111 protein-coding genes, 12 pseudogenes, 1 riboswitch and 1 other annotated feature (1 of these 125 running past the window's edge) are annotated in these 112,081 nt (G+C 52.3%); of the genes and pseudogenes, 25 read left to right on the plus strand and 98 right to left on the minus strand.

The features are described 5' to 3' along the window. Positions 1-338: 338 nt before the first annotated feature. A complete protein-coding gene (gene trmB, locus QSJ10_RS12005) occupies positions 339-986 on the minus strand; it encodes a tRNA (guanosine(46)-N7)-methyltransferase TrmB (protein ID WP_033009793.1) in 648 nt (215 codons plus the stop codon). A gap of 139 nt (positions 987-1,125) precedes the next feature. Here trmB and QSJ10_RS12010 point away from each other — a divergent pair, with 139 nt between their 5' ends. Next, entirely contained in the window at positions 1,126-1,395 is a 270-nt protein-coding gene (locus QSJ10_RS12010) for a YtzH-like family protein (protein WP_033014518.1), read from the plus strand. A 51-nt stretch (positions 1,396-1,446) separates the two neighbouring features. Here QSJ10_RS12010 and QSJ10_RS12015 read toward each other — a convergent pair whose 3' ends face one another. The 6 genes and pseudogenes from QSJ10_RS12015 to pepV all read right to left on the minus strand — a co-directional run bounded on the left by QSJ10_RS12015 (position 1,447) and on the right by pepV (position 8,063). Beyond that, entirely contained in the window at positions 1,447-2,232 is a 786-nt protein-coding gene (locus QSJ10_RS12015; RefSeq protein WP_033009796.1) for a phosphotransferase family protein, read from the minus strand. 135 nt (positions 2,233-2,367) lie between these two features. Then, positions 2,368-3,771, minus strand: a pseudogene (gene pulA / locus QSJ10_RS12020) (type I pullulanase); the annotation flags it as partial. Between the two features lie 106 nt (positions 3,772-3,877). Then, positions 3,878-4,813 carry a hypothetical protein gene (locus tag QSJ10_RS12025; RefSeq protein WP_033014520.1) on the minus strand — a complete coding sequence of 312 codons (936 nt, stop codon included), beginning with the start codon at positions 4,811-4,813 and terminating at the stop codon, positions 3,878-3,880. Positions 4,814-4,817: 4 nt separating this feature from the next. Next, on the minus strand, positions 4,818-5,396 hold the full coding sequence (gene thpR, locus QSJ10_RS12030; RefSeq protein ID WP_053532818.1) for an RNA 2',3'-cyclic phosphodiesterase: 579 nt from the start codon (positions 5,394-5,396) through the stop codon (positions 4,818-4,820). Next, a pseudogene (gene malA / locus QSJ10_RS12035) lies at positions 5,393-6,576 on the minus strand (maltose permease). Before malA ends, thpR begins: the two are co-directional and overlap by 4 nt. Positions 6,577-6,647: 71 nt before the next feature. After that, positions 6,648-8,063, minus strand: a complete 1,416-nt coding sequence (gene pepV, locus QSJ10_RS12040; RefSeq protein WP_080985673.1) for a dipeptidase PepV — start codon at positions 8,061-8,063, stop codon at positions 6,648-6,650. Positions 8,064-8,313: 250 nt separating this feature from the next. Here pepV and QSJ10_RS12045 point away from each other — a divergent pair, with 250 nt between their 5' ends. Next, complete coding sequence (locus tag QSJ10_RS12045; RefSeq protein WP_033014532.1) at positions 8,314-8,535, plus strand: DeoR family transcriptional regulator; 222 nt, start codon at positions 8,314-8,316, stop codon at positions 8,533-8,535. A 95-nt stretch (positions 8,536-8,630) separates the two neighbouring features. Here the strand turns inward: QSJ10_RS12045 and QSJ10_RS12050 are convergent, their stop codons facing one another. Further along, on the minus strand, positions 8,631-9,377 hold the full coding sequence (locus tag QSJ10_RS12050; RefSeq protein WP_033009804.1) for a pseudouridine synthase: 747 nt from the start codon (positions 9,375-9,377) through the stop codon (positions 8,631-8,633). Between the two features lie 104 nt (positions 9,378-9,481). On the opposite strand from QSJ10_RS12050, the gene QSJ10_RS12055 reads away from it, so the two are divergent. Further along, positions 9,482-9,694, plus strand: a complete 213-nt coding sequence (locus QSJ10_RS12055; RefSeq protein WP_033014534.1) for a hypothetical protein — start codon at positions 9,482-9,484, stop codon at positions 9,692-9,694. 201 nt (positions 9,695-9,895) lie between these two features. On the opposite strand, the gene QSJ10_RS12060 is transcribed toward QSJ10_RS12055, so the two are convergent. Beyond that, positions 9,896-11,521, minus strand: coding sequence for a putative polysaccharide biosynthesis protein (locus QSJ10_RS12060; RefSeq protein ID WP_033014537.1), 1,626 nt, complete (start codon positions 11,519-11,521; stop codon positions 9,896-9,898). A 112-nt stretch (positions 11,522-11,633) separates the two neighbouring features. Between QSJ10_RS12060 and QSJ10_RS12065 the strand changes: the two genes are divergently transcribed. Then, positions 11,634-12,944, plus strand: a complete 1,311-nt coding sequence (locus QSJ10_RS12065) for a BaiN/RdsA family NAD(P)/FAD-dependent oxidoreductase (RefSeq protein ID WP_033014538.1) — start codon at positions 11,634-11,636, stop codon at positions 12,942-12,944. Positions 12,945-13,136: 192 nt separating this feature from the next. Here the strand turns inward: QSJ10_RS12065 and QSJ10_RS12070 are convergent, their stop codons facing one another. The 9 genes and pseudogenes from QSJ10_RS12070 to QSJ10_RS12110 all read right to left on the minus strand — a co-directional run bounded on the left by QSJ10_RS12070 (position 13,137) and on the right by QSJ10_RS12110 (position 22,367). Further along, on the minus strand, positions 13,137-13,316 hold the full coding sequence (locus QSJ10_RS12070; protein WP_008880941.1) for a sporulation protein Cse60: 180 nt from the start codon (positions 13,314-13,316) through the stop codon (positions 13,137-13,139). A gap of 105 nt (positions 13,317-13,421) precedes the next feature. Then, the gene (locus tag QSJ10_RS12075) at positions 13,422-15,068 is read right to left on the minus strand and encodes a M4 family metallopeptidase (RefSeq protein ID WP_053532817.1); all 1,647 of its coding nucleotides are present in this window, start codon (positions 15,066-15,068) and stop codon (positions 13,422-13,424) included. A 407-nt stretch (positions 15,069-15,475) separates the two neighbouring features. Next, positions 15,476-15,604, minus strand: coding sequence for a hypothetical protein (locus tag QSJ10_RS12080; RefSeq protein ID WP_269057534.1), 129 nt, complete (start codon positions 15,602-15,604; stop codon positions 15,476-15,478). Between the two features lie 5 nt (positions 15,605-15,609). Then, entirely contained in the window at positions 15,610-16,884 is a 1,275-nt protein-coding gene (locus QSJ10_RS12085) for a helix-turn-helix domain-containing protein (protein WP_053532816.1), read from the minus strand. A gap of 274 nt (positions 16,885-17,158) precedes the next feature. Further along, on the minus strand, positions 17,159-17,473 hold the full coding sequence (locus QSJ10_RS12090; protein WP_050367712.1) for a rhodanese-like domain-containing protein: 315 nt from the start codon (positions 17,471-17,473) through the stop codon (positions 17,159-17,161). Positions 17,474-17,712: 239 nt separating this feature from the next. Next, a pseudogene (gene leuS, locus QSJ10_RS12095) lies at positions 17,713-20,131 on the minus strand (leucine--tRNA ligase). A 74-nt stretch (positions 20,132-20,205) separates the two neighbouring features. Then, positions 20,206-20,430, minus strand: a binding site (T-box leader). Between the two features lie 61 nt (positions 20,431-20,491). Beyond that, positions 20,492-21,691 carry an MDR family MFS transporter gene (locus QSJ10_RS12100; RefSeq protein ID WP_033014548.1) on the minus strand — a complete coding sequence of 400 codons (1,200 nt, stop codon included), beginning with the start codon at positions 21,689-21,691 and terminating at the stop codon, positions 20,492-20,494. Positions 21,692-21,806: 115 nt separating this feature from the next. Then, the gene (locus tag QSJ10_RS12105) at positions 21,807-21,971 is read right to left on the minus strand and encodes a hypothetical protein (RefSeq protein ID WP_033009817.1); all 165 of its coding nucleotides are present in this window, start codon (positions 21,969-21,971) and stop codon (positions 21,807-21,809) included. Positions 21,972-22,103: 132 nt separating this feature from the next. Further along, complete coding sequence (locus QSJ10_RS12110; RefSeq protein WP_033009819.1) at positions 22,104-22,367, minus strand: YtzC family protein; 264 nt, start codon at positions 22,365-22,367, stop codon at positions 22,104-22,106. Between the two features lie 121 nt (positions 22,368-22,488). Here QSJ10_RS12110 and QSJ10_RS12115 point away from each other — a divergent pair. After that, a pseudogene (locus QSJ10_RS12115) lies at positions 22,489-22,713 on the plus strand (hypothetical protein); the annotation flags it as partial. A 110-nt stretch (positions 22,714-22,823) separates the two neighbouring features. Then, positions 22,824-23,411 carry a tRNA 5-(aminomethyl)-2-thiouridylate-methyltransferase MnmM gene (mnmM, locus tag QSJ10_RS12120; RefSeq protein ID WP_033014551.1) on the plus strand — a complete coding sequence of 196 codons (588 nt, stop codon included), beginning with the start codon at positions 22,824-22,826 and terminating at the stop codon, positions 23,409-23,411. A gap of 57 nt (positions 23,412-23,468) precedes the next feature. On the opposite strand, the gene QSJ10_RS12125 is transcribed toward mnmM, so the two are convergent. Beyond that, positions 23,469-24,578, minus strand: a complete 1,110-nt coding sequence (locus QSJ10_RS12125; protein WP_080706504.1) for a tetraprenyl-beta-curcumene synthase family protein — start codon at positions 24,576-24,578, stop codon at positions 23,469-23,471. A gap of 338 nt (positions 24,579-24,916) precedes the next feature. On the opposite strand from QSJ10_RS12125, the gene QSJ10_RS12130 reads away from it, so the two are divergent. After that, entirely contained in the window at positions 24,917-25,465 is a 549-nt protein-coding gene (locus tag QSJ10_RS12130) for a gamma carbonic anhydrase (protein WP_011232320.1), read from the plus strand. Positions 25,466-25,487: 22 nt separating this feature from the next. Here the strand turns inward: QSJ10_RS12130 and metK are convergent, their stop codons facing one another. Next, positions 25,488-26,699 carry a methionine adenosyltransferase gene (metK, locus tag QSJ10_RS12135; RefSeq protein WP_033014553.1) on the minus strand — a complete coding sequence of 404 codons (1,212 nt, stop codon included), beginning with the start codon at positions 26,697-26,699 and terminating at the stop codon, positions 25,488-25,490. Positions 26,700-26,828: 129 nt separating this feature from the next. Continuing rightward, a riboswitch (SAM riboswitch) is annotated at positions 26,829-26,943 on the minus strand. A 218-nt stretch (positions 26,944-27,161) separates the two neighbouring features. On the opposite strand from metK, the gene pckA reads away from it, so the two are divergent. Then, positions 27,162-28,748, plus strand: coding sequence for a phosphoenolpyruvate carboxykinase (ATP) (pckA, locus tag QSJ10_RS12140; protein ID WP_033014556.1), 1,587 nt, complete (start codon positions 27,162-27,164; stop codon positions 28,746-28,748). Positions 28,749-28,872: 124 nt separating this feature from the next. Here the strand turns inward: pckA and QSJ10_RS12145 are convergent, their stop codons facing one another. The 3 genes from QSJ10_RS12145 to QSJ10_RS12155 all read right to left on the minus strand — a co-directional run bounded on the left by QSJ10_RS12145 (position 28,873) and on the right by QSJ10_RS12155 (position 31,156). Next, a complete protein-coding gene (locus tag QSJ10_RS12145; protein WP_033014557.1) occupies positions 28,873-29,823 on the minus strand; it encodes an Rpn/YhgA-type helix-turn-helix domain-containing protein in 951 nt (316 codons plus the stop codon). 233 nt (positions 29,824-30,056) lie between these two features. Beyond that, entirely contained in the window at positions 30,057-30,299 is a 243-nt protein-coding gene (locus tag QSJ10_RS12150) for a DUF2584 domain-containing protein (protein ID WP_033009830.1), read from the minus strand. Between the two features lie 68 nt (positions 30,300-30,367). Further along, positions 30,368-31,156, minus strand: a complete 789-nt coding sequence (locus tag QSJ10_RS12155; RefSeq protein WP_033014559.1) for an alpha/beta hydrolase family protein — start codon at positions 31,154-31,156, stop codon at positions 30,368-30,370. Between the two features lie 271 nt (positions 31,157-31,427). Here QSJ10_RS12155 and QSJ10_RS12160 point away from each other — a divergent pair, with 271 nt between their 5' ends. The 3 genes from QSJ10_RS12160 to QSJ10_RS12170 are packed head-to-tail and all read left to right on the plus strand — an operon-like array spanning position 31,428 to position 34,035. Further along, positions 31,428-32,432, plus strand: coding sequence for an ABC transporter substrate-binding protein (locus QSJ10_RS12160; RefSeq protein WP_053532815.1), 1,005 nt, complete (start codon positions 31,428-31,430; stop codon positions 32,430-32,432). 18 nt (positions 32,433-32,450) lie between these two features. Beyond that, positions 32,451-33,242, plus strand: a complete 792-nt coding sequence (locus QSJ10_RS12165; protein ID WP_033014562.1) for an ABC transporter ATP-binding protein — start codon at positions 32,451-32,453, stop codon at positions 33,240-33,242. Beyond that, positions 33,226-34,035 carry an ABC transporter permease gene (locus QSJ10_RS12170; protein ID WP_033014564.1) on the plus strand — a complete coding sequence of 270 codons (810 nt, stop codon included), beginning with the start codon at positions 33,226-33,228 and terminating at the stop codon, positions 34,033-34,035. The genes QSJ10_RS12165 and QSJ10_RS12170 overlap by 17 nt, the downstream gene beginning before the upstream one ends. A 115-nt stretch (positions 34,036-34,150) precedes the next feature. Here the strand turns inward: QSJ10_RS12170 and ytkD are convergent, their stop codons facing one another. From ytkD to QSJ10_RS12185, 3 genes are all read right to left on the minus strand, one after another. Beyond that, positions 34,151-34,618, minus strand: a complete 468-nt coding sequence (ytkD, locus tag QSJ10_RS12175) for an RNA deprotection pyrophosphohydrolase (protein WP_033014565.1) — start codon at positions 34,616-34,618, stop codon at positions 34,151-34,153. A gap of 58 nt (positions 34,619-34,676) precedes the next feature. Next, complete coding sequence (locus QSJ10_RS12180; RefSeq protein WP_033014566.1) at positions 34,677-35,009, minus strand: hypothetical protein; 333 nt, start codon at positions 35,007-35,009, stop codon at positions 34,677-34,679. Positions 35,010-35,151: 142 nt separating this feature from the next. Then, positions 35,152-35,592: a Dps family protein gene (locus QSJ10_RS12185; RefSeq protein ID WP_033014567.1), complete on the minus strand. Its 441-nt coding sequence runs from the start codon at positions 35,590-35,592 to the stop codon at positions 35,152-35,154. Positions 35,593-35,842: 250 nt separating this feature from the next. On the opposite strand from QSJ10_RS12185, the pseudogene QSJ10_RS12190 reads away from it, so the two are divergent. Further along, positions 35,843-35,977, plus strand: a pseudogene (locus tag QSJ10_RS12190) (IS701 family transposase); the annotation flags it as partial. A gap of 109 nt (positions 35,978-36,086) precedes the next feature. Next, entirely contained in the window at positions 36,087-36,248 is a 162-nt protein-coding gene (gene ytzI, locus QSJ10_RS12195; RefSeq protein ID WP_080706505.1) for a YtzI protein, read from the plus strand. Positions 36,249-36,270: 22 nt separating this feature from the next. Here ytzI and QSJ10_RS12200 read toward each other — a convergent pair whose 3' ends face one another. Further along, entirely contained in the window at positions 36,271-36,747 is a 477-nt protein-coding gene (locus QSJ10_RS12200) for an S-ribosylhomocysteine lyase (protein ID WP_011232335.1), read from the minus strand. A gap of 213 nt (positions 36,748-36,960) precedes the next feature. Between QSJ10_RS12200 and yidD the strand changes: the two genes are divergently transcribed. Both yidD and QSJ10_RS12210 read left to right on the plus strand, forming a co-directional pair. Further along, on the plus strand, positions 36,961-37,206 hold the full coding sequence (yidD, locus tag QSJ10_RS12205; RefSeq protein WP_033014569.1) for a membrane protein insertion efficiency factor YidD: 246 nt from the start codon (positions 36,961-36,963) through the stop codon (positions 37,204-37,206). Positions 37,207-37,309: 103 nt separating this feature from the next. Continuing rightward, positions 37,310-38,296, plus strand: a complete 987-nt coding sequence (locus QSJ10_RS12210; RefSeq protein WP_033014572.1) for a metal ABC transporter substrate-binding protein — start codon at positions 37,310-37,312, stop codon at positions 38,294-38,296. A gap of 193 nt (positions 38,297-38,489) precedes the next feature. Here QSJ10_RS12210 and QSJ10_RS12215 read toward each other — a convergent pair whose 3' ends face one another. From QSJ10_RS12215 to QSJ10_RS12230, 4 genes are all read right to left on the minus strand, one after another. Beyond that, positions 38,490-40,448 (minus strand): beta-propeller fold lactonase family protein, encoded by a 1,959-nt coding sequence (locus QSJ10_RS12215; protein WP_033014604.1) that lies wholly within the window; start codon positions 40,446-40,448, stop codon positions 38,490-38,492. 96 nt (positions 40,449-40,544) lie between these two features. Beyond that, positions 40,545-42,623, minus strand: coding sequence for an extracellular membrane-anchored protein (locus tag QSJ10_RS12220; RefSeq protein WP_049626449.1), 2,079 nt, complete (start codon positions 42,621-42,623; stop codon positions 40,545-40,547). A gap of 147 nt (positions 42,624-42,770) precedes the next feature. Then, a complete protein-coding gene (locus QSJ10_RS12225; protein WP_033014575.1) occupies positions 42,771-43,259 on the minus strand; it encodes a hypothetical protein in 489 nt (162 codons plus the stop codon). Between the two features lie 18 nt (positions 43,260-43,277). Continuing rightward, a complete protein-coding gene (locus QSJ10_RS12230; protein ID WP_013144398.1) occupies positions 43,278-43,568 on the minus strand; it encodes a DUF2325 domain-containing protein in 291 nt (96 codons plus the stop codon). 326 nt (positions 43,569-43,894) lie between these two features. Between QSJ10_RS12230 and QSJ10_RS12235 the strand changes: the two genes are divergently transcribed. Next, on the plus strand, positions 43,895-44,056 hold the full coding sequence (locus QSJ10_RS12235) for a DUF1540 domain-containing protein (RefSeq protein ID WP_064502500.1): 162 nt from the start codon (positions 43,895-43,897) through the stop codon (positions 44,054-44,056). Positions 44,057-44,122: 66 nt separating this feature from the next. Then, positions 44,123-44,323: a hypothetical protein gene (locus tag QSJ10_RS12240; RefSeq protein WP_033014606.1), complete on the plus strand. Its 201-nt coding sequence runs from the start codon at positions 44,123-44,125 to the stop codon at positions 44,321-44,323. Between the two features lie 31 nt (positions 44,324-44,354). Here QSJ10_RS12240 and QSJ10_RS12245 read toward each other — a convergent pair whose 3' ends face one another. The 5 genes from QSJ10_RS12245 to QSJ10_RS12265 all read right to left on the minus strand — a co-directional run bounded on the left by QSJ10_RS12245 (position 44,355) and on the right by QSJ10_RS12265 (position 50,767). Beyond that, positions 44,355-45,836, minus strand: a complete 1,482-nt coding sequence (locus QSJ10_RS12245) for an o-succinylbenzoate--CoA ligase (protein WP_053532760.1) — start codon at positions 45,834-45,836, stop codon at positions 44,355-44,357. A gap of 189 nt (positions 45,837-46,025) precedes the next feature. Continuing rightward, positions 46,026-46,844, minus strand: a complete 819-nt coding sequence (gene menB, locus QSJ10_RS12250; protein WP_033009854.1) for a 1,4-dihydroxy-2-naphthoyl-CoA synthase — start codon at positions 46,842-46,844, stop codon at positions 46,026-46,028. Further along, positions 46,845-47,651: a 2-succinyl-6-hydroxy-2,4-cyclohexadiene-1-carboxylate synthase gene (gene menH / locus QSJ10_RS12255; RefSeq protein WP_033014576.1), complete on the minus strand. Its 807-nt coding sequence runs from the start codon at positions 47,649-47,651 to the stop codon at positions 46,845-46,847. Between the two features lies 1 nt (position 47,652). Continuing rightward, positions 47,653-49,401, minus strand: a complete 1,749-nt coding sequence (menD, locus tag QSJ10_RS12260; protein WP_033014578.1) for a 2-succinyl-5-enolpyruvyl-6-hydroxy-3-cyclohexene-1-carboxylic-acid synthase — start codon at positions 49,399-49,401, stop codon at positions 47,653-47,655. Beyond that, complete coding sequence (locus tag QSJ10_RS12265; protein ID WP_033014579.1) at positions 49,394-50,767, minus strand: isochorismate synthase; 1,374 nt, start codon at positions 50,765-50,767, stop codon at positions 49,394-49,396. The genes menD and QSJ10_RS12265 overlap by 8 nt, the downstream gene beginning before the upstream one ends. A gap of 175 nt (positions 50,768-50,942) precedes the next feature. Here QSJ10_RS12265 and QSJ10_RS12270 point away from each other — a divergent pair, with 175 nt between their 5' ends. From QSJ10_RS12270 to QSJ10_RS12280, 3 genes are all read left to right on the plus strand, one after another. Continuing rightward, the gene (locus QSJ10_RS12270) at positions 50,943-51,872 is read left to right on the plus strand and encodes a 1,4-dihydroxy-2-naphthoate polyprenyltransferase (protein WP_033014607.1); all 930 of its coding nucleotides are present in this window, start codon (positions 50,943-50,945) and stop codon (positions 51,870-51,872) included. 187 nt (positions 51,873-52,059) lie between these two features. Next, a complete protein-coding gene (locus QSJ10_RS12275; protein ID WP_053532761.1) occupies positions 52,060-52,869 on the plus strand; it encodes a yteA family sporulation protein in 810 nt (269 codons plus the stop codon). Positions 52,870-53,182: 313 nt separating this feature from the next. After that, positions 53,183-53,977, plus strand: coding sequence for a TIGR00266 family protein (locus QSJ10_RS12280; protein ID WP_033014611.1), 795 nt, complete (start codon positions 53,183-53,185; stop codon positions 53,975-53,977). Positions 53,978-54,426: 449 nt separating this feature from the next. Here QSJ10_RS12280 and QSJ10_RS12285 read toward each other — a convergent pair. Together QSJ10_RS12285 and QSJ10_RS12290 are read right to left on the minus strand one after the other, a co-directional pair. Next, positions 54,427-54,807 (minus strand): annotated as a pseudogene (locus QSJ10_RS12285) (glycogen phosphorylase); the annotation flags it as partial. A gap of 106 nt (positions 54,808-54,913) precedes the next feature. Next, positions 54,914-55,546 (minus strand): annotated as a pseudogene (locus QSJ10_RS12290) (sugar phosphate nucleotidyltransferase); the annotation flags it as partial. A 99-nt stretch (positions 55,547-55,645) separates the two neighbouring features. On the opposite strand from QSJ10_RS12290, the pseudogene QSJ10_RS12295 reads away from it, so the two are divergent. Next, positions 55,646-56,519: pseudogene (locus QSJ10_RS12295) on the plus strand (IS982 family transposase). 20 nt (positions 56,520-56,539) lie between these two features. On the opposite strand, the pseudogene glgB reads toward QSJ10_RS12295, so the two are convergent. Next, a pseudogene (glgB, locus tag QSJ10_RS12300) lies at positions 56,540-57,796 on the minus strand (1,4-alpha-glucan branching enzyme); the annotation flags it as partial. A gap of 173 nt (positions 57,797-57,969) precedes the next feature. Here glgB and QSJ10_RS12305 point away from each other — a divergent pair. Together QSJ10_RS12305 and QSJ10_RS12310 are read left to right on the plus strand one after the other, a co-directional pair. After that, positions 57,970-59,014 (plus strand): IS630-like element ISBs2 family transposase gene (locus QSJ10_RS12305; RefSeq protein WP_015374552.1). Its coding sequence is split into 2 segments (ribosomal slippage): positions 57,970-58,473 and positions 58,475-59,014, totalling 1,044 coding nucleotides; the frame shifts between segments, so codons are not numbered across the junction. Between the two features lie 359 nt (positions 59,015-59,373). Next, on the plus strand, positions 59,374-60,324 hold the full coding sequence (locus QSJ10_RS12310) for a cation diffusion facilitator family transporter (RefSeq protein WP_033016377.1): 951 nt from the start codon (positions 59,374-59,376) through the stop codon (positions 60,322-60,324). A gap of 42 nt (positions 60,325-60,366) precedes the next feature. On the opposite strand, the gene QSJ10_RS12315 is transcribed toward QSJ10_RS12310, so the two are convergent. Further along, entirely contained in the window at positions 60,367-63,474 is a 3,108-nt protein-coding gene (locus QSJ10_RS12315) for a S8 family serine peptidase (protein ID WP_049625449.1), read from the minus strand. A gap of 438 nt (positions 63,475-63,912) precedes the next feature. Here QSJ10_RS12315 and QSJ10_RS12320 point away from each other — a divergent pair, with 438 nt between their 5' ends. Beyond that, complete coding sequence (locus tag QSJ10_RS12320; protein WP_053532253.1) at positions 63,913-64,539, plus strand: LysE family translocator; 627 nt, start codon at positions 63,913-63,915, stop codon at positions 64,537-64,539. Positions 64,540-64,575: 36 nt separating this feature from the next. On the opposite strand, the gene QSJ10_RS12325 is transcribed toward QSJ10_RS12320, so the two are convergent. The 7 genes and pseudogenes from QSJ10_RS12325 to QSJ10_RS12355 form a co-directional block, all read right to left on the minus strand. Further along, entirely contained in the window at positions 64,576-64,803 is a 228-nt protein-coding gene (locus QSJ10_RS12325) for a hypothetical protein (RefSeq protein WP_033016373.1), read from the minus strand. Between the two features lie 84 nt (positions 64,804-64,887). After that, positions 64,888-65,522, minus strand: a pseudogene (locus QSJ10_RS12330) (LysE family translocator). Between the two features lie 812 nt (positions 65,523-66,334). After that, positions 66,335-67,444 (minus strand): annotated as a pseudogene (locus QSJ10_RS12335) (bifunctional 2',3'-cyclic-nucleotide 2'-phosphodiesterase/3'-nucleotidase); the annotation flags it as partial. Further along, positions 67,429-67,566 carry a hypothetical protein gene (locus QSJ10_RS12340; RefSeq protein WP_162489996.1) on the minus strand — a complete coding sequence of 46 codons (138 nt, stop codon included), beginning with the start codon at positions 67,564-67,566 and terminating at the stop codon, positions 67,429-67,431. The gene QSJ10_RS12340 and the pseudogene QSJ10_RS12335, both read right to left, overlap by 16 nt. A 682-nt stretch (positions 67,567-68,248) precedes the next feature. Continuing rightward, positions 68,249-69,529 (minus strand): IS110 family RNA-guided transposase, encoded by a 1,281-nt coding sequence (locus QSJ10_RS12345; protein WP_033013870.1) that lies wholly within the window; start codon positions 69,527-69,529, stop codon positions 68,249-68,251. A 209-nt stretch (positions 69,530-69,738) separates the two neighbouring features. Further along, positions 69,739-70,083: a DUF6176 family protein gene (locus tag QSJ10_RS12350; RefSeq protein WP_012749497.1), complete on the minus strand. Its 345-nt coding sequence runs from the start codon at positions 70,081-70,083 to the stop codon at positions 69,739-69,741. A 304-nt stretch (positions 70,084-70,387) separates the two neighbouring features. Then, positions 70,388-70,906: an IS630 family transposase gene (locus QSJ10_RS12355; RefSeq protein ID WP_230581368.1), complete on the minus strand. Its 519-nt coding sequence runs from the start codon at positions 70,904-70,906 to the stop codon at positions 70,388-70,390. Between the two features lie 601 nt (positions 70,907-71,507). Here QSJ10_RS12355 and QSJ10_RS12360 point away from each other — a divergent pair. Next, the gene (locus QSJ10_RS12360; protein WP_047818946.1) at positions 71,508-72,386 is read left to right on the plus strand and encodes an IS982-like element ISGsp1 family transposase; all 879 of its coding nucleotides are present in this window, start codon (positions 71,508-71,510) and stop codon (positions 72,384-72,386) included. 166 nt (positions 72,387-72,552) lie between these two features. Here the strand turns inward: QSJ10_RS12360 and QSJ10_RS12365 are convergent, their stop codons facing one another. The 51 genes and pseudogenes from QSJ10_RS12365 to QSJ10_RS12615 all read right to left on the minus strand — a co-directional run. Continuing rightward, positions 72,553-73,836, minus strand: a complete 1,284-nt coding sequence (locus QSJ10_RS12365; RefSeq protein ID WP_287136241.1) for a type II restriction enzyme — start codon at positions 73,834-73,836, stop codon at positions 72,553-72,555. Then, a complete protein-coding gene (locus QSJ10_RS12370) occupies positions 73,820-74,662 on the minus strand; it encodes a DNA adenine methylase (RefSeq protein ID WP_287136240.1) in 843 nt (280 codons plus the stop codon). The genes QSJ10_RS12365 and QSJ10_RS12370 overlap by 17 nt, the downstream gene beginning before the upstream one ends. Before the next feature lie 215 nt (positions 74,663-74,877). After that, positions 74,878-76,326 (minus strand): IS66-like element ISBst12 family transposase, encoded by a 1,449-nt coding sequence (locus QSJ10_RS12375; protein ID WP_289493435.1) that lies wholly within the window; start codon positions 76,324-76,326, stop codon positions 74,878-74,880. Positions 76,327-76,533: 207 nt separating this feature from the next. Then, complete coding sequence (locus QSJ10_RS12380) at positions 76,534-77,256, minus strand: N-acetylmuramoyl-L-alanine amidase (protein ID WP_053532691.1); 723 nt, start codon at positions 77,254-77,256, stop codon at positions 76,534-76,536. Between the two features lie 69 nt (positions 77,257-77,325). Then, positions 77,326-77,838, minus strand: a complete 513-nt coding sequence (locus QSJ10_RS12385) for a hypothetical protein (protein WP_053532690.1) — start codon at positions 77,836-77,838, stop codon at positions 77,326-77,328. Between the two features lie 105 nt (positions 77,839-77,943). Beyond that, positions 77,944-78,303 (minus strand): cell wall-binding protein YqgA, encoded by a 360-nt coding sequence (gene yqgA, locus QSJ10_RS12390; protein WP_053532689.1) that lies wholly within the window; start codon positions 78,301-78,303, stop codon positions 77,944-77,946. Positions 78,304-78,323: 20 nt separating this feature from the next. Beyond that, entirely contained in the window at positions 78,324-78,518 is a 195-nt protein-coding gene (locus tag QSJ10_RS12395) for a hypothetical protein (RefSeq protein WP_053532688.1), read from the minus strand. After that, positions 78,518-78,931 (minus strand): hypothetical protein, encoded by a 414-nt coding sequence (locus tag QSJ10_RS12400; RefSeq protein ID WP_230847141.1) that lies wholly within the window; start codon positions 78,929-78,931, stop codon positions 78,518-78,520. Before QSJ10_RS12400 ends, QSJ10_RS12395 begins: the two co-directional genes overlap by 1 nt. Beyond that, positions 78,883-81,774, minus strand: coding sequence for a glycosyl hydrolase family 18 protein (locus QSJ10_RS12405; protein WP_053532686.1), 2,892 nt, complete (start codon positions 81,772-81,774; stop codon positions 78,883-78,885). Before QSJ10_RS12405 ends, QSJ10_RS12400 begins: the two co-directional genes overlap by 49 nt. After that, entirely contained in the window at positions 81,771-82,115 is a 345-nt protein-coding gene (locus QSJ10_RS12410; RefSeq protein ID WP_287136186.1) for a hypothetical protein, read from the minus strand. Before QSJ10_RS12410 ends, QSJ10_RS12405 begins: the two co-directional genes overlap by 4 nt. 451 nt (positions 82,116-82,566) lie before the next feature. Next, entirely contained in the window at positions 82,567-82,764 is a 198-nt protein-coding gene (locus QSJ10_RS12415; RefSeq protein WP_053532685.1) for a hypothetical protein, read from the minus strand. Next, a complete protein-coding gene (locus QSJ10_RS12420; RefSeq protein WP_053532684.1) occupies positions 82,761-84,254 on the minus strand; it encodes a phage tail spike protein in 1,494 nt (497 codons plus the stop codon). The genes QSJ10_RS12415 and QSJ10_RS12420 overlap by 4 nt, the downstream gene beginning before the upstream one ends. A 10-nt stretch (positions 84,255-84,264) precedes the next feature. Continuing rightward, positions 84,265-85,329 carry a hypothetical protein gene (locus QSJ10_RS12425; protein ID WP_053532683.1) on the minus strand — a complete coding sequence of 355 codons (1,065 nt, stop codon included), beginning with the start codon at positions 85,327-85,329 and terminating at the stop codon, positions 84,265-84,267. A gap of 15 nt (positions 85,330-85,344) precedes the next feature. Continuing rightward, positions 85,345-86,094: a distal tail protein Dit gene (locus QSJ10_RS12430; protein ID WP_053532682.1), complete on the minus strand. Its 750-nt coding sequence runs from the start codon at positions 86,092-86,094 to the stop codon at positions 85,345-85,347. Continuing rightward, positions 86,091-88,727: a phage tail protein gene (locus QSJ10_RS12435; RefSeq protein WP_230847139.1), complete on the minus strand. Its 2,637-nt coding sequence runs from the start codon at positions 88,725-88,727 to the stop codon at positions 86,091-86,093. The genes QSJ10_RS12430 and QSJ10_RS12435 overlap by 4 nt, the downstream gene beginning before the upstream one ends. A 3-nt stretch (positions 88,728-88,730) precedes the next feature. After that, positions 88,731-88,949: a hypothetical protein gene (locus QSJ10_RS12440; protein WP_287136187.1), complete on the minus strand. Its 219-nt coding sequence runs from the start codon at positions 88,947-88,949 to the stop codon at positions 88,731-88,733. After that, positions 88,921-89,349, minus strand: a complete 429-nt coding sequence (locus QSJ10_RS12445) for a hypothetical protein (protein ID WP_053532680.1) — start codon at positions 89,347-89,349, stop codon at positions 88,921-88,923. The genes QSJ10_RS12440 and QSJ10_RS12445 overlap by 29 nt, the downstream gene beginning before the upstream one ends. 306 nt (positions 89,350-89,655) lie before the next feature. Beyond that, complete coding sequence (locus QSJ10_RS12450; protein ID WP_053532679.1) at positions 89,656-90,606, minus strand: phage tail tube protein; 951 nt, start codon at positions 90,604-90,606, stop codon at positions 89,656-89,658. A gap of 11 nt (positions 90,607-90,617) precedes the next feature. Then, entirely contained in the window at positions 90,618-90,830 is a 213-nt protein-coding gene (locus QSJ10_RS12455) for a hypothetical protein (protein WP_008880455.1), read from the minus strand. A gap of 1 nt (position 90,831) precedes the next feature. Beyond that, positions 90,832-91,275: a hypothetical protein gene (locus tag QSJ10_RS12460; RefSeq protein WP_053532678.1), complete on the minus strand. Its 444-nt coding sequence runs from the start codon at positions 91,273-91,275 to the stop codon at positions 90,832-90,834. Beyond that, positions 91,272-91,697 (minus strand): HK97 gp10 family phage protein, encoded by a 426-nt coding sequence (locus QSJ10_RS12465; protein ID WP_053532677.1) that lies wholly within the window; start codon positions 91,695-91,697, stop codon positions 91,272-91,274. Before QSJ10_RS12465 ends, QSJ10_RS12460 begins: the two co-directional genes overlap by 4 nt. Before the next feature lie 5 nt (positions 91,698-91,702). After that, a complete protein-coding gene (locus QSJ10_RS12470; RefSeq protein WP_053532676.1) occupies positions 91,703-92,125 on the minus strand; it encodes a hypothetical protein in 423 nt (140 codons plus the stop codon). A gap of 6 nt (positions 92,126-92,131) precedes the next feature. Further along, positions 92,132-92,491, minus strand: a complete 360-nt coding sequence (locus tag QSJ10_RS12475) for a hypothetical protein (RefSeq protein WP_053532675.1) — start codon at positions 92,489-92,491, stop codon at positions 92,132-92,134. Positions 92,492-92,505: 14 nt separating this feature from the next. Beyond that, a complete protein-coding gene (locus QSJ10_RS12480; RefSeq protein ID WP_053532674.1) occupies positions 92,506-93,423 on the minus strand; it encodes a phage major capsid protein in 918 nt (305 codons plus the stop codon). Between the two features lie 36 nt (positions 93,424-93,459). Beyond that, positions 93,460-94,863 carry an XkdF-like putative serine protease domain-containing protein gene (locus tag QSJ10_RS12485; RefSeq protein WP_053532673.1) on the minus strand — a complete coding sequence of 468 codons (1,404 nt, stop codon included), beginning with the start codon at positions 94,861-94,863 and terminating at the stop codon, positions 93,460-93,462. 67 nt (positions 94,864-94,930) lie between these two features. After that, on the minus strand, positions 94,931-95,770 hold the full coding sequence (locus QSJ10_RS12490) for a phage head morphogenesis protein (protein ID WP_287136189.1): 840 nt from the start codon (positions 95,768-95,770) through the stop codon (positions 94,931-94,933). Between the two features lie 19 nt (positions 95,771-95,789). Further along, entirely contained in the window at positions 95,790-97,232 is a 1,443-nt protein-coding gene (locus QSJ10_RS12495; protein ID WP_053532671.1) for a phage portal protein, read from the minus strand. Positions 97,233-97,250: 18 nt separating this feature from the next. Continuing rightward, positions 97,251-98,642: a phage terminase large subunit gene (gene terL / locus QSJ10_RS12500; RefSeq protein ID WP_080997646.1), complete on the minus strand. Its 1,392-nt coding sequence runs from the start codon at positions 98,640-98,642 to the stop codon at positions 97,251-97,253. Next, positions 98,611-99,156, minus strand: coding sequence for a hypothetical protein (locus tag QSJ10_RS12505; RefSeq protein ID WP_053532669.1), 546 nt, complete (start codon positions 99,154-99,156; stop codon positions 98,611-98,613). Before QSJ10_RS12505 ends, terL begins: the two co-directional genes overlap by 32 nt. A 1-nt stretch (position 99,157) precedes the next feature. Continuing rightward, a complete protein-coding gene (locus tag QSJ10_RS12510; RefSeq protein WP_053532668.1) occupies positions 99,158-100,090 on the minus strand; it encodes a ParB/RepB/Spo0J family partition protein in 933 nt (310 codons plus the stop codon). Continuing rightward, the gene (locus QSJ10_RS12515; RefSeq protein ID WP_053532667.1) at positions 100,054-101,361 is read right to left on the minus strand and encodes a putative antirestriction adenine methyltransferase; all 1,308 of its coding nucleotides are present in this window, start codon (positions 101,359-101,361) and stop codon (positions 100,054-100,056) included. The genes QSJ10_RS12510 and QSJ10_RS12515 overlap by 37 nt, the downstream gene beginning before the upstream one ends. A 288-nt stretch (positions 101,362-101,649) precedes the next feature. Then, positions 101,650-101,910, minus strand: a complete 261-nt coding sequence (locus QSJ10_RS12520; RefSeq protein WP_053532665.1) for a hypothetical protein — start codon at positions 101,908-101,910, stop codon at positions 101,650-101,652. Next, entirely contained in the window at positions 101,907-102,404 is a 498-nt protein-coding gene (locus QSJ10_RS12525) for a DUF488 family protein, N3 subclade (protein WP_053532664.1), read from the minus strand. The genes QSJ10_RS12520 and QSJ10_RS12525 overlap by 4 nt, the downstream gene beginning before the upstream one ends. Continuing rightward, the gene (radC, locus tag QSJ10_RS12530; RefSeq protein WP_053532663.1) at positions 102,404-102,880 is read right to left on the minus strand and encodes a RadC family protein; all 477 of its coding nucleotides are present in this window, start codon (positions 102,878-102,880) and stop codon (positions 102,404-102,406) included. Before radC ends, QSJ10_RS12525 begins: the two co-directional genes overlap by 1 nt. A 1,019-nt stretch (positions 102,881-103,899) precedes the next feature. Then, positions 103,900-104,559 carry a hypothetical protein gene (locus tag QSJ10_RS12535; protein WP_053532661.1) on the minus strand — a complete coding sequence of 220 codons (660 nt, stop codon included), beginning with the start codon at positions 104,557-104,559 and terminating at the stop codon, positions 103,900-103,902. Then, a complete protein-coding gene (locus QSJ10_RS12540; protein WP_053532660.1) occupies positions 104,543-105,064 on the minus strand; it encodes a Panacea domain-containing protein in 522 nt (173 codons plus the stop codon). The genes QSJ10_RS12535 and QSJ10_RS12540 overlap by 17 nt, the downstream gene beginning before the upstream one ends. A 191-nt stretch (positions 105,065-105,255) precedes the next feature. Beyond that, positions 105,256-105,534, minus strand: coding sequence for an ArpU family phage packaging/lysis transcriptional regulator (locus tag QSJ10_RS12545; RefSeq protein ID WP_053532659.1), 279 nt, complete (start codon positions 105,532-105,534; stop codon positions 105,256-105,258). Further along, positions 105,531-105,959 (minus strand): DUF722 domain-containing protein, encoded by a 429-nt coding sequence (locus QSJ10_RS12550; RefSeq protein ID WP_053532658.1) that lies wholly within the window; start codon positions 105,957-105,959, stop codon positions 105,531-105,533. The genes QSJ10_RS12545 and QSJ10_RS12550 overlap by 4 nt, the downstream gene beginning before the upstream one ends. Positions 105,960-105,973: 14 nt before the next feature. Further along, the gene (gene thyA / locus QSJ10_RS12555; RefSeq protein ID WP_287136188.1) at positions 105,974-106,768 is read right to left on the minus strand and encodes a thymidylate synthase; all 795 of its coding nucleotides are present in this window, start codon (positions 106,766-106,768) and stop codon (positions 105,974-105,976) included. A 13-nt stretch (positions 106,769-106,781) separates the two neighbouring features. Further along, the gene (locus QSJ10_RS12560) at positions 106,782-107,204 is read right to left on the minus strand and encodes a hypothetical protein (RefSeq protein ID WP_053532654.1); all 423 of its coding nucleotides are present in this window, start codon (positions 107,202-107,204) and stop codon (positions 106,782-106,784) included. Continuing rightward, the gene (locus QSJ10_RS12565; RefSeq protein ID WP_008880437.1) at positions 107,185-107,430 is read right to left on the minus strand and encodes a DUF3310 domain-containing protein; all 246 of its coding nucleotides are present in this window, start codon (positions 107,428-107,430) and stop codon (positions 107,185-107,187) included. The genes QSJ10_RS12560 and QSJ10_RS12565 overlap by 20 nt, the downstream gene beginning before the upstream one ends. Beyond that, positions 107,427-107,921, minus strand: a complete 495-nt coding sequence (locus QSJ10_RS12570; RefSeq protein ID WP_053532653.1) for a RuvC family protein — start codon at positions 107,919-107,921, stop codon at positions 107,427-107,429. Before QSJ10_RS12570 ends, QSJ10_RS12565 begins: the two co-directional genes overlap by 4 nt. 13 nt (positions 107,922-107,934) lie before the next feature. Then, a complete protein-coding gene (locus QSJ10_RS12575; RefSeq protein ID WP_053532652.1) occupies positions 107,935-108,483 on the minus strand; it encodes a dUTP diphosphatase in 549 nt (182 codons plus the stop codon). Between the two features lie 18 nt (positions 108,484-108,501). Beyond that, positions 108,502-108,684 (minus strand): hypothetical protein, encoded by a 183-nt coding sequence (locus tag QSJ10_RS12580; protein ID WP_053532651.1) that lies wholly within the window; start codon positions 108,682-108,684, stop codon positions 108,502-108,504. A 91-nt stretch (positions 108,685-108,775) separates the two neighbouring features. Further along, complete coding sequence (locus QSJ10_RS12585) at positions 108,776-109,129, minus strand: hypothetical protein (protein ID WP_230847136.1); 354 nt, start codon at positions 109,127-109,129, stop codon at positions 108,776-108,778. Between the two features lie 18 nt (positions 109,130-109,147). After that, on the minus strand, positions 109,148-109,645 hold the full coding sequence (gene ssb / locus QSJ10_RS12590; RefSeq protein WP_053532650.1) for a single-stranded DNA-binding protein: 498 nt from the start codon (positions 109,643-109,645) through the stop codon (positions 109,148-109,150). Positions 109,646-109,734: 89 nt separating this feature from the next. After that, entirely contained in the window at positions 109,735-109,908 is a 174-nt protein-coding gene (locus tag QSJ10_RS12595; RefSeq protein WP_230847142.1) for a hypothetical protein, read from the minus strand. A 78-nt stretch (positions 109,909-109,986) separates the two neighbouring features. Then, positions 109,987-110,178: pseudogene (locus QSJ10_RS12600) on the minus strand (hypothetical protein); the annotation flags it as partial. 10 nt (positions 110,179-110,188) lie between these two features. Beyond that, positions 110,189-110,527, minus strand: a complete 339-nt coding sequence (locus tag QSJ10_RS12605) for a hypothetical protein (RefSeq protein ID WP_227412621.1) — start codon at positions 110,525-110,527, stop codon at positions 110,189-110,191. Positions 110,528-110,621: 94 nt separating this feature from the next. After that, positions 110,622-111,872, minus strand: coding sequence for a replicative DNA helicase (locus tag QSJ10_RS12610; protein ID WP_053532648.1), 1,251 nt, complete (start codon positions 111,870-111,872; stop codon positions 110,622-110,624). Further along, on the minus strand, positions 111,869-112,081 hold the 3' portion of the coding sequence (locus QSJ10_RS12615) for a replicative helicase loader/inhibitor (RefSeq protein WP_053532647.1). 51 nt of this gene lie beyond the right edge of the window; the window shows 213 of its 264 coding nt (coding positions 52-264); the start codon falls outside the window, past its right edge; its stop codon occupies positions 111,869-111,871. Before QSJ10_RS12615 ends, QSJ10_RS12610 begins: the two co-directional genes overlap by 4 nt.

The following is a 112,081-nucleotide window of genomic DNA, read 5'->3' on the forward strand; positions in this document are numbered from 1 at the left end:
CCGACGATCATATCGATGACCAAAAACGGGATGAAAATCGGTGTGGTGCAACATGTTTCCGTTTGAGCGGGGCTGACCCAAAAGGCTGTCTGTCTTCAGGATAGACACAAAATATAGCGCGGAAGAAGCGATCGGTGTATATATAAAAACGAAAGGGGGTGTCCCGATCCTTTTGGAACACCGCCTTTTTTTGTAAGGCCGGAAACGCTCATCCGCTTTGAAGTTCGCAGACTGGGCCGGCATCGTGCCCTCTTGGTCGCGGCAGCGCAGCGTCCGCCCCTGTCGGCTTTTCGTAAAACAAAAAAGAGCCCCGCCTGTTGGGGCTCTTCCGTTTGCGGCTACGCCCGCCGCGGGCGCACCGCCTCGCAGCGGTAAATGCGGTTGCCTTTAGCGGAAAACTTCTCCTCGTATTCGGTCATCACATTGCCTTCGACATCGCTCCGATGCAAATCGAGCTGAACCGCCGCGAGCACAAAGCCGTATTGCGACAAGCTGACGAGCGAGTATTCAAAAAACGACTGGTTGTCCGTTTTCAAATGAATGTCGCCGTCTTCCGTTAAAATGCGTTCATAAAGCGCCAAAAAATCCCGATATGTAAGCCGCCGCTTCTCGTGCCGCTTTTTTGGCCACGGATCGGAAAAATTCAAATAAATGCGGGAGACTTCCCCGTCGGCAAAAAATGTGCCGAGGTCTTTCGCATTGGCATTGAGCAGCCGCACGTTCGGCAGCTCGCTCTCAATCAGCTTGTCAAGCGCTGATACGAGCACGCTCGGATACAGCTCGATGCCAATGAAATTGAGATCGGGATGAAGCTTCGCCATTTCGGTGATAAATTTCCCTTTCCCCGTGCCGATTTCAATATGGATCGGCCGCTCGTTGCCGAACAGTTCGCGCCATCGCCCACGCCTCGCTTCCGGGTCGGGAATGACGTAATGCGGATAAGCGGCGATTTTGTCTTTCGCCCACGGTTTGTTGCGCAAACGCATACGGACACCTCTGCCTCGTTGAATTTGTCAGTTTGACGATATCATAGTCGCGCCCAAAGAAGCAAACGCTCGGGCATAAACGCTGCTGCGCCCGGGCATATTAACAACGTACAACTTTGCTTGAAGGATGGTGATCGACATGACGCTCGACCATAACGACCAATTGACCGTGCTCCGCGATATTTTATCCGAACATCAGCTTGATTGTTGCGGAACCGTCTCCGAATGTGAACAAATTGAGCGGCTTGTAAAGTCGCTGCTTGCCAATAGCGAAGTGAACGCCCATGTCAAGCAAATTCTTCCGAACATTTACGCCTACGGCCAAGGCGGAAAATACAGCGCCGATTTAAGCGCCCACATTTCCGCTCATCAAAGCCAGCTCGCCGACTGGGTGAACGAGCTCTCCTGAACAGGGGGCGGCGCCAAACCGCCACGCTTTGCGCTGCCGCTTCGGTGCACGTCAAAGCGGGTCGGACAACACACGGTGCAAAAACTGGAGCGACCGCTCCTTTTCTTTTTTCCAGTCCTTTCCCTTCGGCCAAAACAGCGAGTAAAGCGTATGGGCGATCGTATACCACTTCAGGCGGAGGCCAAGCTCCTCCGTCCACGCCAACCCATACTCGCGCAGCCACGCTTCCCATTCGGCGCGTGGAATGTATAGATGAAGCAGTGTGCCGATGTCAATGGCCGGATCCGCAATGACCGCCCCATCCCAATCGATCAAGTACAACGTGCCGTCATCGGCAAGCAGCCAATTGTTATGATTGATGTCACAGTGGCAAACGACATATTGATCAGCCGGCAGGAGCGGGACGCGCAGCTCAAGCCAGCCGAGCGCTTCGGAAACGGCCGCCGAACCGAGCGGATGGCGCCTCTGCTGCTCAGCGAGCGCAGCGAACATCGCCTTAGGGTGCAGCGGCGTTTTGCCAAGCCGCTGAAGCATCGTCACGAGTTCTTTCGAGCCGTGAATTTTCTTCAGCAGCGCCGCCACCTGCCCGCTCTTCATTTCATGCGGCTTCAGTTCCCGCCCGTTCAACCATTGCTGAGCCGTAAACACATCGCCGTTTTCCAGCCGTTTCGTCCATACGAGCTTCGGGACGATGCCCTCGGCAGACAGCACGGCAAGAAACGGGGAAGAATTCCGTTTCAAAAACAGCTTCTTCCCCTCATATTCCGCAAAATACGCATCCCCTGTTGCACCGCCAGCCGGAGTGATCGCCCACTCCTTACCTAGTAACTGTTCCAAAGCATGTTCACCTGCGACTTAAAGTACAAATAAAAAGGACGGCCATCCCGCATCCTGCTTCCGTCCATGTTACTTGTATTATACTGAAATACAACCCCGGCATGCAAACATTTTTCTTGCCAAACAAACCTCCTAGAAATAGGCAAGGCGCGGCAGCCGCTTGGCGTTCGCCATCGTCGCTTTTTGCTCCGGAGCGAGCGGCGTCGGCAAGTCCCAGCCTTCCCCATAGACGAGAATGGACGGGTCGATCGCATCGAGCGCGTCGCGCACCGACTTCATCGTTTCGATATCATGCACGCCCATCAAATCAAAACGAAACCCGTTTATGCCGTACTCTTTCGCCCAAAACACCACTGAATCGACAATCCAGCGGCGCGCCATCCGCCGCTCGGAGGCGATATCGTTGCCGACGCCGGTGCCGTTGGCCGGCCGGCCGTAGGCGTCATAGCGGAAGTAATAGCCGGGAACAAGCTTCTCAAGCGGCGACTGCTCCCGGTCGTACACATGGTTGTACACCGCGTCCATCACGACGCGCAAGCCGTTCTCCTGCAGCGCGCGGATCGCCTGCTTCAGCTCGACAATGCGCGCGTATGGGTCATGCGGATCGGTGGCATAGCTTCCTTCCGGCGCATATAGATGAAGTGGATTGTATCCCCAGTTGTAGGCCGCTTGTGGATCGCGCTCATCGACCCCGGCGAAATCGGCAAACGGCATGAGCTGGACATGGGTGACGCCCAGCTCCTTCAAATAGGAAAGCCCGGTGACGGTCCCGTTCGGCCCGCGCGTATGTTCCTCCGTCAATCCGAGGTATTTTCCTTTCCAGACGGCGCCGCTGTCGGGATGGCTCGTAAAATCACGGATGCTCAGCTCGTAAATGACGGCATCGGTCGGCGACGGGCATGGCGGAAGCGGCGGAGCAGGCTTGGCCAGCTTCGTTTTTTCCCAATCTACGATCACGCCATACTCTCCGTTGACCGAGACAGCGGTCGCATACGGGTCAACCGCCTCGCGCCAGACGCGGTTGATGCAGGCGACATACATATAGCGCGCCCGCTCCCAGTCCCCGGAGACGGCCACCGACCAGACGCCGCGCTCCCCGCGCACAAGCGGCACATAGCGGACATCGCCATGGTCTGGATGGACGAGCTTGACGCTCACGGCAGTGGCCGTCGGCGCCCAAACGCGGAAGATCGTCTGCTCTTTCGCATACTCCACGCCAAGCTTTCCGTCGTAAAAAAACTGGTCATCAAACGCTGCTGTCCGCACCACCGCCCCGATTTGCACATCGGACTCCTCCCCGGAGCGGGTGCGAATCCAATGCGTCTCTCCAAATTGAAACGGCACCGAAAACCGGCACACATATTTGACCGCATCGCCCAAGTCTTCCTTTTGTTGCACCACAAGCGGGATGTCTTCTCCGCTTGGCGCCGTCATCACAAACGGCTCCATGTTGTCGAGGCAGCGCGCTTTCGGCACGATCACTGTTATTTGATCGATCTCGTCCAAATAGGCGGCAAACGTTCGGCTGATGTGAAGCATCGCGGTTCACCCCCTTTTTTTGCCTCCCGTTAGTACTATCATACGCAAAAGAAAAAGGGCGGTGCCAAAAAAAACGGCCGGTCGCCCCATCGATGCACACATGATTCTATTGTTGCCACTCATCAACGCCGCTATTCCCGTCATAACGGCGGCTCGAAAAGCTGATGCAATGCCTGAGCAGTGCTTCAGCCGCCTTCAGCTGCCCGTGCCGAAGCGGCAGAGCCGAGCCGCGCAGGCGGGAAAACCATGATTCATAGTTTCGCTTATCGATATAGCGGACAAATGGAAAGAGATGGCCACTGTCAATGTAGCCATAGCGGTTGACAACCGCCAGATGGATCGGCCACTCCACACCGTGCCGGCGGAAAATGTCCGAAACGATTCCTTCCGTCCGCCGCAGCGAGATAACCGGGTTGACCCGCTTCGCTGTGTCCGCTCCGGCGCGTTCCACCCAAAACCGGCCGGTGGAGGCGATGACGACGTTGTCCGGCTCCCCTTCGACAAACGCGAGGCACCAAGCGGCCGCCGGCGTCAACAAAATCGTCTCAAGCTCGACGGCCGCCTTGCCGGCTGCCGCGACTGGCCGGTAAAAACATAAATAGGTGTCCGGAAACCGCTGCAAAAAATATTTCAACCTTTCATCGCCGTACCATGCTTCATCCACAAAAGAGATGTGCGTCATCGTTGAACTCGCCCATCTCAGCTGGAGCTCAAACAAATCGTCAAGAAACTGCCACTTCAGCTCATCGAGGGTGGCCGCCCGGCTCAAAGACGGGGCGGGCGACCGTTCTTCGTCCATCTCCGGCTCCGGGCCGCGGCGCCAGCGGCCGATGAGCCGCTCCCACCATGACGGCTTGTCAAGCAAAAAGTCCCACGTTTCTCCCGGTTCCCGCCGCGCGCCATCGGCGTCCCGCTCCGCCTCCCAACGCGCTTTCGCCTGCTCCCATTGCCATTGTTTCAGCCGGATAAACTCCGGCACATAATGATACACATCCGTTTCATAGCGGGAAATATAATCCCGCAGCTTCAAAAGCTGCCCCATGCCTTCACCCGCTCCGGCCGTCCGGCGCGCCAAGCAACGGGAACGCGGCGATCGTCTCGTATTTCGGCGTTTTCTCCATATTCGTCCGGTACAGCACGATTTCCGGCACCGAAAACACCGTCGAAGCGGCTGGAAGCGAACGGAGCGCCTCCGGCTGAAACGGCGCCTCGCCCTGCCATTTGCGGGCGATCGTAATATGCGGGGCAAACGGCCGCCGGTCGAGGGAAAAGCCGAGCGAAAGGCACGCTTCATACACATCGCGTCGCAGCTCGTTCAACGCAGCCTCCTCTTTCACCCCTTGCCAAAAAATGCGCGGCGCCGTCCGCTCCCCGAACGTCCCCAGTCCGGCAAGCGCAAGGGAAAACGGGGCGCTTTTGGCGGCGACGGCGGCCATCGCTTCGCACAGCGGCGCCATTTTCCCCGGCGGCACATCGCCTAAAAACGCGAGGGTGATATGATAATCCTCTTCATGCACCCATGTGCGAAACGGCAGCGATGACGACGCATCCCCCGAAAATCGGGCAATGGCTTGTTTCGCTTCAGACGTCAGCGGAACAGCGATAAAATAATGGCTTCGTTTCACTTCTCTTCACCTGCCGCTCGTTCTCGTTTTGCGAGCAAAAGGAGCACGAGCACACCCACGATCGTGCAGATGCTAAAAAACAAGTAGACAGCGCCGATCTGCCAACGCTCAAGCAAATATCCGCCCACCAACGTGCAAAACCACGCGCCAAGGCCGTTGCCGACCGCTGAGTATAACGCCACCGCCGTCGACTGCACCCGCTCCGGCGCCAGGCGGCGCGCATATTGCAGCGCCGTCGGGATCGCCAGACCGACCGAACAGCCTTGCACGACCGTCGTCATATACACAAACCAAAGCGGCGGGTCGGCCGCATACGCCAGCCAGCGAGCCGCCGAGATGAGCGCCGCCAATAGAAGAAGCCGCACCATGCCGAAACGGCCGATGAGCCGATCCGCCGCTTTCATAAACGGCGCCTCGCTGCCGGCGGCAAACAAAAAAGCAAGGCCAATGCCGGTCAACGTCCCGCCCAGCTCATGAATGAGCAACCCGAAATACGAATTGTTGGCCAAAATCGGGCCAAACAATAAAAACGTCGCCACAAGCAGCAGCCGAAACGGGCGGGACGCCAGCAGCCCGCGCACGTCCTGCCGCGTCAGCGCCCCCGGCGCCCCCATCGGATAGCGCGGCAGGCGGGTGGCCAAAGCCGCCGCGGTGAGCAGCGCCAACGAAAAGGCGTAAAAAATGACCGCAAAGGCGATATGATCAGACAACCAGCCGACGGCCAGCACCGCCATCGCAAACCCAAGCGACCCCCACAGCCGGATCGCCCCGTAGTTTCCTCCCTGTTCGTGCACATGGCGAAGGGCGAGGCTGTCGGAAAGCGGAACGATGGCGCTTTGCATCGCTGACAGCAGCACGGTGAGCACAACAAACAGCCGATAGCTGCCGGCGAGCGCATACATGACCCCAAACAGCGCCGCCAGCACGAGCGCTGCCAGCAAAAGGCCGACCGGTTTGCGCGTGTAATCGGCCGCCGTGCCCCAAAGCGGCTGGGCCGCCATCGTCACGATCGGAGGAAGCGACATGATCCAGCCGATCGCCGCCCCCGAAAGGCGCGCCTCTTCCTGCAAATAGACGGACAAAAGCGGAAACAACGCACCAAAAGCAAAAAGATGAGAAAGTAAAAGAGCGGAAACACCGTTTTTCGCGCTGCCGCCCCCCGTTTGAACGCCTCTTCCATCCCGTCCCCCCCCCTTTCGTTAAAACAACGCCCGCCCCGCTCTCTTTTTCGCCGGAGCGGCGGACCACCGTTTATTTCGCCAGCTCGTAGATCGCCTGCGCGTAAATGGCGGTCGCTTTCACCAAATCGTCGATTTCGATATACTCATCTTTCTGGTGGGCGACATCCGGACGGCCTGGAAACAACGCGCCAAACGCCACCCCGGCGGTCAAGGCGCGGGCGTATGTGCCGCCGCCGATGGCCAAAAGCCGGGCCGGCTCGCCCGTCTGCTCTTCGTAGACGCGCTGAAGCGTGCGGACAAGCTCGTGGCTCGGATCGATATAATGAGGCTTCGTATCGCTGAAACGGCTGAGCGCGAATCCATGTTCAGCCGCAGCGCCGGCGAGCGTCCGGCGGATCGCGTCGCCGTCGGCCGTCACCGGATAGCGGATGTTCAGCCCAATCGTTCCGCCATGCCGCCGGTCATACGACAGCACCCCGACGTTGACGGTCAATTCGCCGCTTTGTTCGTCCCGATACGCAAGGCCGAGCCGCCGGCCGCTGGCATCGCCGAAAAAGGCGGAGGTCACAAACTGAACGAACGGCCGGCTTCGGCCATCGAGCGGAAGCGACGCCAAAAACTGCGCCAAATAGACGCCGGCGTTTTTGCCGCGCTCCGGCTCGGCGCCATGAGCGGACACCCCTTCCAATTGAAAGACGACGGCCCCTTCGCTTTGCCTCATGCTCCCCTTTACGCCGCGCTCTCGGCAAAACTGTTCATAGAGGCCAAGCAGCTCCTCCGTCCGTCCCGCTCCTTCCACCACCGCTTCGGCCGCATCCGGCACCATATTGTAGCGGCGCCCGGCTTGGAATGAGGCAAGCGCGAGCCCTTCCGCCTCCGCCGATTCAGGCGGTCGGTACGACAAATCGGCGTCAATGATTCCTTTTTCGGCATGAATGATCGGAAAATCAGCATCCGGCGCAAACCCGACATCCGGCATTTCTTCCCGCTGAAAATAATGAGCGACGCAACGCCAATCGCTTTCCTCGTCGCCGCCGAGGATAAGCCGCACCCGCTTGCGGAGCGGCAAGCCGAGTTCTTTGACGATTTTCAAGGCGTAAAACGCCGCGACGGTCGGCCCTTTGTCATCGATCGCCCCGCGCCCGTAAAGGCGGCCATCCTTGACCTCAGCAGCAAACGGATCAACGGACCAGCCGTCCCCTGCCGGCACGACGTCCAGATGGCCGAGCACGCCGATGAGCTTCTCCCCTTCTCCCATTTCGATATGACCGGCATAGCCGTCGACGTTTTTAATGCGAAATCCTTCTTCTTGACCGCGAGTTAACATGTAATCGAGCGCCTCCGCCACCTTCGGGCCAAACGGCGCCCCCGGTTTCGCCCCGCCGTCATCGCGGACGCTCGGAATGCGGACAAGCGCTTGCACGTCGCGGACAAGATCGTCTTTTCGTTTCTTCGCTTCGTTCATCCAGTCGATGTTCAACGCCATTCTTCCTTTCCTTATTCAACACCCTTTGTTGCCAACGTATCATATCAAAAACAGGAAGTCAAAATGTTTCATTCGTTGCAAATCGATTTCCGTTTCATGACAAAATGTTGAAATTTTTCGTGAATAGAGGCAACCGGGTAGCATTTTCCCCCTCATTTCGTGTACAATGGTAGTAAACAGACAAAGACATCTCTCATCTGCTAGCAGTCGGTTGTGCCATGCGAATGATGCTAAGATAGGGAGTGGTCTTTTGAAACCTTCAACACATCGGATGCTTACCCGCATCAAATCCGTGTATATGTACATTAGCGAAAAAGGAACGGTTACGACCCAAGAGCTTGTTGATGAGTTCGGCACCACCCCACGAACGATCCAGCGCGACTTAAACGTGCTTATGTACAACGATCTCGTTCTCAGCCCAAGCAAGGGCAAATGGACGACCACAAACAAAAAAGTGCGCATCTCTTCGTAAACCCGGTGCCAATAGGGTAGGCAAGATGGGAGATGAACGCGAACCATTTTTCCACAGATGAATATCCACTATTTTTCCATAAAAAAGGAACCGCGTCAGGTTCCTTTTTTTTCGTCCGTCTCTGGCCGGTATTGCTTCAACATGTCCACCTCTTCGTCCGTCAATTCCCGATACTCACCGACCGCCAAATCCGGGTCAAGCGGCAGCGGCCCCATTTGAATTCGTTTTAAATAGACGACCCGCTTGCCGACCGCTTGAAACATCCGCTTCACTTGATGGAACTTCCCTTCGGTGATCGTCACCTCGACATCGGAACGAAGGCCGGATTTCAACACAACGAGCTTGGCCGGCTTTGTTTCATAGCCGTCATCAAGGACGACGCCGCGCTGAAACGCCGCGACATCCGCTTCCGTCACTTCCCCGTCCACGACGGCAAAATACGTTTTCGGCACGTGTTTTTTCGGCGACAACAGCTGATGGGCGAGCTGGCCGTCATTCGTCAAGAGCAGCAGCCCTTCCGTATCTTTGTCAAGCCGCCCGACCGGAAACGGGGAAAATGCCCGGTCTTCTTCTTCAAGCAAATCGACGACCGTCTCTTCCACGGCATCTTCCGTCGCGGAAACGACCCCCGAAGGTTTATTCATCATCAAGTAAATGAATGGCTTGTACTCGACCGTTTCTCCCCAAACGGTCACGATTTGCTCATCCGGCCGCACTTTCGTTTTCGCATCACGAACCGGCGCGCCGTCCACTTTCACCGCTCCGGACTTGAGCAGCTTTTTCACTTCCTTCCTCGTCCCATACCCCATATGGGCGAGCAGCTTGTCAATGCGCAGCTCCACAAATCTCCCTCCTAAAAAAATGGCCTTCATTAGGCGTTCATCTAGTCCGCTTCCGCCTTCCCCCCATACACTGTGAAGGAAACATCAAGAAGGGGGATTTACCGATGAATGAATATTACTATTATGTCCCAACGTTGGATGATTACCGTCAACAGCCGCCAGTCAGCCAATTTTGGCCCGGATACCCAGGCGGGCCATTCGCCAACTGGGCGCGGCGCATCGAACGGCTTGAGCGGGCCGTCGAACGGCTCGACCGCCGGCTCGACCGGGTGGAAAGCCGCCTCGATCGCGTCGAACGCCGGCTCGGCCTGTCGTAAGCGAAATGGAGAAAGAAGGCGGGGACGACCGCCTTCTTCTTTTTTTGCCGCAAGCCGAACGGCATGGGGGAGGGCGAAAAACAGCCGTCGTCGAACCCTTTCGCTCGGGCGCCGCGATGTTCGCAAGAAGCGCCGTCCGCCAGGCTCCCGACCTAAACGAGCCGCTTCTAGGAAACGGCCGATCCCCCCATACACCCTCGTCTACGATACCGCCTTTTTCTCTTTCCGGCGCCAAAACGCAAACCGGTCGCCAAACAGCGCCGAAAACAACCCGGAGCGGATGCTGAGAAACAAGTAGACGGCCGCCCCGACCGCTGCGCCGATGGAAACAGCGCCCACCGATTCAGCGGTGCCGGCGCGGTAATCGATCCATCGGGACGCCAGCGCCTCGACCCCCATAACCGCCGCTGACATCGCCGCCGTCAGGATGGCCATAAACGCCGTCCGGCGGGCGACAAACCGATAGCGGTAGCGCGTGCGGCGCTGAATGACCCATAAGTTGAACGCCACCGAGACGAAATAGCCCGCCATCGTGGCCACAATGGCCCCGACGGCCGACCATTTCATAATGAGCGGCGTGTTGAGCAAAAGCTTCACAAGCAAGCCGGCTGTCAAACTGACGACCGTAAACCGCTGCTCATTGATGCCTTGCATGATCGCCGCCGTCACAGAAAACAAAGCGTACAAAATCGCCGCCGGCGCATACCAGCGCAACACTTGTTCACCAAGCGGATCATAGCTGTAAAACGAGCTGTACACCGGCCCTGCCAGCACCGCCATGCCAATCACCGCCGGGAGCGTTAAAAACATGAGCACTTGAAACGTCTGGTTCAAATATTGCCGCAGCGCTTTCCAATCTTGCGCGACATACGCTTTCGTAATCGTCGGGATGAGCGCCAAGCTGAACGAGGTCGCGAGCGTCACGGGGATGACGACGAGCTTTTGCGCCCACATGTTGAACACGGAATACGCGTGCTCCGCGATGCTCCCGCGGCCCGCCGCCGCCATCGCGTGATTGAACGTAAACTGATCGACGAGCTGGTACAGCGACATCGACAAGCCGACAAAAACAAACGGAATCGAAGAAAGAAGCAGCTCTTTATACATCGCCAAAAGCGACACGTCCGCTTCGCCGCGGTCACGCGCAAGCAGCGACTGCAAATACGGACGCCGCTTCCACCAATAGACAAGCAACACCAAAAGCCCCGCCGCCGCCCCGACAAACGCGGCAAACGTCGCCGCGCTCACAGCGGAGACGATCGAGCCGTCCATCAGGCGCAAAATGACGTAGCACGCCCCAAGCAAAAACGCGATGCGCGCGATTTGTTCGACGACTTGCGACAGCGCCGTCGGGCCCATCGACTCATGTCCTTGGAAAAATCCGCGGATCAAGCTCATCACCGGCACGATGAGGAGCGCAAAGCTGACCGCGCGGATGACGGCCGTGACGTCGTCGACCGAGTTGACGTTCGTTTTCGCATCGATGACGTGCGGCGCCAAGATGGGCGCCAGGGCGTACAAAATGAGCCATGAGGCGATGCCGCTTGCGATCATCAAGACAAGGCCGGAGCGAAAGAGCCGATAACCGACGCCGTATTCCCCAAGCGCGTTGTATTTCGACACAAACTTTGACACCGCCACCGGCAGCCCGCCGGTCGCCAAGCTCAAAAAAATTTGGTACGGCACATAGCCGTATCCGTACAGCGCCCCGCCGCGCTCGCCGACAAGATGGTAAAACGGGATGACGTAAAATAAACCAAGAAGGCGAGAAATCATCACGCCAGCCGTTAAAATAAACGTGCCGCGCAGCAGTTTCGATGTTGACATATGACCCCTTCCCTAGCCATGGACGTTGAAAATGACAACGTATCTATTTTACCATAGTTGTCAATGGAACGAAAAATATCGGCCACGCGCAGAAAGAAAGGGTGGAATGAACATGGGATACGACGTCATCATCATCGGCGGCGGTCCGTCCGGGCTCATGGCGGCCATCGGCGCCGGCGAAGAAGGGGCGAAGGTGCTCTTGTTGGAAAAAGGAACGAAGCTCGGGCGCAAGCTCGCCATCTCCGGCGGCGGACGCTGCAACGTGACGAATCGGCTGCCGGTGGATGAAATGGTCCGCCATATTCCCGGCAACGGCCGCTTTTTATACAGCGCCTTTTCCGTATTTAACAATGAAGACATCATCCGCTTTTTTGAGCGGCTCGGCGTGCCGCTCAAGGAGGAAGACCACGGCCGCATGTTTCCCAAAAGCGACAGCGCCCAGTCGGTCGTCGACGCGCTTGTTCGCGAATTGTCGCGCCTTGGCGTCGATGTTCGACTTGAATCGCCAGTGGCGGACGTGTTGTATGAACAAGGAAAAACAGTCGGTGTCACGCTGAAAAGCGGGGAGACGATCCACGCCCGTGCGGTTGTCGTCGCCGTCGGCGGCAAATCGGTGCCGCAAACCGGCTCAACAGGCGACGGCTATCCGTGGGCGGAAAAAGCGGGTCACACGGTGACCGAACTGTTTCCAACCGAAGTTCCGATCGTCTCGCATGAGCCGTTCATCCGAGAGCGGACGCTGCAAGGCTTGTCGCTGCGCGACGTCGCGTTAAGCGTCTTAAAGCCGAATGGCAAACCGATCATCACCCACCGGATGGATATGCTGTTTACGCACTTCGGCATTTCCGGCCCAGCTGCTCTCCGCTGCAGCCAGTTTGTCGTTAAGGCGTTGAAAAAAGCGGCGGACGGCGCGGTCAAAATGAGTATCGACGCGCTTCCGGACGTGACGCAGGAAGAGCTGTTTCAACAGTTCGCCAAGCTGTGCAAAGAGGAGCCGAAAAAGGCGATGAAAACGATCGCCAAAACGGTGCTTCCCGAGCGGTACGCCGTCTTTTTGCTCGAGCGGGCCGGCATCGACCCGCACGCCTCTGCCGGCACGGTCGGCCATGAGGCGCTGCGGGCGTTTGTCCGACAGTGCAAACAATTTACCTTTTACGTCCACGGCACGCTGCCGCTTGAGAAAGCATTCGTCACCGGCGGCGGCGTGTCGGTCAAAGAAATTGAGCCGAAAACAATGGCCTCCAAATGCATGGCCGGCCTTTACTTTTGTGGGGAAATTTTGGACATTCACGGCTACACGGGCGGCTACAACATCACCGCCGCCCTTGTCACCGGGCGGCTCGCCGGCGTGAACGCCGCCCGCTATGCATTGGCGGAAAAAAACGGGGCGAGCGGCTCCGCGGGGCAGACAGCAACGAATTGACCGCCGTCCTCATGCCCCTCGGGTGCTCCGGGGCGTTCGCTGACATTCCGACAACGCCCGTCTTCAAGGCGGGCGATCGCAAAATTTCGCCGCCTGAAATGGAAATGCCGAAACGAAAAAAGCGTCGCCCGCTTTGGGGGGATCAGCACGAAAACGGCCAAAGAATCCCGCAGTCTGGAGCCGTGTGAAGTGTCAAGTCCGGTAAATGACCATGGCGGAAAAACAGTAGATTTGCTCGCCTTCCGATTCCATCGCCGCCACGCTGTACTTGACATCGATCAACTGTCCGTCTTTCAATCGGGCTAAAAAATCATTGACCGCCGCTTCCAAATCTTTTTCATGCTCTTTATCAAACACTTTCACTTTGTACATCGCCATTCCCCCGTTTTCTTTTTCCTTTTCCACGCATTTAGGGAAAATCCTGCCCACAAAAGGCGTCACGCGCCCCCGAACAGCGGGACGCGTGACGTCATCGTCTTAATACACTCCAACCGCATTGAACGCCTGTTTCACCGAGTTGACTTCTTGGCTTGTCGACCCGTACAAATCAGCGGCCGCTTGCACGCAGGCGGCACGCAGCTGGCTGAAGTTCGACGTCGGCGTCAAATAGTAGACAAGCGCCCGGTAGAAAATTTTCCCCATTTTGTCGCGGCCGATGCCGGTGACGCTCACGCCATAATGGACGCCGCCTTGGCTGAGCAAGTACGCCGCTTTATTGATGATGCCGCTGTTTGTATGGACGCCGCCGTTGTCTTGCGTGCCGGTGTACCGTTTGGAATAATGATCCGGATCGCCGTATTTCGCCGGGTCGGACATCGAGCGGAGCGCATCGCCGGCGACCCCAGGCGTGTAAATGTCTTCGCCAATCTCCCAGTCCGGGTTGCGGTTGGCGTAGAACTCCACGAGCGTGCCGAAAATATCGGACATCGCTTCATTGATGGCGCCAGATTCGTTTTGGTAAACAAGCCCGGCCGTATAATCCGTCACCGCATGGGTCAACTCATGCCCCACGACGTCAATGCCGCCGGAAAACGGCAAAAACGTCTGTCCGTCGCCATCGCCGTACACCATTTGCGAACCGTTCCAAAACGCGTTGTTGTAGCCGCGGCCATAATGGACGGTCGAACGGATGGCGGCGTTGCTGCCGTCATAGCTCAGCCGGCCGTGCACATTTTTGTAGTAATCATACACGACGCCGGCGTAATAATGGGCGTCCACGGCCGCCGCGTCATAGCTGGCGGAAAATTGGTTGTCGCCATCGGTCCACAAGCTGCCGGGCAAAACGGTGCGGTTTCGTCCGTCATACGTAAAAATGCCGCTGCCGCGCGTATTGTCTTGCAAATAGTAGTAGCCGTAATACGAGGAATACGTCGTATTGATATATTTCTGATCCCCCAACACACCCCGGCCCACGCCGACCGTCGACGCGCCGGCGACCGGCTGCCCGCCGCCGGGCTTGGCGGTGTCGATTTGGTTGAACTTATTCAAAATGGCCCCATCGGTTGCATCAATGATATACACCCAGTTGCCGGGAACCGGGGTTAAAAAGCGGACGTTCACTTCATAAGCGAGGCGGGCCGTGCCATCAGTCGGGTAAATGACGAGCCGCGTCCGCTCGCCGTTTTCGGTTGTCGGCCGCTCCTTCGTCACTGTCTCCGTTACGTCTTGCTCGGCAATAGCTTCCGCCTGTTGGACGGTGACCGTTTTCGCCTTTTTCAACCGCGGCTGGCCGTCTAAATTGGGAATTAAAGACCCCGACAGCGCGATCAGCTCGCCATCTTTCACATGGGCAGCCAGCATGGTGCCGTAAACCGGTATACCGTGATGCCGCTGTTCAAACCGCATCACGGTATGGCCAAGTTCGTCAGTCTGTTTGCCGATCAGCGCCAAACGGTCGCGGGCGCGTCCGCCGAGGCGGAATGTGCCGTTTTCCCGATCGACGTATTGATAAACGAGCTCTTCCAGCGCTTGTTCCCCTCCGTTTAGCAACGAACCGGACACGAATGACGGCGTCTTCCATTGTTCGTTCCAGACGATCGATTCCCCCTTCGCCGAAGCGCCGATCGGCGCCGCCAGCAGGCCGAACGCCAGCCCGATCGCCCCGAGCATCGCCCGTTTGTTCATTCTCCTCTTCCCCTTTCTTGAATATGTATTTGATGATTCCTCACATTCTGAATTTTACCAAAATAGTCATCCTTATTGTATTGGGAAAATGAACGGCAATGACACGCCCTCCGTGCACGGCCGGACTTTCGTTTTTCCTCCCCTGGTTCTTTTCGGCTATATCCCGAGAACGAAAGGAGGCTCACTTCGTCCATAGCGCAATGCTTCCTGATCCACAGCAAGGCGTGACGCCACCCGGGGAAGGGGGCCTCCTCCGCTCATAAAAAACATCTATGTGCAAGCCTTGCTCCCCACCCAGGCATGAAAATGACTGATCAAGGCGGCGCATTTTCAAAGAAAAAAGGGGCCCTTTAGGGGCGCCACTGTTTACGGTTTTGCTTTAGTTTCGCGGCCTATCGCACGCCCGGTTACCGGGCGATCACGGTCGGCGGCGGATGTTCGTCTTTCGCTGCTTCTTTCACGCCGGTTCCGCCGGCGAAGGCGGAAGCAAGACCAAGGGCAGCGAGTGCGATGATCAGGATGATTCGCTTTTTCAACCGCTTCACCTCCTTTCCCGTTTCCGCAAAAGCTCGCAACTGAGCCGATAATAATGGGCCGCTTGTTTGTACTGGCGCAAGCGCGCGTAGTAATCGGCCAAATATTCGGCATAGCAGGCGGCGTCTTCGTATTCTTTCCGCCTTTGAAAATACGGAATGGCTTCGTGCTTGAGCAGCCGCTCGAACGCTTCCCCCTCGCCCGACAACAGCAGCCGGTAAATGGAAAAATGCAAATAATACTCATAATGCTCGGACGCGCCGTTAGGGGCTTGTTCGAGCTGTTTCCACCCTTCCTCGACAGCCATCGACGCTTTGCGATAATGCTTGGCATCGCAATGCACGCGCACGAGCGACAAAAGCGTGATGAGCCGAGCATCCAGCGGGGCGTCCTCTTTATAGATCAAACTGTTCTCGTAATGTTGCACCGCCTCGCGGTATTGACGTTTCATTCCTTTCAAGTGGCCGAGATTGTGTTCCACAATCCCCAGAAGCCGTCGATCATCCACCATCCTCGCCGCCTTTTGGGCCAGCAGACAATGGTCGACCGCTTTGTCGATCTCCCCGCAGCGCCGGTAGCAAATCGCGAGCAAAATATGGCATTCAGCGCTGCGGCGCAAATCGTACTCCGCCTGACTGAGCGCCAAGGCCTGCTCGGCATAGCGGAGGCACGAAAACACGTTCCACGTCCGGCTGTATGAAAGCGCCAACAAATAATCCAAATCCGCCTTCTCCCAGCCCGGCCGGCGTTCCTCCCCCGACAACCGTTCTGCCTTTTGGTAGCATTGCAAAGCATCGTCGTATTTTTCTTGACAATAATAGAGAAGCCCCAAAAACTTCCAATAGTAGTAGCGCATCGCATCATCGAGCGCCTCATACCACTCCTGTACGCTCCGCGCCGCCGCCTCAGCCCCTTTGACATCGCGAAGCAGCAGCAAATACCGGACGTACATCAATTGGAAGTAAATCGCCGCTTCGATATCGTTGCTCTCCTGGCACAGCTGCCTCACCGTTTCATGCTTCTCGCGGGCGGCTTGCACCTCTCTGGCCACCATCGTTTTGTACCAGTCCATCACCGATTCACGCCATGAAGCGGCCGTTTTGCCTTCACCTTGACAGATGCCGAGCCGGCGGAACAGCAGGTCAAGCACGTCTTTGCTCGGCGTGGCTTGATTGTTTTCAATTTTCGACAAATACGAGACCGAAATGATACCGTCCGCCGCCTCCTCTTGAGTCAACCCCTTCATCAAGCGGGCCAATTTCACATAATCGCCCAGTTTCAACCACCATCGATCCCTTCATTTTTCTTTTACTGAAAATTATAATGTTTTTTCTGTCTGCTTCCATCGCCCTTCGGCACTAAAAAACAAAACAGGCGCCCCAAACGATTGGGACACCTGTCGAACAAAACGTGCAGGCCGCCTTCGGCTGCCGGCTGCATGTCGGCCGAAACTGTGATGTCTCGTTAACATGGAAACCTTCTTCACGAAAGCCCGCATCGCCATTCGCACGGACGCCCGGCCGCGGTCAGGCGGAAACGGCAGGCGCGACGAGGCATCATCGTTTCGGCACCGTTTCCCCTTCCCACTCAAGCATGCCGCCTGTCATGTTGCAAACACGGTAGCCGCGCTCTTGTAAATAGCGGCAGACGTTTTCGCTACGCCGCCCGGAGCGGCAGACGAAAATATATTCTTCATTGCGGTCGAATTCCTCAAGCCGATCGGGGATGTCGCCCATTTTGATATGCTTGGCGCCCGGAATCATGCCGAGGGCGACTTCCTCGTCTTCGCGCACATCGACAATGTTCAGCTTTTCACCGCGTTCGAGTTTTTCCTTCACCTCAGCCGGGGTAATTTCTTTGATCTCTTCCATGGCGGACCGACTCCTTTCTTTGATCGTTTCAGCAAACGGTTCTTGCTTTTGGCCGCTTCGACAAACGGCGGCGAGAAAGCGCAGTTTCCCCGCCCGCTGCCTAAAAGCACATCGGCGATGGACGCCCGCTTCCGCGCCAAGCGGAGGGACAAAGCCGGCCCAGACGGCGCGGGCGCCGTTGCGGTTGCTTCGCAGGAAACGGCACGCGCCACCGCCTGTGCGGATCGAACAGCCAACGATCAGTTGGCGACGATATTGACGAGCTTGCCCGGGACGGCGATCACTTTGCGCACCGTTTTGCCCTCGAGCTGCTCTTTAATTTTTTCGTCGGCCAGCGCCCGCTCCTCGAGCGCTTCTTTTGGCAAGTCGGCTGGCACGTGCAGGCGCGACCGCACTTTGCCGTTGATTTGCACGACGATTTCGACGACGTCGTCGACGAGCTTCGTTTCATCATACGCCGGCCACGGTTCGTAGGCGATCGTGTCCGTATGGCCGAGCTTTTGCCACAACTCTTCGCCGATGTGCGGACAAACCGGTGACAAGAGCTTGACGAAGCCTTCCATGTATTCTTTTTTCATTTGCTCCGCTTTGTACGCTTCGTTGATAAACACCATCAGCTGCGAAATGGCAGTGTTAAAGCGCAAGCCTTCATAGTCTTCCGTCACTTTTTTCACCGTTTGATGATAGACGCGCTCGAGCGTATCGTTCGCCGGTTCGTCGACAATGTTCGGGTTCAGTTCGCCATTCTCGGTGACAAAGAGTCTCCAGACGCGGTCGAGGAAGCGCCGCGCCCCGTCAAGCCCTTTCGTCGACCAGGCGATCGACGCTTCAAGCGGCCCCATGAACATTTCATACAGCCGCAGCGTGTCAGCGCCATGGCTTTCGACGATATCGTCCGGGTTGACGACGTTACCCTTGGATTTGCTCATTTTTTCGTTGTTTTCGCCCAAAATCATCCCTTGGTTGAACAGCTTTTGAAACGGCTCTTTCGTCGGCACGACGCCAAGGTCGTAGAGAAACTTATGCCAAAAGCGGGCGTACAGCAAATGCAAGACCGCGTGCTCCGCCCCGCCGATGTAGACGTCGACCGGCAGCCATTTTTTTCAATTTCTCCGGATCGGCGAGCTGCTTGTCGTTGTGGGGGTCGATGTAGCGCAAGTAATACCAGCAGCTGCCCGCCCATTGCGGCATCGTGTTCGTTTCGCGCCGCCCTTTTTTCCCGGTTTTCGGGTCGACAACATTGACCCATTCTTCGATGTTGGCCAGCGGCGACTCTCCCGTTCCCGACGGACGGATTTCATCCGTTTTCGGCAACACAAGCGGCAATTCCTCTTCCGGCACCGGCGTCATCGTGCCGTCTTCCCAATGGATGATCGGAATCGGCTCGCCCCAGTAGCGCTGGCGGCTGAACAGCCAGTCGCGCAGCCGGTACGACACTTTTTTCCGCCCTTTGCCATGCTCCTCAAGCCAGGCGATCATTTTGTCGATCGCTTCCTGCTTATTCAAGCCGTTTAAAAACTCGGAGTTGATATGCTCACCATCTCCGGTGTACGCTTCCTTTTCGATATTCCCGCCGGCAACGACTTCTTTGATCGGCAAGTGGAATGTTTTCGCGAATTCATAGTCGCGCTCATCGTGCGCCGGCACGGCCATGATCGCTCCGGTGCCGTAGCTCATCAAGACGTAGTCGGCGATCCAAATCGGAAGCCGATCGCCGGTGACCGGGTGAATGGCGTACGCGCCGGTGAACACACCCGTTTTTTCTTTCGCCAAATCGGTGCGCTCAAGGTCGCTTTTGCTTTGAATTTCCTTTAAGTAGGCGTCAACGGCTGGCTTTTGCTCCGGCGTTGTGATTTTTTCCACGAGCGGATGCTCCGGCGCCAAGACGGTGTACGTCGCGCCAAACAGCGTATCGGGCCGCGTCGTGAAGACGGTGAACGTTTCGTCATGGCCGTCGACGGCGAACTCGATTTCCGCTCCCTCCGAACGGCCAATCCAGTTGCGCTGCATTTCCTTAATGCTTTCCGGCCAGTCGAGCTCTTCTAAGTCTTCGAGCAGCCGGTCGGCGTAGGCGGTGATTTTCAACACCCATTGCCGCATCGGCTTGCGAATGACCGGATGTCCGCCGCGCTCGCTCCGGCCGTTGATCACCTCTTCGTTCGCCAGCACGGTGCCGAGCGCCGGGCACCAGTTGACCGGCACTTCATCCATGTAGGCGAGCCCTTTTTCATACAGCTTCAAGAAAATCCATTGCGTCCATTTGTAATAATTCGGGTCGGTCGTGTTGATTTCACGGTCCCAGTCGTATGAGAACCCGAGCGATTTGATCTGCCGGCGGAAGTTGTCGATGTTTTTTTGCGTAAACTCCGCCGGGTCGTTGCCGGTGTCAAGCGCATATTGCTCGGCCGGCAGCCCAAATGCGTCCCAGCCCATCGGGTGAAGGACGTTGTACCCTTGCATCCGCTTCATGCGCGCCAAAATGTCGGTTGCCGTATACCCTTCCGGATGGCCGACGTGCAAGCCGGCGCCGGACGGATACGGGAACATGTCAAGCACATAAAACTTCGGCTTGTCGTCATCATCGGGCGTGCGGAACGTTTTGTTTTTCTCCCAATAGTCCTGCCATTTTTGTTCAATTTCGCGGTGGTTGAAGCTCATCGCAGCACTCCTCCTATCCAGTTCTACTTGCATCATAGACGAAAATATGTACAAAAAAACCCCTCATCCCGAACAAAAGGGACGAGAGGAACACTTCCCGCGGTACCACCCTTTTTTGGCGCGCCTATGGCGCACCCGCTTTGTTCCTTAACGCAGATTCACGGCCGGCGTTATCGGCCGCAGCCGTTCACGCCGGCAACTCCGAGGCGAGTTCGCGGATTGACTTCGGTTGACTCGCACCGACCGTCAACTCTCTGCCGTCCATCAAGCCCGCTACTATTCCTCTTCACCGTTGTTCGCTTTATGATGACAAATTTATTATTATTGTAAAAAATTTGTCGATCGATTGCAAGCGAAAAACTAGACGGTCACAGCCGTTTTTTCCCCCGCCTCTTCCGCCCGCTTCGGCAGCCCCCGGTCATACACGAGCGCCGCGCCGACGGCCAGCAGAGCGAAGGCGACAAGCAATCCGATGAGCGGTTTCATTCCGAACGCATCGGCGACCCACCCGCCGAGGACCGGCCCGATCATCCGTCCAGCCGTGGCCGTGCCGTTGACGATCCCTTGGTAAAACCCGGCTCTCCCCAGCGGCGCCAGCTCGTTCACCACCGCCGGAATCGCCGGCCAGACGATCATTTCGGCGATCGTGAGCACAACCATCGACGTCGCAAATTGCAAAAGTGAATCCGCGCCAAACAATATCGCAAACGAGACGGTGAAAACGGCGAACCCGATGGCGATCTGCCGCTTCATCCCCGGCATAAAGCGGCGGACCAACGGCGCCAACAGCGGCTGGCCGAGCACGATCAAGGCGCCGTTGATCGTCCAAAGCAAGCTGTAGTGATGAACCGGAATGGAAAGCTCGCGCGTATAGGCGGCGATCGTCGTCGACCATTGGACGTAACTCATCCAGCATAATCCATAGCCGGCGCAAAGAAGGACAAGGGCGCGGATGTGCGCCCGGGGCGCCCCGTCCCCCGTTCGGCGCTTCCGCTCTTTTCTCCGCAGCGGCGGAAGCGGCATGCGCCGCAGCCCAATGACGACCGTCGCCAAAAAAGCGGCATACAGCCAAACGTTCGCCCAAAACACGAGCGCAAACGAATGCGAGGCGACAACGCCGCCAAGCGCCGAGCCGGCGGCGACGCCGATGTTTTGCGCCACATACAAGGCGTTGAATGCCCGCCGTCCCCCTTCCGGCCAAACCGCCCCGACATACGCCGACGCCGCCGGAAAGACGACGCCGTTGCCGATGCCGACAAGCGCCAGCCAGACGGCATAATGCGGCCAACCATGCCAGACGCCCAAACCGACAAGCGCCGCCATCGTCAGGCACGCTCCGGACACGAGCGTGCGAAACCCGCCGATCCGGTCAAACAACATGCCGCCGAGCAAGCTGCCAATGACGCTGCCGCCGGAGTTGAGCATCAGCACCGCTCCCGCTACGACGAGCGGCTGGCCGAGCTGTTCATGCAAATAAATGGTATTTAGCGGCCATAAAAACGACGCTCCTGTGACATTGAGCGCCATGCCGACAAGCAGCCACCAAAGAGCACGGGGCATCGGTCATCATCCTTTTCGTCTGCTATTTCGACTCCCAAACTAATTGTATGTGGGAAAGCGAAAAAAAGCAATCAAAAAAAGAGGGCGGCATGGCGCCCTCACAGACAGCGGCGCGTCACCCGTTCCGCTGCTTGGAGCGGGCCGGCTGGCCACCTGTTTGTTCATACTGTTTTTTCGCCAGTTTCACCGGATCAAAGTCTTGGCCGAGTTCCAAATCGTTATTGTTGTGACCGTTGCGCGTTTTTTGCTCCGGGTTCGTTTGTTTCAGACGTCGCTTCATTCCTTGTTCCTCCTTGTGTTCGCCATCAAGCAGACAGCCGCCCTGCGGTTGCTTTCCGTTTCACCGGTCAGGCAACATCCGCTTGTTATGCACCAGGACCTTCGATAGCGGCCATCGTGCAAAGCTCTTGTTTCATCGGTCAAGCAAAATCATCTCGTTTTGCAGCTGCTCAAGCTGAAGCCGCATCCGATGCAGCTGTTCCCGCTGCTGGGCGTTGCAACTTCGCGCCAAGTGAGCCAAATCGTTAACTGTCTGCTCAAGCATTTGCTGGGCGTTTGTGTATTCCGTGATGTTGTAGTGCTCTTGCTTTTGCGCTTCCGTATATTGTTCTTTCGCAAAGCGGATGACGTCTTCGCACCGCTGCAAAAATTCTTCCACCGATTGTCTTGTCGCCATGCGCTCACCTCTTTTCATGATGTTCCCTCATCTTTACTATGCGCCGACGCTTTCATCTGTATCACGTCAATGATTGGCAACAGTCGCTTTTTGCCGCCATCCGTGGTACAATGCAAGGATGATGCCATTTCAGCACAAGGAGAGAACGGCCGTGACAAACGCAATCCCATTTCCATATGCCGCCGACGGAAAACGGTATCACACATGGAACTGCCATTTGCGGCAAACGTTCGGCCAAAACGTGTTCAAAGTCGCCCTTGACGGCAGGTTTGACTGCCCGAACCGCGACGGAACGGTGACGTATGGCGACTGCACGTTTTGCAGCGCCGCCAGATCGGGCGATTTTGGCCCGATGTGGAGCGTCAACAAATGGGAAGGGCTAAACGCCATTGACGCTGAACTCAAGCGGCGGGACAGCTTTCAAGGAAAGCGGCGCGAACAGGGGGTGGCAAACGCATGGCCATCATGAATATTTTGCCGTTTGCCCGCTTTTTGCTTGATCAAGCAGTCAACGAAGGCGACATCGCCGTCGATGCGACAGTTGGCAACGGCCATGACACCGTCTTTTTAGCCGAGCTCGTCGGGGAGCGCGGGCATGTGTTTGGTTTTGATATTCAAGCCGAAGCGATCGCGACGGCCAGAGCCCGCCTCGCCGAACACGGGCTGGACGGGCGGGTGACGCTGTTTCAGACAAGCCATAGCCTGCTGCTCGAAACGCTCCCCGACTCCGTTCACGGACGCATCGCCGGCGCCGTGTTCAACCTCGGCTATTTGCCGGGCGGCAATAAGCAAATCGCCACCCAGCCGGAATCGACGATTCAAGCGGTCGAGCAGCTTCTTTCCATCCTAAAGCCGGGCGGCATCATCGTTCTTGTCGTCTACCACGGCCATCCGGAGGGAAAGCGCGAACGCGACGCGCTCCTTGATTACGTCCGCTTTCTTGATCAACGGCGCGTCCATGCCTTGAAATACGAATTCATCAATCGGCAAAACAACCCGCCGTTTTTGATCGCACTCGAGAATCGGGCGGATGGGAGCGCCTGATTCCGTCCGATCCGCCGACGAACCACTGCTCTCGCCAGTACAAGCAAACGGCTGCCCTTACGAAAAGGACAGCCGTTTTTGTTGCTCCTGCCAAAAGCGGTACGCTTTTCCGTTCCAATAAAAAAACATCGACGCCGCCCCGCCGGCGCGGACGAGCCGGCGCGCCAGCCGGTGCAGACCGCGTTGCTTTTTCACCTTGGCATCCGACAAATACAACCCAAGAAGCCCTCGGTGAATAAGGCGGTGAAACTGGCTGTGCGGAAGGGCGCCGACATGGCGGTCGGCCTCTTCGATGAAATGGCAAAGCCGCTCAAGCATCACCGTTTCATTCGGATAGTAAAAGCAAAAATTCAAATCGCCGCCGGCTCGATCTTCCTCTTGATCGATCAAATAGTCGAGCAAAATGTGCAGCCCTTGAATGTATGGAAAATAACCGTCGCGCACTTGTCTCGCCATCTCCGGCGGCAGCGATTCGCCAAACGCATAGGCGACGAGGCAGAAAATACCGAGCGTCGAACCGGAGCAGGCGGAAAACTCATACCACTCCATCGGCGGCAAGGCGTCTTTGTATTGCGCGAACCATTTCTCCAGCCGCGGCACCCGCTCGCTCGCTTCGACATGTTTATGCACTTGCAAGTCGCAATAATATCCGGCCAATTCATGCAAAAATGGGGCGATCGTCTCATAATGGCGCACCGTCTCGAGCACCTCTTGGCACGTGCGGACAAGCGCCGGCAAATAGCCGCCGTCTTCCTGTTCGCGGCGATGTCGGTAATAGTTCGACGGCTCGGCGCCGATTGTCAACGCGTCCGGCATCGAATCGTGCAAGGCGCGAAAGTCGAGCGGATCGAGCGAGGTGCTGCGGTCGCACAAATTATCCAAATAATCGCTGATCGTCTGGTAAGCCACGATAAAGCGGATGCAATCCTCCATGTTTTCTCCGGCCAAAAGCGCCAAAATGGAGCCGCCTTCGCAATGGAACGTTTTCGACGCGATGCTCGCCAAGGCCTGGCGCCGAAGCTCCGGGTCGGGAATGCGCTCGGCCTGGCGCCGCCAATAGGCAAGCTCGCGGTGGACAAGCGGAAGCACGTCACGATACACCATTTTCATCAAGGCGATGGGGTTTTTCGGAATGTTCAATCGGTTCACCTCAGGTGCAAACACCATGGTCTCGTCTCCTAGCATTTCCATCTTATCGGCAACCAAAATTGTTTCGCGTCTGAACAGCTTGCGATCTCGTCTTCCAGTATTGCCATCAATGCGGCCGGGGCAAATCATAAAAGGGTTGGCGACGGAATGAAAAAGCCGCTCAACAACGGTTCTTCTCACGTTGAGAAGCTTTGTGAAATCGGATCTTCTTCCCCGATCCCAACCACTCATCGGGCGAAACGAAACGTTTTTCACCAATCCCGATTAGGCGCGCTCGCTTTCGTTGGCGATTTGGACGCAGCGTTGTACAATACATGGTGAACGATCGATTTTGCAACAGAAAGGAACGAACGCCCATGATTTACCCATACAAAGGCAAAACGCCGCAAATTGCCGCCTCCGCCTTTATCGCCGACTATGTGACGATCACCGGCGATGTCGTGATCGGCGAAGAGACAAGCATTTGGTTCAATACCGTCATTCGCGGCGATGTGGCACCAACGGTGATTGGCAACCGGGTCAATATTCAAGATAACTCAATTTTGCATCAAAGTCCAAACAATCCGCTTATCATTGAGGACGGGGTGACGGTCGGCCATCAAGTCATTTTGCACAGCGCCATCGTTCGCAAAAACGCGCTCATCGGCATGGGCTCAATCATTTTGGACCGCGCGGAAATCGGGGAAGGCGCGTTTATCGGCGCCGGCAGTTTAGTGCCGCCGGGCAAAAAAATTCCACCCAACACGCTCGCCCTCGGCCGACCGGCGAAAGTCGTCCGCGAACTGACGGAAGACGATATCCGCGAAATGGAGCGCATCCGCCGCGAATATGTCGAGAAAGGGCAGTATTACAAAGCGCTGCAGCAACAGCGGACATCGTGCGCCGACAAAAAAGAGCTACCGTGATCAGGCAGCTCTTTTTCTTTCATCACTTGTCCGCCAGCGCCAGCGCTTGTTCTCTCAGCGTCGTCGCTTTATCAGTGCGCTCCCACGGCAAGTCGATGTCCGTACGCCCAAAATGGCCGTAAGCAGCCGTCTGTTTGTAAATCGGGCGGCGCAGGTCAAGCATTTTGATGATGCCCGCCGGGCGGAGATCGAAGTTGCTGCGCACGACCTCAATCAAAATGTCTTCCGACACTTTGCCGGTGCCGAACGTATCAATGGAAATCGATACCGGACGGGCGACGCCGATCGCGTAGGCGAGCTGCACTTCGCATTTGTCGGCCAGTCCTGCCGCGACGATGTTTTTCGCGACATAGCGGGCCGCATACGCTGCCGAGCGGTCGACTTTCGTCGGATCTTTGCCCGAGAACGCGCCACCGCCGTGGCGGGCGTAGCCGCCGTACGTATCGACGATGATTTTGCGCCCCGTCAACCCAGCATCCCCTTGCGGACCGCCGATGACAAACCGTCCTGTCGGGTTGATGAAATAGTTCGTGTTCTCATCAAGCAGCTCCGCGGGCACGACCGGCTTGATGACCTGCTCTTTAATGTCGCGCTCGATTTGCTCTTGCGTAATTTCCGGATGGTGCTGCGCGGAAACGACGATCGTATCGACGCGCACCGGTTTGCCGTTTTCATCGTATTCGATCGTCACTTGCGTTTTCCCGTCCGGCCGCAAGTACGGCAAGACGTCCGTTTTACGCACTTCCGCCAATCGGCGCGCCAAGCGGTGCGCAAGCGAAATCGGCAGCGGCATCAATTCTTCCGTCTCATTGCAGGCGAACCCAAACATCAATCCTTGGTCGCCGGCGCCGATCGCTTCAATTTCCTCATCAGTCATCTGACCTTCGCGCGCCTCGAGCGCCCGATCCACCCCCATCGCAATGTCCGGCGATTGTTCGTCAATCGACGTCAGCACCGCGCACGTATCAGCGTCAAATCCGTATTTGGCGCGCGTGTAGCCGATCTCCCGGATCGTATCGCGGACGATGCGCGGAATGTCCACGTATGTTGATGTCGTGATTTCCCCGCTCACGAGCACCAGCCCGGTCGTGACGCTCGTTTCGCAGGCGACGCGGGCGTTTGGATCTTTTTCCAAAATCGCATCCAAAATGGCGTCAGAAATTTGGTCGCAAATTTTATCCGGATGTCCTTCCGTCACAGACTCTGAAGTAAACAAGCGGCGTTTGGCTGACATTCGGTTTGTTTCCTCCTCTTGGCATGATGTGGCGACACGGAACTCATTTCCCTTTTTCCCTTCGCAATATAAAAAACCTTTCCTGTAACGGCTGAGGAAAGGTCATGGCAATCGTATTGCTTCCTTTCACTCTTATCGTTCAAGGACTGCGCCTTGCCACAGGTTAGCACCATTTCACACATGTCCAGTTGTGACGGTTGCTGGGCTTCATCGGGCCTGTCCCTCCACCGGCTCGGGATAAGAGTATCCGTTCAATGACTTATCTTATCGCAACGGAATCGGCAAAGTCAACTATCAAAATTCATTTTTTATCATTTCCAGCCGCGAAAATTCTTTCCTCAAGGAAATCGACACATTGGGCAAAATAAAGTTTGAAAAACCCACACAATTAGTATGGACTATTAATAAAAATGTGTTATACTATTTTCAAGAGTGATTACAAAAAGAAGGCGGGTTTTGAATATGGGGATCGCAAACATGACGAATAAGCTTGATTTATTGCTACAAAAACCGTACGTACATCACCAATTGTCCGTCGCCGAGCTCGTCGAGAAAGTCCTGCAACGGAACGAAGGACGGCTGACCCACACCGGAGCCGTCGCGGTGACAACCGGCAAGTACACAGGGCGGTCGCCGAAAGACAAATACATCGTCGAAGAACCGTCAACGAAGCAAACGATCGACTGGGGCGCGGTCAACCAGCCGATGTCTCCGGAGACGTTTGATAAACTGTACGACAAAGTGCTCGATTATTTAATGAAACAAGATGAACTGTTCGTCTTTAAAGGCTTTGCCGGCGCCGATCCGAAATACCGGCTGCCGATTCAAGTCGTCAACGAATTCGCCTGGCACAACTTGTTCGTCCATCAGCTGTTCATCCGCCCGAGCGCCGAGGAGCTCGCCGCGCACGAGCCGCAATTCACCGTCATTTGCGCGCCGAACTTTAAAGCCGACCCGAAGGTGGACGGGACGCGCTCGGAAGCGTTCATCATCATCTCGTTTGAACGGCGCACCGTGTTGATCGGCGGCACCGAGTATGCCGGCGAAATGAAAAAATCGATTTTCTCGGTCATGAACTATGTGCTGCCGGAACAAGGCATCCTGCCGATGCACTGCTCGGCCAACGTCGGGCAGGAAGGCGACGTCGCCCTCTTTTTCGGCTTGTCGGGAACGGGAAAAACGACGCTCTCGACCGACCCGAACCGCCGCTTGATCGGCGATGACGAACACGGTTGGTCAAGCCGCGGCATTTTCAACATCGAAGGCGGCTGCTATGCGAAATGCATCAAGCTATCGCGCGAGAAAGAGCCGCAAATTTTTGACGCCATCGGCTTCGGCGCGGTGCTCGAAAACGTCGTTCTCGATGACGCGACGCGGGTGCCGAATTACGACGACGGCACGCTGACGGAAAACACACGCGCCGCCTACCCGCTTCAGGCGATCCAAAACATCATCGACCCGAGCGTCGCCGGCCATCCGTCCACGATCGTGTTTTTGACAGCCGATGCGTTCGGCGTCCTGCCGCCGATCAGCAAGCTGACGCGCGAACAGGCGATGTACCATTTCTTAAGCGGCTACACAAGCAAGCTCGCCGGCACCGAACGCGGCGTCACCGAACCGGAAGCAACGTTCTCAACGTGCTTCGGCGCACCGTTTTTGCCGCGCCCGGCCGTTGAGTACGCGGAAATGCTCGGGCAAAAAATCGCCGAACACAACGTCCGCGTCTTTTTGGTCAACACCGGCTGGACAGGGGGGCCGTACGGCGTCGGAAGCCGCATGAAGCTCGCCTACACCCGGGCGATGGTGCAAGCCGCCATCGAAGGGGAGCTCGACAACGTCGAAACGGTCAAAGATCCGATTTTCGGCCTCGCCATCCCGACCCGCGTCCCGGGCGTGCCGGATGACGTCCTGCAGCCGCAAAACACATGGGCCGACAAACAAGCATACGAACAAAAAGCAAAAGAGCTAGCGCAAAAATTCCGCGCCAACTTCCAAAAATTCGCCCACATCGATCCGTCCATCGAAAAACTCGGCGGACCGCTCGTTTAACAAGAACCCAGCCGGACAGGGAGCCGTTCCCTGTCCGGCTGTTTTTTCGAACGCATAAAATGATTGTCGTCGATCCCCCGGGATTTTTGCACGATTGGAGGTCGACGACAATGCGAAGGCGGGTTTACTTCTTCAGCTGTTCAATCTTTTCCGCCGGCAGCCCGGTCAGCTCGTGGATCGTGTCGACATCGTACCCTTTCGCCAACATTTTCTTCGCGATGTCGATTTTCCCTTCCTCGATCCCTTTTTGACGTCCCTGTTCAATCCCTTGCTTCATCCCTTGCTTTATTCCTTGTTTCAACCCTTGTTCAATTCCTTGTTTGACTCCTTGTTGAATGCCTTTCTCGATTCCCCGCTGTTCGTATGAGATGATGAGCTCCATCACTTGTTTCGCTTCCTTCGTCTCCATTTGGCTCACCTCGTTTCGCAGTTGGATTTCCTCCGCTTCGGACAACCACAAATATGTTTCAAAAAACCCAAACAACAGCCGCTGCTTCGCCTCATCGAGCTCGAGGCGGACTAGCATGCGCAAAAACTCCTTTTTCACTTCCACCTTCTCGCTTTCATTATACCCCATTTTGCTTAACAAGGCGGCGGCAACCGGATTGTCACGGCGGATGTACTCGCGCCACGGCAGTTTGTGCAGTTCCACCGTCAGAAAGCGGAAGTCAAGAACCATCAAAAATGGAAATTGAATCATCAATGAGGAAGGTTCGTCGTGGCGTTCGTCGTAGCTGAAGATGGCAATCGGGAGGATGCGGCGGCGGTGTTTTTGAAACAAGCGGCTGAAGTAGAGGAACATTCGCTCGGGGAACGTCCGCTGTTTATAGCTTTGATGTTCGACGTGAACGATGACGAGCCCGTCTTCCCCTTTTACCTTTGTTTCGACCAACAAGTCGACGCGGTGCTTCTCCCCGGCTGTCACGTCGGTGAACAGCTCTTCGGAGAGGAAAGAGAGATGGTGAACGTCGATGTGCTCGTACACGTCAGGAAAGAAAAGAAGCAAAAAGTCTTCGAAAAACGTCGACAGCAGCTCCTTGAACAACCGGTCGTGATCGATTCGCTGTTTGGCCACGTTTTCCCTCCTTGCGATATCAAATACATTGCATCCTATTCGCTTTCTTCCGGCCCAACTCCTGCTTTTCCCCGAACTTTTTCATCCGTTTCGCTGTTACGGCCGGAATCGGGGCAAGCGGCCTAGTTTTCCCTCGCTTCCAAAACAGGGAGCGCAAACCGTTCTTCCGTTTGCGCTCCCATTCCCCGCTTAGTCGGCCGCCCCATTCGGTGCGGCTCCGCGGTCTCCCGCATTCAATTCGTCGAATACAGGCTGACGAGCTCGTACGTCACCGTCGTCCGGTTGTCTTCCCACTCGAGCTTTTTCACGACCGCGATGCCGCTCGCTTCGCTTTGTACGGTCCGGCGCACTTCAAGCGGCACGTCGAGCGGATACAAACGGTATCCGTCTTTTTCCAGCACAAACACATTTCCTTGGACGCGCTGTTCCTTCCCTTTGGTCACAATGACCGTCTGCACTTCCATCGGCATGCCCATATGATTTCAACCTCCTTGGCTGCCCATCGATTCGTTGGCGGCCGCGCCGCCTTTCTACTCGTATCGTATCACACCGTCGGCTGTTGTTTCATCCATTGTGTAAGCCTTTGCACCGTCTTGCGGTTGGCTGGCGGCGGAAAATAGTGGGTGAACGTGGGGAAGTACCATGCGGTCACCGGTTTTCCGAGCTGCTTCAACCGCCGTTCCAGCCGCCAAGCGTGCTCAATCGATACGTTCTCATCACGTCCGCCGTGGATGATGAGCACCGGGGCCTTGAGCCGCTCCAAATGGTAGAGCGGCGTGCGGTGCCGATAGCGCTCTGGGCATTTGTTCGGCGTCCCGCCGATGACGCGCTTCATCATCCGCCGCAAGTCTGGCCTCTCTTGATACGTAAGCGCCATATCGGTCACCCCTCCCCAAACTGCGACTGAACAGACGTTTTCCGCCATAAGGGCGGCATGAAGCGCCATCGCCCCGCCGCGCGAGAAGCCGAACAGATGGACGCGCCCCGGGTGGACGAGCGGGTGGCGGCGAAGAAGCTCAAACCCGGCAAATGCGTCATAGCGATCGTCGCCGGCGAAATCTTCGTTCCCTTCCCCGCCTCCGTTGCCGCGGTAAAGCGGGGCGAAGACGGCAAATCCGCGCGACGCGAACTCGATGAGGCGCGGCACTCGCACCTGCCCGACGTTTTTGATCCCGCCACGCAAATATAAAAACCCGTCGTACACGCCGTTTCCTTTCGGCGCCGCGAAAAACCCTTTCACCTTCAGCCCTTGGGACATATAGGTGACAACGAACACCTCGATGCCCGGGTGCGGCGACGGAAACATGTATTGGTCGATGATGTCCCCGTCCATACGCCCGCCTCCTTCCTACGCGAAACTAGATGATGCGAACCACCCGTCATCATCCCCCAATGCCTTCTTTCATTAGGGCAAGTGGAGATGTCCGACTGCCTCGCCGCTCTTGCATGCCGCCCCTTGGAAGAGCATCAACTTGAAAAAGCCCTCGAGCGCGAGGAACGGCCCGACCGCCTATTTTTTCTAGGCCTTCACACATTTTTCCCTCCTGCATACGATAAGGTGAAACCAATGTTCACCGCACGTGGACGAAAAGGGGGTAAGCCGCATGAAAAAATGGATCGCATGGTTGTGTTCGCTTCTTCTCCTTTTGCCGCTCGCTGCCTGCAACAACGGCGCCGACGAAGGAAAAAAACCACTTAAAACCGTGCGCCTCGCCGAAGTGACGCGTTCGATTTTTTACGCGCCGCAGTACGTCGCCTTGGCGAAAGGGTTCTTCAAGGAAGAGGGGCTCGATGTCGAGCTGACAACGACATGGGGCGGCGACAAAACGATGACGACGCTTCTTTCCGGGGGCGCGGACATCGCGTTGGTCGGTTCGGAAACATCCATTTATGTGTATGCACAAGGGACGGACGATCCGGTCATCAATTTCGCGCAGCTCACGCAAACCGACGGGACGTTTCTTGTTTCCCGCGAGAAAATCGACCACTTTACATGGGAGATGCTGAAAGGAAGCACGTTCCTCGGCCAACGGAAAGGCGGCATGCCGCAGATGGTCGGCGAGTTTGTGCTGAAAAAACACGGCATTGACCCGCATCAAGATTTGAAGCTGATCCAAAACGTCGATTTCGCCAACATCGCCAACGCCTTTGCGAGCGGGACGGGCGATTTCGTCCAGCTGTTTGAGCCGACGGCGAGCCTTTTCGAACAAGAAGGAAAAGGCTATATCGTCGCTTCGTTCGGCATGGAGTCCGGACGCGTCCCGTACACGTCGTATATGGCAAAACGAAGCTACATGAACGAAAACAAAGACGTGATTGAAAAATTTACGCGCGCGATCTACAAAGCGCAGCAATGGGTCGAATCACACAGCGCAGCTGAAATTGCCAAAGCCATTCAACCGTACTTTAAGGACACGGACTCGGCCATCATCGAAAAAGTGGTTGAGCGCTACAAAAGCCAAGGGACCTACGCGACCGATCCGATTTTGGATGAAGAAGAATGGAACAACTTGCAAACCATTATGGCCGAAGCCGGCGAGCTGCCGAAGCGCATCGACCTGAACACGCTTGTTGATTCGTCGTTTGCCAAAAACGCGATGAACAAGTGACGAAAGCAGGTGAACGAAATGTTTCTTGCCATCGACCGCCTTTCGCACACGTATTTGACGAAAACGAACGCCGTCACTGCACTCGATGATGTGTCGCTGTCCGTCGAGAAAGGAGAATTTGTCTCCTTTCTCGGCCCAAGTGGCTGCGGCAAAACGACGCTTTTGTCCATCATCGCTGGGCTGATTGAACCGACGGAAGGGGCGGTCCACATCGAAGGCCAACCGATTTGGCCGAGCGGAATGGCCGCGCCGACGGCGCGGCGCGCGGTCGGCTACATGCTTCAGCAAGACTACCTATTCCCATGGAAAACAATCGAAGAAAACATCCTTCTCGGCTTAAAAATGACTAGAACGCTAACTGCTCAAACCAAAGAACGGGCGCTCGCTCTGCTGGCGGAGATCGGCCTTGGCGGCGTCGAGTCGTATTACCCGAGCCAGCTGTCCGGCGGCATGCGCCAGCGTGCGGCGCTCGTGCGCACGTTGGCGACCGACCCGAAGCTGCTTTTGCTTGATGAACCGTTTTCCGCCCTCGATCAACAAACAAAGCTGAAACTGGAAGAACTCGTTTGGAAGACGTTAAAACAATACGAAAAAACAGCGGTGCTCGTCACCCATGACATCGAAGAAGCCATCGCCATGAGCGATCGCATTTTCTTGTTTTCGCCGCGCCCTGGGCGCCTTGTGCGGACGTTTGTCATCCCGGATGAACTGCGCGGCCGCCCGCCGCTTGCCGCCCGCCAGCATCCGGCGTTTTCGCCATTGTTCCAATCCATTTGGAAGGAGATGGAGGCTCTTGAATCAAGCTCCTGACCGCATCCAGTCGCTGCACCGTGAATACCTCGCCGCATTGCGCAAAGAGCGGCGAGTGATCCGCCTTTGGCAGACGGCGCTACTTGTCGCCTTTTTCGCCGTCTGGGAAGCGGCGAGCCGCTTTCATTGGGTCGATCCGCTCCTATTCAGTTCGCCCTCCGCCATCGCCAAGCTGTTTGGCGAAAAACTCGGCGATCATTCGCTGTTTGTCCACACGTGGGCGACATTGTTTGAAACGTTGCTCGGCTTTCTGATCGGCACCGCCGGCGGGGCGCTCATCGGCGCGGTCCTCTGGTGGTTTCCGCGCCTGGCGAAAACGCTCGATCCATATTTGGTCGTCTTCAACGCCATGCCGAAAGTCGCCCTCGGGCCGATTTTGATCGTCGCACTTGGGCCGGGATTTACGTCGATTATCGCCATGGGCGTCGTCATTTCGGTCATCATCACAACGATTGTCGTCTATTCGGCGTTCCAAGAAGTTGATCCGAACTATTTGAAAGTGCTGCGGACGTTCGGCGCCACCCGCTACCAATGCTTTAAAGAGGCGGTGCTTCCGGCGTCGTTCCCGGCGATCATTTCGACGTTGAAAGTGAACGTCGGCCTCGCTTGGGTCGGCGTCATCACCGGCGAGTTTCTCATCTCCAAGCAAGGGCTTGGGTATTTAATCATTTACGGCTTCCAAGTGTTCAACTTCACCCTTGTGTTGATGAGCCTGCTCATTGTCGCCTTGCTGTCGACCGTTATGTATCAGCTTGTCGCCTTGATCGAAAAAAAATGGGGAAACCGCCGCTAGCGGGACGCTCGCCGAATGTTGACGGGCGTCTCGTTTCATTCCTGTCCTCCCAATGAGCCGGCATCCGCCGCTTTTGGGAAGCCCATCTTCGGGAACCTCCGATCGGCGCCCCTTTTCAATCGATCAGCCCGCGCTGTTTCAACTTGGCAAGCGCCAGTGAAAGCACGTCATCTTTCATGAAATAGCTGAAACGCTGATCGGCGCGGATGTCATCCGGCAGCGCCTCAAGCAGCACCGGACCGTTCGTTTCCAAATACGACCCCCGCTCGACGAGCGCAGCGATGTCGGCAAAATAAATGTTTTTCACGATATCCGGCTCCACTTTATATTGGCCGATGTATTCGAGCCGGCCGACAATTCCCCCCGTTTCTTCCATCACTTCGCGGGCCGCGGCTTCCGCCGCTGTTTCCCCTTCTTCCACCTTGCCGCCGGGAAACTCAAGGCCGCGGCGCGGATGATCCGTCAACAGCCATCGCCCGCCATAGCGGCACATGACCCATACATGCCCGGGGGAGGGGGAAAACGGATGATCCGCAAAGGCCAGCCGAACGCGATGTCCGTAATAATCGCGAAATTCATGCATCGGACTCTCCCCTTTCCTCTCCCCATTATACAGAAAAACACCGCTCGACTCGCGGCGTTTACTCTTCTTTTTCGTCCGGAAGAATGCCTATCGAGCGGATGTGTGCTTTCGCTTCGTCGTTGCCGAGCTCATAAATCATTTTGTAAATGTCGACCATCGTCCGGTCGTACGCATCGTTTTCCCGGTCGTAATGGTATTGAATATACGGCACGTGGGCGCGCCAAAACGCCTGCCAGTCGGTCGAGTAGTTCTGGTCGAAATACTCGCGCAGGCGGGCGATTTCCTCATCAGTCGCCTCGATTTGAAAGTCCCACGGCGACGCGGTTTTCAATTGGGAAATTTCCCCGGTTGCCATCGACACGTAATACGTCTTTTTCCGTTCGTCTGCCACCTTCGTTCACTCCTTCTGCTCTTTTTGCTTAGTGTGGGGCAATCGGGGAAAACTATGCTCATTTTATTTCATCTTTCAACAGCTCGATCGCCTTGGACGAAGCAAAAGGCCGTCCCCCGGCCTGAGGACAGCCTCCTTATTCTTATCGTCCTAAGAACGATTTCAACATCCAGACGTGTTTTTCCAAGCTGCGATGAATGCCAAGCAGCATATCCCCCGTCGTTTCATCGTTCACTTCATCCGCCAGCTGCATGCCTTCTTTCAATTCGCCGATCATCGTTTCAAAGTCGCCGACAATCGAAGCGACCATTTGCTCCGCCGTTTCCGTCCCGGCTGCTTCTTTGACGGACGCCTGCTTGAGGCAGTCTTTCATCGTCGCCACAGGCTTGCCACCCAAGGCCAACAGCCGCTCGGCCAGTGCGTCAATGTGGATCGCGGCTTCGTTGTACAGCTCTTCGAATTTTTCATGCAGCGTGAAAAACTGCGGCCCGGTGACATACCAATGATAGTTGTGCAATTTCACGTACAACACAGTCCAGTTGGCGATTTGCTTGTTGACAAGATCGATCAGTCGAGTTGTCATCCTCTCACTCCTCCTTATGGTTCTTGTACCCAGCTGGCTTGTTGATGAAACATGGAAAACGTGTCGATGGATAGCTTGCCCGATTTCACCGGAAATATGAACGCCAGCTCTGCCAGATATGGTATAATAAACTGTAGATGAGCAAAATCACTAACATAAATTTACATCGAAACAAAAAAGGAGACATGAACCCGATTCCTTGGTTAGAATAGATGTGCTACCAAACCATTTACAAGGAGGTTCATATCTAATGAATAGATTAGCACATCATCAAGGAATTCACAAGTTTTTCACGATGTTGGGGTTGGCCCTTTATTTTTCAAAACCTGTTATGAAGCATCTCGTTCATATCGTGGATGCGATGATCACGAAGGGCTTTTCGGGAAAACAGCTCCATGTGGCATAAGGGGTACCCTGTTTGTTTCTTTTTACATGGTAATTATTGTTATGAAAATTGCTCATCTACAGTAATAAAAAGAAAAAAGGCGGGCGTCATGATGTACTGGACCTTGATCGTTTGCCTCATCATCGCCGCTGTCGTTCTTGCGCTGGCGGTCGTCACGACTTCCAAAGCGTATGCCTACAAGCATACGGTCGATCCGCTCCCGAATGAACGCGGCGGCGAACAACAAGCCGGCCCGAAGCAGCCGCAGTAGCGGCGCGGGGCCGGCTTGTTCATCAGCCAAACACCTTTTTCAACTCTTCTTTCTCTTGCGAAAGCCAAAAGCGCATCAGCTGTTTGGCCGCCTCTAGATCATGCAGCTTCGCTTGGCCGCATTGCCGCTCGGTCGCGGCTGGCACTTCCGTCGCGGCGAGCGCGTCCTTCATGGCTTCTTCCAACAAATCAATGATCTCGTCCACGGTTGGCGAGCCGCTCACGACAAGATAAAACCCGGTTTGGCAGCCCATCGGCGAGATGTCGATAATATCGAAATGATCATATTTGGCCGCATGTCGGCGCAGCGTATACGCAAGCAGGTGCTCGAGCGTATGAATCGCGGCCGGATCCATCGCCTCTTTGTTCGGTTGGCAAAAACGGATGTCAAACTTATTGACGACGCCGTCGCTGCCGACTTTGTGAACGCCGCAATGCCGAACGTACGGCGCTTTGACCGCGCAATGATCCAATTCAAAGCTTTCCACCGGTGAAGGCATGTCAATCACTCCTAGTTATTTATTCTCTTTTTTATCATAACCAAGACGAGGAACGTTCCGCATCTTTTTTGCCTCTCGTTCGGCTTGGCGTCTATGCCCAAAAAGCAAGGCTGAGTCGGCGCTCCCTTCCGAGCGAACGACAGTTGTTTTTCTTGAACAAAAGAACGGTTTGTTCTATTGTAATCATGATGATCACAGAAAGGAGAACTGTACATGGGCCAATGGCTGATTTGGTGCATCCGCTTTTATCAACGCTTTCTTTCTCCGCTCAAGCCGCCGACATGCCGCTTTTATCCGACCTGCTCGAACTATGGCATCGAAGCGATCCGGCGCTTTGGCGCCATAAAAGGGGGATGGCTGACGGCGAAGCGCATTTTGAAATGCCATCCGTTCCATCCGGGCGGTTTTGATCCTGTTCCTGAATCATCAGAACATGTGAAAAGAAACAAAATCACTTAATGGCCTTGCCATTTGCTTGATTTTTTTATATGATTAATCCTGTAAATCGTAATGATTACGATATAATAAATGCGGACATCTTGAGCCCAGAAAGGAGTTCAATATGAGACTACCATCCATTCTTTTGTCTTTCCTTTTGGCGGCAAGCGCCTGGCTATACGGCTGCCAAGCAAAACCGGAGGCACATAAGGCCCAAACATCGAACGACCCATTGACGATTTATACAACCGTCTATCCGCTTGAAGACTTTACGAAAAAAATCGGCGGCGACGCCGTGAACGTCAAAAGCGTTTACCCGCCGGGAGTAGAAGCCCATACGTTCGAACCGACACCCAAAACCGTGCAGCAGATTGCCGATGCGGACGCCTTCATTTACATTGGCCACGGGATGGAACCGTTCGCCGAAAAACTGCAGGAAACATTACAAAATGAGCACGTCCGATTTCTCGTTGCCACAAACGGCATCGAATTGCTTGAATCGAACCATGAACAGGAGCATGCGCATGGCGAAGGGCACAAAGATGAACACGGAGAGGGACATGAGGAAGAACATGGCCATGAACACGGAGACAAAGATCCTCACGTATGGCTTGACCCCATCCGATCCATTTCGATCTCCGAGAACATCCGCGATTTGCTGATGGAACTGAAACCTGAAAAAAAAGACCTGTTTATGCAAAACTTTGAAACGTTAAAGATGAAACTCGAGCGCCTTGACGGGCAATTCCGTTCAACAGTGGAGAAAGCTCCCAGAAAAGAGATACTCGTTTCCCATCAAGCTTACGGATATTGGGAAGATCGCTACGGAATCAAACAGCTGAGCGTTTCCGGGCTTTCTCCGAGCAACGAACCATCGCAAAAAGAGCTGACTCAGCTCATCCAGACAGCCAAACAGCATCACATCCGCTATGTCATTTTCGAACAAAATGTTCATCCCAAAACGGCGGAAGTGATTCAGAACGAAATCGGCGCCAAGCCGCTCCGTCTGCATAACTTGGAATCGCTGACCGATGAAGATCGAAAAGCCCACAAAGATTACTTTGCTCTTATGGCCGAGAATCTCCGCGTGCTGCAAAAAGCTCTTTATTGAAATACAACCGCCTGCCTCTTTCGATTCGTGGGCTTTCTCATTCTGGCGTTTGTTTATGCACGATAAGCGCTATGTACGGCCAAAACAACAAGGAAAAAGGTGTCCCCAACACGCGTGGGACACCTTCCTTTATGACGTGCGATCTTCTGCCCTGCAGAAAGAAAAGCACCCTTTTCCTCACCCATCACTCTCACTATTGCAGCGAGCGGACATAGGCCGCAATGGCCGCAATTTCTCCCGGCGTCAATGTTTGCATTTCTTTCGTCCGATGGCGCCGGATTGCTTCCTCGATCGTTTTCGCGCTGCCGTCATGCAAATACGGGGCTGTCGCCCATACGCCGCGCAGCGTCGGCGTATCCCACTGTTTGGGCGTCCGCGGGTTTGTGAACCGGGCGCGGGCGTCGCCTTTGGAGGCGCGGTCCTTCGGATTGGCCGTGCCGATATCGTGCAAGTAGGCGGTATTGGCAGTCGTCAATTTCCCGTCCGGCCCGACCGCCTTGACGCTGTCAGTGAAATACTCGCCCCCATGGCAGCTTAAGCAATTCCCTTTCCCGTTAAACAGGCGCTCCCCTTCCTTCGCTTCCGCCGTCAAGCTGCCGTCCGCCTTTCGATACGGGCTTTTCGGCACGGGGAACGAACGCGGGTCGTTCAAGTAGGCGAGAATGGCGTCAAACATATGCTGGACGTTCGGCGGCAGCGGCTTGGACGGGTCGATCGCCGTCATGCCGCCCATCTCGCCTTGCACCGTATGAATGTAGTCGGTAAAATCGTCGCGCGAACCATCCCACATAAACAGCCCGGTTTTCGTCGTCAAAATATTGCTCGGCACGTTGCGCGGCCCTTTCGCCGTCATGAGCGTCAAGCCGTTGATGTCGCCGTCGCTATGGCACGAAGCGCAGCTCATCCAATTGTTTCCTGTAATGTTGATGGCAAACTCGTCGCTGTTGGCGCTGTAAAAGATCGTTTTTCCTTCACGCACGAGCGGGGAGAGCGAATCTTTCGCAATGAGGCGGATCGTGCCGCTCTCCTGCTTCGCTTTCGCATATGGGCTTTTTCCTCCGGTTTTGATCACGGCCAAATCATGGCTCATGGCGTTGTGGACGTAAAGCGTCTTCCCATCCGGCGAAATCGCGATCCCGCGCGGATTGTTGCCTTGGATGCGTCGCAAAATTTGCGTCGCCTTGCCGCCGCGGCGCAAGTCAAAGACGACGAGATCCTCGCTTCCAGACATGACCGCGTACGCTTTGCCGCCGTCCGGGGAAAACGCCACATCGTACGGATTGGAGACGATGATCGTCTCGTTATGAACATCAGTGACATTGATCGCGGCAAACAGCTCTTTCCGCTCGTCCGGCAACTCAACGTCGTTCGTCACATCAATGACCGAGATGGCCGGAAACACCGTTTCCTCAAATTGGATCGGCGTATCGATGTTCGTCAATAAGTGCGGAATATACGCTTTTTTGCCGTCCGGGGCGATGACGATTTGCTCAAGCGTGTTCGGAATGCCTTGGCTCTTTTTTCGATCGGCTTTATCCGGCGACGGGGCGAGGGCGATTTCCTTGACCGCCCGCCGTTTCTTTGTGTCAATCACGGTGACTTTAGCCGCCAAATATTGCGTCACGTACAGCTTCCTTCCGTCCGCTGTCAGCGCCAGCGCCCGCGGCCGATCGCCCACTTGGATGTCTTTGATCCGCTTCCCACTCTCAGCGTCAAACACCGAGACCGTGCCCGAGCGGTAGTTGGCGACATATACTTCCTCCCCATCTGGACTGGTGACGATGCCGAACGGCTCGATCCCCGTTTTCCAACGGTCAACGACTGTCCGCTTGTCAAGCGATACGACGTCCACTTCATCATCGTACATGCAGGAAACATACAGCGTCCGTCCATCCGGGCTGAGCGCCAGCTGGCGCGGTTCGCGGCCGACGGGAATTTCCGCTTCCTTCGTTTTGGTTTTCGCGTTGATGATTGTCACTGTATCCACATCGATGTTGGCGGTGTAGACATAGCGCCCGTCGCTGCTTACGGCGATGTTGTCGCCGTGCGCCGGGGCGTGTCTGACCACTTTCGGCTGCTCATGCCATGCCTTTTCGTCCTGACAGCCGGCCAACAGCGCGGCGATCGCCGCGGCGAACCACCATTTTCGCATTTCAATATTCCCCCGTTTTTTCACGAAAATGATAACCATCCTCAATTTTACAAAGAAAAGCAGCGAATCTCAGTCGTATTCGCCGCTTTCTTTCTGTTATTTGTTGCCGGATCCAACATTGACCTTGACCGTCCGCAACACCGGCGCCACGCCGTATGGGCCGCCGGCCGCCTGCACTTGCGGCACATGGTCGCGGTCAGTGTTGCCCAATTTTTTCCCTTTGATGTAGACATCTCCCGTATCCCAAAACTCACTTGCCTGCATCCCTTCCTGAAGCGTCGGGCCATCGACGATTCGGTCGTAAAAGTCGACGTAGCGGGAGATGATCGTTTCGCGGTCAAGGGATTTCGCCGTCTCATCCGCTTGGTCGTTGTTCAAGTTTTGCAGCGCCACGCGGAACACCCCCGACAACGCGCCGGCGAGCCACGGGGTGTACTTATCCTCTGTTTCTCCCGTATGGTACACGTGCCATTTTTGATCCCAAAAATGGCGGTCCATCGCCTCATAAACAAGGCGCGCCGCATCGCGGTACGCTTCGTCTTTCGTCGCCAAAAACGCCGCCGTCAGCCCGCGGATCGCACCAAGCTGGGCAAGAAGCGTCGGCTCGTCTTGATCCGGCCCTTGGCCGATCGTATAGCCGTTTTCGACAAGCCCGTCTTTTCGCATCAAGTTGTGCATGATAAAATCCGCTTGCCGACGGATGAGCTCAAGCGCCCGCTTTCCTTCCGGCGTGCCAAGCCCTTTGGCGCTCTCTCCGCTCGCATAGCCGACCGGCATCCCGTCAATCGCCCGTTCGAAGATGCGGAGCGCTTCCATTGTATAGCCGGCTTGGAACGTATCGACCCGATTTCCTTGCGTTCGCCCGTCATGTTCGGTCACAAACGCGCCCGCTTTTTCATTGAAATGCATGGCATCGATGTTGCGAAACACTTGCAGCAGCACGTCGCGGTTGACGGAATACGGGTCGTCGGCCACGCGGTCGTTGGCTGGATCGGCATCCACATTTTCTTTTGCCGCTTTCGGGAACGGTTTTCCGTCAAACACGGCCAAAAACGCGGGGTTTTGGTTTTTGTTTTCCGGCCGCTGGTCGGTCATGCCGAAAAACTCCGCCGCCGGCCATAGCATGAGCCATTGATCCTCAAGCAAGCTGCGGGGATCTTTGACGACCAACTTCGCCGCATCCGGCGCCAGCTCGCTTCCCCCTTCAGCCACTTCCACCGCGTGCGGCAAATAGACGAATCCCCCGCTTGGGTTGTAGCGACTACCGGCTGCCTTCGTCAACGCCTGTTGCTTCGCATCATAAAATAAATGGTCACGGATAAAAGCCAGCTTGTTCCATATTTGTTCCGTCAAAATCATCCCTTGCATCCCGTCGGCGGAACTGACGCCAAGAGCGACGTTCCCGCTTTGATCGTCGTTTGGCGTTTTCGCCTCCACCTCTTCATCGCTGTCTTTTTGATGAAAATTCCCCAAAAAGTCGCCGGCCCAAAGCGCTTGCTTCAAAAAGACACCGCCGTAAGCCGATGGCGTGAGCACTTTGTCCATTTTTCCGCGATCCCAGCGAAGCGATTGGAAATCGACTTGATAGACGGGAACGTATGTACCGTCGTCATTTTCCGCGTACACGTCCGTGTCAACCTTTTGCGCATAATGCGGATCGCCGCCGGCGTACTCGATGAAGGTCGGGAACATGTTGCGGAAAATTTCCTCGCGCGGATAGCCGACGCTGTCCGCAAGCTCATAAAAACGGTCGGCGAGTGCTTCATCGGCTGGCTTATGCTGCTGTTCGGCCCGTTGCTTGGCGATCGGGCCGTTGATGAGATGGAGCCCGAGCCCTGACTTTTCCGTCACCTCATACATGGCTTCCTCGGAATACTCGTATGACTCGATGCCGGCCGTATAGTCAAATTTCGTCGGCTCATCCGGCTTTCTCGCGTCAAGGGTGTCCAAATCAAGCCCGAGCCCTTCAGCGAGCGGTTCGCCCGAAAGTTCAAATTCCGAGTAGGCAAACATATTGCCGGCCGTATCAAAATGATCGTCCGCCACCGGCACGTGCAGGCGCGGCGCTTCCGCTGAACGGCCGTTCTCTTTCTCCCCGACGGCGGAACAGCCGGACGCCAAAAGCAGCGAGGCCGCCGCCGACGTGGCCATGACTTTCCAAGGCATGCGTTTCATAACTTGCTCCCCCATTTTATTTAAAAATAACGATTTTCATTTTCAATCTATTTCATTATACGCCGGCGATTCCCTTCATTCAAAGCCGGAATCCGTTCCATCACATTCCGCCCGAGAAAGACGCTTTTCATGCCTCTTCTCCTTCCCTTAAGCCGGAATCCACTCAATGCGGCGTCCGCCCGTCCATAAAAAGCAGCATTCCAGTTCGTTCGGACAACGTCCGATTGTTTTGCGGCATAAGGACGACGCCGTTTCTTTGCATCGCCGAATGGCTTCCTCTTCCTCACACCACAGCAGCACACGAACCCGGTCGCGGTAAACGATGTACAACTCCCGATCCGCTTCTTCGCCCAATCCGCCGTCCGCCAGCAGCAGCGGCTTGCATGCCGCCTCTTCCATCGAACCGAAAAACTGCAGCAAATGATCCGTCACCTTGGCCAACACAAGTCCGTAATGCAACGGCGTCGGAAACATCGACAAAGGAAGGAGCGAACGGTGCTGATCAATCAACCGGAGCAAGCAAAGCGGCGACCGCAGCGAAGGGGCGGTGTCGCAATACGCTTGAATGACGCGGCGAAGAAACCGGCGCAACGCATACGGCCAGACATCCAACGTCTCGTGATGGATAGACACCATGGCTCGCCTCCTGTTTGTTCATGCATGTTTTCCCAGCTGCTCCAACACGGCGTTTATCGAGCTCCATGACCGTTTCGCAAAATAAATAGGCTTGTCTTTGCTTTTCGCCTTCTCTTTCACTTTCTTCGCCAAATTATGGTTCACGTAATCGATCATGACCAATATGGCGTCGACATGCTCCGGAATGTCGCGTTTCACCATATTCACTTTTCGTCCATTGAGATGAATGATTTCCCGGAATCCGGAACGCTCCAATTTATCGGTAATATGGCCTAAATGATCGGCTCCGACAACAAGCAGTGATGCCATCACGAAAACCTCCTTTGCTCGCTTCTTTCTTTTTTATTTTAATTGAGAATGATTTTCTATGTCAATTATAACAAGAGATATTTTCATCATTTTTTTGGACGATGAGCCCCCGCTTCAACGATGGTAAAGAAGGAAACGCCATTTCTGCACGAAATCCTTCTTTTATATTTGGGGAGGCGTGGGAGAACAACCATGATGGAAGCTGTCGATTGCCCCTGCTTCCGTTGATCCCAAGCGGGAGTCTTCTCGATTAGAGATGGATAAAATGCCTGCAAATGCGTCAAACTATAGACGCGGGCGATTTCATCACGACAAGGGGGATGACCATGGCGAAAGATGTTCTTTGCGAAGTGCGCAACTGCCATTATTGGGCGGAAGGGAACCGTTGCAGCGCGGAGTCCATTTATGTGGTCAGCCATGCCGGAAACATGGCGTCTGATTCGTCGGAAACGGACTGCAAAACGTTTACTCCTTCCAATGAAGCGTAACGATTCAGCAAATAAAGCGCTGCCCGGTGTTGCGGGCGGCGCTTGCATCGTTAGAGGGGGATGACGGTGGACAAGCGCGCCAGTCTCATTCAAGCGTTCCAAAAGGAAATGAAGCGGACTCGCCCGATGGCGTCCCCACGTTGCATCGACTCGTTCGCCAATTTGTGGGAGTACGAATTCGGTTCGTTCGAGACGCTGCCGCCGGATTTGAAACGGCTTGTCGCTTATCGAGCGGCTGAGATCGGATGGACGGATGATGACGTGTAAGGCGGGCAAACAGACGAAGCAAGCGCCCTGCTTAAAGACGGGACGCTCGCTTTTCTGCTTCCGGAATCAACGTTTTCAATTCGCGGCGCAATAGTTTTTGCGCCGCATTGCGCGGCAGCGCGTCGACGAAATAAATGCGCGCCGGCACTTTGTATTTGGCGAGCCGCTCGCGGCAAAACTGCTTCAGCCCATGCTCATCAGCCGCAGCGCCTTTTTTCAGCACTACAAAGGCACACGGCACTTGCCCCCATGTGTCATCGTCGATGCCGGTCACGCCGGCTTCTTCGACATCGGGGTGCGACAGCAGCACCGCTTCGATTTCGGCCGGATAGACGTTTTCCCCGCCGGAAATAATGAGATCGGAGCGGCGGTCGAGCACGTACAAAAACCCGTCTTCGTCGACATAGCCGATATCCCCGGTGTAAAACCAGCCGCCGCGGATCGCCCGTTCCGTCTCCTCGGGGCGGTGCAAGTATCCTTTCGTCACGTTCGGTCCTTTGACGACAATTTCCCCAGCTTCATACGGCGCAGCTTGTTTTCCGTCTTGCATAATGCATAGCTCGGCCGGAAAGAGCGGCTTGCCGGCGGAGCCGAGTTTCGTCAGGCTGTATTCGGGCGCCAGCGTCACAATTTGCGATGACGTCTCCGTCATCCCGTACGTCTGGTACACCGGAATGCCTTTTTCCTTGCACGTCTCAAGCAGTGGGCGCGGCGCCGGCCCGCCGCCAAGCAGCATGCAGCGAAACGTATCAGGATAGCGCGCTTCCCCAAGCTCCGCCACCATCCGTTGCAGCATGGCGGCTACCACCGACATGATCGTCACCGTTCCGTTCATAATCAAGGCGTTCGCTTCCTTTGGGTCAAATGACGGCTGAATGTACATCGGCATGCCGTAAATGACACTGCGCATGGCGATCGACAGGCCGCTGATGTGAAACAGCGGCACGGCCGCAAGCCAGCAGTCGCCTTCGTGCAACCCGAGATTGAGCGCCGAGCCGACCGCGCTCCACCAGTGGTTGCCGTACGTTTGCAGCACGCCTTTCGGGGTGCCGGTCGTTCCGGATGTGTACATAATCGTCGCCGTCTCGTCCAACTCGAGCGTTTCCTTGAGCAGAACGTCCACTTCCGAAAGCGCGGCGAGCGCGCTCGTCGTCATCACCCGCCCGTCGCCGCCAAGGCGCCCGGCCAGTTCCTCATCGGCAATGACAAGGCGCGCGCCGCTGTCATCGAGCTGCCAGCCGAGCTCATAAGACGTGAGACGCACGTTTTGCAGCAAGGCGCGCGCGCCGAGCAAAAACAAGGCGTGGACGATCTCGATCATTTCAATGCGGTTTTTCATCAAAATGGCGACGATGTCGCCTTCCCGAACGCCCGCTGCAGCGAGGCGGCGCGCCCATGACGCCGACGCTTCGTACAGTTCGGCAAACGTTTTCGCCCGCTCTCGATCACGAACAGCCGTCCGCTCCGGGGTTAAAAACGCCCGCTGCTTCAGCCAGTTTGGCATTGTGGTCATGCGTTCTCCTCCTTTCGGCCGTTTGGCGTGCCGGCCCATCGCACAAGGCGCCGCCGCTCCCGCCAAAAAACACCCGCCGCTGTGGAAACGTCCTGTTCCGGGGGCGAGGTTGTTCCTTCCTTATGTGCCCCGCTGGCAGCGAGATGCGAAAAAGCAGCTTGATGCGGCATCAAGCTGCTTGGTCCGTTCTCACGGGAAACGCGGGAACTGGCCGAAGTCCGGCTTCCGTTTTTCCTTGAACGCCCGCATTCCTTCTTTCGCCTCTTCCGTCGTATAGAATAGAAGCGTCGCATCGCCCGCAAGCTGCTGAATGCCGGCCAGGCCGTCGGAATCGGCGTTGAACGCCGCTTTTAAGAAGCGAATGGCGGTCGGGCTTTTCTCCAAAATTTCTTGCGCCCATTTGACCGTTTCTTCTTCCAGCTGCTCGAGCGGCACGACTTTGTTCACAAGCCCCATCTCGAGCGCTTCTTGGGCGTTGTACTGGCGGCACAAATACCAAATTTCCCGCGCTTTTTTATGGCCGACGATGCGCGCCAAATAGCCGGCCCCATAACCGCCGTCAAAACTGCCGACCTTTGGCCCCGTTTGGCCGAAAATCGCGTTGTCGGCCGCAATCGTCAAGTCGCAGACGACGTGGAGCACATGGCCTCCGCCGATGGCATAGCCGGCGACCATCGCGATGACCGGTTTCGGAATGACGCGAATGAGCCGTTGCAAATCGAGCACATTGAGGCGCGGAATTTCGTCCTCGCCGACATATCCTCCATGGCCGCGCACTTTTTGGTCGCCGCCCGAGCAGAATGCTTTTCCGCCCGCGCCGGTCAAAATGATGACGCCGATATTCGAATCGTCGCGCGCTTTTGTGAACGCGTCGATCATCTCATTCACCGTTTTCGGCCGAAACGCGTTATGTACTTCCGGACGGTTGATCGTAATTTTGGCGATGCCGTTGTACGTTTCGTAAATAATGTCCTCATAGTCGTACTGCTTCACCCATTCAAACGGCATTTACACTTCCCCCTTTGTCATGAATTCACTTACTATTGTAGCAAAAACACCGGGCTGTTCCACGTGAATTGCATGTCCGGCTCCCGGAACACAGACGAACCTGCTGTCGGGCAGCCGCTCATGCATGCGGGCGGCGATGCGGCAAAACTTTTCATCACGCTCCCCGCAAACAAGAAGCACGGGCATGTCAAGTTCCCTAAGCCGCTCCCACCAAGACGGCTGCACGCCGGTTCCCATCCCGCGCAAGCTGTTGGCAAGCCCTTCAGCCGTATGGCGAAGCCGCTCACGGCGGACCGCCGCCCTTACAGACGCCGGAAGCGCCTGTTGCGTGAAAAAAAGCGGAAGACGCTCCCAATGGTCGACGAACGCACGCACCCCTTCCTGCTCGATCCGCTGCGCAAGCGCCTCATCCGCCTCTCGCCGGGCGCGCCGCTCCGCATCCGTCTGCAGCCCCGGCGAACTGCTCTCCAGCACAAGGCGGCGGACGCGGTGCGGATGCAACATGGCGAAAGTCAACGCCAGCCGCCCGCCCATCGAGTAGCCGACCACGTTCGCTTTCTCGACGCCAAGCTTATCAAGCAACGCCGCCAAGTCGTCGGCGGCGCGTTCGATCCGATACCGCCGGGCGTCCTTTGGCGCTTCCGTCCGCCCATGCCCAAGCAAGTCCGCCGCAATCAGGCGGAACCTCCGCCAAAACGGGTGGAGCGGCCGCCATGTGTCCGCGCTGCCGGTAAACCCGTGCAACAATAAAAGCGGCTCCCCTTCGCCATATTGTTCCACATGGTAACGAACCCCATTCAGCTCCACATCAAACCATTCCTTTATGTTCGAGAAATTTCGCGATTTCCTGGGAAACACGTTCCCACAAAAAACGATGCATTTGGACATTTTCCGCGCGCGACGTGCGCACTTCGACAACATGAAGCCCGCCTGCTTCAAACGATTCCGCCACTTGACGGCGAAATTCGTCCCACGTACGCGGCGTTGCGTGCCGTCCGCCGTACATCCCAACGGCATCGGAAAACGACAAACCGGTCGGCGTGCCAAACAGCGTTTCAAACGGCCCTTCATGACGCGCCTGCGGCAAAAAGGAGAAAATGCCGCCGCCGTTGTTGTTCAACAGCACAATCGTCGCCTGCAATCCGTGCATTTTCGCTGCCAGCAGCCCGTTCAAATCGTGGTAAAACGACAAATCGCCGATCACGAGCGCAAGCGGCCCCGCGGCGGCGCCGGCCCCCAAGGCGCTCGAGACGACGCCGTCAATGCCGTTGGCGCCGCGGTTGGCAAGCACGCGGAGCGGCTTGTCCGTCGACCAGAAAAACGTATCGGCGTCGCGGATTGGCATGCTGTTGCCGATATACAGCAACGCGTCCGGCGGCAACAATTCGGCAAGCTCGACGAACACCTTCCCTTCAAACCATTCGGTTTCTGGCAAGTGCTGCCGCAACACGGTGCGGGCGATGTCGTTCATTTCCCGCCATGCCGCCGACCAGGGGCTTGAGGCCGCTTTCGGTTCGGCCACACGCAACAGCTGCCGGCACAACGCTGTTTCGTCGCTTTGCACCATGCAGGCGGCCGACAGCGTCGGGTCGCGCCAGCCGCCGTCATCGACGACGATTTGGCGGATCGAGCGATGCCGCTTCAGCCATAACAACAGCGGCTTGGACACCGGCATGGCGCCGAAGCGGAGCACGACATCGGGCACAAGCTTGGACGCGATTGCCTCGTCTTTTAAAATCGCGTCATAGCTGTCAATGACATACGTTTTGTCGTGCGCGCCGGCGCGCAACTGCGACAGCGGATCGGCGAGAATCGGAACATCGAGCGCCCGCGCGAGCGCGGTGACCGCCTCGGCGAAACCGGGCCGGTCGAGCGGCCCGCAGATGATCAGCCCGCGTTGAGCCGCGGCGAGCTCTTTATACAGGCCGGCCGCGCTTTCATCAGAAACCGTCGGCTGGCCGTTCACCACACGCGGCACCCCTTTAAGCGCCTGCACGCGCTCCCAGACGCCATCGTCAATTTCCGGAACAAGCGGCTCGCGGAACGGCAAATTGACATGCACCGGACCGGCCGGCGCAGCAGCGGCCGCTCCAACAGCCCTTGCCGCCATCGCCTGCGCATAGCGAAGCATCCCTTCCGCTTCTTCCGGCAGCGCCAAATCGACAAACCATTTTGCATAGCGGCCGTATAAATGAAGCTGATCGATCGCCTGCGGCGCGCCGACATCGCGCAGTTCATGCGGCCGGTCCGCCGTCAGCACGACGAGCGGCACGCGCGAATAGTGGGCTTCGACGAGCGCCGGCAAGTAATTGGCCGCCGCCGTGCCCGAGGTGCACACCAATGCGACCGGCCGCCGCTTCGCTTTCGCCATGCCAAGGGCGAAAAAGGCGGCTGACCGCTCGTCAATGTGCATCGAAAAGCGGAGGGCGGGGTTCCCGGCGATCGCCATCGCCAGCGGCGTTGAGCGCGATCCGGGGCTGATGACCGCCTCCGCCACCCCGGCTTGCACAAGCCCATCGACGAAAGCGGCTACATACAACGACAACGCCTCAGTCATGGTGCATCACTCCTAACGCCGATAACATCGGCGCCATTTTCACGTTCGTCTCCTCGTACTCGCTTTGCGGATCGGAGTCGGCGACGATGCCGCAGCCAGCAAACAAGAACGCTTGACTGCCAGCAAGCAAAGCCGACCGAATGGCGACCGCCCATTCCCCGTCACCATAAGCGTCCACCCAGCCGATCGGAGCGGCGTACCACCCGCGCTCGAGCGGCTCGAGGGCGCGAATCGTTTCCATCGCTCGTTCGCGCGGCGTCCCGCCGAGCGCCGGCGTCGGATGCATCCGTTCCACCAGACGCAACACGGACGGCTCCCGGCAGCCGCGGCCGACAACCGGCGTGCATAAGTGCTGAATATGAGGAAGCTTGAGAAGCTGCGGCCCGTCCGGCATCTCGACCGCCTCGCACACCTCGGCGAACAAGCGGCTGATCATGCGCACCACAAATTGATGTTCTTGGCGGTTTTTCCGGTCGGAAAGCAGCCAGGCGCCGAGCCGTTCGTCTTCTTCGACCGTCGCCCCGCGGCGCGCCGATCCCGCCAGGCAAATCGAACGGCACGTCTCCCCCTCTTTTTGGACGAGCTGCTCCGGCGATGCCCCGATTAAACAGCGGCCGTCTTGTTCAAAGGCAAACAAGTAGGCAAACGGCTGCTGCTCGCGAAGCCGGGCCAATACGGAGCCAGCATCGATCGTTCCGGCAAATGTCAACTGCCGGGCGCGGGCGAGCACGACTTTGTCAAGCGCCCCGGCGCGAATCGAAGCGATCGCCTGTCGGACCGCCTCCATCCACCGTCCGCTGTCTGCTTCCCGAGCCGCGACGAGCGCGGGAAGGGGGGCCGGAAGCGGCGGTGCAGCGATTCGCCCAAGCAGCCGGCCGACCTGCTCGATTTCCCGCCCCCCACCGCCGGCAGGCAGCGTGACGGTCAGCTTCGCCTGCCCGTTCCGCATCGAAAGAAGCACAGCCGGCGCGATCAGTTTTCCGGCTGAAAACCCGCGCCATACGTCCGTCGGCGTCCGGTGCGGATCAAAGGAAAACCCGCCGAACAGCAGCGGCGGCGCATCCGTGTCGCCATGCCGCTCGATTTGGCTGGCCCACTGCCGGCGGCGCGCATCGACCTCGCGAAACCGCCCGTCCTTTTCCCCCGTCTCAATTGCATGCACCGAGCCGAGGCCGACCAAGATGGTGCCGTCGCTTCGGTCCGACCAAAAAAACCGTTCGCGGAATCCGCAAGACGGCCCTTGCATAAAAAAAGAAACCGGATCGACGCCTTCCAACGATTCCGTCCAGCTGACAAACGGCCGCGCCGCCCGCACCACCAATTCGTGCAGTTGTTGTTGGAGTGTATGTTGAAATCCAATCGCCACGATCCTCACGCTTTCTTTCGTAAAATTCCCTCTCCATCCCCTACTTCCCATTATCCATTATATATAATAGGAAATCATTTATCTATCAGAAAGGGTTGACACGCCTAAAACCTTTTCCTACACTTATTTTGCGCGGAAACCGATCATATTTTCAAGGAATATAAGGGGAATGGATATGCAACCAGTCACACATATCGGCCACCGACCGCCGGCTCGCCGCGACTGGCGCGTCTTTTGGCGGCTGACGCGTCCGCATACGCTGACAGCGGCGTTTGTGCCAGTCTGCGTCGGCACGGTGCTGGCGATGGGAGAAACGTCTGTCAATTGGCTGTTGTTTGTCGCCATGATGGCCGCCTCGTTGTTGATTCAGGCGGCGACGAATATGTTTAACGAATATTACGATTACAAGCGCGGCCTTGACTCGCCGGAATCGGTCGGCATCGGCGGCGCCATCGTCCGTGACGGCCTGAAGCCGAAAACGGTGCTGGCGTTGGCGTTTGCCTGCTTTGGGGCAGCGATGCTCATCGGCGTCTACATTTGCGCGCAAAGCAGTTGGTGGCTCGCGCTTGTCGGAACGGTCTGCATGGCGGCCGGCTACTTTTACACCGGCGGTCCTGTTCCGATCGCCTATACACCGTTTGGCGAACTCGCCGCCGGATTTTTCATGGGCTTTATGATCATTTTAATTTCCTTTTTCATCCAAACAGGCGGCGTGAGCAAAGAAGCGGTGCTCGTGGCGATCCCGGTCGCCATTTTCATCGGCGCCATTTTGCTGGCCAACAACATTCGCGACTTGGACGGCGACCGCGAAAAAGGACGAAAAACGCTCGCCATTTTAATCGGCCGCGACTGGGCGATCCGCGTGCTTGCCATGATGTTTGCCGCCGCGTTTCTTTGGACGGTGGCGCTTGTGCTGTTGGGCATCGTGCCGTTTTGGGCGATGCTCGTCTTGCTGAGCGCGCCAAAAGCAGCGGCCGCGGCGCGCGGATTCATCGGTAAAACGAAACCGGCGGAGATGATGCCGGCGATGAAGGCCACAGCGCAAACGAATACACAATTTGGCTTTTTGCTCGCCATCGGCTTGCTTGTCGGCCAATGGCTGTAAACACGGTCGAAACGGCCGTGTTTTTTTTTTTGATTTTCGCCCATACTACACCATATAGATAGGCTCCCGCGGCGAAACCATTCGCCGCCAACGGAAGGATGAAACGATCCCTGTGTTTGAAAGGCTCCAGACATTTTCAAGTTTGAATCCATGCAAGACAGACGCTGCAAGGAAGGGGTTGCAACCGATGTTGACGAACGAACAACTCGCCGCCTTCCGCTCCACATTGCTTGAGATGAAGCGGGACATTGAAGACCGGCTGAATCAAAACGACCATTTCGGCATGACGCGCAGCCACGCCCACGATGCGGTCGGCGAGCTGGCAAGCTACGACAACCATCCCGCCGATGAGGCGACTGAACTGTATGAGCGGGAAAAAGATTTGGCGTTGGACGACCATACAGAGCGCGAATTCCGCGAGATCGAGCGGGCGCTGAAAGCCATCGATGACGGCACGTACGGGATTTGCCGCACATGCGGCCAGCCGATTCCGTACGAGCGGCTTGAGGCGTTGCCGACAACGCTTTATTGCCGGGAGCACAGCCCGGACCAAATCGTCTCGCAAAAGCGGCCACTCGAAGAAGGGGTACTCATGCCGCCGTTTGGCAAATTCGATTTTGACGACCGCGACGAATCGGTCGCCTATGACGCCGAAGACGCTTGGCAGGAAGTCGCCCGCTACGGTTCATCGGACACGCCGTCCGACCTTGGCAAAAATGTTGATTATTACGGAGAAGTATACGCCGAATCGGAGGAGCACGTCGGCTATGTCGAGGATTTGGAAAATTTCGCTGCTGTCGATTTGTACGGGCGAAATGTCAAAGTGTATCCGACGCGGGAGCACGAATGGCTCGAAAACATATTGGATGACGAAGGCATCATGTCAAACATCGGCGACTTGCCGGCGTATGAAAAAGACCCGTATACGGTGAACGAAAGCTATCGCCGCTACGATGAGCGCCCGACCCAGCAAAACTTCGGGGAACCCAATCCGTAGACAAAGGGCCTCCGTGCGATGACCTCTTGAAGTGGGGAATGCGGCCAGGCGGCCGGTTCAGTTTGACGCGCTCCAAAGGCCGACTTCCAACGTGGGACGCACGCCTTGCCATGGTCCGCTGACAACAAGCGCCTCATGTTCCAATGGCGGGAAACTCGCCAACGGGCCAGTCTGTTTTCAAACGAGCACGGGTTCTCGCGCCGCCTTCCAAACGATGGGCACATGGTTGCCCGTGCTTGTTTGAAACGGAGGAGGGGCGGATTCCGTAGTACATAACGGAATGTTGCAAAAACCTTTGGATGGAGGAGAAACGATGAATGCCCATGAGATCGATTACCGGCTGTACGGCGATGACATGCAGTTTGTCGAGATCGAACTCGATCCACGCGAAAGCGTCATTGCGGAAGCGGGCGCCATGATGATGATGGAAGACGACATCGCGATGGAAACGGTCTTTGGCGACGGCTCCTCAGCCGGAAAAGGACTGCTCGGCCGCCTCGTCGGCGCCGGGAAACGGCTGCTCACCGGGGAAAGTCTGTTCATGACCGTGTTTACAAATCAAGGCAGCGGCAAGCGCCGCGTCGCCTTTGCCGCTCCGTATCCGGGAAAAATCATTCCGGTCGACTTGAGCGAACTGGGCGAGAAACTCATCTGCCAAAAAGACTCGTTTTTATGCGCCGCCAAAGGGGTTTCCGTCGGCATTGAGTTTCAACGCAAGCTCGGGGCCGGCTTTTTCGGCGGGGAAGGGTTTATTATGCAAAAGCTGGAAGGAGACGGCCTCGCCTTTTTGCACGCGGGCGGGACGATCCAACGCCGCGAACTGCAACCGGGGGAAAAGCTGCGCATTGACACCGGTTGCCTTGTCGCCATGACGAAGGACGTCGACTACGATATTGAATACGTCGGCAACATCAAAACCGCCTTTTTCGGCGGGGAAGGGTTGTTTTTGGCGACCGTCACCGGCCCCGGGGCGGTGTGGGTGCAGTCGCTCCCGTTCAGCCGGCTCGCTGACCGCGTGCTTGCCGCCGCTCCGAGCGCCGGCGGACGGTCGGTCGGCGAAGGCAGCATCCTTGGCAGCATCGGCGATTGGCTAGACGGCGACGATTGAAACAAAATCAGGCGTTCAAACCGAACGCCGGCCGGTTCCGCCAACGCGAAACGGGGCGTTCCAACAGGGCGGCCCCGTTCCGTTTATGCCGTTGCCGCCGCAGTCCGGCAACAGCCATACATCCGACCTCTTTCCGCTGCAAGCCGTCGCTCCTTGGCCGCTGTTTTGCCTCCGCACAGGAAACCGTCCCAAGCCCGGCGTTTGGAAACGGCGGAATCGATCGTTCAGACCGGCTCAGACGGAAAAGGTTCATCATGCCAAAGACAAGTTCGTGATGGCGAGCGGCTGGTCGTTTGCGCCTCTGAGATGATTCGAAGCGGCCGCGCTCGTCTTTAGGGGCGCCTGTTTCCCGCCGGGCTTTACATCGACGGCGAAATGCCCCAAATCTCAGCCGCGTATTCCGCGACGGTCCGATCGCTGGCAAAGTAGCCGGAGTGGGCGATGTTGACGGCGCTCATCCGCCCCAGCCCGCCGTTGCCAAGCCCGGCGTCCGCCTTACATTCCTCGACATCTTCGAGGCGAATGCCGAGCTCGCGCAATCCTTCCTCGACGACCGAACGGACGCCGAGGTTTAACAAATTGTTGCCGAGCAGGCGACCCAACAAAAACTCAATCGACAAATAATACACTTGTTTCCACCGTTGCGCCCGGTAGCGTTCATTCGTCGTGATCCAATGGCGGCTGATATGTTCGCGCACCATCTGGCCGAGAACGTGATAATGATCGCGCGCCGTCGATTCGGCAAACGGTTTGCCGCACAGCGCCTCGACCCGCACCACAAACGCCCGTTTGAACGTTTCTTTAGGTTGATCAGCCGCTCCTTTCAACACCACGCCCGGTTCGACCTTGGCGTCTTTATCGATAATGACGCCATCGAGGACGCAGCCGTCGCCGATTTGGCACTTTTGCATATAATGCTGTTTTTCACGACCGCTCCTTTGCCGATACGGACGCCTTGAAACAGCAATGAACGCTTGACCGTCCCTTCGACGACGCACCCTTCATTGACGAGTGAGTTCGCCACTTCCGCCTCCTGGGAAATGTATTGCGGCGGCTGATTCGGATTGACGGAATAAATGCGCCATGAGCGGTCGAACAAGTCGAGCTCGTTGTCCTCATCCAACAAGTCCATGTTCGCTTCCCACAAGCTTTTCACCGTGCCAACATCTTTCCAGTAGCCTTGGAACGGGTAGGCAAACAACCGCTTGCGTTCGCGAAACAAAAGCGGGATGATGTCTTTGCCGAAATCGTGCGACGAATGCGGGTCATCGTTGTCGATTTTCAAGTATTCTTTCAACAGCGGCCAATTGAAAATGTAAATGCCCATCGACGCCAAATTGCTCTTTGGCTCCGCCGGTTTTTCGGCAAACTCGACAATTTGCATCTCGTCATTCGTATTCATAATGCCAAACCGGCTCGCTTCTTCCCATGGCACTTCAATAACGGAAATCGTCACATGGCCTGTTTGGTGATATGGTAGTCGAGCATCTGCCGATAGTCCATTTTGTAAATGTGGTCGCCGGACAGCACGAGCACGTAGTCCGGGTCGTACTGTTCAATATAATTCACCCGTGGTGCTAGATAAACTCAAACAAGCATAAAAATAGCCCTTGCATGAGGATCCCCTTAAAATGAAAGTGCAACCAACCATTAAAAAGGAGGATCCCTATGCAAGAGCACTTTCATTTTACTACAGATCGAGCCAAGATTCAAAAGCAATATGCCGCCATTTTCGTTTTTGTTTCTGCTCAACTTTCATGCATTCAGGTGCATCTTCATCGTCGAAATCGCCATTTGGTCAAGCAAGAGGACGCTGTCATCATCGCCATTCATCTTTTAGGAAAGCTGCTCGGTTTTACTTCACGGGCATGGCATCGTTTTGTCACGGGAAATTTGTTCACAAACGTCTCGTTTCTCGAACGTTCCCGGTATAACCGCCGCTGCCGGGCGCTTGGCTTCGCTATCAAATGGATTGCCGTCGTGAGCAAAACGCGGCCAACATCATGCCTATGCCGTCGTGGACAGCTTGCCGCTCCCGTTGTGCCATACGGCAAGAATGCATCGCGTCAAACGGTTTCAAGAGATCGCCGACATCGGGTATTGCGCTTCCAAAAAGCAATGGTACTACGGGTTGAAGCTGCACCTTCAAGTGACCGATCAAGGGCTGCCAATGGGGTATGTGGTGACGGAAGCATCTTGCCACGATCGAATCGCAGCCGAAAGCGTGATGACCCAAATTCCCCACCCGTATAACTTTGGGGACAAAGGATTCATTAGCCGTGACTTGCAAAAAAGGCTGTACGAAGAATACCAAATGGCGCTTTGGACTCCGTCTCGAAAAAACCAGAAACATCGTGCGTCCGAGGCATGGGAGAAATGGATCCAACAAAAACGCAAAGTGATCGAGACGGTGTTCTCGGTTCTGGTTGACCACTATCGCATCACGGGGATCCGAGCCAATTCGATTATCGGATTTGAAGTGGCACTAGACGGTATATTGTTAGCTTATTCCCTGGTTACACTTGGGCTAGTTGAGCGCTAAAGCTCAACTAGCACCACGGGTGGCAAAATGAAATTTTCTGAATACACATAAAGGAGGGAAAAGGTGACTTGATTGTGTGCATGCTTCCGCTCATGCGGCGGCGTTTCCATATACTTCAGCATGTCGTTCATCCAGCCCATGTTCCACTTGTAGTTAAAGCCAAGCCCGCCGTCATACGTCGGCGCCGTCATCCGCGGCCAATCGGTCGAATCTTCAGCGATCATCAAGACGTTGGGGTCATAGGCAAACACCGCTTCGTTTAACTTGCGCAAAAACTCGACCGCATACGGGTTTTCATAGAGCTGGTCGTTGTTCGGCCAATACAGCATGTTCGCGACCGCATCGACGCGGAATCCGTCGACGTGGTAATACTCGAGCCAAAACAAGGCGTTGGAGATGAGAAAACTGCGCACTTCCGGTTTGCCTAAGTCAAAATTCGCCGTCCCCCAGACGTAATTTTCTCGGTCTTTTTCGTTCGCATATTCGTACGTCGGGGCGCCGTCAAACATATATAACCCGTGGGCGTCCTTGCAAAAATGCCCCGGCACCCAATCGAGAATGACCCCGATTCCTGCCTGATGGCAGCGGTCGACGAAATACATGAAATCATGCGGCGCACCGTAGCGGCTTGTCACCGCATAATAGCCGGTCCCTTGATACCCCCACGAACGGTCGAGCGGATGCTCGACAAGCGGAAGCAGCTCAATGTGCGTAAATCCACGCTCTAGCACGTACGGGATAAGTTCGTCGGCCATCTCACGGTACGTCAAAAAACGATCTTCCTTTTTCTTCCATGAACCAAAATGGAGCTCATAAATGACCATCGGCTGCTCGTAAATCCGCTTTCGCCGCTTCTTCCGCTGCCAAGACTGATCGTTCCACTGGTATCCTTTCAGATCGTAGACAATCGAGGCGGTGTGGGGGCGCAATTCGGAGCAAAACGCGTACGGGTCCGCTTTCAGCAGCACTCGCCCATCCGGCGTGACGATCTCATACTTATACAAATGCCCTTCCAAGTTTTCCGGGACAACGATCGTCCATACTCCTTCATCGTTCACTTTGGTGAGGCGGAACTTCGCCCCGTCCCAGCCGTTAAAGCTGCCGACCAGGCGCACGTCGCGCGCATGCGGAGCCCAGACGCAAAAGCGGGTGGCGGCCCTTCCGCCCTCATCGATCACGTGGGCGCCAAACAGCTCGTAGCTTTTATGCAAGCTGCCTTCATGAAACAAATACACTTCCAAATCCGTCGGATTCGCCGCAATCAAGCTCGATCGCATCCTTTCTGAAGCTAGATGATGGCCATACACAATATTGACTCCTATTCGCCAGCAGCAGGATTCATTCCTTGAATTGTTCGTCTATATTTTTATATATATAAATTGAAATAAAGGTTTTCTCCCGTTTCACGGCGAATAAATACAAAGAGAAAATAGGGGAACGGAGAGAAAATATGATGCCAAATCACAAAGACGAGATCGAAAAGTTGTCCACTGCCATGAAAGAAGCAAAAAGTAAACGAGCATATGAACGCTACCAAGCGATTTATCTTCATTTGCAGGGATATACCAAAGGAGAAATCGCAACGATTATTGGTCGATCCAAGAAAACTATTTATAACTATATTCATGCCTACGCCCAGCGCGGTCTTGATGGACTGGAGATGAAATACTCACCTGGCGCCCCACGTCGATTGACCCCTGAGCAGGAAAAAGAGCTGGCTTTGATCATTGAACATCAGCTCCCCGTAGATGTGGGATTCGAAGCAAAATATAATTGGACGCTTGCGATAATCGCTGAACTCATTCAACAAAAGTGGGGGCCAACATACACGCTTCGCGGAACAAGTGACATTCTGCATCGGTTAGGGCTAAGCTATACGAAACCGACCTATACACTAGCCAATGCCGATGAAGAGAAACAAAAAGAATTCGTCGAAATCACCTTCCCTGAAGTAAAAAAAACTGGTAGATGGGAACATCGCCCATGTCCTCTTTCAAGATGAGTCGATGATTCGTGATTACCAAGCGATTCAAAAAACATGGTTTGTCAAAGGAAAACAACGAATCATTCCGACGTTTGGAAAACATCAAGGGCTGAAGCTGATTGGCACGTTGAACTACGAAACAGGGGAAGTGTTTTGCATCGAAGAAGAACGCTATGACGCGGAAACATTTCTTCGATTTCTTCAACTTGTGTTAGAACGCTATCCCACAGGCAAAATAGTGATGATTTTAGATAACGCTCGAATTCACCATGCCAAACTCATTCAGCCATTTTTAAAAGAACACGAAGATCGGTTAGAGCTCGTCTTTTTGCCACCATACAGTCCGCAATTGAACTTGATTGAAGGGCTATGGAAATGGCTGAAATCAGACGTGATTTACAACGTGTTCTATTCGAGTGTGCAAGAAATTAGAAAGAATGTCCAAGCCTTTATTCAGCGAATCAACCAGAAACCAGAACAAACGATCGATCGTTTGTGTGTTCAGTTGTAAATCTTTAATTCAACTTATATAGATGCAACGAAGAAGTTTAACATATCCTTGACGGAAAAGCGGTTTGTCCATTTTCGACTGTCGAAGGCAAGCCATAGGCTTGCCCCGTCACGCCAAGGCGTGACGTAAGACCGAACAACCACCTGCTTCACAGACCCATATATGGGTCTGTGAAGCGGCGTTGTTCGGTCGCCTGACAGTCGATAAAAGCTGCAAATGGTAAATCTTCAAATTGCATCTATATAGACAAATTCCAACAACCGCTCTTTCTCGCTGTCGAAATTTCATTTGCACACAAGCGGATTTTTATATTATAATATATATAAGTTGATAATTATTATAAATAACGGAGGTGCATTATGGCTCCAACACTGTACGATTTTCACCATCTCCCGCACGTCAAAACGCAACATGAATCAAAAAAAGCGCTCTGGGTGACGCTTTTGTTGACCATGTTTTTCACCGCCGTTGAAATCATTGGCGGACTGATTTCCAACTCGCTCGCCCTCTTGTCCGATTCGGCCCATATGGCATCCGATGTATTGGCGCTTGGATTGAGCATGGTCGCCCTCTACATGGCAACGCGCCCGCCGAACCGCCGCTTTACGTTCGGTTTTTTGCGATTTGAAATCATCACATCGTTTTTGAACGGGCTGACGTTGGCCGTCATTGCGCTGTGGATTTTATGGGAAGGCATTCAGCGTTTTCTTCATCCTGAACCGATCAACTTTCGTCTTATGCTCGGAATCGCGGCGATCGGCCTCATCGTTAACTTGACGTTGACCATCGTCTTAAGCCGGAGCACGAAAGAAGAAGACAACTTGAACGTTCAGAGCGCCCTTTGGCATTTCATCGGCGACTTAATCAGCTCGATCGGCGTCATCGTGTCCGCGCTGCTCATTTACTTCACTGGCTGGACGATTTTCGATCCGATCATCAGCCTCGTGATCGCCGCCATCATTTTCACAGGCGGGGCGAAAATTATGCGTGAATCGTATCTCATCTTAATGGAAGCCGTACCTGATGGGTTCGATCTCGAACAAATCCGCGCCGACATTCGACAGATCGAAGGGGTCGAAGACGTGCACGACATGCATTTATGGGCCATCTCCACCGACCATTACTCGCTGTCGGCCCATGTGTTTGTCAGCGAGCACATCCAGCCGCTTTGTGTCATTTTGGCGGTGAATGAAATGCTGAAGGAAAAATACGGCATTGAGCATGCCACGATCCAAGTCGAGCACGCCATGCTCCACGACCACGGAACCTATGGGAAGGCGTTTTTGGAGAAAAAGAAGCAGCCGCAATGATAAAGACCGCCCATGCCGAATCGGCAAGGCGGTCTTTTATGATCAGTTCACGGATCGTTTTAACCCGTTTTTGGCTCCGTTTTCTTTTTGCAGGCGGTACGAAGCTGCATATCCCGTTTCTTCCGTTTCGTCCACGCCGTAGACGTAAACATTACCGAGACGGTCTTTGTATGCAAGCAAGTAATAGTAGTCACTGTATTTGTCTTTTTTCGCATACACGATGTTGGTTTCCACATTGGCCTTCAGCGAATAGGTCTTCTCATCAATGTACGCATCGCCGTACGGGTCATAGACGAATAACGTAGCCGTCACGGCTTCCGTGACGCGAATCGATAAGTTCAAGGCCGTCCGGTTGCCATAGCTGTCATAGGTGAAAGAGTAAAGGGAAGAAACGAGCCATGGAGGATCAGCGCTGTTATCGATTTTCCCTTCCGTCGTTTCGATCACCCCATTCGCAAACCGGGCGGCAATGCGGAACGTATAGACGCTGTCATCGTAAAACACGGTTTCGCCATTGTCGTTCAATCCATCCCATGTCAGCACTTGATCGCCGGCGTTAAGCGGATGTTCCGTCCAGATCGTCCGCACTTTTTCCCCTGCCTCATTGAAAATTTCCGCCGTCACCGTCGCTGGCGTGGACAGCCGGAAATGGACTTCGCTTCCCATTTCTTCATAAAACCAGACGACTTGCGGCGCGGCCACGTTGGCCAAGTCGACGTGCAGGAGGCTCGTGAAGGAAGCCTGCTGCCCGCGGGCGTCCACCACTTTCATGCGCACCTCATATTGCCCGTCAGCGACATACTGGCCGCTTCCGTCTTTCCCATCCCACGCCGCCTTTTTGCTTCCCGGGCCTTGCTGCGATCCAGAGAGAACGGTGCGCACGAGGGACGAACCTTGGTAAATTTCCACCGTGACGCTGCCCGCCTTCGACAGCGTATACGGGATGTCAAATGGCCCTTGCTGGACATAATACAAATCGTCCGGTGCCTGAATGGTTGGCTTGCGCCAATCTTCCACCTTAAATTTCGCCGTATGGACCACAAGCTTGTTGCCGCACAAGTCGGCAATTTCAACAGTATAATAGTAGTTTCCTTCACTGACAAAGGCGTTTTTGTTGTCTTTTCCGTCCCAGCTGATCGTATAAGAACCGCTGTTGTATTTTTTATTGCGCAAAAGCTGTTTGCTGATGGCTCCTTTTTCTGTTTTCACGTAGGCAGAAACGACGAGAGGCTCTTTCAGATTCATCCGGAAGCTTGCTTTCGCCACCCCGTCCATTTTAAACAGTGTTTGGCCAAGCGACACGCCGCTAAAGGCGACTTTTGTATCGATCACGACCGAGAGGCTGCGCGCGGCTTCCTTGCGTTTTTTGTCGTCCACTGCGGACAGTTTCAACCGGTACGTTCCGTCAGGCAGCAGCTTTCCGCTCGCATTTTTCCCGTCCCAAACAAGCGTCTGTTTTCCGCCGGAAAGCCATTTGTTGCTCCAAATCGTTTTCACGAGCTTGTTTTTCGAATCGTACACTTGCGCCGTGACGCTTGCCTTTTTGTTGAGCGCAAACGGAATGGACACCTTCCCTTTTGCCTTCGGCGAGAACGATACAGTGGAAGATGACAGCTGAATAGACGGAACCACGCTGTCTACAACCTTGATTTGCTTCGTTTTCGCCACCGTTTCGCGCCCGTTCGACACTTGAACGACCATCGTATACGCGCCGCTTCCGACAAATGCGCCGTTATCTTGTTTGCCGTCCCACGACAAGGAAATGCGGTTGCTGTTCCAAAGCTTGTTTTTGGCGATCGTCCGGACGGCGTACCCCCTGCTGTTTTTTACGTACGCCGTCACTTTCAGCCCTTTTCTATAGGCGGACAGCGAAAACCCAACCTTGTTATTTCCCTTCATTGTAAACGTTCCTGCCGCCGAAATCGAAGACAGCGGCGAAGGCGTGTTCCGCACCGCCTTATAGGCATCCACTCTTCCATACCCATAAAACACGTCCCATCCCTTACCGCCCAGATCGACGGTTGACTTTCGCAAAATGCTCTCGACTTCCCCGCGCGTCAGCAGCGGATTTTTCGACAACACGAGCGCTGCCGTGCCCGATACGATCGGCGCCGCCATCGATGTCCCAGTCAGGCTGTAATAGGAACTTCCCGGAAACGTGGAATAAATGTTGACTCCGGGGGCGGCGAGGTCAATGTAATCGCCGTAGTTGGAGAAATCGGTGATCCAATCGCTGCTGTCCGTAGCGCTCACGGCGATGACCGGGTCAAACGCAGCCGGATACACCGGGAAGTCTATATCGTCATTTCCCGCCGCCGCGACAAGCACAACTCCTTTGGACACCGCGTATTGCACCGCTTCTGCTTCGTACACTGTCGCGGAGTACAACCCGAGGCTGAGGTTAATCACATTCGCTCCGTGGTCTACCGCATACACGATTCCGTACGCCACGTCGTAACTCGTCGCCCCATCGCCTTCGAACACGTTCACCGGCATAATTTTCACATTCGGCGCCACGCCCACGACCCCTTTTTTATTGATCGACGCGGCAATGATGCCGGCTACATGCGTGCCATGCTCCCCAGCTGGGACCGACTTCGCCCCTGTCAGCACATTGTAGGGGGATACAATTTTTCCCGCCAAATCGGGATGGTTCATCTGCACCCCGTCATCGACGACCGCCACGGTAATTTGCCCCGATCCTTTTGTCGTATCCCACGCCTTCGGGGCGTTGATTTTTTTCAAATGCCACTGTTTGCTGTACCCTGGATCGCTCGGCGTATAAGTCCGTTCAATCACGTAGTTCGGTTCCACCGATTCAATTTCCGGAAGTTGGACGAGTTTGGCCGCCAATCCTTTCAAATCCGTGCCTTTCGGCGCTTTGACCAGGGAAAAGTTCCCGATGTCCATGAACGAAAGCTCGGCAGCCCGAAACAGCCGCAGCAGCGCTTCCCGCCGTTGTTCGCTGATTCCTTCTTTAAACTTCACAACCAACTCGTTTGCCGCTATTTCTTTTGGCTCGGAAAACTTTACAACGACATCCTTCACCGAAGACGGCGGCTTGACGGAATCCACTGTTTCCGCTGAGACAGCGGAATGATAGACTCCGAGCAGCAGCAGCGACAGGCCGATGGCCCTCAACCATTTCACGTGTTTGCTCCCCCTTCTTTTCGCTTCCCTTTCATTACGGCCGCCATGCCATCTTTCACTCGAACCGGCTACCCCCTTTCCTTTGTTGCTATATAGGAAAATATAACAATATTATACAATTGGAAACTGCCGTATATCTACCACTATTTAACTCAATCTTTGTAAAGAAATCCCTCGCTTCAACGCGAAGGGAAAGAGGGGGTGAATGTCGGTCGGCATCAGCCGAACCGCCTGGATACAGTTGTTTGTAAACTGGATGCAGGGGCTGCACGGGGAAAATCCAATGCGAAAACGAAACGAATCTTTCCACGAGAATCTACCGGTTTTCGCTTTGATCACTACTGTTCAGGAAGGAACCGCCCCCTCTTTCGCGAATCCATATACATAACCGCCTTTCACGGCCGCCCCGCCAAAACCGATCGAAAAGGAGGATTTCCGATGGAAATGGAGGTCATCTTGTCGTTTTTCAGCGTCGCCATATTGCTTACATTGGCGCCGGGCCCGGACATTTTATTCGTCATCGCCCAAAGCGTGTCGCAAGGCAAACAGGCGGGCATCGCCACCGCGCTCGGGCTGTGCACCGGCCTGCTTGTCCATATCAGCGCGGCGGTGCTCGGCGTCTCGGCTGTCATTTACCAATCCGCCTTAGCGTTTGCCATCGTCAAGTACGCCGGCGCCGCGTATTTGCTGTACTTGGCATGGCAGGCGTTCCGCGAAAAAGACAGCAGTCTCGCCTTTGGGCGGCAGAAGCCAATGGCATACGCCTCGCTGTACAAAAAAGGCATTGTCATGAACGTGCTCAATCCGAAAGTGTCGCTCTTCTTTTTGGCGCTCCTGCCGCAGTTCGTTGATCCGTCAGCGGGCCAGATCCCGCAGCAAATGCTCGTATTAGGCGTCATCTTTCTCGTTCAAGCTCTCGCTGTCTTCACCTTAGTGAGCATCGGTGCGGAAAAACTGCGCCAATGGCTCTCGGCCCACACCGCCATCACTAGGCGAATCCATTGGCTCAAAGGCGCCATCTTCGCGCTGATCGGCATCCAAATCGCCGTCAGCGAGCGGTCGTAGCGGAAGAAAAAAGAGGGCGGCTGCCCTCTTTTCTGCTCATCTCCACAACAGTGCCGCGCCTCCCAATATGAGGAGCAGGGAGAGAAATAGCACCCATGTTGACCAAAGATCGATCATTTCAAAAAACAAGACTATTCTCCGCTCACGCCCCTCCTTCTTCTTGTATTCTTCCCACTGTTGCTTAATGATCACGATCCCAAACGGAAACACCCCGATTCCCGCCACAAGGAGAATCACCGCTATTCCTTTGTCATCCGTCCCCATTCCTCTAGCCAACCTCCGCACCGAATCACCGCCCGCGCTTTCAGGCAGGTGAGGATCATGCTTTCTGACGCCGTTCGCCCTCGCTCACGACGCTTTCGTTTGCAGCAGCTTCACACCAAGCCCGATAAACACGATCCCTGTCAATCGATTGACAAGAAGCGCCATTTTCGCGTTTTGACGCATCCGTTTCGTCGCTAGCGCGGCGACATAGACGACGCCAAGCCCCCACAGCGTGCTCGTCACCACGAACGAAACGCCGAGCAGCAGAAACGGAAGCGGGCCGTATGGCTGGGCCGTTTCGATGAATTGCGGCAAAAACGAAAGGAAAAACAACGCCACTTTCGGATTCAACACATTCGTCGTCACGCCGTGCCAATAAATCTTGTTCAGCTTCATCGGCGCCAACTCCCCCGACTCCAACGCGGGCGGCGCCGGCTGCCGCATCATTTTGATGCCAAGATACACCAAATACGCCGCGCCAGCGATTTTCACAGCCGTAAATAAGACAACCGACTGCTGCAAAATCACCGCCAAACCAAACGCAGCGAGCAACGTATGAATGAACACACTCCCATCGAAATGCCCAACACCGAATACACGCCCGCTTTTCTCCCTTGCGCCACACTGCGCCCCATAATATACATCGTATCCACTCCCGGAGTGGCATGCATCAAAATCGACGCCAGCAAATACATCCCGTAACTTGTAATGCCTAACACATGTCTCCCTCCTGACCAAGCTAGCAAACAATCATCCATGGACAGTGGCACTGCTTTCGGGCAATGTTACAAAAGGTGGGGGGCTTCACCACCGATACAGTGACAAAATCGTTCCGTTTTCCAAAACGAATGATCCCAAGAACCTCGATGTCCACCGGCCTTCGAAAAAGCAGATGATGGGTAGCGCCCGGTCGGACAAGCAGCGCTTCCCCAATCGAACATCTTTTTTCCTTCCATGACCGCCCGCTCAACGAAAGCGGCTGTTTTTCACTGTCCTTGTTAGAAGTGAACTGCCCACCACCTACGCTTCGCTTAGAGGCAGGGGCTTCAAGCGACTTGTGCGTGTTCACTGAACGGTAAGCCACAAACAAGAACCCTTTACGCTTCCCTTCGTTCCAAAGGTGTCGGTTTGAACCATAGACGATCATATTCATCGGCGATGGCCAACCGAAATTCATCTCCCACCTACTCATTGATCGATCGCTCTTCACATTCCTTGAGGTGGGAGACTTCTTTCGGAAATGACGTTAACGTAAAAGATCTTCTTCTCATCGTCAGTCAAAAAGGCGATATTTTCGAAATGGAAAAAATGGCAGTAGCGCCAGAAATACTTTTAGTCACATTTTCGTGTCACCTAAAAGGCCGGTAAAAAACGGCTGTCACGAGCAAATCAGCGGCATTTCGCCGAAAAAGAAGATTGATTCCGCAAGGTTGTTCTAATTAAGAAACAGCTGGAACTAGCAGTATTTTATACGAAATCACCTGCCTCCTAAATCACCTGCTATTTTTCCAACCTCTTCTTAACGTCCAGATTTTTCTAGCTCTTTCGAATGGTTTGTTTTCGTTTCTTTCCAAGACAACAGCGTAAGTTCGTATTGGGCAAACCCGTTGGACAATGTCGCCACATAGCGGATGCGGCTGTCTGGCGGCAAATATTTTTGTGCTTCCAGTGACGATTCAAAGGAAACGGTCACCGATGCTTTCCCTTTCACTGGCGCAAAGGTCCAGTTGCCGTCCACGGACGGGTTGATCGTTCCGTTTTCGCGAATATAATCGATGATCACTTGCCGGTTTTCATCCGGCGCGGCCAAAATCGTGTTTTTCCCGCCCGGATTGATGATCCGGTTCGTCGTCGCCCGATAGTTGTTCGTCGCAACGATAAATTCCATCTTCGCCGTCACCGGTTTGCCTTGGAATCGCAAGTTTTTAATGCGGTTTGCTTTCGGATTGATCACATTTTGGTTTTTGTCGTATTTCGCCGGCTCGGTCACATCGATCTCGTACGTCACGCCATCAATAATGTCGAAGTTGTACGTCGGGAAGTCGTTGTTGACAAGCGGCTGAATGCCTGTCTTGTTCGGGTCGATTTGGTTGAATTGTCCCGCCGACCACTCAAGCCATTCTTTCAACTCGGCTCCCGTAATTTTCAGCGCATACACCGTGTTTGGATACAAGTACAAATCGGCGACGTTTTTAATGGCGATTTCCCCTGCCGGAATATCCGTGTAATAGCTCGGTCCACCGCGCCCGCCGGCCTTGAACGGAGCGCCGGCTGACAGCACCGGAAGGCCTTCATACTGCGTCCCTTTTAACATTTTTTCCACATACCACTTTTGGGCGTTCGTGACGATTTGCACGGACGGATCATCTTGAACGAGTGCAAAATAGCTGTTGATCGGGCTCGTAGTTTTTCCAACCGGGCTGCGGACGTACTGGATCGTCGCTTCGTGCTCCGCCTGAATGGCCTGCTCGACGGCCGAATCGCTGTCAACCAACGGCGTTTTCGTCGCCTTGTCATACACTGGACGGAGTTGGGCTTTCGCTTGCGTCACTTTCCATTTTCCGTCGACTTGCTCGACCGTCAAGTCGATCACGCCGAGCGTATCGCCCCATGAACCCGGCATCGTCACCGGAACGCCACTAAAATGCGCAGCTTGACGACGTCCCGCTCCTCCGCGCCTACCGCCGTCGGCCCAAACGAAGGAGCCAGCAGCCCCAACGCCAACACCACGCTCGCCGCCGCGTATTTCTTCCGTTTTTTCAATGTCCATCTCCCACTCATCAAATCATTGTCATCTTTCTGCGCCCGCATAGCGCGCTCGAAGACCGGGTGCCGGTCGTCATCCCGGAGCTCGCCGAGCTATCGCATATGTCGGCCCAGTGAACGAAGCTGATCACCATGGCACAAGCGTTTCTCCAACAAGAGACAACCTGACCTTTTTGTCCTCCTGAGCCCGTCGAAGAGAAAACCTGCCGGATTCGGCGAAGCGAACCCTTGACCAACCGAACACCGCCAAAGGTAACATTCGATAAAGGCAAGGGCGGCTTTTCGATTGCCTCCCTCTAGAAATGTTGATTTATCAAGGCTTTTCGGCCTCTCAGGGGTGTCCAAAAAATATTTTTCGACAAAATCCCTTACATCCTTTTTCAGTTTTGTGGATATCTTACAGACCTAGGGTGCGCTTCGCGGCCACGGCTGGGGATATTTTCCTGCCGTGGGGGGGGAAGCATATTCGATGCACCCTTTGGATCTCCGCGTCGCTGATGAGGACGAACCCTCCCATGTCTCCGGGCGTCTTCGCGCCAACATTCCCTCGTTCGGTCTCGTCATCAGGCGGAGGCCGGCCAAGCTCCTTTAGGGACTCAAGGTCGAATGGATGAAATCACGCCAGCTTCTCCGGTGTCATCTCGTTGTCCAACGATTCTTCCGTTCGCAGGGGGAGGCCTTAGGCCGCCCGTTGCACCTGGGACAAGACGTCCTGTTTCATTCGCTCCGCGTCAAACGCTTGTTTCTTCGTACAAATCGCAAACAGCACATTCAACAGCTTCCGGCACAAGGCGACGATGGACTGCTTTCCGGTCAGCGGATTGACGGATCGGGTCGTATAATACTCATGCAGCTCGCGAAACGCCTCGTTATGCCGAATCAGCGGAATCATCGCCCGAAACAGCACCGAGCGCAACCGTTTCCGTCCCCGTTTGGAGATGTGCTTTTGCCCTTTGCGCTGGCCGGAGGAGTTCTCCTTGAGCGTCAGGCCCGCCAACTTCACCAATTGGCGCGGGTCCCGATAATGGGCGAAGCTGCCGATCTCCGCCAGCAGATCGATGATCGTGGCGTCTCCCAACCCGTCGACCGTTTTCAACCATTGGTACTCCATCGTCGTTTGAACCAATGCCTTCAACTCGGCGTCCAGTGCAGCGATCTCCGCCTCCAATTGGCGGTATCGGCGGACGAGCGCGGCGATCTCAAACCGGGCCATCGCTGTCCCTTCCGTCACCCCAATCGAGTCCTTCGCGGTGTTGATCAACGCCTGAATTTTGGCCTTCTGCGGGCATTTCATCCCTTTGCTTTGCCGGTACACCTCGATGAGCTCCTCGGCGGTCCGACCGGCCATATCAGCCGGAAGCGGCGTCCACTCCAACACCGAAAGCGCCGTTTTCCCCAAGTCACGAAACACGGTCCAAAACTCTGGAAAATACCGATCCGTCCAGCGGACGATCGCGTTTTTCACCGCCGTCTGTTCCTTGCGGAGCTTCTCTTTGAGCGTGCTTCCCACGCGCAAATCGGCTTCGATCTCGTGCAGCAGCCGGGGAACGAGGAATCGTCCGTCTTTTGCCAGTCTGGCAATGACCAGGGCGTCTTTGGCGTCGTGTTTCGTCGGCAGGTTGTCATCGAGTTCTTTCGACCGGCACACATGCGCCGGGTTGACCATGACCAACGGGATCCCGTGCTCCTCGAGGAAGTAGGCCAGGTTCAACCAGTAGTGCCCGGTCGGCTCCACCGCGACGATCACCTCTGACTTCCCAAACGCTTGCATCGCCTCCTGAATCGCTTTATACAGCTGCTGAAACCCCTCTTTCGACTGGAAGATCGGGAACGACTTGCGAAGCACGCGCCCCCGGTCATCCACGAAGCAGGCGTAGTGGGTTCGTTTCGCGATATCGATGCCCACGACAAGCGTTTGTTCCGTAACTTGATCAATTTTATAGTTTTGTGTACAATTCATCTGAAGTCCTCCTTGGTATGGTGAGTGATGTGGTTGACACCCCTGCATCATACCAAGAGGGCTTTTTTGATCAAGTCCCCGGAAAAGCTTCTAACGGGAATGCTCCGTTATTCCCCCATTCTTTGTTGTCCCTTGACAATAATATTTTATTTTAAATATTAAGGAAATAAAATAAAAAATTAGATTCATGATTAACTTCTCAAACTTGCTTACTCCATCGCCTTACGAATATGCTCTGGAATCATCACTACTTCTGTCGTGATCACAGGTTCGTTATATTCCTCATCAATACACTCATACCAGAACGCCAAATGTTTTTTATCAATTTCGTGTTCGGACTCTTCTACGGAAATCCCGCCTTCTCCCTGAACAGAGAACCAGTAAAGAAACTCTCCTTCCTCATTTCGCTCGCGGAAGATCGCTTCGACATGCATTTTTTCATCTTTGAGCGTCAACAGCACCTCGTTCATATGTGTGTTTAATAATTCCATCCATTCATCCACCCGCTTCGATTTTCCTTCCTTTACGCGAAATTTGCTTAATTCTACTTTCATCTCATGCTTCCACCTTTCTATTTATTGATGAGCTTCAAAATATAGAAAGAAAGCAGTATATCTTGTATGCCATGCCGAAAACGGTGGAGATAAGCGTCGCATAATAGTCATCAATGTGACCGTGCGCCACATGCCAGACAACTAACAGAAAAATGATATAGCATACTACATCGAGCAGCATCCCTTGCTTAGACGTTCGTTTTTCACCTTATCTTTCTACTCTATTTCGCTTCCTATCTATATAATTCCTTCTATAATTTTACACTTAACTATATAAATGCACCTTGAAAAGTTAACCTTTGCATCACGCTGCACACCCCAAGCGTCGAAGCACCTCTTCCGGTTGTTGATCTATATATTCCATAAACCGGGCAATGGCTTGGTCAATATCCATTTGATCTTTGTGAAACACATTGGCAATGACCGCATCCTTGAGCCATTTCCACAAGCGTTCGATGGGATTCAGCTGTGGGGAATAAGGAGGTAAAAAGATCAAGTGAAACGATTCCCCTTCTTGGCGCAAGAAATCTCTCACCATTTTGACATGGTGGATGCGGGCATTGTCGAGCACGAGCACGATCAGCTGGTCTGGATAACGGCTCTTCAAGATCTTTAAAAAATCCAAAAACGTCGTCGCATTCGCAGCGACTGCTCGATGAAGAACGGTGTCCCCATTGAGCACATTCACCGCCCCAAATACAGAAACGTGGGCATGATGGCCGCACGTAGGCACTTTCCATTTCACCTCACCGAACACGATTGTACGCACACGATTTTCTTTTCTCGAATCGTATTCAGTAAATAAAAAAACAAGAGATTTCACTTACGTGAAACCCCTTGTCCCTAAAGCCTTCTTCCTATTTTCGATGCCGATGGTGGGAGTAAAACCACCACCCTCCAAACCTTGATTTTTCAAAGTTTATAGACTTTCAATTTCCTTGGTGTGCAAAATTTGTGCAAAATTATCTCCAGTGCGTAAATCCATGCAAAAAGGCGGAGCGATCCGCCTTCTTTTCGTTGCTCATATTCCTTCTTCAATCTTCCGCATCATCGTCTCGATGAAAGAAAGGATACTTCAGAAGCATTTTCTGAAACGATCCCTCATCCCTTATGGGAAGACGTCGATGCGGAAACTTGTAGTAGCATTTCTGATGCATGACAGTATTGATGATGTCGAGGAACACTTTCTCGTCTGGCTGAACCGGTTCAGAACAAATGGGGCAACGCAGGCGGCCGATGATTTGGAACATATTCTTTTTTCCCTCCAAGTTAATACTCATTGGATAAATACCTCATTAAATTATGCTCATTGTCTCTTTTACCCGTGGTGCTAGATAAACTTGATCAAGCATAAAAATAGCCCTTGCTGGCGGATCTCCAGTAGAATGAAAGTGTCACCCAACATTCGAAAGGAGAGATCCCCCATGCAAGAGCACTTTCATTTTACTACAGATCCAGCCAAACTTCAAAAACAATATGCCGCTATTTTCTGTTTTGTTTCTGCCCAACTGTCGTTGATTCAAATGTATCTTCATCGCCGCAACCGTCACTTGGTCAAGCAAGAAGACGAAGTGGTCATGGCGGTTCACCTTTTGGGGAAGCTGCTGGGCTTTTCTTCCGAACGAGCCTGGCATCGTTTTGTCACGGGAAATTTGTTCACAAACGGCTCGTTTCTTGAACGCTCCCGATACAACCGCCGCTGCCGGGCGCTTGGTTTCGCCATCAAATGGATCCGTCATGAGCTGGCGAAACGTGGCCAACACCATGCTTATGCGGTCGTCGACAGCTTGCCTCTTCCGTTGTGCCATCCCGCAAGAATGCAGCGCGTCAAGCGATTTCGAGGGATCGCGGATATGGGGTATTGTGCTTCCAAAAAGCAATGGTACTACGGTTTCAAGCTGCATCTTCAAGTGACCAATCAAGGGCTGGCCATGGGCTATGTCGTGACGGAAGCGTCCTGCCACGACGTCAAAGCCGCTGAAACGGTGATGACTCAAATCCCTCATCCCTACAACTTTGGGGACAAAGGGTACATCAGCCACGCTCTTCGAGAAAAGCTGTACGAAGAACACCAAGCCGCGTTCTGGACACCGTCTCGACACAATCAAAAGCACGGCCCATCCAAGGCATGGGAAGAATGGATCAGGAAAAAACGCAAAGTCATCGAGACGGTGTTTTCGATTCTCGTAGACCAATACCGGATCACCGACATTCGAGCGAATTCCATTACCGGGTTTGAAGTGGCACTCGATGGCATCTTGTTGGCGTATTCCCTGGTCACACTAGGGCTAGTTGAGCGCTGACGCTCAACTAGCACCACGGGTTCTCTTTTATATCAATGATTGAGAGGAATTTTGTTTGCCTATCGACTGTCGAACTTGGGTTCAAAGTATGTTATTTAAAAATTTAAATAACCACCTAGTAAGGTGGCTCTTAAGTCATAAATTCTTTCTTGGCGACTCGGTCTTGTTAATACATATTTGGCAAATCCAAAATCCACTCAACCCATTTGCTGACTGTGTGCGCTCTTCTTTCATATGTAGAGTCTGAATTGACATTATAAAGTTTACATCTTCTCATTATTTCAACTACTCTCCCCTTTTCTGGAGGAGCACCATTTTGAATATACTCAAGAAGAACTTGTTTAAATGGTTCATGAGCTAAAATGCAACCTGCTAAGCTCAAATATTTTTGCTTAAAGCTCTTTCTCATTATTTCTCTACCTTTATTTGATAATGTAAACATAACTTTCCTTGTCTCTCTATCAGTGTACCTTTCAATTAATCCTAGATACATTCCAGCTGTTGTATAATAGTATGTTTGTCTCTCATCAAAGTCATAATTTAAAGTAATAGTGTCTCTGTCTAAATCACTCTCGACCAGTAACCCTAGAAGGTCAACTATCCGAGGAAATAAGTCAGCTTGAGGAAAAGCTATTTGTGGCTCCGGTTGAACTTTTGTTGTGTTTACCACCTCAATAATGTCCTCCAATTCTATCTCCTCATGAGCAATAACATAATCTTTTTGCTCAACCAATTTCAAAGAGTTGTACCTCATTGGGTCGGTAAATTCAAATATAAAAAAGCTAAAAATATCGTTTGAGTACGTAAAAAATACTGGTCTAACTTCTTTATATGTTTTCCCTTGCCACAAGCGGTACGGATAATAAAGTTGACGAATAAGAAAATCCTCAACCATTTCATTTTTCGCTTCAACAATCATAAATTGATGAGCACTCTCATATCCGCCATCAATTTCTACTTGTGAGTTAGTAACATTAATTTTGAGGTCATTTCCCTTTTTAGTTCTAATATTAAAGTCAAACTTGTTAGAGGACATCTTCCCAGAGACAGTCTGGAAGGCTTCCTCTCCTAGAACGTCCTCAATCATTCCAGTTATAGCAGCACAATGAAGAGCTGAGCTTTCTGAATAAAGGTTCGTCGGATCAATAGTTGTAATGTCACTTGGAAAGCTCACTTGAGTCGGTTTTATTTTTTGATTATAGGTTACTTTTTGATAAACATCAAATTGACCTATAACATATTTTGAGCGTGAAATTGGCAAAATAGATAAACCGTTTTTTTTAAATAGCTTTGGCAAGTTGCTACTATGGTCAAACTTTGCCATTAACCTTGGCTCTCGTTCTTCTTTTATTGTCTTGGCCTCAATTTCATAAAAACCTTTTTTCTGAATTTCTTGGAGAATGTTATAACGTTCAAATAACCTCTCCCAAGCTTTATCTGTCAGGTTCATAATTCATCACCAATACTTCGTCAATTTTTCCTCTCCTCGAAGCATTTGCATTGATGTTTCTATTCGCTGAAACAACCTCAATGTGAAAATCTTTGTATAAGTCCTTTATAAAATCAGTCGCCGAGTTACTTAATAACACCTTGCACCCTCGTTTATCTAGTTCAACGAACAAATCTCTCAACCTAATCTGGTCATCTTTATCAAATCCGTATAAACTGTAACCAGTAAAAGAAGAAGTATCTGAAACAGGGTCATAAGGAGGGTCAAAATAAATGAAATCTCCTTTTTTGGCGTTCTCTACAGCTTTTTCAAAATCAACATTTAGTATAGTTATATCATTAGAATTTAGATAGTTATGAACAGCTCTTAAAACAATTTCATTCACTATTTGAGGGTTTTTATATTTGCCAAAAGGAACATTAAAGTGGCCTTGGCTGTTTACACGAAATAAACCATTAAAACACGTTTTATTTAAGTAAATAATTCGTGATGCCTTCTCAACCAAGGAAAGCTCCTTAAATTCTTCTTTACGATCTAAATCACGAATTGCATAAAAATATTCTTTTTCATTTTTGTGTTTTTTTAAATCATTTATAAGCTCGTCAACGTGGTCTCTTATAGCAATATAGGTATTGATAAGTTCAGTATTAACGTCATTAATTACAGCCTTCTTAGGTTGAATATCAAATAATACTGCTCCAGCACCCAGAAATGGTTCGTAATAAGTGTTTATCTTTTTAGGAATATATTTACGTATTTCCGGAAGTAACTGACGTTTACCTCCTGCCCACTTTAAAAAAGGTTGTGCTAGCTTATTTTTTGCCACTGCAACTTCTCTCCCTTAATTTACCACAAATCCTAAATTAAGCTATCCCTGAACAAGGATTCTACATTCTATCATATCATTAATCCCAAAACAAATAAATCGCCGTTTTTTAATAGAAACAAGTAAATAGTACTAATTCTTTGTAACTATTCACCCCAGTGCTAGTGTATAAAAAAGCCCAGCACAAATAGGGCATTTCGGTCATAGAAAATGCCCTAGGTAGCGGAAAGAACTCGATCGATCGTTTCGCCTGCCAACAGAAGACATAACGAATCCCACACGTTTTTTTCGTGTTTCGTCAGTGTGGAAACGATGCTTCTTGCGATGCAAAACGACTGCGCGAATGTTTCTTCGCGAAACGTACCCGAAATGTTCTCTTTGACTTTGACCATGCGAAGATCGCGTTCGGCTTGGTTGTTATCAAAGGGAACATGTACTTCACGTAAGAAACGCAGCGCTTCTTCCTTTCGTTTTTGAAGGCGTCGAACAAAAGCGAGTGCTTTTTTCGGAAGAGGCGTCATCGTTTCTAATCGGTGTTGTGCTCTTTCTAGGATGCGATCATACACTCGTTCCCACCGTCTCGCTTCTTCTTCGGAAAGTGCACCGTGATGGGCTTCGACGGCTTGCTTGGCGGCTAACAGAAACGTGGTCATGCGCATCGCCCACGTATGCCCCTGTTCGATGAATCCTTTTAACTCACGCAAATGGTGGGCATGACAAAGGGCATGGGTGGCATGTGTGTATTTCGGATACGTACCGAACGCATCGTGCATCATCGTCCCTTCATATCGGGGAAGAATCCCGATCTCATCGGTCGCTTTTTTTCCACGAGAAGCGTGAGGAGCCAAGTATGTATATCTCGATGTACACGCGACATGCACCCATGCGAGTTTCCCCTTGATGCGCAAACTCGTTTCATCGACATGCAGGATGTTGGATTCAAGTAAGGCGTCTTCGATGATGTCCATATTTGATTCCAACGCTTCGCGTCCTCGTTTCACCATATTGGCAAGAGTTCCCGTACTAATCGAGTGTTGATATAACGCTTCGATTGTATCACTTAAACGCTTGTACGGGATCAATTGGATATGATGTAAATAAACAACGAGCGCCGTGAGCCGTGGACCGTATTGCACATGATTCGTGACATGGGATGGGAATTCGGCTTGTTGCACGCATCGACAATGTGGACACGATTTCACTTCACGTTCATGTTGTGTCACCTCGATCGCCACAGGAGGGACATCAAACACTTGACGGATATCGACTTTGAACGGTTTGACTTCACGCAAAGAAGCTCCACATCCTTGACACGTATGCACACGGTGGACGACACGATGATGTGGATGTTCCACTTGACGGAGCGTCTTCCCCTCATGTCCCTCTTGCCCACCAGGCTTTTTGCCAGACGGCTCGCGGGAGGAACGCTTTTTCTCAAAACGGTCAGAAGATGGGGGCCAATGGCTATTGGAGCTGTTTTTTTTCGTGCGTGCTTCCAGCTCTTGAACACGGTACTTCAGTTGTTCATTTTCTTTGCGTAGTTGTTTGTTTTCGTGACGCAAATGTTCATTTTCTTGAATGAGTTGATGAATGAGCTGTTTTTGTTGTTGAACTTTGCCGATTAAGCTCTCAACTGTAAATACAGCTTGTTGTACCGTCAACATGCGATTCACCTCCTTGTCTATCAATATTCACATCATAGACAAGGAAAGAAGAAAATATTCAGCTCACTTTATGATGTGGCTGAATAGTTACAATTCTTTCTTCGCCTATATAGACAGGATGATAGACTGGTAATGTTTAATTTGTAAAACCCGCCATATTTGGCATTTACATTTATCATAAATCACCTCCTTTCCGTTTGAAAGTAGTTAGGCTCTGTATACATCAATAAAAGAATCAAGCCCTTTTTCTTTCAACTCCCTTACTCGTTTTTCAGCATTTTCTCGATCCGCGAAACTGCCTGCCACCACTCGGTAGAATACCTTCCCACCGTCCGACGGCTTCGGTACAGGCTTTGCCTCTAACGTGGGCTTCGCTTTCGCTTTCCACCCATGCGCTTTGGCCAGCCCGTGTGCATGTGCAAGTGCGATCTTCCGTAGACTGTCATCCGACTTCAGAAAATCAGCATCATTTTTATTGTCAATAAACCCATTCTCGGTCAGAACGGCCGGCATCCTCGTCTCGCGGAGAACGGCAAGGTTCGCCTCTTTCTTCCCGCGATTAACAAATTTCGTTTCGGCAACAATGGTATCGTGTAAAACGTTTCTCAATGCCTGCGTTTTCGGCTTGCTCGGGTACGAACCATTATAAATGTACGACTCGAATCCCGTGCCGCCGCCAGCGTTGATGTGAATGCTACAAAAGTGATCCGCGTTGAGTCGGTTGGCAAAAGCCGCGCGCTCGCTTAGGCTAAGGAATACGTCTTTTTCGCGCGTGAGGTATACCTTGACATTTTCATATAGTTCATTAATGTATTCGCGCGTATAGAGCGCAATTTTTAACGTCAAATCTTTCTCGCGCAAGCCGTTTCTGACAGCGCCAGGATCGTAACCACCGTGACCAGGATCGAGGACTTGAATGAATTCATCCATGTCAATTCCTCCTTTATATTTTTGATGCAAATAAAAAAGACGCCCTGTCAGGCGTCTTTCTTTTTTGGGTTAATTGTCGGCTTTCTCGGTTAACTTCTCATCGGCAAAATGAGTTTTGTTGAAATATAGGTCTAAGTCGTGAAGAACTTGGTGAATCTCGTTATAAATTTCATCACCTTTTTTCGCATCGTTCTGAATCGCTTGATTCACCAAATCCTTTGCTTTTTCTAGCTCATCCTTTTTCTCTTCTCCGTTATATTTAATTCTGTCTAAATTTCCCTTTAGTTCTTTCAGAATTCCTCTATAATCTTCGTTCGTTAAACTCGTTCCCCCATTATTCACGCTTGCTTTGTCCACGAAAATGGCCGAATTAAGATGCGCGAAGTAGAGTTCATTGTTTGATTTATAATCAGGGTTATTGTTCGGATCAGCTCCGACAGTCAGCCATTCTTTTTGTTCCTGCTCTGATTGTTGCTGTGCCTTTACAGGTTTAGTTTGGGCGTCTTTTTCATTCACTACGAAAAACAAACCGCCACCCAATAACACAACAGCGACTAATAATCCAAAAATCCATTTGCCCAACTTGAATCCTCCCCCCTTGCCTTATTGGTCGTTACCATTTTAACCAATTTTTTAATTCCTTTCAAATGAAGGAGCGCCAATTCGGGCGCCCCTGCACCTTAATAATCATCGATACACCATGAAAGAATATGTTGTTACCACTCCCGTATATTCTTCATTTTCTCTGGCTTGATAGTACATACGGACTCTGTATCGTCCCTGTTTCTTTCCGGCCAAATAAAATTTTTTGACCGGCGTTTGATGCCTATAGTATCCCGTTTGCAATTCGACAGCCTTCCAATATCCGTCATAGATTTCTAGTGCCATCACATAATCCCAAGTCGGCGCAATGAAACCATCACCATTCGGGTCTGCGATCCCTCCGCCTTGGTAATGGGCGGTCACATCAATGGAAGTGGCATTTTTGGTATAATAGCTGGCGTCTGTGCAGACAACATGCGGCATCATGAGTTCACTGCAAGGCATATTTCAACCATCCTTTCCCATTATTTTTCGTCGTTTTCGTCACTTTTGTTATTGTTCTTGTAGACCCCAATTGCCGCTAACAAACCAAAAACGCCGGAAACGATGATCTCCAGCGCTCCCTCGATTTGTGATGGGTCATCGACTTTCGCGATATTCGCAATGACAAGGGCGGCGATCGGGATGAAATACCCGATGATTTTTTTCCAATCCTTCATCACAACTCACCTCCTTTATGGACAAGATAAATAAGGGCGAATAAAAAACCTAACAGCCAAGGAGTGATGGCTGTTAGGATCGCGCTAAACCACATTTTCTTGAATTCTTTTTTCTCGGCCTCTTTTTCTTGGATCAGAACAAGCGCTTCGCTTGCCTTTTGAAACGCTTCTTCCGCCTTTTTCAAGGCGTTCCGGCTTCTCTCATCAGCTTCACTGGCCATGGACGTTTTTTCCTCCAAACGAATGATTCGTTGTTCCAGTCTGTCCAATGACGACGACACTCCATTTAGCGAGTCATAAATCTCTCGCAGTGTAATTGTCACCCCGTTTCCGTCATGTGAAATGCCCATGGCTTCACCCCCTTTCATGGGATATAAGTGAATATCCGCGGGTCTTCTTGCCCGATTGTCCACATCGCCACACCTTTACAGCCGTATCGCATGGTGTATTCGGCGGCTTTGATGAAACTTTCAAGGTCGCCGTTCCACGCAATCGAATAGCCTTCCGAATCGCCGACATAGAAATTGCGCAGCCATACACCGGCATCGACCATACGAATACGGATGGTTTTCTCTCCTTGCCAAGAAGGCACGGTCACAATCGGGAGATTTTCGTAGTCATTGGAAATCTTAATGCCTAACCCTTCATCGGGGTCAAAGCCCGAATATACAAGATAGCCTAGCTCGTCATAGCTGTACGGCCGCGTTTCTTCAAGTGCAACATGTTCCACGCCGTCGATGATCGCCGCTACCTTCTCCATGGGCTCATAACGATCGTTGGTGGCGATTTGCAGGCGATAGCACTTCACGCGACAACCACTCGCATATACACCGTGCGCTCCCTTGTTTGGCGGCGCCGGAAACGTTTGTGTACTCGGATAGTCGATGACTTCCGTGTTCCCGACCATGCACTTGATATGATTGCCGTACACTCGAACCTTGAATGTGTAGCGTTGTCCGAGCGTCAACGTGAGTGGAGCAGACGCTAACACTTGGCTGTTTCCGCCACTTTCATATTTGAGATAAAATCGTCCGGCTCGATGATCGGCAACAAAGGCGTACCCTCGCCCGATTTGTCCGGCTTGATCGGCGCAAAAGCGAATGCCGTACACAGCGTTTCTATCGTTCACGTCAGCGCGCAAATCCGCTTCGATATGAGCGTTCATCTCGTATTGGCGGTTGACGATCAATTGCATAGACTGTGTCCTTGTATCGGCGAATACGTGCGCTTCCTCGGTGCTTGTCGCCGCATAGGGGCGCCATGATCCAAATGAGTATCCCCTGCTCACTGGAGCGCCGACGCATCGTTGCAAGTTCGGATCGGGGTTAGAACCCGGCGGAATGTAATTTGAATCAACGTGCAGGTAGTATCTCGTCTGTGCCAAGTCCGCAATGCCGCTTCGGACATGTGGCCCGAACAGGTCTTCCCAAATGATTGCCGGACGTGGAGGGCGGCGCAATAGTTCGCCTGTGATCGTCATGTTCGCCGGAAAGGAGGCCTGCACTTTTGAAACGATCCCGTTTGTCACTTCTCCCCGTTTCCACGTCGGCTGCAAATTGACGCGATACTCGACTTCCCCGCCCGACATGCCATGCTCAAACGCCTCGCAAACGATAAACCCTAGAATTTGCGCATCGTCTTCGCATATGCCAACCTCAATCGTGTTTGAAGTGCCAAACGAAAAAACACCGCAGTCGTAGAAATGCCTGTCGGGATTGACGTAGAACGGATACCATTCGGGCTGATTTCCTTTTTCTCCGATGACAAAGCCCTGTCCGTTCACGCTGATGGGAATTCGCGGGTTTAGATACGGGAAATAGACAGCGGCGATCAGCCGATAGCTTCCCGCTTCTGGCAGGGTGAATGAGTAGTACAAGCGCCCGTCCTTCCCTTCGTTGCCTTCTGCCGGTTCGCATGTGTTCAGGTCTTTGTTGTAGTTGTACACTGCTGAATGCGCCGAATAGCCGTAAAATGTGTAGCCGGACAGTGTATCACGCGGCATCCAAGTCGTGCCTGTTCGCGTGTTCCCCATCCGGCTCGTCACATCGTTCAATATTTTCTTGATGCCCGTGAACTTCGCTCTTTGGTGCTTCGAATAGCTTGTGATGTAGTCCTGTCCGTTGTACGTATCACGGAAAATCACGGTTTGATCGTTAAACGTCTTTAACGTTGCGAACTGCACCGCAAATCGGTCATACACATGCAAATACGTCTTTTCGTAGGATGATTCTTCATCATGGAATCCGGCATATGGAATGAACGATTGATTATACCAAACAAATTCGTCATTCTCGTTTCTACTGCCAGCGTTATGCTTGAACAATCCGTTTTGCCATTGTATAATTTGCCAATATCTGACGATTGTCCCTGTCCGCTTCTCATTCAACTGCCAACGGCGTCCATATGCGGCTGTTCCGACATACACCTTCTCTGGTTGCAGTACATTTTGGACATGATCTAACACCTGTTCGAGCCACCATAATGGGGTAGATGCTCCAGGCGCAGTATTGCCCGACGAGAAATCATAGGACATGATTTGAAACTCGTCGATAGCCTGATTTCCGTTCAAATCCCTTCCGCTAGCAACGGTTCGATAGTCTGTCCATTGATACCAATACGGCTCAAAATCGCCCGTCATCGCATGAAGGTTCACGCGCAATTCCAGCCCTAACGGAATACAAACCTCGTTTTTCACCCTTACAAGCAAATCGCGATACTTTTCCGCTTCTTGATATGAGCGACTTCGAGACGAACTTTTCTCAAAGTCCATTTCAATTCCTTTGATCCGGTTTGGAAAACGCCCCATATACAGTTCGGCAATTTTCCGCAATTGTCGGATGAACGTGTCTTGTGCATTGTTCACATTATCCAACACAGGTTCGACACGGCTCTCGCCGAAACAAACCATTTGGAGCGACCATTTGATGTTCGGGTAATTGTCTACCAAAAAACGTAACGAGTCCCTCATCCAATATCGGATAGCCGACTCGTCCGATGTAAGCACCGGATATGACTCTCCGGCCTTGTAATGATAAATGGAGCCGTCGGCCAACACGCCGAAATCGTGAAGTCCAAAAGCGTAGATTTTGTCGTGATGCTCTAAAAACGCATACCAAAAGTTCCTTTGATCGCCGCCCCATCGTTTCCATGCTTTGGGATCAATAATCTCCCATACGCCTGTCGAGACTTCTCGCGCATATTGCTCAAATTCAGCGTTTGACGGCTCATTTAGCGACCAAGATAACAGCTTTATCATGGCTTGGACTTCCCTTCCTGCCATTGAATGAGCTCAACAATTCCCCAAAAGCCAATGCCTGTATCTCGCATTTTTCCGTTGACAAGTTTGTAAAATTCAATGCGAATGCGGTTCGAGCCATAGGGCAAGCCCATGAATAGTTGCCGTTTAATCTTCAGCGTTCCCCCGCCGACATTCAGCGTACGGCTCGCCCGATTGGCCGGAACGCCGTTGATGGACGCCTCGTTCTTTGATCCCCACAGCCGAATCTCGCTTCCAGCCGCACCGCCTTCAAAGAAAAACTCGCGGCTGTATCTCTTGTTTAAGGGATGTTCCGGCTCGTCGGGATATATCGTCCACATAGTCTCCATAGTTGGTGGAAATCCGCAACAAATCGAAGTCGTTTTTCGCGTATAGCGTGATGTCCACGACAGTAGTCGTCAGTTGACGTGAGAAGTCTGTTTCGTACACGTTTGGCACGATAATCGCTTCATGTCCTCGCCCGACGATGTTATAGAACCGGTTTTTCACATTTTCAAACACTCTTGGCTGATCTCCTAAATAGACGTCTCTGCCAACGGCTGTCGATGTTTCGTCCAATGTTCCGTATGCCGGTTGAAACCATTCGGCCGTGTTCGGGATGGCAGCAGTCACCTGCTCGCCTTCTTGCAATTGCAAGTCAGTGATGCGAATTGCCCCACCCCACGCCGCAGGTTTTCGGCGACTAGCTCGAACTCGATATAGTCCACTTTTTTGCGCTGAAACTTTGTCAGCGTGGCAAGGAATCGTGTCCAATCCCCTTTATTCATACCATCACCCGTCTAGCGACCAACGTGTTTCTGACGGATGCCCTTTCCACAAAGTCGCAATCGAACCGCTTTGTAGCATGATGTCGGTGACGTTGATTTGCCCCGATTGGCAATTCTCCATAACAAACCCAATTTCAATCGCAGAGACGCCTCTATCGGGGTTTTTCACTTCGATAACTTGATTGACAAGCTGAAACATCATGTCTCCTCACCTCCGGCCAGTGACAGCCAAATTGGCTCGTCTTCTGTTCCGTCCGCGTACTTGATGCGAATGTAAACACCGACGCGCCCCCTCCCGACTTGCAAGTTTTCCGCCGCCACTCGCATGCTGATGGAATACGAATCGCGATGGGAAGGGTAGACGATTTGCTTGAGCGTCTTGGTTTTTCCCTCTTCGGCTGTCGCCTTGAACGAAGCGTTGCCGCTGTACCCGTTGACCGGATCGATTTCCCATCCATTGTTCGTCCAATAGTTGAATCCGTCATCAGCACGGGAATTCATGAGGTAGTTAAAGACGCTCAAGTTCAGCAAATCTTGTCGGTCTACCGTGTCCTCGGATTCAAGAGCAGGCGCCGACTCTTGAACGCCCGTCAGCAAGTCAGACAGCGTCGGTTGTGGACGTTCAAGCTCCACTTCCGATTCCCACGGCTTTTTGATGTTGTACTTCCAACGAACAATGCGCTTCTTCTCGTTGATGCCCAATTCTTTGTCGTACACAAATACGTTGTCGCCAAGGGCGAACTGTTCATGGCTCAAGCCCGACATTCTCGAAAGGTCAGCGACTTTCATCACGTATGAAGCGGTCGGGCGCGAGAGGATGCTCAAAGCATATACGCCGCGCTCGTAAAGATGAAACGGGTTGGTGAAACGCTCGTCTTTCACGATCAGCACTTTCTTTTTGGTCGTATATTGATAGTTTTCAATATAGGGCAATCTTTCTGGATGGGCGTCTTCAATCGTCATGTTGTTTTTTCCGTACAAGTACAGCTTCGTTACGAGGTCTTTCGTGCTGTAATTCACTTCGATTTCTTTCATGTTTTTGCGATAGACGATAGACGCCCCCGAATCCCTTCCTTCCGGCCGCAAGAAGTCGACCGTGTTATTGCTTGTATTGAACCACAACTCGCCCGTAAAGACGTTGGGAAGCTCTCTCAAGGCTTTCAGGCGATTCGTCAATCCTTCTTCCAACTGAAGGTTTCGGCGTTCTGTCACTTCCACACGCCCGACTGACCATCCCGTTCCATCCAAAATATCCGCCATGATTTGTTCCGGTGTGGCGTCTTGCCAACTCCACACTTTCATCGGCTCGGTATATTGCAGGTCGTACCATGTCGCTTCGCAATACACAACAAGTTCAAGTCGCCCTCCCGCTCTCACTTTCGAGACATCGCGAATGAAATAACGCTGATTAACGACTTCAACGATGTTTTCATTTTGAATGTATTCTCGTTTTGGATCGTTGTATGGAAGGGAAAACGTCAGCGTATCCACACTGCCAATCTCTTGTTCCAAAATCGGGTCATCCGCGTTTTCCAATACGCCAAGCCGATTCCCGTCTTGGTCATACACGACCAATAAGGCGTTGGACAGTCGATTGTACAAGGGTTGCTGTCGTTGCGGCGGTTGGCTGTTGTATCGAATTTTCCCGAGTATGTTATACCGTCCGACTCTCAACTGATTGTATTTCAGCATAGCCGTCACCTCACGCCACGACTAGCCAAGGCGAGCAATAGGAACTTCGTTGAAACAACGCTCCACTTGCCGGAAACGTCGCTGGCATATCGCCAAAAGGAATGTTCGTCGCCCGATAGCCTCCATAGAACGTATGAGGATTGGGGCGTGGCGATAAATCTTGCAAGAATGTTTGGGCATCGAATTTCACGATCGGAATGGCGCTGACTTGGTTCAGTCCATCGTAATACGCTGTCGCCCCATCATGTCTTGCAATCCAATAAAAGCCTGCTTCTAATTCCAAATCAATGTCGACCATCCCCCAGCCCCCAGCCGCCGGAATGGTAATGACAGGGCTTTGGAACAGCAATTCGCTCGGTCGCAAGCCGTTGTCGCGATAAATACCAATCCGCAACGATACGTTCGTACTGGCTGAATTCAGTTTCATCGCCGCCTTATTGAATCGGGTTTTGGTTGGCAACGGAAACGGGAAAGCGTCAATCGTGTTGCCGTAGACTAGTATCCGAAACGCGGGCACGTGGCTGTTCGTGTTAGCCGTTCCATCAGCATTAATTGGATTGTAGTCACGCCGAAAATGGCTGACATACGTGCCCGACAAAGGATAAAACGGTTCTACTCCCGCTGGATTGTTGGCTAGTAGCAGCGAATGTTGATCCACAGCCTGTTGCAACGAAGGAATGCCCAAAACGCTTTCCTCGATGCTTTGTCTCCACGCTGAAACGTTCGTGATGTACGTAAAATCAGCCGCAATCGTATCGTTTAGGTTCTGTTGCTCATGAAAAACGACAACGCCGTGCGCCGGACTAATCTCGTATTCACTTGGGTCAACTTGGACGCCGTTTCGATAAATAACAGGCGCCGGATTGTCCAGCCAATTGCGAATCGTTCCCTCATAAATGCGATAACGGATAGTCGGATCATCTTGATCCGCCACCGGCGTCAATACATGCCCCGTCTCTTGCGCCGTCTGCATTTCCAAAACCGCCTGCATTTTGTTGATGTCGTGTTGCAAGCCCGAAATGTGCGCGGATAGAATATCTTGGCTCGTCAAATCACGATATGGGGTTTGCGCCATGGTTTCACCTCTTTTCTAAATCCATCGGCTTCGAGCATAGACGGTCGCTTTCTGAATGGTCGCGTTTCCTTCTGTGAAAAACTCAACCTCGTTTTCCTCTATGTCTAAAAACGGAAAATCCATCGAGTCTAAATGCTGATTCGCTGATCGCTTGTTCCCGTATCCATCGACAATGTAGGACGTGACAAGCTGGCTATCCAAGACAAGAGTCTCCCCTTGTTGCAACGTTCCCGAAAAACGTACGGACGTGAACGGCGTTCGCACGCCAATTGAGCCGCCGCTGTTTGTTCCTTGTATTTCAATCAGCGGTTCTGAATACTCGTTTCCTTTTTGGCGATTCACGACGTACACGCCCGTTCCGCTGAACTCGAACACTTCGTCCTCAATCGCGTAGTAGAACGGATCGGGACAAAAGAAGTTCAACGTTCCTTGTCCGGCGCGGATCAAATCGTCAATTTCTGTTTGATCCTGAATGATGGCGTTAATGTACTTGTCCGGCTCGTCTTCAAAGATGAGCGGCTTTGGCTCGCTCTTGTTCAGCTTTCCGGCCAAGAAACGTTTCAATTCAAAATATGACATGTCGAGGTGTTCAAAGATGACCACCTCGACAGGAACGACAATCGACTGATGCCGCTTCTCCAAGAAATACGCGCCATGCCTTCCGGCGATAGACATGGATGCGATTTCTTGCGGCGGCATTAAGGGGCGACCAATGTCTCGAACGAGTAGATACGGCGAAAGGTCAAACCCGTCATACGTAATCATAAGATGCCACCCCCTACGCCATTTGCCCTCATTTTCCCGATGCGCCGCTGACCGAGTTCACGGTCGATATAAGGCGTGACCACTCGCATGATTTCCCTGCCGTCCATGATGACAGGGACGACAATTTCTATTCTCTCTGTGCTTTGTTTTCCGCTGTTTTGCAGTTCTTCACGGATGATGCTTCGCAACATTCGTTGCGGCGCCACGATCTCGGGGTTTCCTGCTCCCGCGTCACCGACAATGGCTAGCGTCGGCTCGTCAACTACACCGCCTGTTGCCAGACGTGGAATGTTCGGAATGTTAAACCCAATCGAACCGCCGCCGCGTCCGCCAATCACCGGAACCCAGTCGGGAATCTTCGGAATCGGAATACGGACGCTGTTGATTGAGTTAATCATGCGGTTAATAAAGTCAATGACTTTGTTTACTGCGCCACGTACTGAGCTAACCACGCTGTCCCATGCTCTCGATGTCGCGCTTTTCACTCCGTTCCATACGCTCGAAATGATGTTGCGGATGCTATTGAATGCGCTCGAAATTCCCGAACGAATGCCGTTAATAACAGAACTGATTGCGCTTTTGATGCCATTCCATACACTCGATGTGACAGAACGGATAGCATTCCATACGGTTGAAATCACGTTCCGAATCGCGTTGAAAACAGAAGAAACCGCAGACTTAATCGCGTTCCATGCAGTAGTCAAAGCCGAACGAATGGCATTCCAGACCGTTGTCGTCACGGTGCGAATGACGTTCCACACGGTCGAAATCACCGTCTGAATCGCGCTGAACACTATCGATACGGCGCTTTTAATGCCGTTCCACGTTGCCGTCAACGCCGACTTGATCGCGTTCCATACGGTCGAGGTCACGTTTTTGATCGTGTTCCAAATGTTCGAGATCGCTGTTTTAATTGCGTCAAAAACGGTAGAAGCGGTCGTTTTGATGGTGTTCCACGCCGTTGACAAGGCTGATTTGATGGCGTTCCAAACCGTGATGGACACGCTCTTGATGCCTTCCCATACACTCACAAAGAACGCTCCAAGCGCGCTGAACACGGTTTGCGCCACGCTTTTGATCGCGTTCCATGAATTCGACAGAAACTTGCTGACAGAATCCCAGTTCTTCCATAGCAAAATGATGATCGCGATGAGTGCTCCTATCACGCCTATTACAATCAACACCGGCGTGGCAATCGCCCCAAAACTGACGCCAAGCACGCCCATCGCCGTAGCGATGGTAGACACAATCGGGGCGAGCGTCAAAAACAATCCGGTGATAATGCCAATCACGGTGACAATCGCCGCGATGGTTGCCGCCAATTTCGGGTTTTCAGAAATCCACTCCGCTACTTTGCTTACCACATCTGCAATCCCTCGATACGCCGGAGCTAGAGCCGTGTTTAAATCGTTGAACGCATTTTGCATTTGCACCATCGGGTCGGCATTCATTTGTTGCACTGTTTGATTGAACAAGTCTTGATTCTTGCTCGCATCACCCAAGTGCTTGTTCATGTTCAGGAGTGTTTCCGCGATGTTATCCCCTTGGTCTTCCCACATTGTCCCGAAAATAGCAACCCCTAGTGCGTTTCGCTTCGTTTCGTCATCTACATTCATTAGAGCTTTGGCAACCTGTTGCATAGCCGTCCGCCCTCGCTCACCGCCCGCGGCGACGGCCTGCCCCCATGCCTGCAACTGCTTTGCGGAGATGCCTGTTCCTTTCAAGAGTTCGACCGTCGTTTCATTCACGCCTTGTCCGAATTCTGCAAGACGGATGCGGCCTTCTTTCAGTCCGTCAAGCAGGTTGTCGATGTTCCATGTTCCCGTCTCGACCCCTGCGGCGAAAATTGCTTGAATCTCATTCGCCTCAAATCCGGCGCGGTTCAATTGTTGGCCGTACTCCGAAATGATGTCGAGCTGTTCAGGCGGAAATCCAATGCGCAACAGCGAATTGACAAGCCCAAGCGCTTGCTGATCCGACATTTCAAGCTCGCTGCCAATTTCGTTTACCTCTTGAATCAACTCTGTAAAGTCGATTCCCGAATAGGCGGCCGCGATCGCTCCAGCTCCTTCGACGATTTTCCGGTTTACCGCATCACTCGCATCGGCGTTCAGTGCGAATTGACGGCGCACGCCTTCTAGGGCACTTTCCGCGTCAATGCCATATGCTTTGACCGTATTTGTCGCTTCTTTAACCGTTTGAATGGACTCTGGAGGAACATCGAAGGATACGCGAATTTTCGTTTCCGTGTTTACGCTCTCTAACGCTTTCCCGACAACCGCTGAAATGCCTGCGCCTGTCGCCAAGCCGGACAGAACAGGCTCAAAATCAATGTCTTTCAGCGATTTTTGAGTATTCTCCGCTTCGTCTTGTAGTTTCTTGAGTTCGCCCCTTGCTTGAGATGTATCCACTTTCGGGGAGGGCATGGAACGGATGGTTTGCGTCAGTTCACGGATCGCCCCTTCAAGCCGGACAATCGAAGACATGTCGGCTTGAATGTCCAAGTCCGGCATCGACTCGATGGCACTTTCGACCGATTGGAATGCTTTTTCCGCGTTGCGTGTGACACGATTCAAAATGCCGGACACTTCATCCACGCCGGAAATGGCAATTTGAACAACTTGTTCCGCCATGCATCATCTCCCCTTTCGTACCAAACGCGCTCGTGAAGGGAGTTTTCTTCGCAGTTTCTCCGCTTCTTTTTGGCGCTCTTTTTGAATTTTGTTATGGTGCGCAATCAACAACTCCATTTGCAAGGGCGTCATATAAGGGATGTCAAGCGGCGAAATGCCGCACTCTTTCACAAGAAAATAAAAATTCCTCCCCTCAAGATTGAGGAAAGGAATCTTCATCATTCTCTACTGCTTCTTGGATTTGTTGTTTGTTTCCGATGCCTGTCAATTCGTAAATCCTAGCGGCGATCTCCTCCACCAATTTCGGTGGAAATTCGTTTTCCACGACCTGCTCTGTAATCATCGGATCAACCGTCCCGTATGCAACGGCTTTGATTGCCGCCCGTTTCCGGCCACGCAGGTTGGCCTTAGTATCGAACTGGAGCGTCTGTGCTACCTTGCCCTTCAGTGTTGGCGTTCCTTTCACTGACACGCCCTCCTGCATGAGTTCCTCGATTTCCAGCGCTTCTTTATTGTTGAGCGGCCGAATATCCACCTCAAATTCTTCTCCGTTCCACGTCACAGTTAATGTTTCTTGGTAGGCTGTCCCGTTCAAAACGCCGGCAGTCAATTTTTTCGCCATCGTTATCCCTCCATGTTTTCGATTTTCCGCCTAACGGCTTCATACAGACGTTTTTTGCAAGCCTAATAGTTTCATTCCCACTCGTTTATCGCTTCTGTACTAGGCTGTTAGAGGAATTCTCTCGCGTTTCGGTTTGTTCGAAAGCGAATTCTACTTCGCTTATCGACACGCATATCATCATCTATATTTGTAGTAGTCTTTGTAGTAATCTCTGTTAATGTTCTTTCGTTTTCGCGATTTTGATTTTGCGAATTCACAATTTTGATTTCAAAAAAACGAAAAGAGGGATAAGCGTTTTGCCTATCCCTACGCGACTGTATACGACGCTTTGTCATTCGTCAGCGAGACTTGGATCGGCCCCGCCGACGTTGCCGGATCAAACAACGCCCGTGCCGTCACCGTCTGCACAATGCCTTCCCGTCCCTCAACAGGTTGGCTCGATGCCGTATAAATCAGCCGCGGAAAAATGATGTCCAAATTGCTTCCTAGATGCAACGTGTAGCTGAATTCTTGCAACGTTTCAGTGCTTGGGCCGTCCGCGCCGCCCCAAAAGGCAATCAGCTCTTGATCACTGTCGAACCCAAGTGCAACCTCTAACGTGACGACCATCGAACCCATGAACGCTTTCTTCGGGAAACGCGACCCGAATCCTTGGGCGCTCTCAATATCCGCGCCGGTTTCTACAGTTAGCGTTAGACTGTTGACCGATGCGCTCATATCCGTACCGTTCTTTTCAAGCGCCGCCATTGGCGCAGTGAAGACATTTCCTTCCGTGAATTGAATGTTGGTGGCCAACGGCGCACGTTTGTCCGACGCGCCTAATGTGTTGACCGTTAGCAACGCCCATTCGTTTTCAATCTCCAATTCTAGCGACTCAATCACGTTACCAAGGAACACATGCTCCATGATGTCTTTGCCGACTTTCGCTGAAAACGAAGGCATCAGCGCACTGCGGGCAGGATAGAATGTGTGCGTATAGCCGGTCGTGGCGTCCCCTGTCACTTCATAACCTCCTAACGCCCACTTCCAAAACCAGCCGGTTGCCTTGTCGTCAAGTGGCAACGTAATCGCGCCGCCTGTCGAGTACACACCAAATTGCGCCACACGATCCAAGCCGGAAATGCCCTCGTAAATCAGCTTGTCATCTTCGGCCGGTTCGATGGAAACACTTTCGGGGTCGAGCGTTTCCGCATATTGCGCCGCTTCCACACCGAATTCCGTTTCCTCGCCGATCATCAAGTAGCGCGTAATCGCCATGTGTCATCACCTCACTCTTTGACGGTCTTGAGCGGAGCAGGCGTTAGGGTGGCGGCATAGTCCGTATCCGCCGTTCCGGCATCCGCGTCAAGTTTTTGCAACAAGGCGATTTGCTTGTTCCGCAGTTCATTCAAGTCGTCAATCAAATCATAAAAAATCGCCGGCAATTGAGCAATGCCAGCGCCGCCTTCGCCTTTTCCGATGTGTTTTGGCACTTTCGCCATGCTATTCCCTCCGTTTCACTCGAAAGTCAAATTGAACCGCAGACCAACACACCTGCGTGTTATTGCCCATTTCGTAGGCAGGGTCGATTTGCGTTGGGCGAACATCCGATACAGTGCCGCCTAGCGTTCGGTCTTGCATCAGCACGTCATAGACCGTCAACGCCAAATCATGCGCTTTCTCCAGCCCTTGTTCAGGGTCGCTGTCTTTGACAAGCACCACAAAATTGAACCGTATGTCATGATCGGCTGTGTGGCCACCAAGCAAGTTCGGGGCATACGGCTCCGGTACAATCCAAATAGCAGGCGTTTGCAACGTCCCGACTCTTACCTTTTCCCCATACACAATCCGTTTGATTTCTTCTAGCTCCGGCGCTTGCTCCAATACTTCCCGAATCTTCGCCCGAATCGCCTTGTGAATGTCTTTAAGAGGCTTTCTTTGAATCATATCAATTTCACTTCCCTCAACGCCTGTTCAATGAAATCGTCAATCCGCCGCTCGGCTGCGGAAATTGATCTCTCGATGAAACGTTTCGGCTTGATTCCCGGGTGATTGACCTTTTTGGCAAAGACCACTTCCCCGTTCACTTCAAACCGCAACGCTTTCGCCCTACGCGGATAGATTTCGTATGGTCCAGAACCATAGTTTTGCACGAGCGCATATTCCACGTTCGTGCCGACTGTATAGAACCGCGCGCTCCGTTTTTGCAATTTCCATGATCCGGCCAAACGTCCATGGTCTTGCGGCGAAAACTCCATTAGGTTGCCCCATACCTCTAATGCGGTCAACTCTGTCGCACGGTTTAGCGCCGCTCTCATGCGTGGAATCAAGCGCCGTAAATCGTCCATATTGATTTCAGCATCAAACATCTTCATCACGCCTCTACAAAGTCATCTGATGAAAGGAAGACGTCAACGCTTCGCCTCATGAACGGTCGTAATTCTGTTCCTAAATCTTTAGTTACTTCCGACGTATTGAGAATAGAAACAGCGAAATCGTCAATTTGAATGATCGGGCTGGATCGTTGCTGTTGGGCGACCGCTACCACTTTGGCGACCGTCCGTACTAAAACGTCTTGAATCGCCAAGTAGTCGTCATCCGTTTCAAGAACGGTTCGTTTGAGCCTAGCATGGATATGTGACGCGATCCGCTCAATCCATGTCGACAACAAACCATCCAGTGCCGCTTCGGGATCAGTCGCATTCGGGAAACGGAAATACTCCGCAGAAACGCCCGTCAAATCCCGAACGTCCTGCGGAGTCACGACTTCCGTCACCGGCCTTTCGAATAATGGCATGTGTCATCACGCTTCTTTCAATGATTCGAGCTTGTCGATCAATGTCGAACGTTTTTTGCCTGTTTTCTCTTGGGACAACGCTTCGTCAACAGAAATCTTGCCCTCCTTGACCGCTTCGAGCACCTCGTCAATGGTCATGCTTTGCACGTCCAATGAAGGTGCGTCGGTCTTGGCACTTTCATGACGATGTTCTGTTTCGCTTTTGTCGCCTTCATTCACAATCTCCACTTCAAAGTCCCGAACCGCCTTCACGGTTAGATATTCGCGATTTCCGACTGTGATTTCGACCGGTTGGTTAGGCGGGAACTCGACACCAAGACGGTATCGAGTTTTCCGCCCTTTATTCACGACTCGCAAGGTTTTCATCCATCCTCACCTCATCAGCCCGTATAGCCTTGCCCAACGACAGCAGCGTTTTCGTCTTCAAAATGGCAATCGACGCGCAACGTCGTGACAAAGTCCGTACGCCGTGCCTTCGGTTGGCGATCCGGTTCAATGCGGATGTCGCGGTAAATGCCGTAAACAAGGTTCGCCGGATTGACAAGGAGTGCCGTTCCGGCAGGCATGTTCGCCGAATCGACCACCGGAATGCCCTTATAGGCCAATTGCGTAGCAGTCGTTTGCGCCGTATCGCCAAGACCCGTACCACGCGCGCGGAGAACATCGCGGTAGGCGTCTTCAATGTCCCAGTGCACATAGAAACGCCATTGCGAGCGGTCGCGCAGGTATTTCTTCGGTACCGCATGGATCATGGCGTCAAACATCGCTTCGACGTTCGTCGGGTCAAAGTCAGTCGTGCCTTGAACAAGGTTGGCCGCCTTCTTGAGCCACCCGTCTGTTTTCGCCAAGAACGGATCGCTGCTCGCTTTGTCGCCGTTAAGGAACAATTCTTCGAGGTCAACGCCAACACGTTCAGCGATCAATTGAATCAGCGTATCCTCGAATCCTTCGCGTTCGATGTTATCCTCAAGGGTCGAATCCGTGATCCCCGAAACGCCGATCACTTCGACCGACTCCAATTTATTCGTGCTGAATTCCGGCTTCGCTTCTCCAGTCGGTGCTTCTCCTTCCGTTGCCGCCTGCAAGATGCGCGAACCGAATGCGATGCGGTCAATATCGTGCGTATGGCTCGTCATATCAATTCGGCGCGCTTCGTCCAAAATGCGCGTCGCTTGGGAGACCGTCCGCACGAAAAGCTGTTGTTTCGCAGGCGCTAAACGAGACGCGCCAAGGTCGGTCGTCGTAATGGCTTTTAAGACGTTTTCCAATTTTCCAAGAAGCATGTCGTTCGTCATCATACACTCAACACTCCCTTTCTATTTTTTGTCTGACATTTATTTGCGTTTAAACCCAAACGGATCGCGGTCGTATTCGTCTTGCGGCTTCGATTTTTCCACTCCGTCTTGTCCCGTCAGACGTTTCGAGAACGGGATTTTTCGCTTGAGCTCGTCAAGCTGTTTGACGACTTGTTCGTATTTCTCTTTGTAGCTGTCGTCTTCGCTTTTGGCAGCGGATTCGTCTCGGAGGCCTTCCTCTTCATTTTGCGGTTCTTGTGGCTCGTGATCCGTCGCCGCTCCTTTCAGCGTGCTCATGATTTCCGATAGCTTGTCATTTACGGGTTTCAACGAATCATCGATCATTTTTTGAACGTCCTCGACTTTCACTTCGTCATCACCTTCTTTCGATTTGTTTGCTCGTTCTTCTTCGGCAATCCGCAACAGTTCGTCAATGACTTCCTTCGCGGCTTTCAGCTTTTCGTAGTTCGCATCAGAAATTTTTCGCCCCGCCTTTCCCGATGGTTTCAGTCCCAGCTTTTCTTTGAATCTATCGAAAAGGCTCTTATTCGTCCGCTGTGGGCTTGTTTCTTCGTTCGAAAGGGTTACCCCTTGCCCGCCACTTTGCTCGTCTCCTAGAGCCGCCTGCGCGGCCACAGCGACACTTTGCGGCGAAGGGGATTCAACAGGGACGATGTTCTCCACGATGCGAACCTCTTGCAGATCGCCGACAAACTCGACATCCCCTTGTTCGTTGATCGTGTAGCCGATTTGGAAGAATCGTTTTTTGCCGCTCGCCAAGTCATCAACGCGAATCACAATGGAATCTTCGAAAATGGAATAGACATACGAATCAAACGCGCCGTTATCGAATGTCTGATAGACTTTTTCACGCAACAGCTCGCTGATATATTCAAACGAACCTTGAATCGCCTTTTTCACCGCTTCTTCTCGATTGTCCTTGCTTTTGATCGCGATGAATTTGGCTTTCGGCACGGCAGGCTCATCGACAAGGGAAACGGCATTGACTACCCAATCACCTGCGGAACGTTCCAAATCGGCCAGTGTCGTTCGTTTCAGTGCCTCTTTCGATTTCAACGCCGCTTTTGGAACACCCATAATCGAAAATCCGGTCAATTTTCCTTCTTTGACCGCTTGCCAAACGTCCTCGTCTTGAACGCGAACGCCCATCATCCAACTTCCTTTCGGAACAGTCAATTCGTCGTCAATCTCCCAATCAAACGGCAAGATGTACGACTCCACCACCTTGCCGACATTGTTTAACGTGTGTTGCAAATCGATGTTGCCGTATTGCTCTAAAAACTTGTGCGCCACTTCTTCAATCTTTTCAGCGGATACGACATCGCCGTCGCTGTCCGGCTCGTTCGGCACAAGAACAGGTCCGAACACGATCCGCTTCTCCTCGTTCTTGTGTGTGACCGGCGCAGTGAGTTCGTGCTTCATTCTCTCACTCCTTTCTGTTCGGAATCGCTTCATGAAACGAGCCACGCCTAGAATGAAATCACCCCCTTTACGGATAGTAAGGAGTGCGGACGATTTGCTCGCCCTTTTTCGGGATATATGGACGGCATCGGCATCGGCAGTTGATCCATTCCTCGATGGGACCGGATCGGTCTAGCGGATGCATCAGCCCATTGGAGAAACGTTCATCCATCCGCACCACTTGCCCGTGAAGCGAATAATGATCGGCACGGTCTTTCGGGTTTCTGCCCCTCACGCGGCTGTCTCTGACCGTCAGCCACTGTTTGTAGCGGACGTTGTAATCTTGCATGGTTTGGAAAATGCCAATGTTTTGCGCTCCCTGCACTTCGGTTCTCGCGATCGTTTGCAGCCGATGATCGCGCAGGTCTTTGAAATCGGCGCGCAAATCGACAGCAATGTCGTCAATCCCTTTTCCTTCTTCATATCCTCGAACCAACGTGGCACGGAAATCGCCCTTAATGCGCCTGAACGTATCGTTTGAAAATACATAAACGCGCTCTCGCAATTCTTCGAGAACGCGTTCACTGAATTCCGTAAACACCAATTCCAGCCCTTGTTCAAGAATTTCTTCAAACGTCAACTGCCGTGCCACGACTGCACTTTCGACAGCGGCTTCGGCAATCTCCTCTTCCATGTCCGCAAAAATCGGATCAAGAATGTCTGCTATAAACGTTTCCTGTTCGAGAATCGACAGCGGGATATAGCCAAGCTCGCGCAACCGCTGGATGAACATACTTTCCAGCCCAACCTGCAAACTGACCAATCGTCTCGCCAGCTTTTCTTCGATTTCGGCGATCCGCTCGTCTTGCTCTTTGAAAGCAGGAAGCGCTCCGTGTTCGACGAGGAACGCGACAAGCTCGCGATCCATGTCCAACAGCTTGCACACCTCACACATGCCTGCCGCCTTCTTTCGTGGCGATGTCAATGAGTTTGGCGTGCAATTGCTTCAGCGAATTCAATATCGCGTTCGTTTCTTCTTGTGAAGCGTCGAGCGGTTGTCCGAAAATGAAATGCCTGTCTAGGTTCGGATCGTCAATCGGGTCTCTGCCTAATTCGCGCAAAATCATGTTCGGACTGTACGCTCCCACTTCAAACAGGAAGCGCAATTCCTCAATCTTCGCCTGTGTATCCTTCGTGTCAATGTCCTTGAAACGGAAACGCCAATCTGTAATTCCCAATCCGACAAATAACAGGCGATTCATCACATTCTCAAGCATATCCTGCCGCGGCTCGATGACCGATTGCTTGTAAATTTCCGTCGACTCCCTCGCTGTCGAACCGCCAAGCGAACCTTCGACGACGATGCCGGCGCGATAAGGCGGAACACCATGAGCGGACAAAATTTCATCGCGATTGTCCGCCCGCAACATGCGGAAACTCGCTTCCTTCGTCTCCACAGAAAGCGCTTGGAACTTAATTTCAATCGGCGTGTCCGAGAAATCCCCCTGCGGTTTTTGTGCCGTCACGACGAGCGTTGAATGCCGGTTTTTCTTGATGTCCTGCTGGAAGTAACGGCGGATCAACTGCTTCGTTTGCTCGTCAAGTTCCGCTCCTGTCACCGTCACGACGTAGGCAGGGACGGCGTGATTTTCAAAGAAACTGATGTTGTACTCCGCCCGTTCTCGGTCGGAAATAATCGCGCTTAACGCAGGCAAAATGTCCGGCAAGCCATAGTAGTCGCTCCGGCTCGTGTAATTGTGAATGTGGATGATCTCGGTGGCTCGCCGCTCGGCCGGAATGGAACCGGCAGGGGCAATTTCGCCTGTCATGTAGTCCACATCATTTTCAAAGCCAAATCGTTTGAACCACACCTTCTTTGCCCCGCGAATTTGGCAATATCGGTTCATATCCTGATGGACACGAACGGTATGCGCCGGAATATGCTCAAGACCGATCAACGTGCCGTCTTCGTCACGAATAACCTCGTAATAGCCGTTTCCGATGGAATCATAGTCCACCATCACGTTGTTATTGATGTCGGTCAGCGTCTTGTATGGGTTTGGATTCTCTAAAAACTGCATCGCAATCTCGCGCTGTTGTTCGCTCGGATTGTTTGTTTTTGCCTCAAGATACCACCCTAGCCCCGCAGTATCTCTTGCTTTCGTTTTGACCGCCCGATAATGATACGGGTTGAGTTCAAGCAGTTGCGCCAGTGCTTCGAGATTGTATAACGGTTCGACAAGCCCCAATTCCCCATACGCGCTGCCAAAACGGTCGCTTGGAAGGGCTCTTGACTCTCCTTGTTTAATCGCGTAGCGTTCGAGTGCGCTTTCTTCGATGATTTCCCCATCGCTTAACACATACGCCTTGGCCACTGCTTGTTTTTCCATGCCGCTCCCTCCCTTCTGTTAGAAGATGTCAACCTTAATTGTTCCTTTCGTTCCGGCTCGGTCAAGGTATCGCAACGCTTGCGACGTGGCGTCCACTTGGTCGTCGCTCGGTGCATTTGGGAACGCCACCAATTCCTCGACGTAATCATGCACCCATGGCGCGATGCTCGGATGCGGAATGTAGACGTTCCCTGCTTCAAATTGCGGCGATACGGCATTCAGCCGCTCGACTTTCGTTCCATTCGGCACAACCGGCAACATGCCGCTGATTTGATGCCGCAACGCATTAATGATCGCTGTCCCGTTCGCGCGGTCCTCAATGAGTTTCGCCTGCGCCTGCGGCCACTTGGACGTCAACGAAACAATGGCACGGATGGACTCGGTGAAGGACAACTTCGCGCGGACTTGGTCAAGCAGGTATTTGTCCGCTCCCTTTCTGCCCCATACTTGACCGACGACAAACGAGCCGTCATTGGTATCCTTGAATGCAAAATCCCATGATTGGATATATTCGTCCATTTGGGGAGCTTGCTTGTAATATTTGAACCACGAGCGATGGATGATCGCACCGCTCGGCGGCGTTGGACGCTGTTGGTATAGCGCATTCCATGTTCGCGATCCGACTGATTTCTTCGTTTCCTCCGCCCACTTCTCGTCAAATCCGTACTCCGGCCATAACGGCTCGCCGATTTTTCGACCTAGCAAGTCGTTTTCGGAATCGCAAATCGCAGGCAAGGAAACCACTGTCCACCGCTCTGGCTCGTGTTCTAAAAGCCGTCCGGCAAGGTCATCCTCATGCCATCTTGTGAGAATTAAAATAACCCGTCCGCCGGGTTGCAAACGGGTGGATAGCGTGTTTTGCCACTCATTCCAAAGCATGTTTCGATACGTGAGCGAATCCGCCTCTTTGCGGTTTTTGATCGGGTCGTCGATGATGAGCAAGTCCGCACCTTGCCCGGTGATCCCGCCGCCGATCCCTACGGAAATCATCCCGCCGCGGCGCCCTTCGACGTCCCAACTGGTCACCGATCCCATATCATTTGAGATTTTGATTCCGAACAATTCCTCACCAAACATCTCGATCTTCTGTCGATTCGCCCTCCCAAACCGTCTCGCAAGCGAATCCCCGTATGAGACTTCGATGACTCTCCTGTCCGGATTTCTTCCGATGAACCACGAAGGGAACGTCTCGGTAACCGTCATGGACTTGGAATGCCGCGGAGGCATAAATATCATAAGACGATCGATTTCGCCCTTCTCCACCTTCATAAGATAGTCGCAAATCAAATCAGAATGTCGGGACGGGATATATCGCCCAAAATGCACATATTCGAGATAAACGGAGTAATCTTCCTTGGCCAGTTCTCTTTCCAATGAATTAAGACTGGTCAGAATCTCGCTTAACAGCATTTCGCTTCCTGATGAGCCGCTTGACAAGGTCTCTGGCTTCTTCGTCTGCAAGGAGTTTGTTGGTGATGCCGATTTCATGCGACTGTTTCACCTCTCCGTCGTGCTCCACCTTTTGGATCTCTGTAGACTCCCCTCTCGACAGTCGCTCCACTTTTACTGCTATATCAAACCACCTTATTAAATCATTTGGCGACAATTCTCTTGGATCGAGTGATCTCATCCGCTCCAAAATTTTGTTTTGGAACATCATCGCCTGTTTCGCGTGCCGCTCTGCCATTTTCTTTCGTTCCTCGGCTTGTTGGAGGAGGTATTCCCTTTCCATATACTCGTCATATTGTCGGCATCTCTCCACCCAATTGTGCCTTGCGCTCCAACGGGAAAGCAGGGTGGTCGATTTGCCCAACTTCTTGGAGACCTTCGACAAACTCCTCTCCGCCCCCATGTCTCTATATATCCTAAACGCTTCGTATGCCTTCCTCGATTCTCCCTTCTGTCTTTCCCATACTTCTGCCATATCACTCACCACTCAAATATTTCATCGCTAAATTCTCGATGAATTTCCACTTCTCTTTTTTGTCGATCTCTCCACTCGACAAAGCCTTTTCAATAGCCTTATTGAGCGTAGCTGCCGCTTCCGTAGGGATTTCATCAGAACCAAAAACAGTCGAAATTGGCACACGATTTTTATGTTCAGGCTCTCCATTCTCATCCAAATATCCTTCTTTCAAATCCTCTAAATGCCGTTCGAAAATATCGAGTATAATCATCAGACTCGTCGCACCGTTGAAAATGTTATACGATTGTTTCACCTTTTTTTGCGCTTCGAGTAATCTATCAAAATCAGCCAACCTCGCAAGTACAGTTTCACTGTTGATCTCGTCCTTAGCTTTTTCAAAGGCGTTAAAAAGTTCCTCCCGTTCTTCCGGCAGGAACAAAAACGATACCGTCAAATAATCAAGGTGTGCTTCTGTGATTCCGTCAATTTGCACTTTTTCGAGCTGACCCAAAACCTTGTCGTCCAACCCGCTGTAATACTTCATGTCCAAGTCTTCGATCTCCGCATACAGCTCTTGCAAAATGACAGGGTCGTCCTCTCCAGTAATGGAGTTATGACTCAACTGTATGGCGATTTGTTCATCTTTCGTCAAGTCCCTGTCTGTATAGATGACTGGCACTTCTGTAAGTCCTGCTTCAATGGCAGCCTTACAACGATGGTTGCCGCTCAAAATTCTGTATTTCCCTTCCGGCGTCAGCCAACAAAACGGGAGTTGGGACAGTCCACCGTCACGCTTGATGTTGTTCACTAGATTTTGAAACATCTCGTTTCTCATGAAACGTGCGTTCTTTTCTAAAAATTCCAGTTGATCGATTGGCACAATGGCCAACTTAAATCCTCCGGCCAGTTTGGCGTTTATTTTTTGTACTTGCTGTGATTCCTTACCCACCATATCAATCCCTCCCTCATGCTCCAACGCCCCGCTTTTCCGATATAGTTGACTCTCGGCGGGTTTTCTTTTCGGCTGTGAACCTCAAACAATCCCCTGTATTTCATGCTCGCCGGTTTGTCTGTAAATGCCGTTGTCGCTATCTCATCGACTTTCACATTGAAAGTTTGCTCTATTATCCTTTTGATCTCCGTGCTCACAGCCGCTGCCAACACCAGCTTCGATGCCCTTTTATATTGCAGTGGGCGTATCACGAAATCGCTCATAATATAGGCGTCTCCCATGTTGTGGCTCGACTTTGACAGGCCAATAGCACCTATCAATTTACCGTCTACCAACACGGCTAAATTAATAGATGCGCTCGCCGGTGCAATTCCGGGGTTGAGGTATAGGCTCCGAAGCGTGTTCATCTGCCTTTGGCTGATTTTCTTAACACCGATTGTTGAATTCTCCGTAATCTCATCGTGTTCCCCCATTCTCGGCAGTTTTACGATTTCCGTCCGTTGATGAGGCATCGTAATTTTCGGTTTCGCCTTTGACGCATACACAATGACCGGTTTGCTCCGCAGTGATGTTTGAACTCTCCCCACTTCGTATCCTTCTAGCCCCGGAATTGGCTCGTCCCTCGCCATCATCCAATGTTTTTTCTCCTTCACCCTCTCGACCATGTATGCAAGACGATCTCGGTCGAATATCTCGTATTTCGGTTCATCCCAGTCGAATACCATTTCAAACGCTCGATACAGCCGCTCGTATCCACCCTTGTAGGTTGGCGGGAATGAAATAAATCCGGCATCATTAGGAGCCTGTTCTGCCCATTCCACAACGTCGCCTGAAAAGAACCTTTTCAATTTCAGCCCGTCTAAAGCCTTGGCCACTTTAGAGCAGGTTTCGTTGTGCAGTCTCTCCCATTGATCCCTATATGCCTTTCTCCTTCGTACGAAAAACGGTTCGTCGCGATGCAACCCGTCTAACATCGTTGTGCATAGCAGCAATGTCGCGATTCTTGGTATCCCTGCCTTCATGTACGGCTCTAACCACTTCCAGTCTTTATGCTTGATTTCGACTCTTATGTCCTCGCCGGCCAGATAACTGCCGATGGTGCAACTGTACAAACTTACGTCATTCCCATACAGGTTAAATCCCCTGTTTTTCAAAATCCTTTCTATCGTGAAGTTGCCTGAACAGCCTATATAAATATCCTCTACGTCCCATGACCGCGTCACCTCACTTACAAGCGCCCTCAAGTCCTGATTGATGCTTCCCACAAACACGAAAATCCCTCTCTTTTCAAATTTCTTTTCATTCTCCGTACACACAAAAAAGACGGCAATGTGCCGTCTTTCAATATTCCAGTGTGATATTGATTTCGTGAACCCAATTCAAATGCTCCACTAATCTTTTTACGCTTTCCAATTTATTTTCATCGTCTATCAAATGGAATGTATCCCCGTCGATTTCGATTCTCTTGAACATCGTGTCCAAAATCGGAAAAAGTACGTCGTGTTTGATGTCTAACGCCAATGGAACGTCATATCCTACGAACAGCGTCTTCCCTCTCATCATGAAACAGCTCCTTTCGCTGTTACGTACGGCTGGTAAATGCGCTTCTCGAATATCGCTTTGGCTTTCTCGATTTCTTCTTTCGGATTTCTTCCGATGGACTCATAAAATGCTTTGTGAACGATACATTCATATCCTCTCGCCAATTGGCCGCGTTCTTCTTTTGTCAGCCCGATTCTAAACGTCTTCGCCAACCCTAGTGCTTTTTTGATGTCTCCGTTTCGGTAAAGTTCGATGGCTTGTTTCACCTTTGTTTTCATATCTTAAACACCCCGTTGCTATCAAAAATCTCGAATAGCGACAGTTGCTTTACCTTTTCTTCTTCCACTTTTTCCGCTTTGGTATTTTCATTGGCAATAAATTCCCTCCGTAACGTTCCTTTTCTCTCTTTGCAACATTCATCGTATGGGAACGTGTCCTCTCTGTCGAATCCCCACTCTGGAACGACGATTCCTAATTCTTGCTCGAACCATTCTGCTACAAGTCGTCTATGACACCAATCGTTGTGCGCCTCGTAACAAAGCAACACCGCGTTGTCCCCAAGGCTTTCATATAGTTCTTCAGCGTCCAGTCGAGCCAGTTTTTCTTTAAACAGCCGATCATAATTCTTTCTGTCCATCTTGAGCATTTGCCATGTGGGAGCGAGCCGTTTTTCTACTGGTCCGTTCCACCATTTTGGAACTCCGATGGAGATAGCCACCGGCTTCAAATGAGCCGGCAGCTTTCTCACCGTCGCAAAATTCGACGTATACATCAGATAACGCCCCTCTCTCTCAAGCTCACGTACGTTTCCTCATCCCCGATGATAATGTGGTCTAATAACTGAATCCCTATGATTTCCCCAGCATCTCTCAACCGTTTGGTCATCTCCACGTCCTCTTTGCTTGGCGTCGGATCTCCGCTTGGATGATTATGGAAACAAATGATTCCTACTGCGTTTTTCATTAACGCCATCTTGAAGACATCTCTCGGGGATACGATTGATGCGTTCGCCGACCCCCTGTGTATTTCTTCAAGTCCGATGACTTTGTTTTTCGTATTCAGAAACGCTACAACGAACGCTTCTTGAGTTTCTTTGTGAATCCCAAGGACTGAACAAACAGTGTCAACCGCGGCCTCTGGGCTTGTGATCGCTTCAGGGATATGATAATACCCCGCATTGACTTTTTCTTTCACGATACGCTCGAACTTTAGGTAGCGTTTGGTAGGATACTTTTGCGCATAATTCATTTTTTAAACACCCTCCTGCGTGTTTGTCCGTGAGCCGTCACCTCACGAACATTCTTAATTTTTTGGTTTGTTCAATTATTATTATAACTTGACCACCTACCACGTTAATTTTGATACACAGTTATTACCGTTGATACGCTACCTTTTCGGGTGATTTCTGTATTTTCACTTTTTCTCTCGTATTTTTTCGGTTTTTTCAATTCTTTTTCTCGCTTTCACTCGTTCTGTCCGAACCGCTTCGTACTTGCATTGGGATGTATAGTAGTATTAAAAATCGTTTTTCATTTGCTCGTACAGCTTCATACTGCACACCATTTCTCTAGAAAAATCGCTTCCGCACTCTTTTTTTCTCTCATTTTCTGCTATAATATAATTGGAGCCTAGCCGGATTCGTCACCCGGTTACATGTCCGATTCCTCCTGATCGGACTGGCTCCGTTTTTTATTTTTTTCTCCGCCATCTTTCTTTTAATACCACTCCGGCTCATCCGTCGAGGTCGTTTTGAGCACCCTTTCTTTGATCCACAAACAGCGCTGACAATAGAACAGGTCAATTCGTTTCCATGATCTCGCGCCGCTTTCTCTATCGTCGAAAACCAACTTTTTCGTTTCTAAATGCTTGTATAGGTGTAAACATTTTCTGTGTCGGCGCCATGATCCTCGCCCTTTTCCGCGTCCTTTTGTATCTTCCGTCTTCATGCTTTTCCTCCTTCTCAAAATAAAAGCCGCCTCTTTACGAAGCGGTCTTACAGCATTTTCTTCATGTTTAATAAAAGAAGCCGCCGCTCAATCAGCGACAGCTTCTTTTCGGGGAAGGGATTTGTTGGGCTCTTCTCGGTTAGTCTGCTTCACTCATACGTACATATGGTAGAGGGTATTCATTTGTTCAATATCATTTTATCACAAAAAAACGTGCCAAAACTGACATGTTTTTGACGTTTTATCGCCCTTCGCATTTCGCCGGTTCATTTCAACAAAGGATGGATTTTCCTTCAGTTTTCTTTCAGTTTTCTGTCATTTTTATGAACTTTTCTTTTCCTCCATTTCAGCCATCATATCAAACAACATTTTGTTTTCCTGTTCCTTTTCTTCCAGTTGCTTCTGAAGCTTCTCTATCTCCCGCTCGAGTTCTTCATACGGTCTTAACGGAGCAGGGTAACGTTTAGGTGGACCATATCTTTCATCAGGATACATGTTGTGATGTGGATCCAACCAAATAATATAAATAATATTATGGTATCTAATTCCATGAACCCTGCCACCTGACCTAGATAGCCTAAACTGTATCATATTCTCTGGAGATACTTGTTCCAGAACATGCTCTGGGATGCTTTCTTTGTAGTGATGTGCAGTTTTGCCAAAATCATGTCTATGTAAATCATAATGGCGTCTTTGTTGTTCAAACTCGCTCATTGTCAATTTTGAAATCTCTGTTAAATTATCAAAAAGGTGAAGAAACCATCCATCGCTAATTCCGCCGCAATTAAATGCTTCATGTTTAGTATCTAAAAACCTAAAAGAGAAAACGATCTTCTCCTTTCTTAGTCGCTCAATCTCTTCTTGTGACCTTTGAGGGAAGATCGTCCTGTTTGGGATTTTAATATTATTTGGCAATTCTGCCTTAGGAATTGAACGGGTTCTTTTTGACTCCTTTTCTTTTTTATTAGTCTTTCTGCTCATCCTCCAACACCTTGCGATAAAATCTGATTATTACCTCATCTTTGATTTTTTCAGTACAAGGTTCTAACTCTCCAAGATTTCCCCTAGCCTCTTTCCAAGGTTCTTCCATATGAGTTAAGTATTCTAATTCATCCCCGTTCAAGTGCCCATAAGACTCGAAAACCTCTTTAATAAACTCATAAACATCCGGGTTTTCTGCAATAGATTTTGGTAATTCGTTAACCGTTTCAATTTCTTGCCAACCATAGTGTTTATATTCATGATACAAATCCGGACAAACTGGCCCATGTACCCATGCTTCAATACGATTGTTAAACAATCTTTTGCCGTACAACGTTAAATACCACGAATAAGCATAGTAGCACAGCTTTTGTAGCTTTTTATGAGTCATGGGTTCAAATGTAAGAAAGGTTTTGGCAACGTCATATACGTTTGTAACCGTTTCAACTTCAACAGTTGCCATCATATTCCCCATCTTCCCCCTTAAATAATAAATCTTCGCCATGTGCCTACCTCCTTTCGTGGTATGTACATCCCAAAGTTATTTCCACATTTTGATGTTTTATACAAACTTATTCACGAAAAGGACGGTTAGCACATGTAAAAAACGATTATATTTTATAATAAACTTCTTCTCCAAACAAAATAATAGTCCTTTTGGTTTAATTCGACAAATCACGACAAACAAAAAGACACCTAAACAGGTGCCTCTTCCTTGTACACTTCAATTCGCAAAGCAAACGCCAATTTATAAAACGCCTTCTCCCTCACGCGATAAAACGTCGATTCACTAATTCCCGCTTCATTGTAGACATCGTAGTCGCGTGGTTCCTCTATGCTCATATACCGCTTCACGATCAGCTCGCGTTCCAGTTTTGTCATCCCAGTTCGCCTTTCCGTGAACTTTTTCATGTATTCATCGCATTCCTTTCCGAAATCCATCCTCCTGATCGCCGCATCTTCAGCCAATCTCATGAATTGGCCTCTCCCAACAATTTCGCAATGTCATAAATAATTTGATCTCTCCATCTGTACAATTGCCGCACACTCACCCCGATCTCCCTAGCAACTTGCTCCCACGTATACGATTTTCCCGACCAATACTTCAACTGTACCGCTTTTTGTTTCTCTGGTGAAAGCGACCTGTATACCGTTTGAATTGCGTGAACGATCTGCTCCAAACGCTCCAAGCGCCTATGGGTAATCAGTTCAATTGTCCGTCGTTCAGTTGGCCGCGAAGGGAGATTGCCACGCCCTCCACCGACATTCTCATCGTAACTCACCCGACCGAACAGAATATCTTTCTTTAAGCGTTGAATGTCGCGCACATATTCGAAATAGTAATAGAGATTATGTTCAATATATTGAGCAACGCCTTTTTCGATTTTTACAGCGGTCATGAGATGCCCTCCTTTTATACAGAAATCGGGGCTTTAATCGCCGGATGCGGATCGTATCCGATAAACTCAAAATCTTCATAGCGATAGTCAAAAATCGAATCCGGTTTTCTCTTGATGATAAGTTTGGGAAGCGGTCGCGGTTCGCGCGTCAATTGCAACTTCGCCTGCTCCACATGGTTTTTATACAAATGAACATCCCCTCCGGAAAAGATAAGCTCGCCTACTTCCAAATCACACTGTTGGGCAACCATATGTGTCAGTAGGGCATAGCTCGCGATGTTAAACGGCAATCCTAGAAATGTATCGACAGAACGCTGTTGCCACATGCACGACAGCCGGCCGTTGGCCACGTAAAACTGGAAGGCGTAATGGCACGGCGGCAGCTTCATCTCGTCCAATTCCGCTACATTCCAAGCGCTCACCAGCAGCCGGCGTGAATGCGGATTTCGTTTGATCTCTTCGACAACCCATGCGATCTGGTCGATGGTTTTCCCGTCTGCTCCCTTCCACGAGCGCCATTGCGCGCCGTAAATCGGGCCGAGATCGCCGTTTTCGTCCGCCCATTCATCCCAAATGGTCACTCCATTCTCGTTTAAGAAGCGAATATTCGTATCACCGCGCAAAAACCACAATAGTTCATAGATGATCGAGCGAATGTGAAGTTTTTTCGTCGTCAACAACGGAAAGCCTTTTTGCAAGTCGAAACGCAACTGGCGGCCGAACACAGAAATCGTTCCCGTTCCCGTCCGATCTTCCCTTTCAATACCGTTTTCAAGAATATCGCGCAACAAGTCCAAATACTGCTTCATAATTCATCCGCCTCTACTCTTCCATGGTTATAGATTTAATCATGTCCTTAATCGCATTCGCGGCTCGCTCGTACGTTCCGGCGATCCCGCGCCATGTGATGAAATCCCCTTCATACTGTCCAGCGATTTTCAACTGTGTTCCCTTCGCGATCCGACTGTAATGTTGGGCGTCAGTCGCTGATGACTTTTCGCGCTCCTTTCGATAGTGTTGGCCTTGTGCAATCTCTGCCATCCCCTCATGGTATTTGGCGCGTTTCTTGTACCAACCGGCAATTTGCCACGCCACTTGCTCAAGTTTTGTATAGAGATATTCCATCCGTGATAACTCATACGGTGTCAGTTCGTCCATGCGTTCCTCGTAAAATCGGATCTGTTCGATATATCGGTTGTGTAGCCGCGTGTATGTCTCAAACTCCTTATCCGTCGCTTCGTTCATCGCGCTCCTCCTTTGTTTCGATCAAACGCTCAAGGTAATATCTCGCTTTTTTTAAATCCGTCAATCCTCCCTTGTAGAGATAACGTCCTGTGTATTTATATACGTTCCCCAAACAAAATCCTTCGAACTGTTCAGGCGTCATTTTCGCCTTCATATAATCGATAGGTTCGATGCCCCCTACCTTGTAATAGTCGGGGCGTACGTCTTCTTGTTTTGGCAACTTCATTCCCTCTCTTTCAAAAGTTTATTCAATACTTCCTTCTGTGCTTGAATGAGCTTCGTTTCCGTTTTGGCTGCCCTCGCGATTTGCGCCAATATGAACGCGTCCACAACGTTATTCGAGTCGCTTTCAAATCCCCATCGTTTATACACCTCAAGCACAACCTTCTCTTTATTTGCATTTCCTCTTGCTCCGGCAAACTTCTTCAAAAGGGACGGGGCGACATCGATATATGGAATGCCCCGTCTGTACAGCTCCATTCGCATCCCCCATCCGATGCCGCCTAAAAGGAATCCACGCTGACTCGCATACCCGAATCCTTCGATCGCTACAAAGTCATCCGGCTGAACATAATAAGTGACCTCTTGGATCAACGCATTCATACGTTCAGGATCGCTTCCGTCTTTCGAAATCTCTTTCGCTTCAATGATTTTTCCCTGACCACTTAAGATGACCAATCCCGTGTGTAAAGACGGGTCAATGCCAACGAATCTCATAGGCGCACCTCGTTTAATATCCATATTTTTGGCGCTCATGATTAACTCGGTTCTTCTTTCTGTACGCATCGACAATTTGCTCTTCCGAAAATCCTAGTTTTTCTCCTAACCCGATGAACATACGAACGATATTTTCATAGGCTTCCCCGACTTCGGTATCTGTTGTAACTTCATGGAGCGTTACGCTGTCGTATAGGCGCCCGATTTCAAAGAATAGATAATTGAATTGCTGAATCGTCGTTTCATAGCAAATCGACGTCAGTTCATCCGGCAGGCCTAGTCGAATTGGCACCAATTGTTCGTAGCGTTCCGATTCCTCAAGACCGATAGAAAGGACAAAATGCAATCCATCGACATATTCCTCAAGAAGTTGGTCAGTTCTTGGCTTGCGATCATTCGACCAAAACTTGAATTTCCGCCATTCGTTTGCGATCTCCCCAAGCTCCGTTTGCAACGCCAAAATCTTTTCTTCCAACCGTTTTTCGCCTTCCGCGCGTGGGTGAATCTTCTCAATATGCGCATCCAATTCTCCTTGTACCTCAAAAAGTTCACGTAGTTCCATGCTTCTTTTCCCCCTCGATTATTCATCCCGCTTCACTCGCTCAACTGCCAAAATCCATTTCAGTTCCTCGTAATCGAATTCGTCTATTCGCTGCCCTTTAAATTCATTGATCCCCATTTGCCGCAACTGCTGGATCGCGTTGTACCTCTTCATCTCCCTTTCGACTTCTGATTTTTGAAAATAGCGGTAGAGTGAACCCATTTTCGTTCCCTCCATCAATCAATATCAAATCGGCTTTCCACAAGAGCGATAAGTTCCAATTCAAACAAATCGACTGGCCGCATTCGCTTATTCACTTTCTCCATTTTTGTTCCTCCCTTTCTTTCTCGTTTCTCATTGTTATCAGTTGTTCGAACCATTCTTGATCGCTCGTGTCCAATGCGATGTTCACCATGTCGTCGATGTTCTCCCTCGTCAGTTCCCATTGATCCACAAGCGCCAATTGCCGGAGCAACATTTGTTTTCTTCTCCGGACTGGTTTTTCATCGTGGTCAAGTGTGAATCGAACCATCGCCGCGGGCGGTCTAACCCATTCGACGTAACCCAACCATCCACAATACGCGCTATTTACGCTGACACAATACACCCAATCTCCCGGTTCTATCGACGTTTCACCATCGAACCACTTTTTATCCGTTTCCTTCACCCTCTACCATCCCTTTCGTCAAAACGGCAAATCGTCATCGTTCATTTCGATCGGCTCCCCGTTATCAGCAAAAGGATCATTAAACCATCCCTGTCCATCTGGTGGCTTCATAAACGCTTCTCTCGCCCTCCTAGAGGCGTTTTTCTCCTGTTTGGATGTCTCCCTATTCCCTTTCTGCTTCTCGCCCGAATTCGAAGCGTTGCGCGACTCCAAGAATGTCGCCATATCCACCACGACCTGCGTATAATACGTCCTCCGTCCGTTTCGTTCATAGCTGCCCGTTTCCAATCGCCCGTCGATCCCAACCATGCTTCCTTTTCCCAAATAGTTTGCGATGTTCTCCGCCTGTTTTCGCCACGCGACGCAACGAATGAAATCAACCTCCCTCACCCCGTTTTGATTCGCAAACGGACGGGTAACGGCCAGTGTGAATGTGACAACAGCCACTCCGCTTGGCGTATATCGAAACTGCGGATCGTCCGTCAGCCGTCCTGTCAAAATGACGCGGTTAATCATGTCAATCCCTCGCTTTCTATTTCTCGGCAAACACAACATAAGTGAATTTTTTCGGCCGGCTTTCTGTGGTTTTGATTCTAATTAAACGCTCACCATCCGCCGACTTCTTTTCCTGTACGATGACGTACCATTTCTTCATTTTCTTCGCTCCTCATGAATGCTTCGAACTTCTCTTTTGTCGGCTCTTTAATGAGCCCTCTTTCGTACAAGTCGTATTCGTCCGCCCAATACCACTTCCCGAACATGTCTTCCCTCATCGCCATCAGCCTTTCCGCCAACGCTCGGTTTTGGTGTACGGCCTGATGGCATCGGCGGCATAAGGGAGCAAGGTTTCTCCACTTCCCCCTGCCGCCTTGGGAGCGGAAACGGACATGGTGAGCCTCGATTCGTGGATCGCCGCATACACACAATGACAGCCAAATGCTTCGATCATGCGGTTGTACTCGGTTTTGCTGATGCTTCCCCTCGTTTTTGTCGAAGGTGCTTTCCGTTTTCTCCGCTTCTCCGGCACTTTCTTGGGAACGGCTCGACATTCCTTGAAACTCACTCCCTCACCTCCTTTTGATAAAATCCTGCGAGCGACGGGAACGAATTCTTTGCCCTTGCCATCTCTCGAAACGTCGTGAAGCGATTGCCAATCGACATCGGGAAATCTAGCGGATATTGAAAACAGTTTTTCGGTTCTATGCCGTATTTGTGCCGAATAAACGACTTGGCTTCTTCGCTGTTTGCGGCAAATACAAAGGCGAATCGCCCCTGCCTAATCTTCAATGAAAACACTCGAATTTCGCGCACCTTCAAAGGGTTTTCTTCTACAAGGCGCGCGATGGCGCGTTTGTCTTCTTCTGTGGCGTTTTCCATCGCCTCTTCGAGTTCATCCATCGTGCTGTCGCGCCGCAATCGCTTCGTGGACAAAAAGTAGTGCAGTGTATAGATGAGAGAAGCGGCTTCATCCCGAATGGCTTCTTTCATCAGCTCATGGACGGTATAAATCTTGAATCACTCCCGTGTTCCGGTTATATGAAACCTGAACCGTCCCCACCGCCCCGTTCCGATTCTTTGCTACAATGATTTCTGCGACGCGAGGGTCGGCATCGGCATTATAGTAGCTGTCGCGATACAAGAAGATGACCACGTCCGCGTCCTGTTCAATGCTTCCCGACTCTCGAATGTCCGACATCAGCGGCCGCTTGTCGCTTCGTTTCTCTACATCACGCGACAGTTGCGCCAGCGTGATGATCGGGCAACTGAACTCTTTGGCCGTCTCCTTGATCGCTCTGGAAATCTCGGTGACTTGCAAATGCATGTTTCCACCGTAATATCGTTCCGGCCGTATCAATGTGAGATAATCAATGAACACGACAGGCTTCCTGTCCGGAAATCGATTGATGGCCTTTCTGATCTTCGAGCGAATGTCCGCGATGCTCTGTCCGGCGCCGTCAAAGATTTGCATGCGCGTTTCGGATGCCTTCCCAATGACTTCGATCCACATGCGTTTCTGCTCTTCTGACAAGTCATGGTACGGATTTCGCAATTTCATTCGATTAAAGCCGCCAATCGAACCGATGAGCCGGTCGCGGATTTTGTCGGCCGCCATTTCAAGCGAAAACACGATAGGCAAGTATCCACTCCACCCGGCATTTTTCGCGAAATGAATCATGAAATCGGTTTTCCCCATGGACGGTCGCGCTGCCAAAATGATCGAATCGCTATCATTGAACCCATTTAGCATCTTGTCAAGCTCGCTAATTCCCGATGGCGCCCCCATTTTTCGCTCGGCCGGCGCCCACGGCGCTTCGGCTACCTCTTGCAACAAATCGTTGATGTCGTGATGGTCGGTGGTTCTCCCCTCGTTTAAACGGGTCAGCGCGGTCGTGATCTTTTCGACGCTCCAATTTTCCTGCGCCGCCATAACGAGAATCCGCCGCTTCTCACGTTCTTTCCATTCGTCGAGAACCAACGTTTCGTATTGGTCGAATTTCGTTTCGTTTGCAAAGGCGGATACTTCATTGAGGTAGGAGATGCCACCAAAGTCAGCCACATCTTCTGTCGTGGAAAGCGTCACAATATCCGGTTCGTCTCCCTGCTGTGCGATCCGCTTCATGGCGGCGAACAGCTTCCGGTGCTTCGGATCGCTGAAATGCGCTTCGGTCAGAATCGTTTCTTTGAGCAGGTAGGGACATTCTAGAAATGTCCCCAACACTGCTTTTTCTGCCTCAACGCTCATTGTGTCCAATCCTCTCCGGCGTTCACGTTGTGAACATACAGTTTATAGTAGGCAGGTCGTTCCTCTCTGTGGCAGAGTTCAGCGATGGTAGGAGGATACGCCTTTTCCTTCACATGTCGCTTTGCGTTGGACAGCACCAAGTCGAACGGTTCGTCCGCCAACAAGTCGTACCAAATGTCTACTTTCTCCTTTGACACCTCAAAATTCGA

Origin of the sequence: Geobacillus stearothermophilus ATCC 12980 (assembly GCF_030369615.1) — a bacterium.
In the GTDB taxonomy this organism is placed as follows: domain Bacteria; phylum Bacillota; class Bacilli; order Bacillales; family Anoxybacillaceae; genus Geobacillus; species Geobacillus stearothermophilus.

What these genes read in the sequence shown, in the direction of transcription:
- trmB (WP_033009793.1), bottom strand. Translation starts at nt 986, where the DNA reads ATGCGTTTGCGCAACAAACCGTGGGCGAAAGACAAAATCGCCGCTTAT.
- QSJ10_RS12010 (WP_033014518.1), top strand. Translation starts at nt 1,126, where the DNA reads ATGACGCTCGACCATAACGACCAATTGACCGTGCTCCGCGATATTTTA.
- QSJ10_RS12025 (WP_033014520.1), bottom strand. Translation starts at nt 4,813, where the DNA reads ATGGGGCAGCTTTTGAAGCTGCGGGATTATATTTCCCGCTATGAAACG.
- pepV (WP_080985673.1), bottom strand. Translation starts at nt 8,063, where the DNA reads ATGGCGTTGAACATCGACTGGATGAACGAAGCGAAGAAACGAAAAGAC.
- QSJ10_RS12055 (WP_033014534.1), top strand. Translation starts at nt 9,482, where the DNA reads ATGAATGAATATTACTATTATGTCCCAACGTTGGATGATTACCGTCAA.
- QSJ10_RS12060 (WP_033014537.1), bottom strand. Translation starts at nt 11,521, where the DNA reads ATGTCAACATCGAAACTGCTGCGCGGCACGTTTATTTTAACGGCTGGC.
- QSJ10_RS12065 (WP_033014538.1), top strand. Translation starts at nt 11,634, where the DNA reads ATGGGATACGACGTCATCATCATCGGCGGCGGTCCGTCCGGGCTCATG.
- QSJ10_RS12070 (WP_008880941.1), bottom strand. Translation starts at nt 13,316, where the DNA reads ATGTACAAAGTGAAAGTGTTTGATAAAGAGCATGAAAAAGATTTGGAA.
- QSJ10_RS12075 (WP_053532817.1), bottom strand. Translation starts at nt 15,068, where the DNA reads ATGAACAAACGGGCGATGCTCGGGGCGATCGGGCTGGCGTTCGGCCTG.
- QSJ10_RS12090 (WP_050367712.1), bottom strand. Translation starts at nt 17,473, where the DNA reads ATGGAAGAGATCAAAGAAATTACCCCGGCTGAGGTGAAGGAAAAACTC.
- QSJ10_RS12100 (WP_033014548.1), bottom strand. Translation starts at nt 21,691, where the DNA reads ATGCCCCGTGCTCTTTGGTGGCTGCTTGTCGGCATGGCGCTCAATGTC.
- QSJ10_RS12105 (WP_033009817.1), bottom strand. Translation starts at nt 21,971, where the DNA reads ATGAAGCGACGTCTGAAACAAACGAACCCGGAGCAAAAAACGCGCAAC.
- QSJ10_RS12110 (WP_033009819.1), bottom strand. Translation starts at nt 22,367, where the DNA reads ATGGCGACAAGACAATCGGTGGAAGAATTTTTGCAGCGGTGCGAAGAC.
- mnmM (WP_033014551.1), top strand. Translation starts at nt 22,824, where the DNA reads ATGGCCATCATGAATATTTTGCCGTTTGCCCGCTTTTTGCTTGATCAA.
- QSJ10_RS12125 (WP_080706504.1), bottom strand. Translation starts at nt 24,578, where the DNA reads ATGGTGTTTGCACCTGAGGTGAACCGATTGAACATTCCGAAAAACCCC.
- QSJ10_RS12130 (WP_011232320.1), top strand. Translation starts at nt 24,917, where the DNA reads ATGATTTACCCATACAAAGGCAAAACGCCGCAAATTGCCGCCTCCGCC.
- metK (WP_033014553.1), bottom strand. Translation starts at nt 26,699, where the DNA reads ATGTCAGCCAAACGCCGCTTGTTTACTTCAGAGTCTGTGACGGAAGGA.
- pckA (WP_033014556.1), top strand. Translation starts at nt 27,162, where the DNA reads ATGGGGATCGCAAACATGACGAATAAGCTTGATTTATTGCTACAAAAA.
- QSJ10_RS12150 (WP_033009830.1), bottom strand. Translation starts at nt 30,299, where the DNA reads ATGGGCATGCCGATGGAAGTGCAGACGGTCATTGTGACCAAAGGGAAG.
- QSJ10_RS12155 (WP_033014559.1), bottom strand. Translation starts at nt 31,156, where the DNA reads ATGGACGGGGACATCATCGACCAATACATGTTTCCGTCGCCGCACCCG.
- QSJ10_RS12160 (WP_053532815.1), top strand. Translation starts at nt 31,428, where the DNA reads ATGAAAAAATGGATCGCATGGTTGTGTTCGCTTCTTCTCCTTTTGCCG.
- QSJ10_RS12165 (WP_033014562.1), top strand. Translation starts at nt 32,451, where the DNA reads ATGTTTCTTGCCATCGACCGCCTTTCGCACACGTATTTGACGAAAACG.
- ytkD (WP_033014565.1), bottom strand. Translation starts at nt 34,618, where the DNA reads ATGCATGAATTTCGCGATTATTACGGACATCGCGTTCGGCTGGCCTTT.
- QSJ10_RS12185 (WP_033014567.1), bottom strand. Translation starts at nt 35,592, where the DNA reads ATGACAACTCGACTGATCGATCTTGTCAACAAGCAAATCGCCAACTGG.
- ytzI (WP_080706505.1), top strand. Translation starts at nt 36,087, where the DNA reads ATGATGTACTGGACCTTGATCGTTTGCCTCATCATCGCCGCTGTCGTT.
- QSJ10_RS12200 (WP_011232335.1), bottom strand. Translation starts at nt 36,747, where the DNA reads ATGCCTTCACCGGTGGAAAGCTTTGAATTGGATCATTGCGCGGTCAAA.
- yidD (WP_033014569.1), top strand. Translation starts at nt 36,961, where the DNA reads ATGGGCCAATGGCTGATTTGGTGCATCCGCTTTTATCAACGCTTTCTT.
- QSJ10_RS12210 (WP_033014572.1), top strand. Translation starts at nt 37,310, where the DNA reads ATGAGACTACCATCCATTCTTTTGTCTTTCCTTTTGGCGGCAAGCGCC.
- QSJ10_RS12215 (WP_033014604.1), bottom strand. Translation starts at nt 40,448, where the DNA reads ATGCGAAAATGGTGGTTCGCCGCGGCGATCGCCGCGCTGTTGGCCGGC.
- QSJ10_RS12220 (WP_049626449.1), bottom strand. Translation starts at nt 42,623, where the DNA reads ATGAAACGCATGCCTTGGAAAGTCATGGCCACGTCGGCGGCGGCCTCG.
- QSJ10_RS12225 (WP_033014575.1), bottom strand. Translation starts at nt 43,259, where the DNA reads ATGGTGTCTATCCATCACGAGACGTTGGATGTCTGGCCGTATGCGTTG.
- QSJ10_RS12230 (WP_013144398.1), bottom strand. Translation starts at nt 43,568, where the DNA reads ATGGCATCACTGCTTGTTGTCGGAGCCGATCATTTAGGCCATATTACC.
- QSJ10_RS12235 (WP_064502500.1), top strand. Translation starts at nt 43,895, where the DNA reads ATGGCGAAAGATGTTCTTTGCGAAGTGCGCAACTGCCATTATTGGGCG.
- QSJ10_RS12245 (WP_053532760.1), bottom strand. Translation starts at nt 45,836, where the DNA reads ATGACCACAATGCCAAACTGGCTGAAGCAGCGGGCGTTTTTAACCCCG.
- menB (WP_033009854.1), bottom strand. Translation starts at nt 46,844, where the DNA reads ATGCCGTTTGAATGGGTGAAGCAGTACGACTATGAGGACATTATTTAC.
- menD (WP_033014578.1), bottom strand. Translation starts at nt 49,401, where the DNA reads ATGACTGAGGCGTTGTCGTTGTATGTAGCCGCTTTCGTCGATGGGCTT.
- QSJ10_RS12270 (WP_033014607.1), top strand. Translation starts at nt 50,943, where the DNA reads ATGCAACCAGTCACACATATCGGCCACCGACCGCCGGCTCGCCGCGAC.
- QSJ10_RS12275 (WP_053532761.1), top strand. Translation starts at nt 52,060, where the DNA reads ATGTTGACGAACGAACAACTCGCCGCCTTCCGCTCCACATTGCTTGAG.
- QSJ10_RS12280 (WP_033014611.1), top strand. Translation starts at nt 53,183, where the DNA reads ATGAATGCCCATGAGATCGATTACCGGCTGTACGGCGATGACATGCAG.
- QSJ10_RS12310 (WP_033016377.1), top strand. Translation starts at nt 59,374, where the DNA reads ATGGCTCCAACACTGTACGATTTTCACCATCTCCCGCACGTCAAAACG.
- QSJ10_RS12320 (WP_053532253.1), top strand. Translation starts at nt 63,913, where the DNA reads ATGGAAATGGAGGTCATCTTGTCGTTTTTCAGCGTCGCCATATTGCTT.
- QSJ10_RS12325 (WP_033016373.1), bottom strand. Translation starts at nt 64,803, where the DNA reads ATGGGGACGGATGACAAAGGAATAGCGGTGATTCTCCTTGTGGCGGGA.
- QSJ10_RS12345 (WP_033013870.1), bottom strand. Translation starts at nt 69,529, where the DNA reads ATGAATTGTACACAAAACTATAAAATTGATCAAGTTACGGAACAAACG.
- QSJ10_RS12350 (WP_012749497.1), bottom strand. Translation starts at nt 70,083, where the DNA reads ATGAAAGTAGAATTAAGCAAATTTCGCGTAAAGGAAGGAAAATCGAAG.
- QSJ10_RS12360 (WP_047818946.1), top strand. Translation starts at nt 71,508, where the DNA reads ATGCAAGAGCACTTTCATTTTACTACAGATCCAGCCAAACTTCAAAAA.
- QSJ10_RS12365 (WP_287136241.1), bottom strand. Translation starts at nt 73,836, where the DNA reads ATGAACCTGACAGATAAAGCTTGGGAGAGGTTATTTGAACGTTATAAC.
- QSJ10_RS12375 (WP_289493435.1), bottom strand. Translation starts at nt 76,326, where the DNA reads ATGTTGACGGTACAACAAGCTGTATTTACAGTTGAGAGCTTAATCGGC.
- QSJ10_RS12380 (WP_053532691.1), bottom strand. Translation starts at nt 77,256, where the DNA reads ATGGATGAATTCATTCAAGTCCTCGATCCTGGTCACGGTGGTTACGAT.
- yqgA (WP_053532689.1), bottom strand. Translation starts at nt 78,303, where the DNA reads ATGCCTTGCAGTGAACTCATGATGCCGCATGTTGTCTGCACAGACGCC.
- QSJ10_RS12395 (WP_053532688.1), bottom strand. Translation starts at nt 78,518, where the DNA reads ATGAAGGATTGGAAAAAAATCATCGGGTATTTCATCCCGATCGCCGCC.
- QSJ10_RS12405 (WP_053532686.1), bottom strand. Translation starts at nt 81,774, where the DNA reads ATGATAAAGCTGTTATCTTGGTCGCTAAATGAGCCGTCAAACGCTGAA.
- QSJ10_RS12410 (WP_287136186.1), bottom strand. Translation starts at nt 82,115, where the DNA reads ATGTGGACGATATATCCCGACGAGCCGGAACATCCCTTAAACAAGAGA.
- QSJ10_RS12415 (WP_053532685.1), bottom strand. Translation starts at nt 82,764, where the DNA reads ATGATGTTTCAGCTTGTCAATCAAGTTATCGAAGTGAAAAACCCCGAT.
- QSJ10_RS12420 (WP_053532684.1), bottom strand. Translation starts at nt 84,254, where the DNA reads ATGCTGAAATACAATCAGTTGAGAGTCGGACGGTATAACATACTCGGG.
- QSJ10_RS12425 (WP_053532683.1), bottom strand. Translation starts at nt 85,329, where the DNA reads ATGGCGCAAACCCCATATCGTGATTTGACGAGCCAAGATATTCTATCC.
- QSJ10_RS12430 (WP_053532682.1), bottom strand. Translation starts at nt 86,094, where the DNA reads ATGATTACGTATGACGGGTTTGACCTTTCGCCGTATCTACTCGTTCGA.
- QSJ10_RS12435 (WP_230847139.1), bottom strand. Translation starts at nt 88,727, where the DNA reads ATGGCGGAACAAGTTGTTCAAATTGCCATTTCCGGCGTGGATGAAGTG.
- QSJ10_RS12440 (WP_287136187.1), bottom strand. Translation starts at nt 88,949, where the DNA reads ATGATGAAGATTCCTTTCCTCAATCTTGAGGGGAGGAATTTTTATTTT.
- QSJ10_RS12445 (WP_053532680.1), bottom strand. Translation starts at nt 89,349, where the DNA reads ATGGCGAAAAAATTGACTGCCGGCGTTTTGAACGGGACAGCCTACCAA.
- QSJ10_RS12450 (WP_053532679.1), bottom strand. Translation starts at nt 90,606, where the DNA reads ATGGCGATTACGCGCTACTTGATGATCGGCGAGGAAACGGAATTCGGT.
- QSJ10_RS12455 (WP_008880455.1), bottom strand. Translation starts at nt 90,830, where the DNA reads ATGGCGAAAGTGCCAAAACACATCGGAAAAGGCGAAGGCGGCGCTGGC.
- QSJ10_RS12460 (WP_053532678.1), bottom strand. Translation starts at nt 91,275, where the DNA reads ATGATTCAAAGAAAGCCTCTTAAAGACATTCACAAGGCGATTCGGGCG.
- QSJ10_RS12465 (WP_053532677.1), bottom strand. Translation starts at nt 91,697, where the DNA reads ATGTTTGATGCTGAAATCAATATGGACGATTTACGGCGCTTGATTCCA.
- QSJ10_RS12470 (WP_053532676.1), bottom strand. Translation starts at nt 92,125, where the DNA reads ATGCCATTATTCGAAAGGCCGGTGACGGAAGTCGTGACTCCGCAGGAC.
- QSJ10_RS12475 (WP_053532675.1), bottom strand. Translation starts at nt 92,491, where the DNA reads ATGAAAACCTTGCGAGTCGTGAATAAAGGGCGGAAAACTCGATACCGT.
- QSJ10_RS12480 (WP_053532674.1), bottom strand. Translation starts at nt 93,423, where the DNA reads ATGATGACGAACGACATGCTTCTTGGAAAATTGGAAAACGTCTTAAAA.
- QSJ10_RS12485 (WP_053532673.1), bottom strand. Translation starts at nt 94,863, where the DNA reads ATGAAGCACGAACTCACTGCGCCGGTCACACACAAGAACGAGGAGAAG.
- QSJ10_RS12490 (WP_287136189.1), bottom strand. Translation starts at nt 95,770, where the DNA reads ATGGATCGCGAGCTTGTCGCGTTCCTCGTCGAACACGGAGCGCTTCCT.
- QSJ10_RS12495 (WP_053532671.1), bottom strand. Translation starts at nt 97,232, where the DNA reads ATGGAAAAACAAGCAGTGGCCAAGGCGTATGTGTTAAGCGATGGGGAA.
- terL (WP_080997646.1), bottom strand. Translation starts at nt 98,642, where the DNA reads ATGCTGTTAAGCGAGATTCTGACCAGTCTTAATTCATTGGAAAGAGAA.
- QSJ10_RS12505 (WP_053532669.1), bottom strand. Translation starts at nt 99,156, where the DNA reads ATGGCAGAAGTATGGGAAAGACAGAAGGGAGAATCGAGGAAGGCATAC.
- QSJ10_RS12510 (WP_053532668.1), bottom strand. Translation starts at nt 100,090, where the DNA reads ATGGTGGGTAAGGAATCACAGCAAGTACAAAAAATAAACGCCAAACTG.
- QSJ10_RS12520 (WP_053532665.1), bottom strand. Translation starts at nt 101,910, where the DNA reads ATGAAAACAAAGGTGAAACAAGCCATCGAACTTTACCGAAACGGAGAC.
- QSJ10_RS12525 (WP_053532664.1), bottom strand. Translation starts at nt 102,404, where the DNA reads ATGTATACGTCGAATTTTGCGACGGTGAGAAAGCTGCCGGCTCATTTG.
- radC (WP_053532663.1), bottom strand. Translation starts at nt 102,880, where the DNA reads ATGAATTATGCGCAAAAGTATCCTACCAAACGCTACCTAAAGTTCGAG.
- QSJ10_RS12535 (WP_053532661.1), bottom strand. Translation starts at nt 104,559, where the DNA reads ATGAGCAGAAAGACTAATAAAAAAGAAAAGGAGTCAAAAAGAACCCGT.
- QSJ10_RS12540 (WP_053532660.1), bottom strand. Translation starts at nt 105,064, where the DNA reads ATGGCGAAGATTTATTATTTAAGGGGGAAGATGGGGAATATGATGGCA.
- QSJ10_RS12545 (WP_053532659.1), bottom strand. Translation starts at nt 105,534, where the DNA reads ATGAGATTGGCTGAAGATGCGGCGATCAGGAGGATGGATTTCGGAAAG.
- QSJ10_RS12550 (WP_053532658.1), bottom strand. Translation starts at nt 105,959, where the DNA reads ATGACCGCTGTAAAAATCGAAAAAGGCGTTGCTCAATATATTGAACAT.
- thyA (WP_287136188.1), bottom strand. Translation starts at nt 106,768, where the DNA reads ATGAAGCAGTATTTGGACTTGTTGCGCGATATTCTTGAAAACGGTATT.
- QSJ10_RS12560 (WP_053532654.1), bottom strand. Translation starts at nt 107,204, where the DNA reads ATGAACGAAGCGACGGATAAGGAGTTTGAGACATACACGCGGCTACAC.
- QSJ10_RS12565 (WP_008880437.1), bottom strand. Translation starts at nt 107,430, where the DNA reads ATGAAGTTGCCAAAACAAGAAGACGTACGCCCCGACTATTACAAGGTA.
- QSJ10_RS12570 (WP_053532653.1), bottom strand. Translation starts at nt 107,921, where the DNA reads ATGAGATTCGTTGGCATTGACCCGTCTTTACACACGGGATTGGTCATC.
- QSJ10_RS12575 (WP_053532652.1), bottom strand. Translation starts at nt 108,483, where the DNA reads ATGGAACTACGTGAACTTTTTGAGGTACAAGGAGAATTGGATGCGCAT.
- QSJ10_RS12580 (WP_053532651.1), bottom strand. Translation starts at nt 108,684, where the DNA reads ATGGGTTCACTCTACCGCTATTTTCAAAAATCAGAAGTCGAAAGGGAG.
- ssb (WP_053532650.1), bottom strand. Translation starts at nt 109,645, where the DNA reads ATGATTAACCGCGTCATTTTGACAGGACGGCTGACGGACGATCCGCAG.
- QSJ10_RS12595 (WP_230847142.1), bottom strand. Translation starts at nt 109,908, where the DNA reads ATGGCGATGAGGGAAGACATGTTCGGGAAGTGGTATTGGGCGGACGAA.
- QSJ10_RS12605 (WP_227412621.1), bottom strand. Translation starts at nt 110,527, where the DNA reads ATGGATGAACTCGAAGAGGCGATGGAAAACGCCACAGAAGAAGACAAA.
- QSJ10_RS12610 (WP_053532648.1), bottom strand. Translation starts at nt 111,872, where the DNA reads ATGAGCGTTGAGGCAGAAAAAGCAGTGTTGGGGACATTTCTAGAATGT.